Source organism: Paenibacillus sp. FSL M7-0134, from assembly GCF_038007865.1.
Classification (GTDB): Bacteria; Bacillota; Bacilli; order Paenibacillales; family Paenibacillaceae; genus Paenibacillus; species Paenibacillus polymyxa_B.
Genome location: NZ_JBBOXV010000001.1, coordinates 1 through 115,343, shown reverse-complemented (window position 1 = coordinate 115,343; position 115,343 = coordinate 1). Strand labels below are relative to the sequence as shown.

General features: G+C 45.7%; 105 protein-coding genes and 1 riboswitch (1 of these 106 running past the window's edge). Of the genes, 79 read left to right on the top strand and 26 right to left on the bottom strand.

Going from position 1 to position 115,343, the window contains the following annotated elements; translation table 11 throughout:
• The 19 genes from cydD to NSQ58_RS00430 all read left to right on the top strand — a co-directional run.
• On the top strand, positions 1 to 1,439 hold the 3' portion of the coding sequence (cydD, locus tag NSQ58_RS00520) for a thiol reductant ABC exporter subunit CydD (protein WP_340959846.1). Its footprint begins 322 nt before the window's first position; 1,439 of the gene's 1,761 nt are visible here — the last part of the coding sequence; its start codon lies off the left edge, out of view; its stop codon occupies positions 1,437 to 1,439.
• On the top strand, positions 1,420 to 3,186 hold the full coding sequence (cydC, locus tag NSQ58_RS00515; protein WP_341056713.1) for a thiol reductant ABC exporter subunit CydC: 1,767 nt from the start codon (positions 1,420 to 1,422) through the stop codon (positions 3,184 to 3,186). The genes cydD and cydC overlap by 20 nt, the downstream gene beginning before the upstream one ends.
• 118 nt (positions 3,187 to 3,304) lie before the next feature.
• Positions 3,305 to 3,721, top strand: a complete 417-nt coding sequence (locus tag NSQ58_RS00510) for a cupredoxin domain-containing protein (RefSeq protein ID WP_341056712.1) — start codon at positions 3,305 to 3,307, stop codon at positions 3,719 to 3,721.
• 453 nt (positions 3,722 to 4,174) lie between these two features.
• A complete protein-coding gene (locus tag NSQ58_RS00505) occupies positions 4,175 to 5,188 on the top strand; it encodes an ABC transporter permease (protein WP_023990334.1) in 1,014 nt (337 codons plus the stop codon).
• A gap of 15 nt (positions 5,189 to 5,203) precedes the next feature.
• The gene (locus tag NSQ58_RS00500) at positions 5,204 to 6,106 is read left to right on the top strand and encodes a carbohydrate ABC transporter permease (protein WP_023990333.1); all 903 of its coding nucleotides are present in this window, start codon (positions 5,204 to 5,206) and stop codon (positions 6,104 to 6,106) included.
• A gap of 74 nt (positions 6,107 to 6,180) precedes the next feature.
• A complete protein-coding gene (locus NSQ58_RS00495) occupies positions 6,181 to 7,875 on the top strand; it encodes an ABC transporter substrate-binding protein (protein ID WP_023990332.1) in 1,695 nt (564 codons plus the stop codon).
• 106 nt (positions 7,876 to 7,981) lie between these two features.
• Positions 7,982 to 10,462, top strand: coding sequence for a glycoside hydrolase family 95 protein (locus NSQ58_RS00490; RefSeq protein ID WP_341056711.1), 2,481 nt, complete (start codon positions 7,982 to 7,984; stop codon positions 10,460 to 10,462).
• A complete protein-coding gene (locus NSQ58_RS00485; protein ID WP_341056709.1) occupies positions 10,459 to 11,805 on the top strand; it encodes a GH1 family beta-glucosidase in 1,347 nt (448 codons plus the stop codon). The genes NSQ58_RS00490 and NSQ58_RS00485 overlap by 4 nt, the downstream gene beginning before the upstream one ends.
• A 215-nt stretch (positions 11,806 to 12,020) precedes the next feature.
• Complete coding sequence (locus NSQ58_RS00480) at positions 12,021 to 12,269, top strand: hypothetical protein (RefSeq protein WP_013311984.1); 249 nt, start codon at positions 12,021 to 12,023, stop codon at positions 12,267 to 12,269.
• 343 nt (positions 12,270 to 12,612) lie between these two features.
• Entirely contained in the window at positions 12,613 to 13,596 is a 984-nt protein-coding gene (gene cyoA / locus NSQ58_RS00475) for a ubiquinol oxidase subunit II (RefSeq protein ID WP_023990329.1), read from the top strand.
• A 25-nt stretch (positions 13,597 to 13,621) separates the two neighbouring features.
• Positions 13,622 to 15,598, top strand: coding sequence for a cbb3-type cytochrome c oxidase subunit I (locus tag NSQ58_RS00470; RefSeq protein ID WP_023990328.1), 1,977 nt, complete (start codon positions 13,622 to 13,624; stop codon positions 15,596 to 15,598).
• Positions 15,598 to 16,206: a cytochrome o ubiquinol oxidase subunit III gene (cyoC, locus tag NSQ58_RS00465; protein ID WP_023990327.1), complete on the top strand. Its 609-nt coding sequence runs from the start codon at positions 15,598 to 15,600 to the stop codon at positions 16,204 to 16,206. The genes NSQ58_RS00470 and cyoC overlap by 1 nt, the downstream gene beginning before the upstream one ends.
• The gene (cyoD, locus tag NSQ58_RS00460) at positions 16,207 to 16,542 is read left to right on the top strand and encodes a cytochrome o ubiquinol oxidase subunit IV (protein ID WP_023990326.1); all 336 of its coding nucleotides are present in this window, start codon (positions 16,207 to 16,209) and stop codon (positions 16,540 to 16,542) included.
• A gap of 203 nt (positions 16,543 to 16,745) precedes the next feature.
• The gene (locus tag NSQ58_RS00455) at positions 16,746 to 17,870 is read left to right on the top strand and encodes an NADH:flavin oxidoreductase (RefSeq protein ID WP_023990325.1); all 1,125 of its coding nucleotides are present in this window, start codon (positions 16,746 to 16,748) and stop codon (positions 17,868 to 17,870) included.
• A gap of 148 nt (positions 17,871 to 18,018) precedes the next feature.
• The gene (locus NSQ58_RS00450; protein WP_007432172.1) at positions 18,019 to 18,387 is read left to right on the top strand and encodes an ArsR/SmtB family transcription factor; all 369 of its coding nucleotides are present in this window, start codon (positions 18,019 to 18,021) and stop codon (positions 18,385 to 18,387) included.
• Positions 18,388 to 18,577: 190 nt separating this feature from the next.
• A complete protein-coding gene (locus NSQ58_RS00445; protein ID WP_023990324.1) occupies positions 18,578 to 21,019 on the top strand; it encodes a heavy metal translocating P-type ATPase in 2,442 nt (813 codons plus the stop codon).
• 306 nt (positions 21,020 to 21,325) lie between these two features.
• Positions 21,326 to 22,777 (top strand): PEP-utilizing protein, encoded by a 1,452-nt coding sequence (locus tag NSQ58_RS00440; protein WP_341056708.1) that lies wholly within the window; start codon positions 21,326 to 21,328, stop codon positions 22,775 to 22,777.
• 158 nt (positions 22,778 to 22,935) lie between these two features.
• Positions 22,936 to 23,133: a hypothetical protein gene (locus NSQ58_RS00435; RefSeq protein ID WP_071558240.1), complete on the top strand. Its 198-nt coding sequence runs from the start codon at positions 22,936 to 22,938 to the stop codon at positions 23,131 to 23,133.
• Between the two features lie 73 nt (positions 23,134 to 23,206).
• Positions 23,207 to 25,189 (top strand): heavy metal translocating P-type ATPase, encoded by a 1,983-nt coding sequence (locus NSQ58_RS00430; RefSeq protein WP_305728700.1) that lies wholly within the window; start codon positions 23,207 to 23,209, stop codon positions 25,187 to 25,189.
• A 146-nt stretch (positions 25,190 to 25,335) separates the two neighbouring features.
• Here NSQ58_RS00430 and NSQ58_RS00425 read toward each other — a convergent pair whose 3' ends face one another.
• Complete coding sequence (locus NSQ58_RS00425; protein WP_023990320.1) at positions 25,336 to 26,859, bottom strand: DHA2 family efflux MFS transporter permease subunit; 1,524 nt, start codon at positions 26,857 to 26,859, stop codon at positions 25,336 to 25,338.
• Between the two features lie 9 nt (positions 26,860 to 26,868).
• A complete protein-coding gene (locus NSQ58_RS00420) occupies positions 26,869 to 27,504 on the bottom strand; it encodes an HlyD family efflux transporter periplasmic adaptor subunit (protein ID WP_028541823.1) in 636 nt (211 codons plus the stop codon).
• Between the two features lie 133 nt (positions 27,505 to 27,637).
• Here NSQ58_RS00420 and NSQ58_RS00415 point away from each other — a divergent pair, with 133 nt between their 5' ends.
• Together NSQ58_RS00415 and NSQ58_RS00410 are read left to right on the top strand one after the other, a co-directional pair.
• Positions 27,638 to 28,192 (top strand): NAD(P)H-dependent oxidoreductase, encoded by a 555-nt coding sequence (locus tag NSQ58_RS00415; RefSeq protein ID WP_023990319.1) that lies wholly within the window; start codon positions 27,638 to 27,640, stop codon positions 28,190 to 28,192.
• Positions 28,193 to 28,202: 10 nt separating this feature from the next.
• Entirely contained in the window at positions 28,203 to 28,664 is a 462-nt protein-coding gene (locus tag NSQ58_RS00410; protein ID WP_023990318.1) for a hypothetical protein, read from the top strand.
• Positions 28,665 to 28,745: 81 nt separating this feature from the next.
• Here NSQ58_RS00410 and NSQ58_RS00405 read toward each other — a convergent pair whose 3' ends face one another.
• On the bottom strand, positions 28,746 to 29,477 hold the full coding sequence (locus NSQ58_RS00405) for a ZIP family metal transporter (protein WP_076264986.1): 732 nt from the start codon (positions 29,475 to 29,477) through the stop codon (positions 28,746 to 28,748).
• A 281-nt stretch (positions 29,478 to 29,758) separates the two neighbouring features.
• On the opposite strand from NSQ58_RS00405, the gene trxB reads away from it, so the two are divergent.
• From trxB to NSQ58_RS00380, 5 genes are all read left to right on the top strand, one after another.
• The gene (trxB, locus tag NSQ58_RS00400; RefSeq protein ID WP_023990316.1) at positions 29,759 to 30,700 is read left to right on the top strand and encodes a thioredoxin-disulfide reductase; all 942 of its coding nucleotides are present in this window, start codon (positions 29,759 to 29,761) and stop codon (positions 30,698 to 30,700) included.
• Positions 30,701 to 30,758: 58 nt separating this feature from the next.
• On the top strand, positions 30,759 to 30,989 hold the full coding sequence (locus NSQ58_RS00395) for a glutaredoxin family protein (protein WP_007432162.1): 231 nt from the start codon (positions 30,759 to 30,761) through the stop codon (positions 30,987 to 30,989).
• 364 nt (positions 30,990 to 31,353) lie between these two features.
• Positions 31,354 to 33,243: a beta-glucoside-specific PTS transporter subunit IIABC gene (locus tag NSQ58_RS00390; protein ID WP_075154754.1), complete on the top strand. Its 1,890-nt coding sequence runs from the start codon at positions 31,354 to 31,356 to the stop codon at positions 33,241 to 33,243.
• A 50-nt stretch (positions 33,244 to 33,293) separates the two neighbouring features.
• Complete coding sequence (licT, locus tag NSQ58_RS00385; protein ID WP_023990314.1) at positions 33,294 to 34,130, top strand: BglG family transcription antiterminator LicT; 837 nt, start codon at positions 33,294 to 33,296, stop codon at positions 34,128 to 34,130.
• A gap of 16 nt (positions 34,131 to 34,146) precedes the next feature.
• On the top strand, positions 34,147 to 35,604 hold the full coding sequence (locus tag NSQ58_RS00380; RefSeq protein WP_023990313.1) for a glycoside hydrolase family 1 protein: 1,458 nt from the start codon (positions 34,147 to 34,149) through the stop codon (positions 35,602 to 35,604).
• Between the two features lie 72 nt (positions 35,605 to 35,676).
• Here the strand turns inward: NSQ58_RS00380 and NSQ58_RS00375 are convergent, their stop codons facing one another.
• Complete coding sequence (locus NSQ58_RS00375) at positions 35,677 to 36,849, bottom strand: ROK family transcriptional regulator (RefSeq protein WP_339200907.1); 1,173 nt, start codon at positions 36,847 to 36,849, stop codon at positions 35,677 to 35,679.
• Positions 36,850 to 36,982: 133 nt separating this feature from the next.
• Here NSQ58_RS00375 and xylA point away from each other — a divergent pair, with 133 nt between their 5' ends.
• Positions 36,983 to 38,299, top strand: a complete 1,317-nt coding sequence (xylA, locus tag NSQ58_RS00370) for a xylose isomerase (protein ID WP_013311966.1) — start codon at positions 36,983 to 36,985, stop codon at positions 38,297 to 38,299.
• Positions 38,300 to 38,347: 48 nt separating this feature from the next.
• Positions 38,348 to 39,871: a xylulokinase gene (gene xylB / locus NSQ58_RS00365; protein WP_341056703.1), complete on the top strand. Its 1,524-nt coding sequence runs from the start codon at positions 38,348 to 38,350 to the stop codon at positions 39,869 to 39,871.
• Between the two features lie 117 nt (positions 39,872 to 39,988).
• Here the strand turns inward: xylB and NSQ58_RS00360 are convergent, their stop codons facing one another.
• Positions 39,989 to 43,210, bottom strand: coding sequence for a type 2 lanthipeptide synthetase LanM family protein (locus NSQ58_RS00360; RefSeq protein WP_341056702.1), 3,222 nt, complete (start codon positions 43,208 to 43,210; stop codon positions 39,989 to 39,991).
• Between the two features lie 107 nt (positions 43,211 to 43,317).
• A complete protein-coding gene (locus NSQ58_RS00355) occupies positions 43,318 to 43,539 on the bottom strand; it encodes a mersacidin family lantibiotic (protein ID WP_103050334.1) in 222 nt (73 codons plus the stop codon).
• Between the two features lie 234 nt (positions 43,540 to 43,773).
• Between NSQ58_RS00355 and NSQ58_RS00350 the strand changes: the two genes are divergently transcribed.
• The 4 genes from NSQ58_RS00350 to NSQ58_RS00335 are packed head-to-tail and all read left to right on the top strand — an operon-like array spanning position 43,774 to position 48,162.
• Positions 43,774 to 44,016, top strand: a complete 243-nt coding sequence (locus tag NSQ58_RS00350) for a response regulator transcription factor (RefSeq protein ID WP_338532838.1) — start codon at positions 43,774 to 43,776, stop codon at positions 44,014 to 44,016.
• A complete protein-coding gene (locus tag NSQ58_RS00345; RefSeq protein WP_341057723.1) occupies positions 44,000 to 46,162 on the top strand; it encodes a peptidase domain-containing ABC transporter in 2,163 nt (720 codons plus the stop codon). The genes NSQ58_RS00350 and NSQ58_RS00345 overlap by 17 nt, the downstream gene beginning before the upstream one ends.
• Before the next feature lie 16 nt (positions 46,163 to 46,178).
• Entirely contained in the window at positions 46,179 to 47,432 is a 1,254-nt protein-coding gene (locus NSQ58_RS00340) for a hypothetical protein (protein ID WP_341056700.1), read from the top strand.
• Positions 47,433 to 47,445: 13 nt separating this feature from the next.
• On the top strand, positions 47,446 to 48,162 hold the full coding sequence (locus tag NSQ58_RS00335) for an ABC transporter ATP-binding protein (RefSeq protein WP_338532836.1): 717 nt from the start codon (positions 47,446 to 47,448) through the stop codon (positions 48,160 to 48,162).
• Positions 48,163 to 48,302: 140 nt separating this feature from the next.
• On the opposite strand, the gene NSQ58_RS00330 is transcribed toward NSQ58_RS00335, so the two are convergent.
• Genes NSQ58_RS00330 through NSQ58_RS00320 form a run of 3 tightly spaced genes read right to left on the bottom strand, consistent with a single transcriptional unit; the run spans position 48,303 to position 50,767 of the window.
• Positions 48,303 to 48,485, bottom strand: coding sequence for a FeoB-associated Cys-rich membrane protein (locus tag NSQ58_RS00330; RefSeq protein WP_338532835.1), 183 nt, complete (start codon positions 48,483 to 48,485; stop codon positions 48,303 to 48,305).
• Positions 48,486 to 48,521: 36 nt separating this feature from the next.
• Positions 48,522 to 50,531: a ferrous iron transport protein B gene (feoB, locus tag NSQ58_RS00325; RefSeq protein WP_341056696.1), complete on the bottom strand. Its 2,010-nt coding sequence runs from the start codon at positions 50,529 to 50,531 to the stop codon at positions 48,522 to 48,524.
• A complete protein-coding gene (locus NSQ58_RS00320) occupies positions 50,522 to 50,767 on the bottom strand; it encodes a FeoA family protein (RefSeq protein WP_016820309.1) in 246 nt (81 codons plus the stop codon). Before NSQ58_RS00320 ends, feoB begins: the two co-directional genes overlap by 10 nt.
• A 280-nt stretch (positions 50,768 to 51,047) precedes the next feature.
• Between NSQ58_RS00320 and NSQ58_RS00315 the strand changes: the two genes are divergently transcribed.
• Entirely contained in the window at positions 51,048 to 52,175 is a 1,128-nt protein-coding gene (locus tag NSQ58_RS00315; protein WP_023990307.1) for a transglutaminase domain-containing protein, read from the top strand.
• 47 nt (positions 52,176 to 52,222) lie between these two features.
• A complete protein-coding gene (locus tag NSQ58_RS00310) occupies positions 52,223 to 53,590 on the top strand; it encodes an MFS transporter (protein ID WP_076264989.1) in 1,368 nt (455 codons plus the stop codon).
• Between the two features lie 118 nt (positions 53,591 to 53,708).
• Here NSQ58_RS00310 and NSQ58_RS00305 read toward each other — a convergent pair whose 3' ends face one another.
• From NSQ58_RS00305 to NSQ58_RS00290, 4 genes are all read right to left on the bottom strand, one after another.
• A complete protein-coding gene (locus NSQ58_RS00305) occupies positions 53,709 to 55,175 on the bottom strand; it encodes an amino acid permease (protein WP_023990305.1) in 1,467 nt (488 codons plus the stop codon).
• A 134-nt stretch (positions 55,176 to 55,309) separates the two neighbouring features.
• A riboswitch (Lysine riboswitch) is annotated at positions 55,310 to 55,512 on the bottom strand.
• Between the two features lie 121 nt (positions 55,513 to 55,633).
• The gene (locus NSQ58_RS00300; protein ID WP_071558247.1) at positions 55,634 to 56,767 is read right to left on the bottom strand and encodes a virulence factor; all 1,134 of its coding nucleotides are present in this window, start codon (positions 56,765 to 56,767) and stop codon (positions 55,634 to 55,636) included.
• A gap of 329 nt (positions 56,768 to 57,096) precedes the next feature.
• Positions 57,097 to 58,329 carry an MFS transporter gene (locus NSQ58_RS00295; protein WP_071558248.1) on the bottom strand — a complete coding sequence of 411 codons (1,233 nt, stop codon included), beginning with the start codon at positions 58,327 to 58,329 and terminating at the stop codon, positions 57,097 to 57,099.
• Between the two features lie 90 nt (positions 58,330 to 58,419).
• Complete coding sequence (locus NSQ58_RS00290) at positions 58,420 to 58,974, bottom strand: MarR family winged helix-turn-helix transcriptional regulator (protein WP_341056694.1); 555 nt, start codon at positions 58,972 to 58,974, stop codon at positions 58,420 to 58,422.
• 351 nt (positions 58,975 to 59,325) lie between these two features.
• Here NSQ58_RS00290 and NSQ58_RS00285 point away from each other — a divergent pair, with 351 nt between their 5' ends.
• The 4 genes from NSQ58_RS00285 to NSQ58_RS00275 all read left to right on the top strand — a co-directional run bounded on the left by NSQ58_RS00285 (position 59,326) and on the right by NSQ58_RS00275 (position 63,038).
• Entirely contained in the window at positions 59,326 to 60,672 is a 1,347-nt protein-coding gene (locus NSQ58_RS00285; protein ID WP_023990301.1) for a cytochrome ubiquinol oxidase subunit I, read from the top strand.
• On the top strand, positions 60,669 to 61,700 hold the full coding sequence (locus tag NSQ58_RS00280) for a cytochrome d ubiquinol oxidase subunit II (protein ID WP_023990300.1): 1,032 nt from the start codon (positions 60,669 to 60,671) through the stop codon (positions 61,698 to 61,700). The genes NSQ58_RS00285 and NSQ58_RS00280 overlap by 4 nt, the downstream gene beginning before the upstream one ends.
• Before the next feature lie 6 nt (positions 61,701 to 61,706).
• Positions 61,707 to 61,817 carry a cytochrome bd oxidase small subunit CydS gene (cydS, locus tag NSQ58_RS26705; protein WP_007432143.1) on the top strand — a complete coding sequence of 37 codons (111 nt, stop codon included), beginning with the start codon at positions 61,707 to 61,709 and terminating at the stop codon, positions 61,815 to 61,817.
• A 210-nt stretch (positions 61,818 to 62,027) separates the two neighbouring features.
• On the top strand, positions 62,028 to 63,038 hold the full coding sequence (locus NSQ58_RS00275) for an MBL fold metallo-hydrolase (protein WP_160788951.1): 1,011 nt from the start codon (positions 62,028 to 62,030) through the stop codon (positions 63,036 to 63,038).
• Between the two features lie 95 nt (positions 63,039 to 63,133).
• On the opposite strand, the gene isdG is transcribed toward NSQ58_RS00275, so the two are convergent.
• From isdG to NSQ58_RS00255, 4 genes are read right to left on the bottom strand one after another with little or no spacing between them, the layout of a single operon-like run.
• Positions 63,134 to 63,484, bottom strand: coding sequence for a heme oxygenase (isdG, locus tag NSQ58_RS00270; RefSeq protein WP_023990297.1), 351 nt, complete (start codon positions 63,482 to 63,484; stop codon positions 63,134 to 63,136).
• A gap of 1 nt (position 63,485) precedes the next feature.
• Entirely contained in the window at positions 63,486 to 64,277 is a 792-nt protein-coding gene (locus NSQ58_RS00265; RefSeq protein ID WP_341056693.1) for an ABC transporter ATP-binding protein, read from the bottom strand.
• The gene (locus NSQ58_RS00260; protein WP_176716867.1) at positions 64,274 to 65,272 is read right to left on the bottom strand and encodes a FecCD family ABC transporter permease; all 999 of its coding nucleotides are present in this window, start codon (positions 65,270 to 65,272) and stop codon (positions 64,274 to 64,276) included. Before NSQ58_RS00260 ends, NSQ58_RS00265 begins: the two co-directional genes overlap by 4 nt.
• Before the next feature lie 9 nt (positions 65,273 to 65,281).
• A complete protein-coding gene (locus tag NSQ58_RS00255; RefSeq protein ID WP_341056691.1) occupies positions 65,282 to 66,262 on the bottom strand; it encodes an ABC transporter substrate-binding protein in 981 nt (326 codons plus the stop codon).
• Between the two features lie 399 nt (positions 66,263 to 66,661).
• Between NSQ58_RS00255 and isdC the strand changes: the two genes are divergently transcribed.
• The 8 genes from isdC to NSQ58_RS00215 all read left to right on the top strand — a co-directional run bounded on the left by isdC (position 66,662) and on the right by NSQ58_RS00215 (position 77,248).
• Positions 66,662 to 67,177 (top strand): heme uptake protein IsdC, encoded by a 516-nt coding sequence (gene isdC, locus NSQ58_RS00250; RefSeq protein ID WP_069080531.1) that lies wholly within the window; start codon positions 66,662 to 66,664, stop codon positions 67,175 to 67,177.
• A gap of 72 nt (positions 67,178 to 67,249) precedes the next feature.
• Entirely contained in the window at positions 67,250 to 67,717 is a 468-nt protein-coding gene (locus NSQ58_RS00245; RefSeq protein WP_029519187.1) for an NEAT domain-containing protein, read from the top strand.
• A 32-nt stretch (positions 67,718 to 67,749) separates the two neighbouring features.
• On the top strand, positions 67,750 to 68,247 hold the full coding sequence (locus NSQ58_RS00240) for an NEAT domain-containing protein (RefSeq protein ID WP_023990291.1): 498 nt from the start codon (positions 67,750 to 67,752) through the stop codon (positions 68,245 to 68,247).
• A gap of 89 nt (positions 68,248 to 68,336) precedes the next feature.
• Positions 68,337 to 72,329: an NEAT domain-containing protein gene (locus NSQ58_RS00235; protein ID WP_341056686.1), complete on the top strand. Its 3,993-nt coding sequence runs from the start codon at positions 68,337 to 68,339 to the stop codon at positions 72,327 to 72,329.
• A gap of 281 nt (positions 72,330 to 72,610) precedes the next feature.
• Positions 72,611 to 73,570: a heme ABC transporter substrate-binding protein IsdE gene (isdE, locus tag NSQ58_RS00230; RefSeq protein ID WP_076264993.1), complete on the top strand. Its 960-nt coding sequence runs from the start codon at positions 72,611 to 72,613 to the stop codon at positions 73,568 to 73,570.
• Positions 73,571 to 73,584: 14 nt separating this feature from the next.
• Positions 73,585 to 74,568: a FecCD family ABC transporter permease gene (locus tag NSQ58_RS00225; protein ID WP_028541843.1), complete on the top strand. Its 984-nt coding sequence runs from the start codon at positions 73,585 to 73,587 to the stop codon at positions 74,566 to 74,568.
• Positions 74,558 to 75,337, top strand: coding sequence for an ABC transporter ATP-binding protein (locus NSQ58_RS00220; RefSeq protein ID WP_341056685.1), 780 nt, complete (start codon positions 74,558 to 74,560; stop codon positions 75,335 to 75,337). Before NSQ58_RS00225 ends, NSQ58_RS00220 begins: the two co-directional genes overlap by 11 nt.
• Positions 75,338 to 75,619: 282 nt before the next feature.
• A complete protein-coding gene (locus NSQ58_RS00215) occupies positions 75,620 to 77,248 on the top strand; it encodes an ABC-F family ATP-binding cassette domain-containing protein (protein ID WP_023990284.1) in 1,629 nt (542 codons plus the stop codon).
• A gap of 180 nt (positions 77,249 to 77,428) precedes the next feature.
• Here the strand turns inward: NSQ58_RS00215 and NSQ58_RS00210 are convergent, their stop codons facing one another.
• On the bottom strand, positions 77,429 to 77,614 hold the full coding sequence (locus NSQ58_RS00210) for a hypothetical protein (protein ID WP_013311941.1): 186 nt from the start codon (positions 77,612 to 77,614) through the stop codon (positions 77,429 to 77,431).
• A 410-nt stretch (positions 77,615 to 78,024) separates the two neighbouring features.
• Here NSQ58_RS00210 and NSQ58_RS00205 point away from each other — a divergent pair, with 410 nt between their 5' ends.
• Entirely contained in the window at positions 78,025 to 78,894 is an 870-nt protein-coding gene (locus tag NSQ58_RS00205) for a cation diffusion facilitator family transporter (protein ID WP_341056682.1), read from the top strand.
• Between the two features lie 191 nt (positions 78,895 to 79,085).
• Positions 79,086 to 80,252 (top strand): C40 family peptidase, encoded by a 1,167-nt coding sequence (locus NSQ58_RS00200; RefSeq protein ID WP_076295634.1) that lies wholly within the window; start codon positions 79,086 to 79,088, stop codon positions 80,250 to 80,252.
• 125 nt (positions 80,253 to 80,377) lie between these two features.
• Here NSQ58_RS00200 and NSQ58_RS00195 read toward each other — a convergent pair whose 3' ends face one another.
• Positions 80,378 to 80,545, bottom strand: a complete 168-nt coding sequence (locus NSQ58_RS00195; protein ID WP_023990280.1) for a DUF1328 domain-containing protein — start codon at positions 80,543 to 80,545, stop codon at positions 80,378 to 80,380.
• Between the two features lie 260 nt (positions 80,546 to 80,805).
• Between NSQ58_RS00195 and NSQ58_RS00190 the strand changes: the two genes are divergently transcribed.
• The 11 genes from NSQ58_RS00190 to NSQ58_RS00140 all read left to right on the top strand — a co-directional run bounded on the left by NSQ58_RS00190 (position 80,806) and on the right by NSQ58_RS00140 (position 92,853).
• Positions 80,806 to 81,327, top strand: a complete 522-nt coding sequence (locus tag NSQ58_RS00190) for a DUF948 domain-containing protein (RefSeq protein ID WP_013311938.1) — start codon at positions 80,806 to 80,808, stop codon at positions 81,325 to 81,327.
• Between the two features lie 51 nt (positions 81,328 to 81,378).
• Positions 81,379 to 81,897 carry a hypothetical protein gene (locus NSQ58_RS00185; protein ID WP_053326087.1) on the top strand — a complete coding sequence of 173 codons (519 nt, stop codon included), beginning with the start codon at positions 81,379 to 81,381 and terminating at the stop codon, positions 81,895 to 81,897.
• 96 nt (positions 81,898 to 81,993) lie between these two features.
• Positions 81,994 to 82,335, top strand: a complete 342-nt coding sequence (locus NSQ58_RS00180) for a general stress protein (protein WP_023990277.1) — start codon at positions 81,994 to 81,996, stop codon at positions 82,333 to 82,335.
• Positions 82,336 to 82,570: 235 nt separating this feature from the next.
• Positions 82,571 to 83,752 (top strand): PP2C family protein-serine/threonine phosphatase, encoded by a 1,182-nt coding sequence (locus NSQ58_RS00175; RefSeq protein WP_023990276.1) that lies wholly within the window; start codon positions 82,571 to 82,573, stop codon positions 83,750 to 83,752.
• A complete protein-coding gene (locus NSQ58_RS00170; protein ID WP_023990275.1) occupies positions 83,736 to 87,455 on the top strand; it encodes a response regulator in 3,720 nt (1,239 codons plus the stop codon). Before NSQ58_RS00175 ends, NSQ58_RS00170 begins: the two co-directional genes overlap by 17 nt.
• Positions 87,456 to 87,534: 79 nt before the next feature.
• Positions 87,535 to 88,404: a CheR family methyltransferase gene (locus NSQ58_RS00165; RefSeq protein ID WP_023990274.1), complete on the top strand. Its 870-nt coding sequence runs from the start codon at positions 87,535 to 87,537 to the stop codon at positions 88,402 to 88,404.
• A gap of 19 nt (positions 88,405 to 88,423) precedes the next feature.
• A complete protein-coding gene (locus NSQ58_RS00160; protein ID WP_023990273.1) occupies positions 88,424 to 90,094 on the top strand; it encodes a response regulator in 1,671 nt (556 codons plus the stop codon).
• A 99-nt stretch (positions 90,095 to 90,193) separates the two neighbouring features.
• The gene (locus tag NSQ58_RS00155) at positions 90,194 to 90,532 is read left to right on the top strand and encodes an STAS domain-containing protein (RefSeq protein WP_023990272.1); all 339 of its coding nucleotides are present in this window, start codon (positions 90,194 to 90,196) and stop codon (positions 90,530 to 90,532) included.
• An 18-nt stretch (positions 90,533 to 90,550) separates the two neighbouring features.
• Positions 90,551 to 91,003 (top strand): anti-sigma B factor RsbW, encoded by a 453-nt coding sequence (gene rsbW, locus NSQ58_RS00150; RefSeq protein WP_023990271.1) that lies wholly within the window; start codon positions 90,551 to 90,553, stop codon positions 91,001 to 91,003.
• Positions 91,000 to 91,773, top strand: a complete 774-nt coding sequence (locus NSQ58_RS00145) for a sigma-70 family RNA polymerase sigma factor (protein ID WP_013311929.1) — start codon at positions 91,000 to 91,002, stop codon at positions 91,771 to 91,773. The genes rsbW and NSQ58_RS00145 overlap by 4 nt, the downstream gene beginning before the upstream one ends.
• A gap of 120 nt (positions 91,774 to 91,893) precedes the next feature.
• Positions 91,894 to 92,853 carry a magnesium transporter CorA family protein gene (locus NSQ58_RS00140; protein WP_053326084.1) on the top strand — a complete coding sequence of 320 codons (960 nt, stop codon included), beginning with the start codon at positions 91,894 to 91,896 and terminating at the stop codon, positions 92,851 to 92,853.
• Between the two features lie 115 nt (positions 92,854 to 92,968).
• Here NSQ58_RS00140 and NSQ58_RS00135 read toward each other — a convergent pair whose 3' ends face one another.
• The 4 genes from NSQ58_RS00135 to NSQ58_RS00120 form a co-directional block, all read right to left on the bottom strand.
• A complete protein-coding gene (locus NSQ58_RS00135) occupies positions 92,969 to 93,445 on the bottom strand; it encodes a DUF5665 domain-containing protein (RefSeq protein ID WP_053326083.1) in 477 nt (158 codons plus the stop codon).
• 92 nt (positions 93,446 to 93,537) lie between these two features.
• Positions 93,538 to 93,939 carry a YtxH domain-containing protein gene (locus tag NSQ58_RS00130; RefSeq protein ID WP_023990268.1) on the bottom strand — a complete coding sequence of 134 codons (402 nt, stop codon included), beginning with the start codon at positions 93,937 to 93,939 and terminating at the stop codon, positions 93,538 to 93,540.
• A gap of 50 nt (positions 93,940 to 93,989) precedes the next feature.
• Positions 93,990 to 94,247: a GlsB/YeaQ/YmgE family stress response membrane protein gene (locus NSQ58_RS00125; protein ID WP_013311925.1), complete on the bottom strand. Its 258-nt coding sequence runs from the start codon at positions 94,245 to 94,247 to the stop codon at positions 93,990 to 93,992.
• 137 nt (positions 94,248 to 94,384) lie between these two features.
• Complete coding sequence (locus NSQ58_RS00120) at positions 94,385 to 95,089, bottom strand: phosphatase PAP2 family protein (RefSeq protein WP_160789559.1); 705 nt, start codon at positions 95,087 to 95,089, stop codon at positions 94,385 to 94,387.
• Positions 95,090 to 95,320: 231 nt separating this feature from the next.
• On the opposite strand from NSQ58_RS00120, the gene NSQ58_RS00115 reads away from it, so the two are divergent.
• Positions 95,321 to 96,040: a pirin family protein gene (locus tag NSQ58_RS00115; RefSeq protein ID WP_341056680.1), complete on the top strand. Its 720-nt coding sequence runs from the start codon at positions 95,321 to 95,323 to the stop codon at positions 96,038 to 96,040.
• 192 nt (positions 96,041 to 96,232) lie between these two features.
• Here NSQ58_RS00115 and NSQ58_RS00110 read toward each other — a convergent pair whose 3' ends face one another.
• Positions 96,233 to 96,460 (bottom strand): DUF1128 domain-containing protein, encoded by a 228-nt coding sequence (locus NSQ58_RS00110; protein ID WP_013373034.1) that lies wholly within the window; start codon positions 96,458 to 96,460, stop codon positions 96,233 to 96,235.
• A gap of 120 nt (positions 96,461 to 96,580) precedes the next feature.
• Between NSQ58_RS00110 and yyaC the strand changes: the two genes are divergently transcribed.
• Complete coding sequence (yyaC, locus tag NSQ58_RS00105) at positions 96,581 to 97,171, top strand: spore protease YyaC (RefSeq protein WP_053326611.1); 591 nt, start codon at positions 96,581 to 96,583, stop codon at positions 97,169 to 97,171.
• 89 nt (positions 97,172 to 97,260) lie between these two features.
• Positions 97,261 to 98,055, top strand: coding sequence for an alpha/beta fold hydrolase (locus tag NSQ58_RS00100; protein WP_023990264.1), 795 nt, complete (start codon positions 97,261 to 97,263; stop codon positions 98,053 to 98,055).
• Positions 98,056 to 98,150: 95 nt separating this feature from the next.
• Here the strand turns inward: NSQ58_RS00100 and NSQ58_RS00095 are convergent, their stop codons facing one another.
• On the bottom strand, positions 98,151 to 98,717 hold the full coding sequence (locus NSQ58_RS00095; RefSeq protein WP_053326079.1) for a pyridoxamine 5'-phosphate oxidase family protein: 567 nt from the start codon (positions 98,715 to 98,717) through the stop codon (positions 98,151 to 98,153).
• Between the two features lie 397 nt (positions 98,718 to 99,114).
• Here NSQ58_RS00095 and NSQ58_RS00090 point away from each other — a divergent pair, with 397 nt between their 5' ends.
• Together NSQ58_RS00090 and NSQ58_RS00085 are read left to right on the top strand one after the other, a co-directional pair.
• Positions 99,115 to 99,771 carry a DUF6483 family protein gene (locus NSQ58_RS00090; RefSeq protein WP_069080833.1) on the top strand — a complete coding sequence of 219 codons (657 nt, stop codon included), beginning with the start codon at positions 99,115 to 99,117 and terminating at the stop codon, positions 99,769 to 99,771.
• A complete protein-coding gene (locus tag NSQ58_RS00085) occupies positions 99,758 to 100,972 on the top strand; it encodes a class I SAM-dependent methyltransferase (protein WP_341056679.1) in 1,215 nt (404 codons plus the stop codon). The genes NSQ58_RS00090 and NSQ58_RS00085 overlap by 14 nt, the downstream gene beginning before the upstream one ends.
• Positions 100,973 to 101,053: 81 nt before the next feature.
• Here NSQ58_RS00085 and NSQ58_RS00080 read toward each other — a convergent pair whose 3' ends face one another.
• Positions 101,054 to 101,377, bottom strand: coding sequence for a hypothetical protein (locus NSQ58_RS00080; protein ID WP_023990260.1), 324 nt, complete (start codon positions 101,375 to 101,377; stop codon positions 101,054 to 101,056).
• 144 nt (positions 101,378 to 101,521) lie between these two features.
• Between NSQ58_RS00080 and NSQ58_RS00075 the strand changes: the two genes are divergently transcribed.
• The 15 genes from NSQ58_RS00075 (at position 101,522) to NSQ58_RS00005 (ending at position 114,862) form a co-directional block, all read left to right on the top strand.
• A complete protein-coding gene (locus NSQ58_RS00075) occupies positions 101,522 to 102,136 on the top strand; it encodes a DedA family protein (RefSeq protein ID WP_013311915.1) in 615 nt (204 codons plus the stop codon).
• Between the two features lies 1 nt (position 102,137).
• Positions 102,138 to 102,707, top strand: coding sequence for a thioredoxin family protein (locus NSQ58_RS00070; RefSeq protein ID WP_013311914.1), 570 nt, complete (start codon positions 102,138 to 102,140; stop codon positions 102,705 to 102,707).
• Positions 102,708 to 102,710: 3 nt separating this feature from the next.
• Complete coding sequence (locus tag NSQ58_RS00065) at positions 102,711 to 103,340, top strand: MBL fold metallo-hydrolase (RefSeq protein ID WP_023990259.1); 630 nt, start codon at positions 102,711 to 102,713, stop codon at positions 103,338 to 103,340.
• Positions 103,341 to 103,583: 243 nt separating this feature from the next.
• The gene (locus tag NSQ58_RS00060; protein ID WP_023990258.1) at positions 103,584 to 103,793 is read left to right on the top strand and encodes a hypothetical protein; all 210 of its coding nucleotides are present in this window, start codon (positions 103,584 to 103,586) and stop codon (positions 103,791 to 103,793) included.
• An 80-nt stretch (positions 103,794 to 103,873) separates the two neighbouring features.
• Positions 103,874 to 104,263, top strand: a complete 390-nt coding sequence (locus tag NSQ58_RS00055; protein WP_013311911.1) for a hypothetical protein — start codon at positions 103,874 to 103,876, stop codon at positions 104,261 to 104,263.
• A 368-nt stretch (positions 104,264 to 104,631) separates the two neighbouring features.
• Positions 104,632 to 104,919: an Asp-tRNA(Asn)/Glu-tRNA(Gln) amidotransferase subunit GatC gene (gene gatC, locus NSQ58_RS00050; protein WP_013311910.1), complete on the top strand. Its 288-nt coding sequence runs from the start codon at positions 104,632 to 104,634 to the stop codon at positions 104,917 to 104,919.
• A 27-nt stretch (positions 104,920 to 104,946) separates the two neighbouring features.
• On the top strand, positions 104,947 to 106,404 hold the full coding sequence (gene gatA / locus NSQ58_RS00045; protein WP_023990257.1) for an Asp-tRNA(Asn)/Glu-tRNA(Gln) amidotransferase subunit GatA: 1,458 nt from the start codon (positions 104,947 to 104,949) through the stop codon (positions 106,402 to 106,404).
• Between the two features lie 26 nt (positions 106,405 to 106,430).
• Positions 106,431 to 107,876 (top strand): Asp-tRNA(Asn)/Glu-tRNA(Gln) amidotransferase subunit GatB, encoded by a 1,446-nt coding sequence (gene gatB / locus NSQ58_RS00040; protein WP_013311908.1) that lies wholly within the window; start codon positions 106,431 to 106,433, stop codon positions 107,874 to 107,876.
• Between the two features lie 130 nt (positions 107,877 to 108,006).
• Positions 108,007 to 108,468: a GNAT family N-acetyltransferase gene (locus tag NSQ58_RS00035; RefSeq protein WP_028541861.1), complete on the top strand. Its 462-nt coding sequence runs from the start codon at positions 108,007 to 108,009 to the stop codon at positions 108,466 to 108,468.
• 98 nt (positions 108,469 to 108,566) lie between these two features.
• Positions 108,567 to 109,280 carry an MgtC/SapB family protein gene (locus tag NSQ58_RS00030; protein ID WP_028541862.1) on the top strand — a complete coding sequence of 238 codons (714 nt, stop codon included), beginning with the start codon at positions 108,567 to 108,569 and terminating at the stop codon, positions 109,278 to 109,280.
• An 82-nt stretch (positions 109,281 to 109,362) separates the two neighbouring features.
• Positions 109,363 to 110,016 (top strand): hypothetical protein, encoded by a 654-nt coding sequence (locus tag NSQ58_RS00025; RefSeq protein WP_023990254.1) that lies wholly within the window; start codon positions 109,363 to 109,365, stop codon positions 110,014 to 110,016.
• Between the two features lie 7 nt (positions 110,017 to 110,023).
• Positions 110,024 to 111,427, top strand: coding sequence for a DUF4097 family beta strand repeat-containing protein (locus NSQ58_RS00020; protein ID WP_341056678.1), 1,404 nt, complete (start codon positions 110,024 to 110,026; stop codon positions 111,425 to 111,427).
• A 108-nt stretch (positions 111,428 to 111,535) separates the two neighbouring features.
• On the top strand, positions 111,536 to 111,967 hold the full coding sequence (locus NSQ58_RS00015; RefSeq protein WP_013311903.1) for a Fur family transcriptional regulator: 432 nt from the start codon (positions 111,536 to 111,538) through the stop codon (positions 111,965 to 111,967).
• A 185-nt stretch (positions 111,968 to 112,152) separates the two neighbouring features.
• Entirely contained in the window at positions 112,153 to 113,871 is a 1,719-nt protein-coding gene (locus tag NSQ58_RS00010) for a glycosyl hydrolase family 18 protein (RefSeq protein WP_341056677.1), read from the top strand.
• A 112-nt stretch (positions 113,872 to 113,983) separates the two neighbouring features.
• Positions 113,984 to 114,862, top strand: a complete 879-nt coding sequence (locus tag NSQ58_RS00005) for a nucleotidyltransferase-like protein (protein WP_160789369.1) — start codon at positions 113,984 to 113,986, stop codon at positions 114,860 to 114,862.
• Positions 114,863 to 115,343: the final 481 nt, after the last annotated feature.

Sequence of the window (115,343 nt, the reverse complement as noted above, 5' to 3'; positions counted from 1 at the left end):
GCAGTGGCAAGTTGGTGACGCTAGCACTGGACGGCATGGATCGTTTTCGCACGTATTTGGAACTGTCCATTCCTCGAATGATTGACATGATGGCTGTAACTATACTTGTGCTTGTGTATGTTTTCACATTGGATGTCATTTCAGGTGTAATTTTGACGACTACGATGCCGATTCTGGTGGGCTTCTTTATTTTGCTCGGCTTGGCAGCGCGGAAGCAGGCAGACAAGCAATGGCGTTCCTATCGTTTGTTATCTCACCATTTCACGGATTCGCTACGTGGACTTCAGACACTAAGGTTTTTGGGTCGTAGCCAAGAGCATGGGGAAACGGTTGGGAAGGTCAGCGACCAATACCGCACAGCAACGATGCGCACGCTGCGGGTAGCGTTTCTTTCCTCATTTGCCCTCGATTTTTTTAGTATGCTATCGGTCGCTTTTGTCGCGGTAGGCTTGGGGCTGCGCCTGATTAGTGGCTCGGTAGGTTTGGAGGCAGCGCTTGCGGTGCTTATTCTGGCACCAGAATATTTTATGCCCATACGCCAGTTGGGATCAGACTATCATGCTTCACTGGATGGTAAGGAGGCTTGGGGAGCAATACGCTCCATTCTCAGTACAGAAGATAATGCGACCGAGCCGAATAAACAGGCAGCTAGCGATAAAAGATTGGACATCACGGGACAGGATAGTCTCGAGCTATCTGATGTGTGCCTCCTTAATGAAGACGGTTCGGCTCGGCTCGAACATGTGTCTGCAAATGTTGAACCGCTCATGAACATGATCGGCATCGTTGGCGCTAGCGGTGCAGGTAAAACGACGCTGCTCAGTCTGCTTGGCGGCTTTGCTGATCCCACTTCGGGTGAGCTGCTCCTGAATGGATGCGGATTGGCTGGGGTTGCCAAAGCTGAATGGCAACGGCATATTGCCTATATTCCACAGCATCCATACCTGTTTAGCGCTTCTCTGGCAGATAATATCCGCTTTTATGAACCGGAGGCATCCAACCAGCAGGTAGAGTGGGCGATTGACGCGGTTGGACTGCGTGAACTGGTAGACGGTCTTCCGGGTGGATTGAATGAGCCTATTGGTGAAGCAGGTCGGACACTGAGCGGAGGGCAGGCGCAACGGATTGCGTTGGCGCGGGCATTGCTCAGTAATCGTCCGGTCGTTTTATTGGATGAGCCTACGGCCCATCTGGATATTGAGACAGAATGGGAGCTAAAACAGACGATTTTATCGGTTTTGAAACATAAGAGAATGTTTCTTGCCACCCATCGGCTTCATTGGATGTCAGATATGGACTGTGTCTGGATGATGGATCAAGGGCGTCTGGAAGAAGTAGGCTCTCATCAGCAATTGATTGCCCGTAAGGGGGCATATTACCGATTGCTGACGGGGATGTGGGAAGGAGGGAACGGACGATATGAGAGTAACGGACAATAGCAGTCAAGGCTGGTTTGTGACGTATCTGAGAAAATATTTTTGGGCCTTTCTGATAGCTGCTCTTTTGGGCGCGCTGGCCATTGGATGTGCGGGCGCGTTGCTCTTTACGTCCGGTCATCTGATTACCCGTTCGGCCTTAAAACCGGAAAATATATTAATGGTGTACGTTCCAATTGTGCTTGTGCGAACATTTGGCTTTAGTAAAGCGGTTATTCAGTACCTGGAGCGCTTGGTAGGGCATGATGCCGCACTGCGTCTGGTGTCCCGTATGCGGGTACGCTTATATCGGGCAGTAGAACCGCAGGCGCTGATGATTCGCAGCAAATTCCGTACAGGGGATCTATTAGGATTGCTGGCAGAGGATATTGAGCAGCTTCAAAACATCTATCTGAAGCTAGTTCTGCCTGCGCTATCGGCTTTGCTGATTTATGCAGCAGGCATCTCGGCGCTCGGACGGATGGACGGAACCTTTGCCTTGCTCATGGCGCTATATGGCGGATTTTTGCTTTTTATTGCCCCAGCTATCTCACTATGGACCTCACTCGCCAAACGGCGAATGTTCAAGCAGGAACGGAGTAAAGCCTATCAGGAGCTGACGGATGCTCTGTTCGGCATGAGTGACCTGGTGCTGAGCGGACGGACTGGGCATTTCCTGAGTACCTTTACACAACGGCACAATAGGGCTGCCGTGATGGAGAATTCACTTCGCCGGAGCGAGTGGCGTTCTCATTGGATCGCACAATGCGTTGTAGGCGGCGGGATTGTGATTATGACTGTGTGGGCCGGGGGACTGGTAGCACAGAATCGTATAGAAGCCACATGGCTGGCATCCTTTGCCCTTGTGGCTTTTCCATTGCTGGATGCCTTCGTTCGCGCTGGAGAAGCGGTGGTTCATGCACCGGAGTATCAGGATTCACTTCGACGGTTAAAGGATTCGGAGAAAGACACACCTACACCGGGAGCAGGCGGAACAGCAGACATTCTAGAGGAACAGGCTACCGCTATGCGATTGGGCCTCGGAGGAGACCTGCTGCTGAACAACGTAAGCTACCGCTATGCGGCAACGCAGGAATGGAGCGTGCGTAATATCTCCCTACACGTACCGCAGGGGGGCAAGGTTGCATTGCTTGGCCGCAGTGGTGCGGGCAAGTCCACGCTGCTGAACCTGATTCAGGGAGCATTGCAGCCTGATGAAGGTAGCGTCACTGTCGCAGGGATTCCCGTATATACAGGTGGAGCATACTCCAGTTTATTTGCGGTGCTAAACCAGCAGCCGTATTTATTCGATACAACAGTAGCGAACAATATTCGGCTGGGACGACCTGATGCTACGCTGGATGAGGTTCGTGCAGTAACAGAGCAGGTAGGGCTTGGAACTCTAATTGATTCTTTGCCGGAGGGCTACGATACCCGAATGCAGGAGACGGGGCTTCGTTTTTCTGGTGGAGAAAAACAGCGAATTGCACTGGCGCGGATTTTGCTGCAAAATCACCCGATTGTTTTGCTGGATGAGCCAACAGTGGGACTTGACCCACTGACAGAGCATGAACTCATGCAGACGATGTTTCGTGTGCTGAAAGGTAAAACGCTCATCTGGATCACGCATCATCTCACAGGAATGGAGCATATGGACGAGGTGATCTTTATGGAAAAAGGGGTCATTTCCATGCGAGGAAGCCATGAACAGCTGTGGCAGGAGCAGTCCCGATACCGCAGCCTGTATGAGCTGGATCATCCGAGCCTGTGAAATGAGGTATATAAAATTTTGATTAACTTTTATATACTGGTTAGAGTTGATGCGTCACATGTAGACACTCAACTGTAGACACTCAACTGTAGACACTCAACTGGAGGGGCTGATATGAATGAAAGCACTTATCTCTAAGCATTGGCATTTGATGCTGATTGGTTTTGTAGCCCTGAGCATGGGCGGGTTTGTCTTGTTTTATTTTCAGGGGAGCGTGTCGTCGTTTCCGGCCAGTCAACCTAAACAAGCTCAGGAAGAGCCAGACAAGACCAAATATGAGATTGTTACAGTGGGTGTAAAAGGGGAGGGTTTCTATCCTAAAAATATTGAAGTGAAATCCGGCGTTCCAACCAAAATCAATTTCAAGAAAATGACATCCTTTACTTGCATTGATGAAGTGCAGTCGTTGAAGATCGGAATGGACGTTTACCTGGATCACGAAAATAATTATTTTACCGTCAAGGATTTGAAGCCAGGGGTATATGAGTATAATTGTGGCATGTACATGTACTTCGGGACGATAACGGTAAAATAAATCAAAATAGCTTTCTAGCACTTTGATGCTAGAAAGCTATTTTTTTCCTTTAATCAATTAGGTTAATTGCGACAGTCTGTATATATACCATCATCCACCTGTGGTGCAATATGCATTATCCTTTATCCTTTACCTCTGATCAGCTTACATTGCTGATCTTTTGTTTTTTACAAGACTTCTCTCAGAAAATTTACATGAGAACGGAGCAGGCGGAATGGTGCTGGACAAGCGAAGCGGTCGCCTTTGTCCCCGGATTTCTACCTTTGGTTGCTTATTCAAGAAATCCGGGGACAACAGCGAGGGAAGCACCATCCGCATGCGTAGTGGCACGAATGTAATTTTTTTCATCCCATATATCTAATTTTGAACTGATTTTTCTCCTAATTCGTCGGGTACCCGCTTCCAAGCCAGCAAAGTATGATAATAGTATCTAGAGATGAGGAGGAGCTTGTTATGGAATCTTCAACTGAAACCGCTTCCAACAATGGTGCTGTGATTCCTGAATCCAACCGGGGAAGACCGCGCAAGGCTCGCGGACCGAAGCCTGAACGTGGTAGAAAAGGCTTGTGGGACAGTGTGAAGCAGCAAAAGTATCTTTATTTTATGTCCATTCCTTTCGTCATATGGGTGTTTGTTTTCAGCTATCTTCCGCTTTGGGGCTGGACGATGGCGTTTCAAAATTATAAGCCAGCCAAATCCTTTACGGACCAGAAATGGGTAGGGCTGAATAACTTTATTGAGTTATTTCAGGACGAACGATTTTATCTAGTATTACGTAATACACTGGCGATGAGCCTGATGGGGATTATATTTGGTTTTGTCGTACCAATCTTTTTTGCAATTCTGTTAAACGAGTTGCGGGGAATGCTGTTCAAACGGTTTGTGCAGACGATATCCTACCTCCCGCATTTTGTATCCTGGGTAGTTGTGGCTGGATTGGTCACGAAAATGCTGTCCATTGACGGAGGCATTGTCAACGATATATTGGTAGCGCTTCATATTGTGGATGAGCCGATTCAGTTCATGGCAAAGGGGAGCTGGTTCTGGTACATTGTAACCGCTTCCGACATATGGAAAGAGACAGGTTGGAATACGATTATTTATTTAGCTGCAATCACCGGAATTGATCAAGAACAGTATGAAGCATCGCGCGTGGATGGAGCGAGCCGCTGGAGACAGATGTGGCATATTACACTGCCGGGTATCCGCTCGACGATTGCCGTTCTGTTCATTATGGCGATTGGGCATCTGGTGAGCAATGGTTTTGAAAAGCAGTTCTTGCTTGGCAATAGTCTCGTGACGGATTATTCCGAGGTGTTGGATCTGTACGCGCTCAATTACGGGATTAATTTGGGTCGCTTCTCTTATGGGACGGCAATTGGTATTTTCAACTCACTGGTTAGCATTTTGCTGTTGTTTACGGCGAACGGTATATTCAAAAAACTGACCAAAGAAAGCATCATGTAGGGAGGGAGAAGCGAAATGACGAATAAGGCATTTAATGCTACCCGGTCTGAGAAGCTGTTTGACCTGTTCAATTATATCCTCATGGCTCTGATCGTGGTGTTGACGCTGTACCCGTTTCTGAACGTACTTGCGATTTCCCTGAACAATTCAACGGACACGGTTCGCGGTGGAATTTATATATGGCCCCGCCAATTTACGCTCGAAAATTACAAAACGATTTTCCAGTACGATGGCCTTCTTCAGGGACTGCAAATATCTATTCTTCGTACTTTGGTCGGAACAGTACTCGGATTGATTTGCGCGTCTATGCTTGCTTTTACATTGAGTCGGGTCGAGTTTCGCGCTCGTAAGTTTATTTCTACGTTTTTGGCGTTGACGATGTATTTTTCTGGCGGGATGGTGCCCGTGTTTATTTTGATGCGTGATCTGCATCTGCTGGGTTCGTTTTGGGTGTACATTTTTCCAGGCTTAATTAGCGCTTTTAACGTGTTTGTTATTCGTTCCTTTATGGACGGTTTGCCATATGCGTTGCAGGAGTCTGCCAAACTCGATGGGGCGAATGATTTTACGATTTACTGGAGAATTATTTTGCCGCTATGCAAACCAGTATTGGCAACAATTGCTCTTTTTCTGGCAGTAGGCCAGTGGAATGCTTGGTTTGATACGTATTTGTATAATGGTGGGGCGCCGCAATGGACGACGCTGCAGTATGAGCTGATGAAGATACTGCAAAGTACGCAGCAAGGTGGCTCCAGTATGACGAATAGTAACGATATGGCTAAGCAAATGGCTCAAATTTCACCAGAGTCGATAAAAATGGCAATTACAATTACGGTTACACTTCCCATTCTGATGGTATATCCGTTCCTGCAAAAGTATTTTGTAGGTGGTATGACACTGGGGGCAGTGAAATCATAAAAACCGGGATTCCGGTAGTGAAATAGCAGTTATTTGCAGGAGAAGTCATCATAGGAATATAGGAGGATTTATACATGAAAAAACACTGGTCCAGATTTGCACTGATTCCCTTGCTCGCGGTGTCCCTTACCGCACTCGCAGGTTGTGGGGGAAGCGATAAAGCAGCGAAGGAAGGCACATCCAGCGGCACAGACCCGATTACGTTTAGCTTCTTCGGAGCAGATACAAGCCCACAATGGAACGGAATGAAGGATGAAATAGGCAAGGAAATCACCAAAAAAACAGGTGTAACCTTGAATGCGGAATTTGATGTCAGCGGTGGAGGTGGAGATGACCGAATTGCTTTGATGGCAGCAAGTGGAGAATACCCGGACTTGGTTTCTCCTAAAGCGAATATTAACAAGCTTGTGGATGCGGGGGCTATGATTGATCTGACAGATCTGATCAACGATCATGCACCCAATCTCAAAAAGCTATATGGACCCTATATGGATCGTTTGAAATACAGTAATAAAGATCAATCCATCTATGTCCTTCCTACGTATGCAGGTGTGGGACAGGAGAGTTTTGACGCGACGGGGGGATTTGAAATTCAGCATAAGGTGCTCAAGGAGCTAGGATATCCAAAGGTAAGAACGCTACAGGATTATGAAAACGTACTCAAAACCTATGCAGCCAAACATCCGACGATCAATGGCAAAAAAACGATCCCACTTACGTTGGATGCAGACGACTGGAGAATTATGATTACCGTAACGAATCCTGCCTTCCAGACGACTGGAGCGCCGGATGATGGTGAATATTTTATTGATCCCAAAACATTTGAAGCGAAGCTTCATTACAAACGTCCGGAAGAAAAGGAATATTTCCGTTGGTTGAACCACATGTACAATGAAGGACTGCTCGATAAAGATTCATTTGTGCAAAAAAGTGATCAATACAAATCCAAAATTGCCAGCGGCCGTGTCCTCGGTCTGATCGACCAGGAGTGGGGTTATCAGGATGCCGAAAATGCGTTAAAAGCGTCAGGTAAATCCGAATCCAGCTACGCGCATTTTCCAGTTACACTTTCGGAGGAATACAAGGATCGTTCCTTTCAGGATACGGGCTTCACGTCCGGTTATGGAGTAGGTATTACAGAGAATTGCAAGGACCCGGTGCGGGCTATTAAATTCCTTGATTATTTAGCTTCCGATGAAGGACAGGTGCTAGTGAACTGGGGGATCGAAGGCAAGCATTATGAAATTAAAGACGGCAAACGTGTCATTCCTGCTGATGTACTGGAGCAAAAAACGAACAATACAACCAACTTCAATAAATCTACGGGTATAGATTTGTACACGCTCATCAGCGGACACTATGGTGACGGCGTGAAGGACCCTACAGGTAACTACTATACTGCCAAATTCCCGGAACAAATTATCGCGGCTTATTCGAAGCCGGAGAAAGAATCACTTAAAGCGTATGGCGTAAAAACGTGGAAAGATCTGTTCCCGGACAAGAAAGAATTTGATGTAAAGCCTTGGGGCGCAGCCTATAATCTGACAACAGACAATGAATCCAGCTATAACGTTACATTCAAAAAAACGACAGACATTATCCGCAAACGTATACCGGAAGCTATTTTAGCACCGGCTTCCAATTTTGATACGGTATACGACAACATGATTAAAGAACTGGATGCCGCCGGAGCTGTCCAAATGGAACAGCAATACACGCAACTGGTGAAGGACAGAGTGGAGTTATGGAGTGGCAAGGCTTCTAAATAGCTGACTGCCTTTAACGAAATTTTGAATGCCGGAATGACAGAGCGCTTGTCCTTGTGGTCCATACGGGATTAGCGCTCTGTTTGATCTTGATAGGGGAGGGTTTGATGTGACGAAAAGCGAAAGACCACAGTCCCTGCGTTTATGGTATCGCCAGCCTGCTGAGGTATGGGAAGAAGCATTGCCAGTCGGTAACGGAAGGCTGGGAGCTATGGTATTTGGCGGAATAAGAGAGGAGCATTTGCAATTAAACGAGGATACGCTCTGGTCCGGATTTCCCAGAGACGGCGTTCAGTATGATGCATTGCGATATTTGCAGCCTGTCAGAAAGCTGATTGCAGATGGAAAATACAAGGAAGCGGAACAACTGATTAATGCGAATATGCTAGGTCGCGATACGGAAGCCTATCAGCCTTTGGGAGATTTGTGGATTACGCAGGAGGGCCTAGGGGAAATTGCACATTATGAACGGGAACTGGATTTGCTGACCGGAACGGCAGCGGTCACTTTTCAGAGTGCTGGAGTCTGCTATACCCGTGAAGTTATCGCCAGTGCGCCAGATGGAGTCATGATGGTGTCACTGACTGCGAATAAGCTTGGGAAGATCCATGCATCCGTGCGCATCACTTCCCTCCATCCTTGTGAAGACGAGGTTGGAGAGGATATACATTTTGGTGATTCATCCAAATGGGATAGCGATAAGGAGGACGCTCTATCCGAGGAGCCGTCCGGGGACTTTATTACGTTGACTGGACGAGCGCCCAGTCATGTGGAATCTAATTATCACAGCGATCATCCACAGTCTGTTGTTTATGAAAATGATTTGGGGATGGCTTTTGCAGTTCAGGCGAGGGTTATTCCCGAGGGAGGAACCTTGACGAAGGGTGCTGATGGAGCACTGATCATCTCAGGCGCGGATAAAATCACGGTGTATTTGGCAGCAGCTACCGGATTTCAGGGATTTCACACTATGCCGAATAGTGATGCAACGGAGTCAGCAGAAGCATGTCAAGTCATTTTAGATGAAGCAATTTCGCTGGGAAGGGAGCAGGTGCGGCAACGCCATGAACAGGATCACCGAAAGCTGTTTGACCGCGTTGTATTAGAACTGAGAGGTGATACTTTAACCGACGACTCCGTTCTACCGACCGATCTGCGATTAGAACGTTATCAGAAAGGTCAGGACGACCCGGGGCTGGAGGTGCTGTTATTTCAGTATGGCCGCTATTTGCTCATGGGCAGCTCGCGTCCGGGGAGTCAGCCTGCCAATCTTCAGGGCATCTGGAATGACCGGGTGCAGCCGCCATGGAACAGTAATTATACAACCAATATCAATGCTCAGATGAACTATTGGCCCGCTGAGGTATGCAATCTTGCCGAGTGCCATGAACCATTGCTGCACATGATTGGAGAAGTTGCCCGCACGGGACGGAGGGTAGCCTCCATCCATTATGGTGCTCAAGGGTGGGCAGCTCATCACAATGTAGATGTGTGGAGATACGCTGGACCTTCAGGGGGCCATGCCAGTTGGGCGTTTTGGCCGCTTGGGGGTGTATGGCTGACCGCCCATCTATGGGAGCGCTATCTGTTTACCCTGGATACAGCCTATTTGGCAGAACAAGCTTATCCACTCATGAAGGGGGCGGCAGCCTTTTGCATGGACTGGCTCGTGGAAGGCCCGGAGGGTTGGCTTGTGACATCCCCATCCACATCACCTGAAAATAAATTCAAAACGCCGGACGGCGAGGAATGCAGTATATCTATTGGCTCCACCATGGATATGACGCTGATTCGGGAGCTGTTGGGTAACTGCATTCAAGCTGCGGACCTGCTGGAATTAGACGATGAGTTTCGCAACCGCTGCGAGGAGACAAGGGACAGGTTAATGCCCTATCAAATTGACCGTCACGGTCAGTTACAGGAATGGTTTGTCGATTTTGAGGAAGCGGAGCCTGGGCATCGGCATGTCTCGCATCTATATGGGTTGTACCCCGGTCGACAAATTCACATCCGTGATACCCCGGAGCTGGCTGAGGCGGCCCGCATATCGCTGCGTCGACGGCTTGATCACGGTGGTGGGCACACCGGATGGAGCTGTGCCTGGTTGATTAACCTGTACGCTCGGCTGGAAGATGGCGATGCCGCACATCGGTATGTTCGCACGTTGCTGTCGCGATCGACCTATCCTAATTTATTCGACGCTCACCCGCCTTTTCAGATCGACGGTAATTTTGGTGCGACGGCGGGGATCGCAGAAATGCTGCTACAAAGCCGTCCGGGAGAACTGACGTTACTGCCTGCCCTACCAACGGCCTGGTCGAAGGGACGGGTCAGTGGATTGAAGGGACATGGCGGGATGACGGTTGGCATGGAATGGTCCTGTTCCCGGCTTGTCCGTGCTGAACTGGCCACATCCATCTCAGCAGGAAGCTGCACGATTCGCAGTGCACATCCGTTTAGCGCAGATGCTCGTCAGGCTCTGCCTGATCCTGAGTACGGAGGATTCATTTTGTCATGGATTTTTACCAAAGAGCAGGAAATAACGAACGGACATACGATTATAATTAAAGGAGAGGAAGAGACATTATGACCATTTTTCAATTTCCGCAGGACTTTATGTGGGGGACCGCGACGGCAGCCTATCAAATCGAGGGAGCTTATGAGGAGGATGGGAGAGGTTTGTCGATCTGGGATACCTTTGCCCATACGCCTGGCAAAGTATTCAACGGTGATAACGGCAATGTAGCTTGTGACAGCTATCATCGCTACGAGGAAGATATCCGCCTAATGAAGGAGCTGGGCATTCGTACATACCGTTTTTCAGTGTCCTGGCCGCGTATATTTCCCAATGGTGACGGTGAAGTCAATCAAGAAGGATTGGACTATTATCATCGCGTAGTCGATTTGTTGAACGAAAATGGGATTGAACCGTTTTGTACACTGTACCATTGGGATCTGCCTCAAGCGCTTCAGGATGCTGGAGGCTGGGAGAATCGTCGCACGATTCAAGCATTTGTCCAGTTTGCAGAAACGATGTTCCGCGAGTTTCACGGTAAAATACACCAATGGCTAACATTCAATGAACCGTGGTGCATCGCCTTTTTATCCAATATGCTGGGTGTTCATGCCCCGGGTCTGACCAATCTTCAGGCAGCCATTGATGTAGGACATCATTTGCTAGTTGCGCATGGTCTTTCTGTGCGCCGCTTCCGTGAGCTGGGCACCAGTGGCCAGATCGGTATCGCTCCCAATGTCTCCTGGGCTGTTCCTTACAGCACATCTGAGGAAGATAAAGCCGCTTGTGCGCGCACCATTTCCCTGCACAGTGACTGGTTTCTTCAACCTATTTATCAAGGCTCGTATCCTCAGTTTTTGGTAGACTGGTTTGCGGAGCAGGGAGCCACCGTGCCTATTCAGGATGGGGATATGGATATTATCGGCGAGCCTATTGATATGATCGGTATCAATTACTATGCTATGTCAGTTAATCGTTTTAATCCTGAAGCCGGGTTCCTTCAATCTGAAGAAATCAATATGGGGCTACCTGTAACGGATATCGGTTGGCCAGTGGAGTCGCGTGGGCTGTACGAGGTACTGCATTATTTGCAAAAATACGGTAACCTCGATATTTATATCACAGAGAATGGGGCTTGCATCAACGATGATGTCGTGAATGGCAAGGTTCAGGATGACCGTCGGATTTCGTATATGCAGCAGCATTTGGTGCAGGTACACCGGGCTATTCATGACGGCCTTCATGTCAAAGGATATATGGCATGGTCACTTATGGACAATTTTGAGTGGGCAGAGGGATATAATATGAGATTTGGCATGATTCATGTCGATTTCCGCACACAGGTCCGCACCCCGAAGGAAAGTTACTATTGGTATCGAAATGTAGTAAGTAATAACTGGTTGGAGACCAGACGTTAAACGAAGAGATGTTTTGAAAATAAAGCAGATTTACGCCTGTCTCTGCTCCCTTTTGTTTGAATAGGAGGCCCTCTGGGGTAATAATAACCAAGATGAATGCAGGTTGTTTCAAGTATGTAGAGACAGCAGGAATAAAAAAATAAGAAGTGTGCATACTGAAAAAAATACCTGACGAGGGCGTTTTAAACCATTTTAAACCAGAGGGAGTGGAGGGTATGGCTTCGAATGTTAGGAAATCAGGATCAAATGATAACCAAATGAGCCGCACGGTATCTGTTATCGCTTGGATCGCCTGTATTGCAGGAATTATCCTTATTTTGCTTGATATAGGTAATTTAACTGATCGAAATATATATTTAATGACAGGTATTGGCTGCGTTGTTGCCGGGATTTTTATTTTTCTAGTTGGGAAATCATTTGTCATTGCACGCAAGAAGGAAGACCAGGAAAACGGCCGCAGTTAATACAATTTAAAAATGATTTAAAGCAATATATACCGAAAACAACAATGTGGGGCTTCGAGCAGTGTAGGATGATAACTGTAAGGAGTCCCCTTTTTTCTTTAATATAACTTCTTTAAGATACACAAATAACGTTTTTATTATGTCATCTTTGTATTAATAAGAAATTTTGAATTTGCAAGAGAAATTTTATTTTTAGAGATGTTTTTCACAAAAAACGGACAAATAATCGACAATTCTGTTAACAATAAAAAAAGTGGCCGCTTTTCTGCTATCTTATATAAGGGCAACATTACAGGAGTTCGTAAGTTTTGAGTAATTTATTATTTAAGGAGAGGGGAACAACATGAACAAAAAACCAAAAGCGATTATTGCGTTGGTTTTGACCGTGCTCACGGTAGCATTGCTCATTTGGACGTGTTTTTATGCTGGCGGAAAATACGTTGTTTTCGATCCAAAAGGACCTATTGGGCAAGCACAAAAAGAGCTGATCATTCTTTCAACGTCTATGGCTGCACTGCTGATTGTACCGGTCATGATTTTGACTTTTTTCATCATTTGGCGATATCGCGACGCACCGGATAACAAAGCCAAGTACCAACCTCATTGGGATGACAGCAAAAAGCTGGAGACCGTATGGTGGGCTATTCCAATCATCGTTATCTGCATTCTTGCGGTTATAACTGCGAGATATACCTACTTGCTGGAGCCTTCCAAGCCGTTGGCAAGTACACAAAAGCCAGTAACCATTCAAGTGACTTCACTGGACTGGAAATGGCTCTTTATGTACCCTGAAGAAGGTATTGCTACAGTCAATGAAATTCACATTCCTAAAGGTGTTCCAGTCCGTTTTGAACTGACTGCCGACGCCCCGATGAACTCGTTCTGGATTCCGCAATTGGGCGGTCAGATCTACACCATGTCAGGCATGGCAATGAAACTGCATTTGCAGGCCGACCACGAAGGAACATACTTTGGTTCGGGTGCAAACTTTAGCGGTGAGCATTTTGGACAAATGCGTTTTGATGTAGAGGTTCAGTCGGATGAAGAGTACAAAAACTGGGTCGCTAACATCAAGAAGCAGTCTAAGCCGCTGACGAAAGACGGCTATTTGGCGCTTGCAAAACCAGGTTTGTCCCAACCTGATGAGTATTCTTCAATTCCAGATGGCTTGTTCCAAGACATTGTAAGCAAGTATGTAGTGGATGGTGCTTCTAACCCGCATGCTGGACATGGCGGACACACATCCACAGAAGGTTCTTCCAAGTCCGATACAGAAGATGAAGCTGCAATGGACATGAGTCATATGAATATGAGCGGACACCATTAAATGATTACAGGGAAGGAGGCCCCCAATGCTTGACAAAATAAAAGAGTTTGCATCCACTTTCTTCGTTACTGGAGACCCGATGATCTATGGAGCGGACGTTTCCATCGCACTAGCAACGATCGGGATCGTGTTTGTGCTCACTTATTTCAAAAAATGGGGCTGGCTTTGGAAAAACTGGTTGACTACCGTTGACCATAAAAAAGTCGGTATTATGTATATTCTTGCGGCCATCTTGATGTTATTCCGCGGAGGCGTGGATGCATTATTGATGCGTGTTCAACTTGCTACACCGGATGTTACACTACTGCATCCTGAGCATTACAACCAGATTTTCACAACACATGGCACGATCATGATCTTGTTTATGGCGATGCCGTTGATGTTTGGTTTGTTTAACATTGCCGTACCACTTCAAATTGGTGCGCGCGACGTTGCGTTCCCTTTCCTGAACGCATTGAGCTTCTGGCTTTTCTTTATGGGAGCGATGTTGTTCAACCTGTCCTTCGTTATCGGCGGTTCGCCAGATGCAGGTTGGTTGAGTTATCCACCGCTTTCAGAAATGCAATTTAGTCCCGGCGTTGGTCAGAACTTCTATATCTGGGGTATTCAGATTTCGGGTATAGGTTCATTGGCTACAGGGATCAACTTTATTGTTACTATCATTAAAATGCGTGCACCTGGTATGACTTGGATGAAGATTCCTGTCTTTACGTGGTCCGTATTTTCATCATGTGTTATTATCATTTTCGCGTTTCCAATTCTGACGGTTACTTTAGCCTTGCTATTCCTTGACCGCTTTGGAGGAGGACACTTCTTTACGCTTGATTTCGGCGGTAATCCGATGATGTATATCAACTTGATCTGGATGTGGGGTCACCCTGAGGTATACATTGTAGTTTTGCCGGCTTTCGGTATTTATTCCGAGGTCATCAGTGTATTCTCCAAAAAGAAATTGTTTGGATACAAGTCCATGGTTTACGCCATGTTCATTATTGCGATCTTGTCCTTCTTCACCTGGGCGCATCACTTCTTCACGATGGGATCAGGCGCAGATGTTAATGCATTCTTTGCGATTTCGACGATGGTTATCGCAATACCAACAGGGGTTAAAGTATTTAACTGGTTGTTCACGATGTATCGGGGTAAGATTACATTCAAGACCCCTATGATGTGGTCAATTGCTTTTATTCCTAACTTCTTGATTGCTGGTTTGACGGGCGTCATGTTGTCTGTAGCGCCTGCTGACTTCCAGTTCCATAACAGTTACTTCCTGATCGCTCACTTTCACTCCGCTCTGATTGGTGGTGTAGTGTTCGGTTACTTGGCAGGTCTGTACTATTGGTGGCCTAAAATGTTCGGTTTCACATTACCTGAAACGCCTGGTAAATGGGCTTTCTGGTTCTGGAACATCGGTTTCTATGTATGTTTTATTCCACAATATTCTCTGGGTCTGATGGGTATGACGCGTCGTCTGAGCACTTATGGCTGGGATACCGGCTGGCAGCCGCTTAACCTCGTTTCGACCGTTGGGGCATTCCTGATGGGTATTGGTTTCTTGTTCCAGGTTCTTCAAATTCTTCTGGGCATCAAGAATTACCGCAAGCTGAAGGATACAACAGGCGACCCTTGGGGTGGCCATACGTTGGAATGGTCGATTCCTTCACCTGCACCGGAGTACAATTTTGCTACCATTCCACAAGTAGAAGAACGTGATGACTGGTGGGCAGAAAAAGATAAACGTGCAAAAGGTATTTTCAGAAAGCAACCGCCAATTGAAGCGATTCATATGCCGAAGAACTCGGCGATTCCATTCATTATGTCGGTATTCTTTTTCATTGCAGGTTTCGGGTTCGTATTCGGATGGTCGTTCTTCTATATTCCAGGGTTGATCGGTGTGGCAATTTGTATGATTTGCCGTTCGTTCTTCTCCTATGATGGCGACTACTATATCCCTGCGGATGAAGTAAAACGCACGGAAGCGGCAATAAGGGGGTCTGTATAATGGCACAAGCAGCAGCACACCAAAGCCATGATCATGACCACGGGCATCACGATCCGCAAGAATTGAAGATGCTTGGTTTTTGGATCTTCCTCGTAACGGACGTAATCCTGTTCAGTACCTTGTTCGCAACCTTCGTCGTCCTTCGGAACAACACAGCCGGAGGACCGGGTGGCGCAGAGCTGTTTAACATGACGGGCGTTATTATTGAAACGTTCCTCTTGCTCACGAGCAGCTTCACAAGTGGTCTGGCTGTGTTGGCCATGAACAAAGGAAGCATGAAGGGATTAATTAACTGGTTAATCGTGACGGCGATCCTAGGTCTTGGTTTTATCGGTTTTGAGGTTTACGAGTTTGTTGAGTTGGTACACGAAGGAGCCAATTTTGGAACCAGCGCGTTCCTGTCGGCATTCTTCACTTTAGTCGGAACGCATGGACTTCACGTTTCGTTAGGTCTGGTTTGGATGATTGGACTCATGTTCCAGTTGAAGAAACGCGGGCTTACACCAGAGACGAAGGGCAAAGTTTCGGCATTGAGCTTGTACTGGCACTTTTTGGACGCTGTCTGGATCTTCTTGCTGACAGTCGTCTATTTGATGGGGGTGATGTAGATGGCACAGCATCAAACAGGAGCGGGTTCGCATGGTCATGATGATTCTCACGGTTCAGTGAAATCCTATGTTATCGGGTTTATTCTGTCCATCGTACTGACCATCATTCCTCTCGGTGTGGTTATGAATCATATGTTGAGCCGCACTTCGACCATGGTTGTTATTTTAGCCGCGGCAGTGCTGCAATTTCTGGTTCAGCTTTTCTTCTTCATGCACATTCGTGAAAGCAATGGACCACGCTGGAATGTCATGACTTTGATTTTCGGGGTAGTTATCCTGTTGACCATTGTTGGTGGTTCTGTATGGATTATGGAATACAACATGGTAGCACACTAATAAGTCAGGATTTTTGCAAAATCACTCAAGTACAAACGAATTAGGAAAGAAGAAGCGGACTTAGAGCCGCTTCTTCTTTTTTTGTGTAGCTTATTAAAAATAAAACTGTGGCTTCTTGAACTCAAGTTTACATATGTGTAAAATGGAATTGTATAACAGTAGAGTGAAAACGATAATACTAGTGGAGAGCGGAGGAAAAATTAATGAACACAGAATTACTGTTTAAACCTTTTAAGGCAGGTAATTTATCTCTTCCCAATCGGATTGTTATGGCGCCTATGACACGGAATTTTTCTCCTCAAGGTATTCCAGGGCCTGAAGTGGCCGCGTATTATCGTCGCCGTGCGGAAAATGCAGTTGGATTGATTATTACGGAGGGCACTGCTATTAATCATCCTGCAGCTGTGGAGCACACAAGCATTCCTAATTTTTATGGAGAGGGATTAGAGGGATGGGCCAAGGTAGTTGAGGAGGTTCATGCGGTAGGTGGCAAGATTATACCGCAGCTCTGGCATGTGGGTACGGCCCGTAAAATAGGTGCAGATAATCAACCGAATCCCGAGGCATTGCCTGTCGGTCCGTCCGGTATTTCTCCCGCTGGTGAAAAGGTAGTCGAGCCATTGACGGAGGCTGAGATTGCGGATATTATCTCCGCTTATGCTCAGGCCGCTGCCGATGCCCAGCGAGTGGGGTTTGACGGTATTGAGCTTCATGGAGCACACGGCTATTTAATCGATCAATTTTTCTGGGACAAAACGAATAAGCGTACCGATCAATACGGAGGCAATTTGGTCCAGCGTACTCGGTTTGCGGTGGAGGTCATTGAGGCTTGCCGTCGTGCAGTGGGGCCGAACTTCCCAATTGTACTGCGATTCTCCCAGTGGAAGATGTATCACTATGAAGAAAAGTTGGCACAGACACCACAGGAACTTGAACAGTTTCTCACTCCATTAGTGAAGGCCGGGGTGGATATATTCCATTGCTCAAGCCGCCGTTTTTGGGAACCGGAATTTGAAGGGTCTGATCTAAACCTGGCAGCTTGGACCAAAAAGATAACAGGCAAGCCAGTGATTACTGTGGGCTCGATTGGTTTGGAGAAGGCCTTTTTGAGTGATTTGGAAAAAAATAATAATCGTCAAACCGATCAATCCAGTAGTGTAGAGGCAAGATTAGAACAACTCGTGGGGCAAGTAGAACGAGAGGAAGCTGATCTGGTTGCGGTTGGGCGTGCTTTGTTGGTTGATCCAGCGTTTGCGGTGAAGTTACGTGATCAACAAATAGAAGAAATTATTCCTTACAGTGATGAAGTATTAAAGACGTTGAATTAAGCTTTATGTCGTGTAAAGCTATAGTGTTAGGCAAGCATTGAAACTTGGAAGTTTTCTGTTACAGGGCAAGCTGTAATATAAGCTATTCGTAAACTCTACGAATTTGCTATAATAGAAGCATCAAGTCGAAATACACGGGGTGAAAAGGATGAATTCTGAAACGGAAGCTTTGGATTGCGAGCCGGCTTGTCACGGTTCAGATCAGGAAATCGAGCGCATAAAATCTTCCCTTGTCGAGGATTCCATCGCATACAAAATGTCGGAGCTGTTTAAAGCACTGGGTGACCCGACACGGATTAAGCTGATTTATGCCCTGGCACAAAAAGAATTGTGTGTTCATGATCTGACCCAGGTGTTGAACATGGGACAATCTGCGGTATCCCACCAGCTTCGCTATTTGCGCAACCTGCGTATTGTCAAACGACGCAAGGAAGGCAAGACGGTGTTTTATTCACTGGATGATAATCATGTGGAGCAGATCTTTTTGCAAACCCATCAGCACATATCACATCAATGATTTTTTGGAATAAAACAACAGTAGGGCGCCAAGTGATTGGCGCTCTTTTGGCGTTTGTCCGTTGAAGTCGATTTTTTTGTTAAAAAGGGGCTAGAGTCATTGACTTTTGACCCTGATCCTGAATATAATGGCCTTAACAAATAATATATGAACAGTTGCTCATATATAGTTAATTGGAGGCCGATGGATTATGGATGCTCTAAAAAGAACGGAACGGCATGAATGGATTTTGGAAGGTTTGGATTGCGCCAACTGTGCTCTAAAGATTGAAAATGGAGTCAGTAAAATAGAAGGGGTCCTGGATTGCTCGGTCAATTTTGTTACGAAAACGTTGACGATGACCACAAGTTCGGATCAAAAAGAAGAGGTTTTTCGCCAGACTGAACGGAAGGTTCACAGACTCGAGCCGCATGTTCGAATGGTTGTAAAAAATGCTCGTGGACGCCTGCGTGAAGACAGCCGAAGCAATGCTGGTGCAGTACAGTCAGACAGCACAGAGGATTGTGCATGCGGTCATGAGCATGATGGTGAAGGTGAAGGGCATACACACGAGGTCGGGCAACATGCGGCTCACAGCCACGCTGGTCATCATCATGGAGCACATGGCAAGCAAGCCCATACGCACGATGGACACAACCACGGCGATCATGGACACGAGCATCACAACCACCATGCAGAGCACGAACATGGTGAAGCCACCCACGCTCATTCACATTCGCATGGAGATGATGGCCACGCTGGACATACGCATGATCACGGTACGGACGGTATGCGCCGCATGATTGCGCGTTTGGCTATTGGTGCGGTCGTTGCGGCTGTTGCCTGGTGGTTACCTGTCGAAGGTGTAGGCAAGCTGGCCCTATTTTTACTGGCATATATCATCGTTGGCGGTGATGTTGTCTTGCAGGCTGCGCGCAGCCTGGTGCGTGGAATGGCCTTTGACGAATACTTCCTGATGACGCTGGCTACTGTGGGTGCATTTGCGATTGGGGAATACCCGGAAGGCGTAGCTGTCATGTTCTTTTATCAAATCGGAGAGCTGTTTCAAGGCATTGCAGTTAACCGTTCACGTAAGTCCATCAGTGATCTGATGGATATTAGACCGGACTATGCCAACCTGAAGACGGCTGAGTCCGTACGGAGAGTGTCCCCAGAAGACGTTCGCATTGGGGATTTGATTGTAATTAAGCCGGGCGAGAAGATCCCGCTGGATGGTAAGGTTATAGATGGTAAATCGCATGTGGATACCTCTGCGTTGACTGGTGAATCGGTGCCTCGTACTGTAGAGCCGGGAAGCAGTGTGTTGAGTGGGTTTATCAATACGAACGGACTTCTAACGGTAGAGGTTAGCAAAGAATTTAGTGAATCCGCGGTCTCTAAAATTTTGGAATTAGTGCAAAATGCGAGTGCCAAAAAAGCGCCGACTGAAAAGTTTATCACGAAATTTTCCAGATACTATACTCCAGTAGTGGTTATTGTAGCGCTGTTGTTGGCGGTTGTTCCACCGCTTGTTGTGCCAGGTGCACAATTTGCAGATTGGGTATACCGTGCGCTTGTTTTCCTCGTTATTTCTTGTCCTTGTGCGCTGGTAGTATCCATTCCACTGGGCTTCTTTGGGGGAATCGGGGCAGCCTCCCGTTCAGGTATTCTGATCAAGGGCGGGAACTATCTTGAAGCTCTGAATCATGTGAAATACGCTGTTTTCGATAAAACGGGCACACTCACCAAAGGTGTTTTCCGTGTAACAGGGATTTATCCTGCCGGAGATTTTACAAACGAAAGCTTGCTCGAAACCGCCGCTTTGGCGGAGCTGCATTCCACACACCCTATTGCTGCGTCTTTGCGTGAATCCTACGGTAAAGAGCTCAGAGCAGAACGGGTTCAGCAATATAGTGAAATATCGGGTCACGGGATTCAGGCACAAATAGATGGTCGTCTGGTATCGGCCGGGAACGCCAAGCTGATGGAGCGGGAGCATGTGGCTTTTAACGCGGCGCAGCAAGCAGGGACGCTGGATGAAGGAACGGTCGTACATGTGGCTGTAGACGGAACGTATGCTGGGTGCATTCTGATTTCAGATGAGGTTAAGGAAGACGCAGCCCAAACGGTTGCTTCACTGAAAAAGTTGGGTGTGGTGAAAACCATCATGCTGACGGGTGACAATCGGACAGTTGCCGAGGCTGTAGGACGACAGCTGGGTTTGGATGAAGTACGGGCAGAGCTGTTACCTCAGCACAAAGCTGAAGCCATCGAGCAGTTGTCTGCAAGTAAAAAAACGAGCGACAAAATTTTGTTCGTAGGCGATGGGATTAATGATACACCCGTACTGGCACTGGCAGATGTCGGTGTAGCGATGGGCGGTTTGGGATCGGATGCTGCGATTGAGGCGGCAGATATCGTAATCATGAACGACGAGCCTTCAAGGCTAGTTACGGCGATCCATATCGCTAAGCGCACACGTCGTATCGTATGGCAAAACATTATATTTGCGCTAGGCGTCAAAGCTGTGTTTCTTACGCTGGGAGCATTCGGTATTGCTACTATGTGGGAGGCTGTATTTTCCGATGTAGGTGTAACATTGCTAGCCGTATTGAATGTGATGCGTGTATTGAAGGTTCGTTCTTACGAATAAAAATAAACACCCCTGGGTTAGCATTGGATGTATAGGCATCCTGTGAAGACCGGGGGTGTTTATTTTATAGGTTCCTTTTTCGAGTGGTCTTGTGCCAGCAGTATAGAGATTTATTTTGGGATGTAGGGTGGTTGTGCCCAGATGTATAAATGTGTGGCGTGCCTAATACGTTAAGGTAGGGGCTTTACAGGTAAGGCCCATGTAAGATTCGGTTGCTCCATAATGAGTAAGCGTTTTCTTTGTTTGGAGGGGTACTCGAATTCGTGTGTGCCAACTTGCTGACGGAAGAAAGGATGGATTAATAGCATGGAGGCTAAACTGATGCATGTATTCGCAGAGCTGTTGGGTGGCAAAAACAGCCGGGATCTCAAAGTTCCAGAGTCGGGTACGGAGGCTGCTGCACAGAGGTTGGCTATGGAGACGCTAAGGGCAGGCAGCCATGAAGTATCTGCTACGCAGGAGGAAGATCCGTTGGGCTGGCTGGTTGGTTTAGCTGAGCAGGGCGTAATCAGTCGAGCGGAGGCTTTGATGGCTGCGAATCCGGAATTACTTGGGAAAACGATGCTGAATCACGACAACGATATTGGGCAAGCAATGGGCACACTCCTAAAATGGAGCGATGAATACAGGCGCACCTCCATACGGATTTATGCCGATGCTCCTGCAAGTTTGAGTCGCATCAGTACAGAGACAGCATCAGAAATAGGCAGTTTTGACGGTTATAGTCTTCTGCATGGTCCCTTGTCACAGGCATCTGGCCGCGTGGGGGAATTATGCTATGCCTATCTGGACGTAGCTGAGTCTGGACAGATGATTCATGCCCCTGATGGGGAGCCCGATCCCATCCTTATTCCCGGTTCTCGTGCATCTGACACGTACAAAACCTTTAACCAGGCATCTGGCCTGCCTGGATTGTGTGAGCATTTGTCCCGCCGAATTATCAGTTTGCTGGAAACAGAATATGAAGGCTTATTCGAGTCTTTGAACGGATCACCACTCACTATAGCCCTAATTGAGCAGAACAATGCAGTGGGTCTTGGAAGCCTGCAAGATATGCAGTTGGAGGCATTACTGCGTGCGGCGTTACGGAGCGTGCGGCAGGGGGGAGAACCCAAGCTGGAGATTATGGTGCGCAATCCGGCTGACGTGGACGAATTCCGGGCAACCCGAGACTGGATTGACGGCGTTGCGGAGCAGACCTTATGCGAACGTCTTCGGTGCATTCCATATCGGGTAGGCGTACTTTTGACAGTTGATCCGTCTTTGGTGCCTAACGTAAGCCAAACAGGGAACAGGCCAGCCGCACGGTCGGGGGAGTCAGCCAACCCCAATAACATGTCCGAAGTGGGCGCGCGACAGATCAAGCAGGTGGCTCAAGCTGCAGATCTGGCACGCTTTGCCGATACGGTCATTTTAGAAGTCATACCAACTTCATCCGATGGCATTAGGGCTGAGGATCAGTTGATTCCATCCGATGTCAATGGTCATGAGAATACTAGTGATACGATAAAATGCATAATGGAAGCTGTTCGGCGTGTAAAGCCCGAGCTTCCTTTATGGGTAGCAATAGATGAAATTCACCAGTCTCTGGATGGGATTTCGATCTGGGAGAATGAGCTGACGGGGGTCATTTGCCCGGACACAGCAGTTCCCGCTGCACGCCTTGCGGCTGCACGTTTGGAACTGCAACAGCCCGCAGATCGTCAGCACACTTTAGGAACTGCACACAACCATGCGTGGAAGTTTCCTTTAGCCTGAAGATAACCCGAATTCATGTAATAGAGGATTTTGCAAAAAATCCAATAAGCGACTTTCAATGAACAATATATAGATCGAAATGGTCTAGTTCGTCTATATATTGCACTTTGGAGCGACTGGAATCGAATTTTGCAAATCCTGAATAGGATGCTTTAAATATGGAGGATACCTGCGGTGTTTGCGCGGGTATCTTTTTTTATTTAGGCCATTACTGGTTTACAAGTGGAAAAGAAAAGGTATATAATAAAACAAAAGTTTCTCTAAACCAAAATAATTGTATAGATGCAAAAATGATTATCATTCTCATTGCCAAACATGCTGCTTCGGGCTTCCCGAAGCAGCATGTGCTATTTTAAGGCACTTAACAATGGATATCATTCTCAATGAGATGCTAGTACAAGGAACAAAATATGAAAGGAACGTGACATGATGCAAGCTGCTCAACGATTACAAGATACATTGTCTTCCTCTAACCGAACCCTTTCAAAAAACAGTGGCAGCGGACGACCCGGTCCGAATCGCAAGCCGCAATTTCAGCTTAAAAGCATGCTGAAAAACAAGGAGATGCAAGCTGCTCTAGGTAGTGGATTGCTGATGCTAATGGCATGGGGGATTTCACATTGGTGGCAATGGCTATCGGTCATTCTGTATGTGGTGTCTTACGCCCTTGGGGGCTGGTCCAAAGCCAGAGAAGGGATCGAAACACTGATCCGAGAACATGATCTGGATGTTAATCTGCTCATGATCGCTGCCTCCCTAGGAGCTGCGGCCATTGGCTATTGGAATGAAGGAGCCATGCTGATCTTTATTTTTGCACTCAGCGGTGCGCTGGAGAGCTATACCACCGAGCGTAGTAGTAAGGATATTTCTGAGCTCATGGCGTTGAAGCCGGAAACGGCTTTGCGCTTGTCTCGCGAGGGGACGGAAACGGTCGGCATTGAGCAGCTGTTGCCAGGCGACCTGCTGCTGGTGAAGCCGGGCGAACTGATTCCGGCGGACGGGCGAATCTCCAAGGGCGTTTCGGCAGTGAATCAGGCATCTATTACCGGGGAATCTGTTCCGGTAAATAAGGTGGAAGGTGACGAAGTATATGCCGGCACCATTAATGGAGAAGGCGTGCTATATGTAGAGGTTAGTCAGTCCTCGGAGGACACTTTATTTTCAAAAATCATTCGTATGGTGGAAGAGGCTCAGACTGAAGTTCCTGATTCCCAGCGGTTTATTAAAACGTTTGAATCGGTGTACGCTCGAATTGTTGTTGCTGTCACGCTGATCGTCATTGCCGGTGCACCCATAGCATTAGGCTGGACGTGGGCAGCAGCGTTCTACAAGGCTATGGTGTTCCTCGTCGTGGCCTCACCCTGTGCGCTCGTGTCATCCATTATGCCAGTGATGCTATCGGCCATTTCCAACCGTGCCCGGCGGGGCATCCTGTTCAAAGGTGGCGCACATGTGGAGAATATGGCATTGACTTCTGTTGTTGCTTTTGACAAAACAGGCACGTTAACGATGGGGTCACCTGTCGTCACGGATTGGATTACCGCCGCAGAATACGATGCCGATGAGCTATTGCACATTGTCGCTACAATCGAAAGTTATTCTTTGCATCCGCTGGCGCGAGCGATTGTAGCCAAAGCCGAAGCTGAATGGGGACAGAGAGAGCTGCTCCCAACCGAGCAAGTGCAGGCACTCACCGGATGGGGGATGGAAGGCATCATAGGCGGGGTGAAGTGGAAAATCGGTCGTACAAATGTACTGGATGGACCTAGTCCTCTGGCAGAGCCACAGTGGATGGAGAGTCGGGCCCGGCTGGAAGCTGAGGGCAAAACCGTATCCATTATCCTCGCGGATGATCGGATTGCCGGGATGCTGGCACTACGCGACGAGCTGCGTCCGCAGGCCCAAGAGTCCGTGAAACGCCTGCAAGCGCAGGGGATCTGGGTCGTCATGCTGACCGGAGACCGCCCGGAAACGGCTGCTGTGATCGCGGAGCAGGCCGGAGTCGACGCCGTATATGCTGGCTTAATGCCGGAGGACAAAGTCAGCCATATTCGCATGCTGCGGGAGCAGTACGGGCATGTCGTCATGGTCGGCGACGGTGTGAATGACGCTCCAGCGTTGACTGCGGCAACCGTAGGACTAGGCATGGGGATGCATGGCAGCGGAGCAGCGCTAGAGGTCGCTGACGTGGTACTGATGAACGATGGAATCGAGGAGATTGCTCCGACGATAGCACTGGCGCGCAAGGCGCAGCGGGTGGTCAAACAAAATATGATCTTCGCGGTAAGTGTCATTTTGCTGCTTGTGATCAGCAACTTTGTGCAAGATATAGCCCTGCCATTTGGGGTTATTGGGCATGAAGGCAGCACATTACTTGTCATTTTGAATGGCCTGCGCTTATTGCGGTCATAGGACTAATAATTACAAGATGACAAACAGGAAGGAGCATTCATACCTCTTAAAATCCAGGGGGATGAATGCTCCTTCTTTTGCAGTGCCGGCCTATCTGTCTGAAAGGCAAGTTCATCTCATACCTCTAGTTCGCTAACGCTGTACGTCTATCTTCGTCGCGGTGTAGACCGTCGCAAGAACAAGGAAAACAATAGCCCTGCAAGTGCAATCCCTGTAGCAATGATGAAGGCATCATTAATGCCATGGATCGTCGATTCCGTAACGGCACTGCGGTACACCTGTTGTAGCGCCAACGCTGAACCACTTTCTGTTGAAACGCCCGCTGTTTGCGCGAGGGTTTGTCCCAACTGTGCTACTCCTTCGGTTAAAGGAACATTGGCGGTGGTAGCGACATTCGCATAATCCGCTACATGAATCGTGGTCCGGCTGCTCATTACAGTAATGAGCCAAGCGGTACCGATAGACCCAGCGATTTGCCGTACTGTGTTGGACATGGCTGTACCGTGGCTACCGAGATGGGCAGGTAGCTGGTTTAGCCCTTCCGTCTGGACGGACATCATCAGCAATGACATTCCGAAGCTGCGAATCGTATAGATGATCATAATATGTCCGTAGGTGGTGGCATCGGTCAGCAGACTGAATTCCCATGTCGTGACTGCCGTAATGATCAGTCCAATGATCGCCAACGGCCTCGCGCCGATACGGTCAAATACTGCCCCTGATATCGGTGACATCACACCCATCAGCAGTGCACCCGGCAACAGCAGCAGACCGGATTGCAGCGGTGTAAAGCCGCGTATATTTTGCAAATAGATCGGCAGCAGCAGCATCCCGCCGAACATTGTCATGTTGACGGTAGCCCCGACTAAGGTCGATACAGTGAAAATATCATATTTAAACACACGGAACTCCAGCATCGGTTGTATCATGTTCAGCTCACGTACGATAAACATTACAATAAACACAATCCCGGCAGCGAGTGTAAGTATTACCGTATTGCTACTCCAGCCTTTGTCTCCAGCTGAACTAAAGCCATACAGCAGAAAGCCAAAACCAAGGGTGGAAAAGATGGTTCCCAACAGGTCAAAGTTCGGTTTTGTTAGCTTGGATACATTTTTGAGCCAGCGTATGGCGAACAGAATATCAATGATCGCTAGCGGAATAACGAGTAAAAATAGCAGCCGCCAGCTGTAATGCTCCACAATCCAGCCAGATAAAGTCGGTCCAATCGCCGGGGCAAACATCATGGCGATCCCCATGGTACCCATGGCAGCGCCCCGTTTTTCCGGAGGAAACACAGTCAGGAACACGTTCATGACCACAGGCATGATGATGCCCGCTCCGCTGGCCTGGATAACGCGTCCAACCAGCATAGGCGCAAAGCCGGTACTGGCAGCACAGACGACAGACCCGGCAGTAAATAACCCCATCGCGGATATGAACAGCGCACGTGTTCCGAATGACTCAATCAGAAAAGCGGTGATTGGAATCAAAATCCCGTTGGTTAGCATATATCCGGTGGATAGCCATTGAACGGTCGTTGCAGATACATTGAAATCATTCATCAAGTGTGGAATGGCCACGTTAAGCAGCGTTTGATTCAAAATAGAAATGAAGGCGCCTAGCAGCAGCACGGACAGAATACGTCCGACGGACATTTTTTGATCCATGACAGCCTCCTACTTGTGAACTCTGATGGTCGCACTCATTCCCGGGATAATACCCAGCCCCTTGTAACCTTGAATGGAAATGTTGACAGGCACGACCTGTGTTACCTTGGTATAGTTGGCAGTGGTATTGGAAGTGGGCAGTAGTGAAAAAGTCGATGCGGTCGCCAGGCCGATCTTTTCGAGTTTACCGCTCAGGGACGTATCCGGGTAAGCATCAATATATACATCTACGGTCTGTCCTACTTGAAGATCCTGTACAGCCGTTTCGTCTATATTGGCGGTAATCCATAAATTGTTTAGATCAAAAGCCTTCGCTAAAGGCGTGCCTGCCCCAACAATCGAGTTATTGACCGCAGATTGCTGCACGATGGTACCATCGGTTGGAATCGTAACGCTAATTCGACTTCCGCCTCCTTCTACATTCCCAAGCGTGCTTCCAGCGGTGTAGGTTTTACCAACTTCAGCATTCCAGCCTGTGAGCTTGCCCGCGCTTGGAGAGGCAACGGTAACCGCTTGTCCGCTCACTTGGGCATTATCGGTTTTTATGTAGTTGGCGGATTGATTATAGTAATAGGCGGCGGCTCCACCTCCTGCCAGAATAATGATAATAACTAGCAGGTTGACTAATATGGCGCGTGAATTCATGTGTAACATGCCTCCCTAGTTCTTGGATTTTCAAAGTATGCGTCAAACGATTCATAATATTCAGATGGATTTTGGGCAAGGTTAAGAGCGCATGCGAAAAGGATGATTTTGCTGACAAAGGATGATGCGCATAATGACGACCAGAATCATGATTGTATATGACAGTGAAAATGAGCATACCGAACGTCTCGCTCGCTCCATCGCAGAAGGCGCGCGCCTTGAGCACACGGAAGTGTTGCTAAAGCATGTGAACGAGGCCGATGTGAACGAGCTAGTGAATGTGGACGCGATCATATGGGGTTGCCCGGGCCATTTTGGTACCATTAGTAGCGGTCTGAAAAGCTGGATTGATAAGCTGGGGTATCTGTGGGCACAGGGCAAGCTGGTGGATAAAATCGGCGCTGTGTTTTGCACAACCGCTACCGTTCATGGTGGATTAGAATCCACACTTCTGAATTTGATTACTCCGATGCTTCATCAAGGCATGATTGTTGTAGGACTGCCAGCTAATATTACGGAAAATGCGTTATACGGCTCCTATTACGGCGTAGGGATAACATGTCCGGTGGAGACAGACCCCAATGGACCGCCTAATCTTCCAACGGGTGATGATCTTGCACTAGGTCGCTCTTTGGGCAAACGGGTCGCTGAGATAGCCGGACGGTACCGTAGCGCTGAAAGAGAATAGGAGGCCGCCGATGACCATTGCTTTTATCGTAGTAGCTGCGGTTGCCTTTATTTTTTTGCTGGTATTTAATACGAAGATGACGCGCAAGTCCTCTCCCAAGACTCACCCCACCGAAGAGGATACACGGCAAAGAAGCAAACGTCCTTATCCTGTGCAGGTGGAACCTGAGGTGCGTGAATTGACAGATCATACGCGAGAGATGCAGCATAAAAATCTCGACGTCGAAGAACATCATGCGCAGGAACAACATAAGGTGCCTGATATCCAGACGGATAAGAAGGTAGAAAAGGATCGCGAGAACCTCAAAGATGCTTACGGAGATCAGGATTATCGTGCGGCTTTACGTGGTTTTGCTGGAAAAGACGAAGAAAAGGATGGACGTTCCCAAATATCCAATGGAGAGAAGGAGACTCACAAAAGTGAGGACGAGCAGTACCGTGAAGCACTGCGCTCCATGAACCAAAAAAAATGAGGTATCTCTATTTGAACATGCCAAAAAGGCTGCTTATCTGTCTGGATTACAGGCAGAAGGCAGCCTTTTTGTGTTGCTCGGCTATAGCCATTCGGTTAGCCCAATCATCGTAATTAAGCCGAGAATAAAAGAGAATGTGGCGATCCGCTGATTGCCATCCCCGTGACTCTCGGGAATCAGTTCCTTGTAGACGATAAACATCATGGCTCCAGCGGCAAAAGCAAGCCCATAAGGTACCAGTCCGTTCACCCAGCTGCTCAAATAAAAGCCGATCAGACTCGTTATGATTTCCACGGCTCCAGTGAGGGTAGCAATGCCCAATGCCTTGAAACGGCCGATGTTTTGATTCACAAGGAATAGTGCTACGATAAAGCCTTCCGGGGCATTTTGCAGGCCGATAGAGAAGGCGATCAGATTGCCGAGATTGTGAGTCTCACTTGCATAGCTGACTCCCACGGAAAGCCCTTCTGGCAAATTGTGCAATGTAATAGCTGCGATAATGAGAAAAGATTTGGACTCCAGATGAAAGGTCTTGGAGTCGGGGTCCTCCAAATCCGCATGGGGAATGTACATTTCCATCACCAGTAATACGAGACAGCCGAGCAGGATTCCCGCAGTCAGCACGAACCAATTGGAATGCTGGATCGCTTCGGGAATGAGGTTATACACGGATGCAGAGGTCATAATTCCTGCGGCATAAGCCAACAAAACATCGCGAAGCCGATGCGTGATTTTACGCATAAATAGTATGGGCACGGCGCCGAGTCCAGTGGACAGGGCAGAAATAAAGCTACCTACAAAAACGTCATTCATAATCGGGATAATCCCTCCATACCTAATTTATCTTTAAGCTTCGCTTCATGAAAACTTCATTTGACTGTTTACAGCTATTTCCGCATAATGAAATTAGGATTTAGAATCAGTCTAAGTCATAAGAACCTACAAAACAAGTGATTCGTTTTTGCAATATCCGGGTGTCCACATTTTGGGATAAGCTTCTGGTGGAATTACTTTTAGAGTATATGCAGCTGCCCAGCGCCCGGTACCGAAAACTCGTTATATAATACTTATGATATTTTAGGAGGAACCAAGATATGTACAAGTCCATTATTATAGGTACCGGCCCTGCCGGTTTGACCGCTGCAATTTATCTGGCACGCGCTAACATGAGCCCACTGGTGATCGAAGGACCACAGCCAGGCGGACAATTAACCACGACTACGGAAGTCGAAAATTTCCCAGGTTTTCCTGAAGGAATCATGGGGCCCGATTTGATGGATAATATGCGTAAGCAAGCAGAGCGTTTTGGCGCTGAATTCCGCACAGGTTGGGTAAACAAGGTAGACACAACTGCTCGTCCATTTACACTGGATGTAGAAGGGTTGGGTGAACTGGTTACCGACACACTGATTATTTCCACAGGGGCGACTGCCAAATATCTGGGTATTCCCGGTGAACAGGATAATATCGGACGTGGCGTAAGCACTTGCGCAACATGCGACGGCTTCTTTTTCCGTGGCAAAGAAATTGTTGTCATCGGCGGTGGAGACTCTGCATTGGAAGAAGCCAATTTCCTGACTCGTTTTGCTTCCAAAGTAACGTTGGTGCATCGTCGTGAAGAAATGCGCGCCTCCAAAATTATGCAGGATCGTGCTCGTGCGAACAACAAAATTGAATGGGCGCTTAATCGTACTCCTGTAGAAGTGATCGCTGACGAGAACGGAGTCACTGGCTTGAAAGTGCTGAATAATGCAACAGGCGAAGAGGAGATCATTACAGTTAGCGGCGTATTCGTGGCGATTGGTCACCATCCGAATACAGGCTTCCTCGAGGGGCAAATTACAACGGATGCGAACGGTTATATCGTCGTAAATCCGGGGACTTCCGAAACAAACGTGCCAGGCGTGTTCGCTTGTGGCGACGTACAGGATACACGCTACAGACAAGCAATTACCGCAGCAGGTAGTGGCTGCATGGCTGCTATGGACAGCGAGAAATACATCGAAAGCTTGGAGCACAGCGCACTGGCCCTGTAATGATCTTCGCAAGGTTGAATAAATATGATGTAACAAAATAAATGATGAGGTGATATTCATGGAAAAAGCAATTGTATACACATCTACAAACTGCCCGCATTGCCGTCAAGTAAAAAGCTATTTGAGTGAAAAAGGCGTGGAGTACGAAGAACGCAACATTGAAACCAATGAAGCTTTTGCTCAAGAGGTTTGGGATATGGGCATTCGTGCCGTTCCATTGACTTTGATCGGGGAAGAACGTATTTCCGGTATGAACAAAACCAAGTTTGAAAAAGTGCTGAACGCTTAATCCAACCAACAGCAGATGACGGTCCTATGATCGTTATATGGTTTAAATAAGGCCCCCATTGCAGTTACATGCTGCGATGGAGGTCTTTTTACTTCTTTTTACAAAGAGAGAATTTTGTCGAAAAGTATTGCATCTGTAGATAATCGGTGCTATATTTTAATTGTAAGCGCTTAAAACCCGGGTTGCTTCTATGTAACAATTCATCAATGCACCATCAATTATGACTTCTAATTAACTAAATAGCACAATATCCAATAAAGGCGTGTTACTGTTCGGCAGGCAAGACCTAGATTGGGTAGGATATTTTTCCCTACCCTTTTTAGGTCTTTTTTTGTTCCTTATTTTAAGAAGGTAGGTGTAACTCATGAATTACAAAGATATCGCACAAGCCATTTTTAACAAAGTGGGCGGGAACGATAATATTAACAGTGTTATTCATTGCTCTACTCGATTACGGATGACGCTTCGTAAGCCGGAATTGGCACAAACAGATGAAATTAAAGCTTTGGACGGAGTTATGGGAGCCGTGAATAGCGGTGGACAATATCAGGTCATTATAGGAAATGATGTAGGCTATGTCTACAATGAGCTAGTCAAATTGCTGGACCCGAATCAATCGTCTTCCGATGAAGCCGAAAAAGTGAAGATGGATCGAAGCTTTAAGGGATTGTTCAATAGTTTTGCGAGCATGATTGCAGGTATTTTCCAGCCCATTATTCCGGCCATTGCTGCATCAGGGATGTTAAAAGCACTGCTCTTGCTATGCACAGTAACCGGAATCATGAGCAAGGAAAGCCAAACGTATATGATCCTAAGTGTAATCTCGGATGCGGCATTTTATTTTCTGCCTATGCTGCTGGCTTTCTCCAGCGCGCAGAAATTCAAGACTAATCCATTCGTATCCGTACTCCTAGGGGGTGTGCTACTTCATCCGAACTTAATCAGTTTGCTAGGAGGTGAGAAAGCTGTCACATTTGCAGGCTTGCCCGTAGCATCGGTACAATACGCTACCTCCGTTATTCCTATTATTTTGACCATATGGCTTATGTCATATATTGAGAAATTTGCTGATAAAATCTCTCCCGGACCTGTGAAAATATTTCTAAAACCATTAATCGTCATTCTGATTGTCGCACCTGTTTCTCTCATTGCCTTAGGACCTCTAGGTACGTATTTGGGCTTAGGTATGTCCAACGGTGTATTCTGGATTCAGGAACGAATCGGCTGGCTTACAGTCGTATTGATGTCTATCGTGATGCCGCTAATCGTCATGTTCGGCATGCACAAAGTATTCTATCCTATTATTTTTGCTGCGCTGGCTTCACCAGGATATGAAACATTGGTACTGGTTGCCATGTTGGCTTCCAATATGGCCCAAGGCGCGGGTGCATTTGCCGTCTCGCTGAAAACGAAAGATCCCAAGTTCAAACAAATTGCTTTGTCCGCAGGTATTTCAGGGGTATTCGGCATTACGGAACCCGCTTTGTATGGCGTACATTTACGCCTGAAAAAAACACTGTTCGCCTGTATGATTGGAGCCGGGGTTGCCGGATTGTTTGCAGGTCTTATGAATTTAAAAGCTTATGCAGCTGTGGGTCCAGGTTTTGCATCACTGCCGATGTTTATCAGTGAAGATCACTCTAACCTGGTATATGCGCTTATTACGATGGCTATTTCGATCATTGTGACGTTTATTGCAGTTTATATGATCGGCTTTCAAGATACGGTTACCGAACCGGCTAAAAAAGAAGCTCGTCCCGAGCCTGTTAAAGCACAAAGTATAAGTAAAAGCTTCAAATCTAAAACCGTTATTTTCGCACCTATGGAGGGCACCGTAATTCCCTTACAGCAGGTCAAAGATGAAGCATTCTCTCAGGAAGCAATGGGTAAAGGGATGGCTATTCAACCAAGTAGCGGAAAAGTGGTCGCACCTTTTGACGGCATCGTAGCAAATGTATTCCGCACCAAGCATTCCATAGCCTTAAAATCAGTTGAAGGCGTAGAGCTGCTCATTCACATCGGTTTGGATACCGTTAAGCTGAAAGGCCAGCATTTTACTGTGCATGTACAGGAAGGGGACGAAATTAAGCATGGACAACTTCTAATTGAATTTGAACTTGAAGCTATACAAAGGGCGGGGTATGATACGATAACTCCGATTATTGTGACCAACACGGCGGACTATCTGGAAATCATGGGTCATGAAAGTTCAGAAAAGACAGGGCCGGAGAAGCCTCTAATTACTGTACTTTAACAGTGTGTTTGTTGGGGGAATCAAGCCTGGAAAGTGAGATGTCGCTGGATATGAAAGTAATTAAAGTTCTCAATACGAGTATTGTTCTTGCCAAACGTGAGGATCACAAAGAAATTATCGTGATGGGTAAAGGGATCGGCTTTAAAAGCAAACCTGGTGACTTCGTCGATGAGAACGAGATTGAAAAGATATATGTTCTTGAAAATGAAAGCATGTCTTCCGATCTGACAGCGCTAATGAAGGAAACACCCAAAGAGTATTTGATTCTGGCAGACGAAATCATATCTTATGCCAAAAATAAACTATCCAGTCACTTGAACGAGCATTTATATGTATCCCTGACAGACCATCTGTATATGGCAACCAAACGATTTAAAGAAAATATGAAGATTCAGAATCGGATGCTGTGGGAGGTCAAAAAGTTTTATCCGGAAGAGTTCGGTATTGGCTTGTATGCGCTCTCCTTGATTGAAAAGCGTATCGGTCTAGAACTGCCTGAAGAGGAAGCGGCGAATATCGCCTTTCATTTGGTTAATGCTCAACAAACCGATAACAATATGAACCAGGTTTTATTGATGACCAATACGGTCAAAGACATTTTGAACATCATTAAACTGCATTACCAAATCGAACTGGATACCCACAGCATCAACTATTCGCGTTTTCTAACGCACCTTCAATTTTTTGTTCAGAGATTACTTGAGCATAAAATGTTAGATTCTCAAGATCCAGAATTAATGAGCCAAATTGTGAACAAGTATCCTGAAGAAGAGAAGTGTGCATTATCGATTCAACAATATATTGAAGCCAAATTCGAACTTTTGATCCCGGATGAAGAACTCATGTATCTGATCATTCACTTAAAACGAGTCATAAGTAGAAATTAAAGAGGAGGAGCTAGAGATGACAGAAATAAAAAGAACATTTCCGAAAGGTTTTTTATGGGGAGGTGCGGTAGCCGCAAATCAGGTGGAGGGCGCCTGGAATGTCGATGGTAAAGGGATATCTACAGCAGATATGGCTATTTACAAAAAGAATGTGAGCAAAGCTGATTATAAAAAACACAATTCAATGACTGAGGAACATATCCAAAAGGCGATGCAGGACACGTCAGATCATGATTATCCCAAACGTCAGGGAATTGATTTTTATCACCGCTATCCCGAAGATTTAGCATTGTTTGGTGAAATGGGATTTAAAACGTTACGAGTTTCTATTGCTTGGACGCGTATTTTTCCCAACGGAGATGAGGACAAGCCCAACGAGGCTGGACTGCAATTTTATGATCGGCTGTTTGATGAAATGCATAAAAACGGGATAGAGCCACTTGTCACCCTGTCCCATTACGAAATGCCAATGTATCTTGTAAACCATTACGGAGGCTGGACCCAACGGAAAGTTGTAGATTTCTTTATCCATTTTTGTAAGACTGTATTTAAAAGATACCAAAATAAAGTAAAGCACTGGATCACTTTTAATGAAATAGATAGTATCGTGCGCCATCCGTTTACGAGCGGTGGTATTTTACCGGAGCGCTTTGAAAATGTAGAGCTAGCGGTTTATCAGGGTCTGCATCATCAATTTATAGCTAGTGCTCTGGCCGTAAAATACTGTCACGAAATCATTCCAGATTCTAAAATCGGCTGTATGTTAACCCGGCTAACGACGTATCCGCACACCTGTAATCCGCAAGATATTCTGGCAGCGTTTAAAGATAATCAGTTCAACTATTTTTTCACGGATGTACAGGTTCGTGGAGCGTATCCCCATTATATGAAACGCTTCTTCCGTGAAAAGGAAATCGTGATTGAAAAGCTCGAGGGTGACGATGAAATTTTGAAGACGCATCCGGTGGATTTCATTTCCTTTAGTTACTATATGTCGTTGGTTGCTAGTGCGGATAGTGAAGGCATGGAAAAAGTCAGTGGGAATACGATTGGCGGCGTTAAAAATCCTTATCTGGAAACGAGTGATTGGGGCTGGCAGGTTGACCCAGTCGGCTTGAGACTCTCTCTGAATGAGCTGTACAGCCGCTATGAAGTACCATTGTTCATTGTAGAAAATGGTTTGGGGGCATACGACAAGGTGGAGGAAGATGGTAGTATTCAGGATGATTACCGTATTGATTACTTCCGTGCACATTTTGAACAAATGCATGAAGCGATTCTAGACGGGGTTGAACTCATGGGCTACACCAGCTGGGGAGCGATCGACTTGGTCAGTTATTCCTCATCTGAAATGGAAAAAAGATACGGATTTATATATGTGGACAAAGACAATGACGGTAATGGGACACTTGAAAGAAAACGAAAAAAGAGTTTCTACTGGTATAAGGATGTTATCTCCAATAACGGGTTGTAAGAAGAGGATTTTGCAAAATTCCAAGAAAAATGGGGCGTACAGGAACCTGAGTGTTCCCGTACGCTTTTTTTCTTATAAAGATACGCGTACACGCCCGAGAAAAGGAGCGGTTGCTGCATAGGCGGCACCTAGCATCGTCGAACGGCTGCCAAGCGTGGAGAAACGAATCTGTAGTTGCCGACGGTGATAGGGCAGGGCACGTTCGTCAATCACTTCACGCATACTTTGCTCCAACCAAGGTCTGGCTTCCGCCAGTGGACCGCCGATGATAAGCATTCCGGGGTTGAGGCTGTTCACAATGTTGGTAATACCCACACCCAAATATCGCCCAATATCACTAAGGACGCTTAATGTACTCGCTTCACCTTGCTGAGCAAACGGCAGTAATTCCGCTGTATTATGTGCAGGCAGTTTCAATGTGGATGCTACATACGCCTTCTCCGAAGCATACAGCTCCCAGCAGCCGCGACTACCGCAGGAGCAGAGCCGTCCGTTCCAATCAATGGTCATATGACCCGTCTCTCCGGCGTACCCCCAAGCTCCTTGATACGGTTTGCCGTCAATGATAATCCCGGCCCCGATCCCGGACCCTGCACTGATGTAGACCAGATCCCGCACCAGCTGTCGGTGATCACCGTCCATACCATAGTACAATTCGCCCTGCGCGCCGACGTTGGCTTCGTTATCCACTACGACGGGCAAACCTAGCTCAGCCTCAAGCTGCTGCCGCAGCGGAACCTCTTCCCAGCCCAGATTGGGTGCGAACAAAACGGTTCCGGTTTCATCCACCATACCCGGTACCCCCAGCCCAATGCCGACGATACCATGAGGGGAGGGAGGAGTGACCTGCATGAGCTCCTGAACGAGCTTTCGAATCTGTTCCATGATAAAGGCAGGATCATGCTGGGTTAGGGAAAAGGTAAGCTCTGTTTCAATGGTACCTGCCAGATCGGTTAGAGCGCCCTTGATGTACTGTACACTCACCTCAATACCGAGTACAAAGCCTGCACGGCTGTTGAACAGTAGCATCAAAGGCTTACGCCCGCCGCTGGATTCCCCTAATCCCGTCTCATACACAAGTCCATCGGTGATGAGCTCTGCCACCAGATTGGAAACGGTGGCCTTGTTTAATCCAGTTTGACTGGATAACTGTGCGCGGGATAGCGGAGCATGAAGGCGAATACGCTCCAGCACAATGGATTTATTCAGCTTTTTGACAAGCGCCTGATCGCCAGTGACATTCATGTTAATTCACTTCCTGTTGGTGTAATTCCTGATATTATATCATAAAAACAAACTTAGTTTAAGCAATAGACAAAGTCTTTTAGCTGTGCTAGAATCGTTTTTGTAAACGTTTACTATAAAGGAGGAACTTATAATGGCTTATTTCGAACAGGTATCTAAAATTAACTTTGAGGGCAAGCAATCCGACAATCCTTTTGCGTTCAAATTTTATAATCCACAGGAAATTGTAGCGGGAAAAACGATGGAGGAGCATTTGCGTTTTAGCATGGCCTATTGGCATACACTGGTTGCAGGCGGCTCTGATCCTTTTGGTGTAGAAACAGCGGAACGTCCATGGTCCAAGTTTACCGGGCTGGATTTGGCGAAGGCACGTGTAGAAGCTGCCTTTGAGCTACTGGATAAGCTGAATTTACCTTATTTTGCTTTCCACGATGTGGATATTGCACCAGAAGGCGCGTCATTGAAGGAATTTTACAGCAATTTGGATACCATCGTGGATCTGATTGAGGAACATATGAAAGCTACGGGGAAAAAACTGCTGTGGAATACGGCGAACATGTTTAGCCATCCACGTTATTTGCATGGAGCTGCGTCGACTTGCAATGCAGATGTATACGCACACGCAGCTGCTCAGATTAAAAAAGGGTTGGAAGTGGGCAAACGTCTGGGCGCAGATAACTATGTTTTCTGGGGAGGCCGTGAAGGCTACGAAACACTGCTGAACACGGATTTGAAGCTGGAGCAGGATAATTTGGGACGTATGTTCCATATGGCCGTAGACTATGCGCGTGAAATCGGCTTTGACGCTCAGTTCCTGATTGAGCCAAAACCGAAGGAGCCAACGAAGCATCAGTATGATTTTGATGCGGCGACGACGATTGCCTTCCTGCAAAAATATGATCTGGATCAGCATTTCAAGCTTAATCTGGAAGCTAATCATGCAACTTTGGCGGGGCATACTTTTGATCATGAAGTACGTGTAGCACGGATTAACGGCATGCTGGGATCACTGGATGCAAATCAGGGAGATTTGCTGCTGGGCTGGGATACGGACGAATTCCCAGTTGATCTGTATGATGCCACACTGACCATGTATGAAGTGCTGCAAAATGAAGGCTTGGGCCGTGGCGGTATCAACTTTGATGCCAAGGTGCGCAGAGCATCATTTGAGCCAGAAGACTTGTTCCTTGCGCACATCGCAGGTATGGATACGTATGCGAAGGGACTGAAGGTAGCCGCCAAACTGATCGAAGATCGTGTGTTTGAAGACTTTATTGAGAAGCGCTACAGCAGCTTTAAAGAAGGTATTGGAGCAGACATCGTATCCGGAAAAGCAACGCTTGCTTCTCTTGCTGAATATGCTTTGGCGAACGAAACACCACGCAAAAACGTATCCGGTCGTCAGGAATATCTGAAAGCAACATTAAATCAATACATTTTAGCTGACTAATGCCAGAACTTATAAGGGTAGTACGATAACAGGGAAGGAGGAACTCCAATGCAGGAGAAGCTAAATCAGGAGCAGGAACGCTATGTCATCGGCGTAGATTTGGGTACCAGCGCGGTCAAAACGGTGCTGGTTAACCGCAAGGGGCAGGTGTCTTATGAAACCTCTCAGTCTTATCCGCTCCATCAGCCGAAGGCAGGGTATAGCGAACAGCACCCTGAGGACTGGGTCAGTGGCACGTTAGCATCACTGAAACAGCTTGTGGAGAAGGCCGGAATCGGCGGCACACATGCCGTAGACGGTATTAGCTTTTCGGGACAGATGCATGGGCTTGTGCTGACTGACAAGGAAGGCCAAGTGCTTCGTCCGGCTATTCTGTGGAATGACACGCGTACAACAGCACAATGCCGTCGTATTGAAGAAAAGCTCGGATCGGAGCTGCTGAACATCGCACGTAATCGCGCGCTGGAAGGCTTCACGCTGCCCAAGCTGCTGTGGGTGCAGGAGCATGAGCCAGACGTGCTGGCCCGTGCGGCACATTTTATGCTGCCCAAGGATTATGTGCGCTACTGTCTGACAGGAGAGCTGGCGACGGAGTATTCGGATGCGGCGGGCACGCTGCTGCTGGATATTGCGAACAAGCAGTGGAGCGAAGAGATCGCTGCCGCGTTTGACCTACCGTTGTCGCTGTTCCCGCCGCTAGTGGAATCCTTTGATCAGACGGGTACGCTACTGCCGGAGATTGCGGAGCAGAGCGGGCTTTCGCCTGAAACGAAGGTCTTTGCAGGTGGTGCGGACAACGCATGTGGCGCGATTGGCGCCGGCATTTTGAGCGAAGGCCGCACCCTGTGCAGCATCGGCACCTCAGGGGTTGTACTTTCTTATGAGGAACGCAAGGATATTGATGTGCAGGGGCGGGCGCATTTTTTTAATCATAGTGAGCAGGATGCTTATTATATTATGGGGGTTACGCTCGCGGCCGGATACAGCTTGACTTGGTTTAAGGATACCTTTGCACCAGAGCATTCTTTTGATGCACTGTTGGCAGATGTGAACTCTATTGAGCCGGGCAGCCGAGGGCTGCTGTTCACGCCTTATATCGTCGGCGAGCGTACACCTCATCCGGATGCAACCATTCGAGGTAGCTTTATCGGGATGGATGCGGGGCATAAGCTTGCGCATTTTACACGAGCGGTGCTGGAGGGAATTACGTTTTCGCTCAAGGAATCCATTGATATTCTCAGAGGAACGGGCAAAACGGTGAATGAAGTGATTTCCATCGGCGGCGGTGCGCGTAATGAGGCATGGCTGCAAATGCAGGCAGATATTTTTAACGCGGATATCATTAAGCTGGAGAGCGAGCAGGGACCTGCCTTGGGGGCGGCCATGCTGGCTGCTTATGGTAGTGGCTGGTTTGAATCTCTGCAAGCGTGTGCTGAAGCTTTTCTGCGTGAAGCAGCGAGATATTCACCAAACCCGGAACGTGTGGCACGGTATGAAGGCCTATACGAACTGTACCGTGAAGTTTACCTGCATACGCGAGAGCTAAGTGAGCATTTGGCAGTATATCGCTGAATACGGGACTGCTTGGGGCAGGAATGAATCAAAATCACCTTTTACGTAATCAAAAGCCACAATTAAGGTGTCCTCATTAAGGATAACCTTTATTGTGGCTTTTGGATTCTAAGGATGTTAAATGCAAGAGGACTCCTTTTGAAGTGGCTCTTGTAGTGAGAGGATACTTGGTAGGGAAGTTAAGGAGTAAAGGCGCATGAGTTGATACCCTATTCCAGACAAACCTAGCCACAGCCCCTGGGAATCTAACGCAGTGGGCAGACCAGTCTTAAATTTACCATGCTCCAAATAATAATTTAACGCATTGTTACCCTGTTTCCTTGCTTCCGTAACCCAATCCGGACGGTTAAGAGCTTGTCCGGCTAAAATTAATAATTCAATATTTCCGAGGCTTCCATGACAAATACAATGGCTCTTATTGAATCCATATTTTAAAGTTGTATTAACTGCTCTTTCGATATTATGAACGATATCAGGTACTAGACTGGACTTTAAATAAGGTATACATAAGGTTAGTCCTATGCCAATTCCACTAGCCCCATGACACCAATTAGCAAGATCATGATTCTCCTTATTACCATGATCAATCCAGTTAAAATAGTCTGGAGAATAAGATTCTGTTAAGTGAGCCAATGCTTTCTCTGCAGTAGCATAGTAGCAATTTTTTTTAGTAACTGCTGCAAGACGAAACAAGGCTGAAGCAATACCAATGCTACCGTGGCCAAAGCCTACATAGGGGGTTGGAGATACATTAGATACCCATGAAATCACTCCGTTATTCTTTTTTCCATGCTTTAACAAATGCTCTCCGTATTGAATTGCTACTTCTAGAGTCTTTGCCGATTTTGTATGGTTATATTCATTTAAAAGAACGTGAATAACACCTGCCGATCCTCCTAAGAGATCAAAGAAAGCATCCTCTTCTACGCTATCTTCCAAATTACTTATAATGTCCGATTTTCGCTTGCTCCAAGCATCGTTAAAACCTAATAGGTTCTCAAAATGAGAGAGAATATATAAGAGAGAAGCTTGACCATAGAAGGCGGATGGGAACTTCAATTGTACAGGTATTTTACTTAGTGCTGTTTCTAATGCAGCGAGAGCTACACTAGTATATTTTTCATCTTCTGAGATTTTTCCGAGATAAGCCAGAAATAATGCAATGCCTGCTGTACCATCATATAATCCAGGGCTTAAGGCGGACAAATAAAGCTGTCCACGATAATTTAAGTTCATTCCAATCCAAGTTACATACTTTTTACTTGGACTAAAAACAGATTTTTTAATTAACTCATCGCCAAGGATTCTTGCTGTCTCAAGAAATTTTTTAGAGTGTAATGGTTTTGGACTGTAACCGTTTATCATTACTTTTTCATTTGGAGAGGGACCATGCACTTTATGTACATGTTTTCCTAATGATGAGCCTGCTATGGAAGAAGAGATCCAATCGCTATATAAAGAAATACTGTCAGTAGTTAAAGATTTCAGTCGATCTTCTACTATTGACATGCTTGTTCGGGTGAACACATCTTTTATACATTTTCCATAGCTATCCCAAAGGTCAAGAGAATTAGGCTTACTAGTGAAATATGGAATATCTCCTGCTCGTAAATCTTGTAGTTCTGAAGAAATAATTCGATCATCCAGCCATGAAAACCAAATCCGATCAAGTAAATTCTCTTGATTTAGAGCATCGCGACCATAATCAGGGTGACGAGATTCTAGAAGAAAATTTGTATAAAATTGTGTTGAACGTAATACGATACGCACTGGCGCATCCTTAAAAGTAAAGAGAGGACTTGTTGGGGCTAACAAATCCATTCTGTATTGGAGAAGCATGGAACATAATGATTGGAAACCGTTTACAATTTCAGCAGTATAGTCACCTGCATTTTTTAATTCTCCCTCCAATGAAGGGCGATTGTTACCCGTTGAAGTGGCTTGAGACTTCCTAATGTAGCGCATATTATCAGTATTTAAATCTATCAAACTCAAAACCGGGTAAGGTGTCATTTGCCTTTCTCCATTTACACCACTTAATTCAATTCCAAATCCCTTATCATCTTGATGAAACAAGATGGGGAGGAGAGAAGTACCTAATGGAGAATTACGAATCCTAAACTGAGCTTCTATATCTGCCGAGTCGGGTACATCATTGTATACCTGGTTGTGAAAGAGGGTTTCCAAATCAATCAGCATGGGATGCTCCCCAAAAGCAATTAAATTTTCATAATGAAAATCGGTCCCATCCAGTAAATATATAATGGCTAAAAGCGCTCCTAAACGTGTATAAAAAAGTTGGATTTCTTCTTCAGTTTTGCAAGGCTTTGCTTCGATAAAATTTTCATAACCATAGCCTTCTAGTACGATAACAGAATTTTTTTGGAGAATAGGAGCAAAACCTTTATCATTAAACCATTGAATTAAATCTTGAAAATGGAGTGAGATATCTAATGGCTTTGGTTTATACATAAACGATTGCCCGTTTGCAAGATATAGCCGCATTACTGTGCGACCTTGCTGATGAGAATCACCGAAACTAGCATCAATACGCGTAAGTTCTGATGAATGTAAAGAAAATGAATCGATAATCATAGATCTATTTAAGAGATAACGGTCTAACGTTTCTTTTATTACATTTACAAACAGCATAGTTCTTTCAGCTAAAGTGCGGGCAATAACTGCATACTCAGAAAAAAATGATACAAGTTGTTTATGTTCTACAAATTTTTTCTCAATGAAAGAGATAAATCGTTCCTCCGGAGTTTGCCCTTCTAATTCTTCCAAAGCTTTAGCTATATTTAGTTCTAAAACAAATGACCGACCTGCGATTTGGATTAATTGAAAAGACAATGTATGCAAGACCGAATTTATCGTACTCTCATGTAAAATAAAATCCTGGGCGTTATCTATGTTTGATAAGTGCTGTTTTAATTGATTTCTTGCCCAAATTATAAATGGACGAATAAGAACATTCATCGTTCGAGACTCATTTTGTAAAACTGGGTGATTTTCATTCATTTTTAGAGCCTCTTCCAAAACTCGAAACCAATCTGCTTGATACTCTTTGATTATCGCTAAATAGTTCTCATCCCATTTAAGATTTTCAGTAGATTGAATCAAGGCTCCAAATATCTCTTCATTCATACTTGAAGCTTTAAACCGAGCTTCCTTTTTGGATTCCGTACTAATTAGAGCAAACTTAAACCATTCGTCTATTAGTTCTGTTGTCTTTTCTTTATCTTGTCTCCAATTTTTATTATTAAAACCTTGAAAGGCTTGATCAACAAGGTTCTTACGTTCATGTAAAAAGAGAGCACGCATGATCTGCTCTTTCATAATTACCCCGTCCTCGTTTATGTGAAGTTAAAAAACTCAATTTTAAGAAATAAAATAACTTAGGTATACGCCAATTAAGGCGTATACCTAAGTGGCATCCACTTATTTTATCCAGCATGCCCTGGAAAGCAAACTAGCACTGTGACACCAATAACAGTAACAGTAATAGTTGGAGTAGAATCTGGTTGCACTCCTAAACCGCCATGTACACGAGCGAGCTCATCAGCGCTCAACTCGACCAAAGCGTCACCTGCAGGATGATCAATACCTTCTCCAGCTACACGAAGCTTTGGATTTTTCCATGCTTGGATCATTTCTTGTTTTGTCATTATTCTTTACTCCTCTCAGGAATGTAGTGATATAAGACAAACTTAATGATAAACATATTTTTTAAAAATTTGCACTTCATAAAAATGCATTTTAATGTAAATATCTAAAAGAATTCAAAAAAATACTTTATTTTAATCTATTCTTTTAAATTTTACAAATATTTATTAAGTATGTATTGAATTTTTTCCTTAATTATGAAAAAATATTTACAAAAGACTAAGGGGGAGTGAAAATTGAGAGAAAATCAAAATTTATCTCCAAAAGAACAAAAAGTTGCAATTTGTATAGCTCAAGGATACAAAGACAGCGAAATCTCCCAGGATTTATCTATTAGTATGAGACGTACTGCCGAAATTGTGGCTTCAATTAAAGAGAAATGGAATATAAAAACAAGAGTTGAGATTGGCATATTTGCTTATCATTATGGTTTAGTTTTTTTGACAGAAGGTATGGAGGTGCATTCCTCTGAAGCTTAATAAGAAAGTACCTTTTATTGAACAGATGGAACATAGTGAATGTGGATTAGCAAGCTTGGCTATGATTTTGGGTTTTTATGGACATAATATTTCTTTAACAGAATTAAGAAATCAGGTTGGTGCAGTGCGCGCAGGTATGTCTATGCAACAACTTCAAGAAATAGGGAGTACATATCATTTAACATCACGAGGATATCGGGCAAAGGCATCTCAATTAAATGAGCTAACCGCTCCTTTAATTTTGTTATGGGATAATCAGCATTTTGTGGTTCTTGAGAAAATAAAAAAGAAAAAAGCAATAATCCTTGATCCAGCTTTTGGAAGACTAATTCTTTCCCTTCAAGAATTCACAGAGAAATATTCGGGTTTTGCACTTTCATTAATCCCAGTAAAGGATTTTCGTAATAAAAGAAAAAGACCAAAATGGACGTTCTATATCAAATTAGCTTTTAAGAGCAGAAAACTTCTTATTTCTGTATTTTTGGTCTCAATACTTCTTCAAGGATTAGGTATTTTAATACCTAAGATCACCCAATTTACTGTTGACAACTTATTAGAATCCAAAAATTATTCTTTCCTGATCACGTTGGGGGGAGCGATTTTTACTATATTTGTGTTCTCACAGTTATTCCAATTTTTAAGAGGTTACTTGATTGCCAAGTTGCAATCCCAAATGGATACATCTATGATGACACAATTCATCGACAAGCTTTTTAAACTTCCTTTTGATTTCTTCGAAAATCGAAAAGGAGGAGAATTGGTATTTAGAGCTAACTCCAATGTAACAATTAGAAGGGTATTATCTAATCGAGTTATAACTATTTTTATTGATGGGCTTTTACTTGTAACTTATGCAACACTAATGATTAATCAACTATGGCAAATTGGATTAGTAGTTACAATTGTAGGCTTTCTAATGTTACTTATTATAGTTTTAAGTTCTTTTATTACTCACCGTTTATCTAGAAAGGAGATTTCGAGCCAGGCTGAGATGCATGGTTTTTTATCAGAACATATACATGGAATTACAGATGTAAAAGTTTTAGGGTTCGAGAATAGAGTGTTTAATAAGTGGGAGGAGCTTTTTAAAAAACAGCTTACCACTACGGAAAAACGTGTCATTTGGAATGTATCACTTGATTCTATGACAGTTAGCATCCAGTTTGTTTTTCCCCTCCTGATTCTATGGATTGGATTTCATTATGTGCTTGAGGGATGGATAACTTTAGGGGGCCTCCTTGGCTTACAAACGTTGTCAACTGCTTTTATGGTACCGATTGCTTCCTTAGGATCGACTCTTAGTGAACTCGTCACTGTGGGCTCATATATTCAACGAATTCAAGATGTTATTGAGAATGTAGAGGAGCCTTCAGGTACCCAAAAACCGAATCATACTTTTAGAGGATATATTAAGTTTAAGGATGTTTCCTTTAATTATTATCGATTTGGAAAATACGTTTTAAAAGATATTAATCTTGAAATACTGCCAGGTGAAAAGGTTGCAATTGTTGGTGCTTCAGGTTCAGGTAAGAGCACTTTGGCGAAGTTAATATTAGGACTCTATAAGGCTTCATTGGGAGAAGTCAGCATCGATAATATACCGCTGAATCAATGGCATTTGAGCGAGCTTCGTCAAAAAATAGGTGTTATTTTACAAGAAACAAAATTATTCAATGTTTCTATATTGGATAACATCGCCATGGACAATGGAGATTGTACCATAGATATGGTAGTTCAGGCAGCAAAGCAAGCCGATATTCATCGTTTTATTATGAGTCTCCCTTTAGGCTATCAAACTGTTGTTTCCGAGAACGGATTAAACTTTTCAGGGGGACAACGGCAACGTATTTTATTGGCGCGTGCTTTTTTGGCAGAACCTCAAATTCTTCTTTTAGATGAGGCAACAAGTTCACTTGATAGTGTTTCAGAGCAATTGATAACAGATTTCTTACAAGAAAGACATTGTACACAAATCATTATTGCTCATCGTCTTAGTACAATCCAACGAGCTGATAGAATAATTGTGCTTGATCAAGGGGAAATAATAGAACAAGGTAATCATCAGGAATTAATTGATTTAAAAGGTCAATATTTCAATTTATATAATTCTCAGAAAACTGATTTTCAGTTTGAACCAGTTTTGTGACTTGGAGACGAGGAAAATGACAAGTATAAAGTTATGTGAAATATTGTATTTGAAACAACTCGAAAAACTAACTAAAATGGATGCCGCTTTATTCATTTTTTTATTAATTCTAATACCCAATGGATTAGCTAATGTTACCTTGAGATTAAACAGCATGGGTTTTAAACCAATGACGTGGGCTATCATATATGGAATCATTGGTTTTTTGATTCATATTGGTATAAGTATATCCACTACAAAAATAGAGGAAATACGTTTTTTGTGGTCTATAGGAAAGGGGAATTTGTTTCTAACCCAATATACTATGGTAAAAAAATTCCCTTTTCTAATATTACTTTTATGGATCGTAGTTGGTCAGATCTTGTGGGGTGTTCATAACATTCATATTTATAATATGGTTTCAGGATTGATCTTAGGTGTATTTTTTGCCGAGATATTTGGATATATAACGTTATTTAGAAAATTCTATGGCTATGCAATAAGCTTTTTTTTTCTATCACTGAATGTAATCTATTTTATATTGCCAATGTCTCTGTCGGTACGTATTTTGACTTGGCTTTTGTTATGCATAAGCATGGGATATATAGTTCTCTATTTTGCACAACGCTCTTGGTCTGTTTTTTTACAGTATCACGGTCCAAAAAAAATTTTGAGCCGACGCGGATGGCTATCTCAAAGTCCACTCCTAAAAAAAGAATTGTTATTCATCATTAGACGAGGCAACCTGTTTTCTTTTTTTATTTTAGCTATGGGAATTGAAGTTTTGAACTATTATATCATTAGAGAAAGTTCGCTTATTCTTCCAATCAGTAGCGCGGTATTAGCATGGATAACTGTTGATATTTGGGCTGTCAAGAGTCTTATTATAGAGGAAAAAGGATTGCTAATATATAAAACAACGTTATTCGCTTGGAAGAAGATGCTGCGCACCAAATGGTTGATTTTATGTGTTGTAACCATAGGAATTATTTTTATGCATCAGTGGTTTTGGGGAATTTATTTACATATTAGTCCGATGAGTTTATTAATCCAAATTATATGGAATATATTCCTTTCAATTACTTTAATTAGTTTTGGTATGCCTTTGGGTTACAAATTTATATCCATTGATTATTTAGGAAATTACCGAATCAAGTTTTTCGGGAACTGGGTCATTGCAATGAGCATGCTATTACTATTGTACCTTCATCAATTTCATAAAGTATTATTCGCAGCTATATCTATTATGATCTATATAAGATTCATCTTTTTTTATAGAAAAGTATCTTAGGAGTGAGTCAACGATGACCCAAGAAAATAAATCACCATTTTTACAACTGGATCAAGTTTCTTTCGGTTATGGCTCTAAAGAAATTCTACATGAAATAAATTGGAATGTTTCAGACCACCAAATTACTGTGTTACTGGGTCCCAATGGAGCGGGGAAATCAACCTTATTAAGTTTAATTGCTGGTCTTCATCAGGTACAAAAAGGTACAATTCGATTCAATCAAACCATTATCGATTTTGAAAATCAAAACTATAAATCAATGATAGGCTACCTACAAGAATTCCCCTTTTATTATCCTGCACTTTCTGTATTAGAAATGATGCGGCTTATTGGGGGATTACAACAGGTACCGAAGAACCAGCTCGAAATACGTATCGCTAAATGGCTGGAGAGATTCAAATTAGAAGATTATCAAAATATAAAAATGGAAGAGTTATCTCAAGGAACTAAAAAGAGGGTTGCATTAGCCTCAACGCTCTTGCATGAACCTACAATTCTTATATTAGATGAACCGACGAACGGATTAGACCCTGATCAAGTGATGATTGTTAGAAGTACATTACAGGAGTATCTCACAGAAGGCAGAGTCATTTTGTTATCTACTCATATAATTGGGTTGGCTGAGAAATTAGCAGATCAGGTTGCCATTCTTCGAAACGGAAGGATAACATATGCAGGAAGGGCTACAATTGACCTCGAAACCTTATATATAGCACATCAACATGATTAGTTTATTAATGATCCTGACTAAAAGGTTGTTAAGGAATAAAGTGACGCAGAAAAAACTTGGCGACTGTTCCCCTGTAATGTATTTGGAGAGCAGCCGCCAAGTTTTTTTCTTACTATATCCATCCATTGTGGATGCTACGGTTAACCTTTGTGAACAGCCTTTGTTTTTCTGGTATTTTCATTCACGACGCTTGTGGCACAGCCAGGACATGACTTGCTCGACGAACACCCCGCACAGGCGCCTTGACGGCTTTTTCGCAAAAATCGTACCAGCACCCACGCACTATAACCGAGGATCGCCAATAAAATGATGATATTGATCATGGAATCCACTTCCTTTTATTTACTGTAGGGCCTGACTTAACCCCAACCTAATAATCTGCCACATTGATAGATCAAGACGGCGATGATATATGCGACGGTCAAAGGATAGATCACAGAAAATGCGGTCCAACGCCACGAAAGGGTTTCTTTACGAATGACCGCTACCGTAGCCAGACACGGAACATACAACAGAATGAACACCATAAAGCTAAAAGAGGCAAGCGGTGTAAAGGCCTGTCTGACTTGTAGTTCAAGTCCCTGCATATCAGGGACGTGGTAAATAATATTCATCGTTGATACGACAACTTCCTTGGCCATAAAGCCTGTGAGCAGGGAAGCACCTGCTTGCCAGGTGCCAAAACCGAGAGGGGCCAGTAATGGAGCGAACCAACCTCCAACGGTGGCAAGCAGGCTGTCATCCATGTCTGCCCCGAAGCCCTGCGGACCGAAATTGGACAAGAGCCAGATGCCAACGGAACCTGCAAGAATAATGGTTCCAGCTTTACGGACGAAGCCTTTGACCTTCTCCCATGTGCTGCGGAATAGTGTAAGAGCCTGCGGCACTCGATAGGGAGGAAGTTCCACGATGAAGAGGGAGGGCTCACCCGACAAAATGGATACTTTGGAAAAAATTTTGGCAAGTATAAGTGAAACGATGATTCCTAACACATACATCAGCATGATGATGCTTGCCGCATGTGTTGGGAAAAACACACCCGCAAACAACGCATATACCGGCAGGCGGGCCGAACATGACATAAAGGGCACCAACAATGTTGTAATGAGACGTTCTCTGGGCTGTTCAATGGTGCGTGCTGCCATAATCGCAGGGACATTGCAGCCAAATCCGATGATAAAGGGAATGAAGCTTTTCCCGTTCAAGCCAACGGCTTGCATCAGGCGATCCATTAGTATCGTGACCCGTGCCATATACCCGGAGTCTTCGATCACTGAAATTATCAGAAATAAAATAGCAATTTGAGGCAGAAAAACAAGCACACCCCCGACTCCAGCCACGATGCCGTCCACGACTAGACTTTGCGTAAAAGCGGACGCGTTCAAGTGAACGAGTAACTCAGAAATCCAAGTGCTGAGTGTCCCTGAAAAAAATCCATCCAGCATATCTGAAAGGATCGTACCCGCCCAATCGAAGGTGAACTTGAAGGTAGCGTACATCAGCAGCAAAAAGATCGGAATCCCCAGATACCGGTGAGTTAATAGTGCATCCAGCCTATCCGTCAGGCTGTGCGGTCTGAGTTTGGAGGTGTCGAGTGCCTTGGTGCACAGATCAGCAATCCATGCTGTTCGTACAGAACGAATATGCTGAGCAGGGGTGATGGCATGGCCTTCACCGAGAAGTTCTTCCTCGCAACGGTGGATGCGCACAGTTACTTGTTCACGCTGTACCTCATTCGTCATCCATTCCATGACGACAGGATTGCCTTCCAGACATTGCAGTGCGGCCCACCGCAGTTGCGGCACAGGTGCATTTGGCAGCAAGTCGCAAATATCGGTAATAGCAGCTTCAACGGCAGGGCCGTAGTCCAATTGAAAAGCATTGGATGTACGTCTTACCTCCCGAAGAGAAGCGAGCATTTGCTTACTTCCACTGCCTGTACGCGCCACCATAGGAATGATGGGAACATTCAACTGATCGGCTAACAATTCCTTGTTTACCCGAAGACCCGTGGCATCGGCTACGTCAGTCATGTTTAAGCCAAGTACAAGCGGACGGCCATACTCCAGTAGTTGTACGGTTAGATAGAGATTACGCTGGAGCTGGGAGGCATCCACAATGTTGATCAGGGCCGTAGGAGGTTCTTCCAGCAAATATCGAGTTGCGACACCTTCATCCAGCGAAAGAGGGAGTAAAGAGTAGGCGCCCGGCAAATCCACCAATACGGCAGACTTGTCACGCAGGATTCCTGTTTTCTTTTCCACTGTGACGCCGGACCAGTTTCCTACTTCTGCATACGTACGAGTCAGCTTGTTGAATAATGAGGTTTTTCCTGTGTTGGGATTACCGAATAGAGCGATCATGTCCATGTTGGAACAACCTCCAGTTGCTTCACTTGATTTTGACGGAGGCCAACCAGCTGGCCGTTGCATTCAATGACGATAGGACCGCCCAATAAACTGATTTTCTTTAATCGTATGATGGAACCTTCGTTGATACCCATATCTGTTAAGCGACGGCGCAATGAGGGATGAAGAGGGGCAAGAGATTGCAAACGCACAGTTTGACCTAATGGTGTACGAAGGAGTGAGATACATTCTGGCATGGTGCTCAGCCTTTCTGATCTAGAATGAGAATCAATATCATTTACTTCCGATGCCAGTACCATATCATGAGGAAACCTAGATTGCTGTGATAAAACTCTCTGTGAACGACAAGTCTGCTCGTTGTCCCATCTGTTATATAGGCGTGTATAATGTCACAACCTGTCTTGAACTACTCCCTTACTCGTCTGCAACCGACAAAACTAGAGCGTTTGGGGCAACTGTTTTTATGGTAAGATATAGCTGTTTACAACTATGCTAAGAAGGGCAGGAACGCTCTGTATGAACAGAAAAATCGGGGTTAGGCTTGTAAAATGTCTGGTTGCGGGTGCAGCGCTGGCTGTGTTGCTGCCGCAGGCTGTGGAGTGGGGTAGCAATGTGTATGCGGCATCGACCAAGCCGGCTCCATCCGTATCATCGCAGCAGCTTCAGAACAAGCTTTTACAGGCAATGGCTACGCGGAGTGAAACGCTGACCTTTACATATCAAGGGCGAGTGAACGGTCTCAAGCAACAATTACAGACGGCCATCCAACAGGCCATGGAGAGCGATCCGTATGTGAATTATACGATCAAAAGCTACGCATTCAGCTATACAGGCACAACGACCTCCGCTCAGGTTACGATTCGTCTAAGCTACCGGGAGACGAAGGAACAGACAGCATATGTGGATAGCACAGTTAAAGCAGTGCTGGGGGATATTATTACGAAGGGAATGACGGATCATGAGAAGGTAAAGGCCATTCATGATTGGATCGTCGTTCGCCTGAAGTATGATGAATCACAACAAAAGTACACAGCCTATGATGGCCTGAAAACGGGAAGCACAGTCTGTCAGGGTTATTCACTGCTGGCCTATAAAATGCTGGAACGTGCAGGCATTACGAACCGGATTGTGGAAGGAAGAGCAGGGGGCCAGCTGCATGCCTGGAATCTTGTTTTATTAGATGGTCGATGGTATCACATGGATACGACATGGGATGATCCAACCCCGGATCGCGCGAACGAGGTAAGCACTTCATATTATCTGTTGACGGATACCGAAATGCGACGGGATCACTCATGGGTTAAGCCGTATCCTCAGGCGAATACATCGTATCGGGAAACCTTATCAGCACTGGTAGCTACCGGAGGATCAAAGGCTGCTGTGTATCAAAAACTGTACAATAACCTCGAATATCCGCTGCAAGACGGCAAGGGTCTGGTTAAAACATCCGCCGACATTAAGGAACAGGTGCGTAAGATTGTAAATAAGGGAGGGACGACACTTACCTTTGCCTATCAGGGAACGGAGCGAAGTCTCAAGGAGGATTTACAATCCTTATATCAACTCGGTTTGAAATCCATTTCCTATCAGATTACGGATCTAGGAAGTACCGGCAATCTTCGTGTAACCCTGAAGTGGACCTAATCATCTTGCTGTAAAAAGCTACATTAACAAAGGAGTATTCTATTTATATGCACAAGCGTTCCTTTACCTACTTGCTTGGCACGCAGACTATGTCCAATGCGGCCGACATTCTTTACATTATGGCACTTGTGTCTCTGGTTTTTCATGAAACGGACTCGATCTTCTCTTCGGTACTCGTCCCGTTGCTGCGAATGGGGGCACAGATGATCAGCGGCTTTTTAGCACCGCTCATTTTGGTCCGATTCCAGCTTCCTTTTATTTTATTCGTTTCTCAGTTCGGGCAATTGGCTTTCTTTGCTGTTCTGCTGGGCCACTTGTGGTCAGCGGGTACGGAGCCGATATGGGTGATGGTGTTTACGTTGGTGGCAGCCATGTCCTTTCTGGACGGATGGACCACGCCTGCGCGTAATGCGCTGATTCCCCGCCTTGCGTCTGGGGAAGGACTCATGCGGGCAAACAGTCTGGTATCGGTCAGCGATCAGACGGTGCAATTAGCGGGGTGGGGGCTTAGTGGTGTGCTCGTAGCCATGCTAGGCTCAGAAAAAACACTACTGGTGGCCGGCGGGCTGTATATGGTAGCAATGATCTTCACCAGTCTGATTCGAGATCCACTAGAGGGCAAAGCCCATTATTTGCTGCAACCTGGAACACGGGTGCGAGGTGGAGATGTCTCAGTTTCCGAAGCTGTAACTGAGTCCGGGCAAGGGCATCATGACTTGCCTCCTGCACGGTTGGAAGATACACTGTATGGCCCGGAATCAGAGAGCACCGCACTACCTCCCAAACGTAAAAAGGAAATACTCCGTGAAGGCTGGAGCCTCATCGGAGCCAGTCGCAGACTGAAAGCTCTTATTTTTATGGATATGATTGATCTTCTAGGAGGTTCGGTTTGGGTAGGCGCGTTCACGCTTGCTTTCGCTCAGCAGGTTTTGCACAAGAGCGAGGCATGGTGGGGATACATCAATGCAGCGTATTTTGCAGGAGCGATTGGCGGCGGCATCGTTGTTCTCGCCTGCGTCAAGCATTTGCAGCGCAGACTGCTGCCCGCCATGCTGGCGGGGATGGTAGGCTACGGGCTGCTGACAGCGTGGTATGCACTGAACACATTACCGCCGCTGACACTGCTTATCGTGTTGTTGATGGGACTACCTGCGGAAATGTCCGTCGTATCCCGCCGCACGATGATGCAAATGAGTGTGTCCGTACATGATTTGCCCAAGGTGCTGTCTGCCCAGGCCACACTGACAAGTTTGACCTTTTGTATATCGCTGCTGTTAATGGGCTGGATTGCAGATCATCTGGGCATCGTTAATTTGTACTTGTTTTCTGCAGTGCTGACGCTGATTGCTGTTATATACGGTATTTTTAGTCGTCGTGCCTTATCCATGTCTTTGTCAGCTTCTTCTTCCAAATAAACAGAAAAAGCCCGTCTCCGGGCATATACAGGTGAAAATGCGGATAAACGGTCTTGGACCAGGTTTACCAGCGTGTTTTTCCTGATATGTGGAGACGGGCTTTTTTTACTGTTTTCTATTATTTATCCGAAGAAGCATCTGGACTCAAATCACATTCTTTTAACGGAACGATTTTAGTACGTTTGGTCCATTTGTAGCCGAGCCACAGCAGAAGGAACAGCGGCACACTCATGTACGTAGCGATCATCGTTTTCCAGTCAATCTCCTGTCCGGTGAAGGCATCCGCCCCTTGCCCGATAATGACAATGATACACAGAGCGAAGGCGAACAACGGCCCAAACGGGAACCAGCGGGCTTTGTATGGCAGCTCACTTAGACTGTGACCCTGTGCAGTAAAGGCACGGCGGAAACGATAATGGCTGACCGCAATCCCGACCCACGTAATAAATCCACACATTCCGGAGGCATTCAGCAGCCAGTTATAGACTACACCGTCTCCATACAGAGAGGCGAGAAAGGCCAGCATACCGACAGCGGTCGTGATCAGAAGCGCGTTCATAGGAATGCCGCGTCTATTGATATGTCCGAGGAAACGCGGGGCTTTACCTTCCCGTGCCAAAGCGTACAGTACCCGAGTTGCCGCGTACATACCCGAGTTACCTGCCGACAATACGGAAGTCAAAATAACGGCGTTCATAACAGAAGCAGCAATCGCAAGCCCTGCTTTTTCAAATACGAGCGTGAACGGGCTGACCCCGATGTCACTGATGTCTCCCCGCAGCAGATTCGGATTGGTGTACGGAATGATCAATCCAATCACGAGAATCGCCAGAATATAAAAGAACAGGATGCGCCAAAAGATTTGACGGATGGCGCGCGGCACATTTTCACGCGGATTTTCGCTCTCTCCAGCGGCTACCCCAATCAGCTCCGTTCCCTGAAAGGAAAAGCCCGCTGCCATGAATACGCCCAATACAGCAAAGAATCCGCCATGGAACGGGGCGTCTCCTACCGTGAAGTTGGCAAAGCCGATCGCAGGGCCACCCATAATGCCAAAGATCATCAGCACACCTACAGTCAAAAAGATGACGACGGTCACAATTTTAATCATGGCGAACCAGTATTCAGACTCACCGTAGCCTTTGACGGTCAACGCGTTGAGCGCGAAGATTACGGCTAGGAATAACAGGCTCCACCAGGCAGAGTGGCTTTCCGGGAACCAGTATTTGATGAGCACGGTCGCTGCTGCCAATTCGGCAGCAATCGTCACTGCCCAGTTGTACCAGAAGTTCCAGCCCATGGCGAAACCAAAAGCCGGATCGACGAAGCGACCTGCATAGGTGTTAAAAGAGCCAGATTCAGGCATAAATGTAGCCAACTCACCGAGGCTGGTCATAAGGAAGTAGACCATGAGACCAACTGCTGCATAAGCCAGCAGGGCACCACCGGGTCCAGCTTCGGCAACCGCGCCTCCACTGGCGAGGAACAGACCTGTTCCGATAGAGCCGCCGAGGGCGATCATTGTCATATGGCGGGCTTTGAGACTTTTACGCAAGGTTGCGTCAGGTGTTGCTTTGTGTTGCACGTTCAAACACTCCTTCATGAAATTGTATTTCATGTCAGGGCAAGAGCCAGAAGGAGGGGGAGTATATAAATCAAAAAACCGCAGGGAATACGCCTGCGGTCTTGTCTATGCATTCCGCACCATACCTTCTTCTATAACAAGATAGCTCAACACACGTGTCTGTGTTAGGACAGCGTGTGACAGTTCTGCTCCTTTCGGTTAGCAGCCCCAGCATTCGGAGTATTTACAAAGAGTCAGCTCCGCATACTTCGGCGGGTGTACCTTTCCACTGGAATCTCAGACGGCTCTTATCGTCTCCTCCGGTGTACTGATTACATCCGCGACCTCTACCTCATCATAAAACAGGGTTGATGAGGTGTATGACATGATATTTTATTGTATAGCGAACTACAGTATATCGTACCTGTACATCTTCTGACAATCGACAATTTTTTGAAAATCACTCGTAGAATCTTAAATTAAGAGTTCCGCTTGGCCATCTGCTGCCAAACCGTTCCCGCGGCTTGTTCGCCTGATTCGATGCGCTCCAGCGCCATTTTAGCCTGTAGACTAACCTCAAATTCGGGATCATCGACGGCCTTCTCCAGCGCATCACGCGCATCCTCGGTTCCAACCTCGTATAAAAAACGTGCCGCCCGCCAGCGCACCAACTTGCTGCTATCCGACAGGGCTCCGATCATTGCGCTGGTAGCGACCGGGTCGCCGATGTCCGACAACGTGTCGCCTGCGGTGCGGCGTACTGCCGCTGAAGGATCGCGCAGTGCCTCGGCTAGCAGATCCATCGCCTCCGGTGAGCGAATATCGCCCAGATAGACGACGCCCAGCCGCCGCAGCTGCATTTTGTCGTCATGCAGCGCTTGCCGGATTAGCGGCAAATGCTCGGGCGTCGGTTCCAGCCGATCCAGAGCAGCGTAGCGTGTGCGCCAATCCTCGTGCTGCAGGGCCTGCCCCAGCTCAGCATCGCTCCACTCGCGGCGTTCCTCTACGAATTCGCTGTTGTTTGCGCCGTGGGCAATCGCCTGTTGGATAATCTGCTCCAGCCGCTCTTGCGGAAAGGCTGCCTCCAATTCCTGCTCGACCTCGCGTGCAATGTCCGGTAGTTCACCATAGCGGACGCCGTAATCACTCAGCTTGCGTTCCTTAATCAGCGTTGCACTCGCTACACGGGTAACGGCTTGCACAAAGCGGTCGGACAAGGAAATTCGTTCCTCCTGCTGCCCCGCCTTGACTCGAATTTGCATAGGAATGCCGCGAAATAATTGCACAAAAACCTGTGCCTCGCCAAATGCCTCTCCAGAGGTTTCCTCTGGCAAATCCCAATTGGCGTCAGCGCCTTCCTCGCCTAGCCGATCCCGGACTTGACCCAAAATAGTGGACCAGTCTGCATTCCCTTTGCGGTCAAGGGCTACAAAGTCGGTCGTGTGAAACACGCTTTTGACCCCTTCAATGCCCAGCATGCGCCGGATAAATGGAGGAGCGGAACGCTCATTGTCCCGTGTATATGTTCTGCGGATACCCGCTTCCAGTCGCTCATCCAGATGCAGCATCATGGTGTTCGGACTGGGAGTTGGCTCGATAGATGTTATTTTCATAGCTCAGTACAGCCTCCTGTTCAAAAGTTATCCATATATAGCTTATCTGTATTGTAACTCATTCTGCGAATGTCTCCAAAGAGAAGTTCGTGTTTATGAGGAAAACACAATGACATATCTCACACCAACTCACGTAAACATGGCTGATGAATATGGAGGTTTTTTTAATAAAAACAGGATGCTATATAAGCCGAACTCGAAAAATTAACATGAAAACGGAGTAGGTGGAATGGTGCTGTACAAGCGTAGCGGTCGCGATGAAAAGCACCATCCGACTGCGCAGTGGCGCTATAGGTAGCTTTTAAGTTCGGTTTATAGTTCGATGCTGTCTATGCATTCCGCTTCAGCGGATCGTTCTGGTGGCTGGGAATGAGCAGGGAGGCGATAAAGCCTAGAGACAGAACAGCTGCCAGCAGCATAAATGTAGTCGTCTGATTACCGCCATTATCCATCAAGCGAATGGAAAGCACAGGAGCTAGACTTGTACCGGCAAACAGGATGAAGGTATATAGTGAGACAGCTATAGCCCTCGCTGCACCGCCGAGCTGACCGACGATTGCTATGAGTGAAGGAACACTCAGGGCAATGCCGCTGACAAAGCATACACTCAATACCACGATAGTCATAAGAGAGTGTGTCATTCCCATCAGCGCCAAACTCAGAATGGAAAGAATAAGAGCTGTACGTAATATAAGGTGCACACCATATTTCTGGGCTAGCTTTCCGGCGAATGGTGAAAGGAGCATGCCGATGATACCAGCGGATCTGACATAAAGCATCTGTCGGCTATTCAGGCCAAATTCAGGGCCGCCAAGATAGCTACCCAAAACCGTATACATGCTCACAAAGGACATCAGGAGAACAAAAGCAACCGTATAGCTTAACCATAAAGGATACGAGCGCAGAACGGCCCCCAACTGACTGAAAGCTGACCAAATGCGAACACCTCGTTGAGGGGAGGGGGTTTTAGGCAGGAAAAAAAGGACGATTAGGAAGGTAATTGCATATAAAATGCCTAGCATCCGAAATACCGGATTCCACCCCATTTGCTCGCTAATGACAATACTAAATACCTGACCAGCGATACCTGCTACTAGAAAACCGGTGCTGATAAAGCCGATAGCCGTTACCCGTTTTTCGGTCGGGAACATATCGACAGCGTATGCAAGAGCAACGGGAGAAAAGGTGGCCGCAGCTAAACCCTGAAGCAAGCGCAGTGTAACTAATACAGAATATTGACTGGTTAAGCTGATGGATAACGAAATAATCGTTAATGCGAGCAGTCCGGTGACGATAACCTGCTTTCGTCCAAAGCGGTCAGACAATCCACCATAAACAAGACATCCCGCCGCAAAGCCTAAGGAAAAGATACTGCCCGGCAGGGCTGCTTCAGCAAGCGTTTTTCCAAACACTTTAGCAAAAAGAGGGACCAAAGGGATCGTCACATACAGGCTGGAAATAACGGCAACCGCTGACCAGCATAGGATTACAGTCATCCATGCATAAGGGAGAGCCACATTTTCTTTCTGTATAACGGTATGATTGGTTCGTAATTTACTCATCAATTGAACACTCCTTGATCATAAAATAAGCAGCTTGTTGATACGCGCAATTAAATATATTAGACAACCTAATTATATGTTTAAAAAAATTTATCTACCCACCCCCAATCTGCCTTCCATATGATGATGGATTTTTTCTATAATCCGCGAAAAAACGACCTGCTCCTCTGGCCCCAAAATACTCGCTAGAGAAGCACAAGAAGACCAAAATACAGGGAGCACCTGCTGTACAAGATGAGTCCCCGCTTCTGTAATGCGTACATGAATTTTGCGTCGATCTGTAGAATTATGTTCTCTGATAATCCATCCTCGTTGCTCTGTCCAGTCCAAGATTGATGTAACAGATGCACGACGGATTCCCAGACGGTCGGCAATCATAGAGGGGCTCATCTGAGCCTGAGATTGGTGTAGTGTCAACAGCAACAACAGATCTAGCTTACTCTCTGTGAGGCCGTAGGCAGATAGATCTAGATCGATCGCGTCCAGCACGTTATCACCCGTCCACAGCAAGAAGAGACCAATGCGGGCAAGTTGTCGGTCCGTTCCTGCAAGGGCAGTTTGATCCATTAACTCCAGATAAGGTTCTGGACCCAGACGGGGAAGGGGTTGCTGGACGGTGTCCCGCTTACTTTGTTTTGGTGGCATAAGTTCACCCTTTTCATATAATTAGGTTATCTAACTATATATCAATATAACGTATTGAAATGCATAAGACAATATCTGAAAAGAAATACGGCTACATTCAATACAGAAGCAGGGTTAAAACTCGGAAGAATGAACCAAACTGTGAATAGGTTACCAAAATGCGCCAATAGATAAGTGAAGGAGGCGTTCCTATGTTCCGCAAGCAGGAAAGAACGCTCATTATTGTATGTATAGTAATTGCGGCCATTATGCTATATGCCGTAATTAAAAGCATAGCTCGCTTGACTCCTTAGTTGGTAATCCAGAGTGATCCGCGATGTTTAAAATGTGAAATGAAGGAGTGAAACCCATTTGTCTTCATTGGACCCTGTATTGCTAAGCCGGATGCTGACCGGAATTACCCTGTTTGTTCATATCGTATTTGCATCCATCGGCGTTGGCGTACCCTTAATGATTGCACTAGCAGAATGGCGTGGGCTGCGAACCGGTGATCCGCATTATACACTGCTGGCCCGACGGTGGGCGCGAGGGTTTGTCATTACCGTTGCCGTGGGTGTCGTTACAGGCACCTCCATTGGTCTACAGCTCAGCTTGCTTTGGCCCACCTTTATGCGGGTGGCTGGACAAGCGATTGCGCTGCCCCTGTTTTTGGAGACGTTTGCTTTTTTCATCGAAGCTATATTCCTGGGCATCTACTTGTATACCTGGGATCGGTTTAAAAGCAAATATTTTCACCTGATGCTGCTCATCCCGGTAGCGATTGCCTCATCTGCATCAGCGGTTTTTATTACGACTGTGAACTCGTTCATGAACCAACCTCAAGGTTTTACACTCAAAAATGGAGTCATGACTGATATTCATCCCATCCAGGCCATGCTAAATCCGGCTACCCCGACTAAAGTTTCTCATGTACTGGCTTCTTCGTATACATTGAGCGCTGGGGTGCTGATGGGACTGGCGGCTTACAGCATGCTGAGGGGACGTAATCACCCTTATTTCAAAAAGGCGCTGAAGCTGACTGCCACCTGTACCATTGTGTTTGCCATCAGTACCGTGATGATTGGAGATGCATCCGGTAAATTTCTGGCCAAATATCAGCCAGAGAAGCTGGCCGCCGCCGAATGGCATTTTGATACGATGACGCACGCGCCCTTCGTATATGGCGGATATATGGATAAGAACGGTGAAATCAAGTATGCGCTGAAAGTGCCTTATGCACTTAGTGTGTTGGCCGGGAACCTGCCCAGTACGGAGGTCAAGGGCTTAAATGATTATCCCGTAGATGAGCGTCCGCCACTGTCTATCCATTATATGTTTGACCTCAAAATCACTACAGGGGTGCTGATTCTCGTCATTCCACTGTTATATCTGATCCGCAAGCGTTTGCCAGGTCGCAAACCATACCCCAGATGGCTGCTGTTGGCGCTCATTTTGGTGGGGCCGATGGCGATGGTAGCTATTGAGCTCGGATGGATGTTTGCGGAGGTCGGTAGACAGCCGTGGATTTTACGCGGATATATGAAAGTCTCCGAAGCAGCGACCACTTCTACGAGTGTCGGGTGGATGCTGGTGCTGTTTGTTATTTTGTATCTGGTGTTGTGTTTCTCGGCCATTAAGGTACTCAGCAAGCTATTCCGCAATAAGGATGCGGTAGAAGAGATAAGGCAGCTGGGCCTGGAAGGGGCTGAAGGCAAGTGAGCTATGAGATTGTAGGTATCGCCATTTTGTGGACGTTCCTGTTCGGATATTTGCTTGTGGCATCCATTGATTTTGGTGCAGGGTTTTTCAGCTTTTACAGTGTGTTAACAGGCCACCAGAACAAAATCCACAATATCATTCAACGGTATCTGTCCCCGGTGTGGGAGGTAACAAACGTATTTCTCATCTTTTTTGTGGTGGGATTAAACGGGTTCTTCCCGGATGCGGCATATTACTATGGTACGGCGTTACTCGTTCCCGGCAGTATTGCGATTGTGCTTCTTGCCATCCGAGGAGTGTATTATGCATACAATACGTATGGGCATTCCGGTAAAAATAATATCGTCTACATGGCGTTATACGGTGCGACAGGGTTGCTGATTCCGGCGGCACTATCCACGGTTCTTGCCATTTCGGAAGGCGGCATTATTGTAGAAAACAGCACAGGTGTTCATCTGCAATGGGGCCAGCTATTAAGCAACCCCTACACGTGGGCGGTTATTATTCTGGCGCTGGTGAGTGTATTGTATATCTCGGCGATGTTTTTGTCCTTTTATGCCAAAAGGGCAGGGGACAAGGTTGCTTTCGAAATCGTACGAGGGTACGCGTTGCTCTGGAGTGCTCCTACGATTTTGGCGAGTCTGCTCGCATTTTTTCAGATTAACAAACAAAATCCAGATCATTTTACCAATATGCTGAACATAGCCTGGATGTTTGTTGCATCCTTCATATGCTTTGCGGGAGCAGTTTATCTGGTATGGCAGCGGCGGCATCTGGGGGTTTCATTCATATTGGTGATGCTGCAATTTGCATTTGCCTGGTATGGCTACGGCCGCTCGCATCTCCCGTATGTTCTGTATCCCTACATTAATGTCTACGACAGCTTTACAAATTCTACGATGGCGTATGCATTGATTACGGCGTTTGTTGCGGGTCTGCTGGTGCTGATCCCTTCGCTAATCCTGATATTAAGATTGTTTCTGTTCGATGCAAAATATGTGCGCGGACATGAAGGGAAGAAAGGGTGAGTTAGAGTGGCTGCTTTCGAGCATTTTACGATTATGTACGAGTCACCTATCATTATTGTCGTGGCGATTGTGTTTTTGTTTATTTATTCGGCACGCTTTAAAAATCCACAAGACTGACAACAACAGGTGGAACAGGCCTTCCTGATTGATTCGGGAGGTCTGTTTTTGCTGTTTATCGCAGAATTTCCTTTACAGACGTGATTGAATTATACTTTACATATATCAGGATGTTGCATCATTTTATGTTCACACTCGAGTGACAATATATAGTTAAATTGAACCGCTGCGTTTTTTGGAGAACGGGTTCATCAGGGAGGGAGCTGCATCATGCCCAAAGTTCGTTTTAACAATATGGATCATGTAAATACCGATAAAACAATCAAGCAATTCAGACAATGGCGGCAGGAGCGACGCAGCAAAATAAAGGATTATACGTTCGTTGTGCCGAACCATCCCCCGGAGCTGGAATTTCTGCATAGCAATCGGGAGATGGCGACAGCGACCTGGGTGGGACATTCCACCTTTTTCATCCAGTATCATGGGCTGAATATCGTCACCGATCCGGTATGGGCAGAGCGTATGGCTTTTGATAAAAGGTTGGCTCCGCCCGGCATTCGTATTCAGGATGTACCACCACTGGACATCATTCTGCTGTCTCATTCACATTATGATCATTTACATTTAGAATCGTTGCGGAAATTATATCGTGCAGATACGCTGATGCTCGTACCCACGGGGTTAAAGGCGAAAATGATCCGCAAAGGTTTTCGTAACTGTCATGAGCTGCAATGGTGGGAGCATTTTACGGTAGGAGGGGTGCGATTTACGTTTGTTCCAGCCCAGCATTGGACACGACGCACGCCGTTTGATACGAACACTTCGCATTGGGGGGGATACGTTCTGCAAAATGAGCAGCAGGTGATTGGCTCTGCCACGTCCGTCACGGAACCTCATCCTCATTCGAATACAGATTCAGAGCATACACCGACGTTGTATTTTGTGGGAGACACTGGATATTTTCGTGGGTTTAAGGAGATTGGCGAGCGCTTTGCCATTGACCTGACCTTTATGCCGATTGGTGCGTATGAACCGGAATGGTTCATGACCTCGCAGCATGTGACACCGGAGGAGGCATTGCAAGGGTTTGTAGATTGCGGCGCAGATCAGATGATTCCGATGCACTACGGAGCCTTCAAGCTGGCGGATGATACGCCAAGAGAGGCGCTGGATCGTCTCGAAGCGGAGCGTGAGCGTATGGGTATTGCGAAGGAACGCATTCATGTTCTGGGGCACGGAGAGACGCTGAAAATTGGACGTCGCTGCTCAACTACAATCTGAGGAATTCGACATAATCCTTATAGAAAAAGCGACTCTGCGGACAATTGATATTGTCTGCGGAGTCGCTTTTTTTGTTTTTAGGCTGTGATGCAGGATTAAACTGCTTCCGTATCACTCGCCAAAGAGGAATCGCTGTTGGCGATGGGATGACGAACGATTTTAACTTCATAGAACGTGATTTTATTTTCAATAATATAGTCCGGAATTTGACGGTGGCTATGGGATTCGCGGAATGCTTCGCTTTTCGTCCAGCCTTGGAAGTTCTCCTTTTCTTTCCAGCGTGTACTGATCGTTACTTCCTCATAATCCTTCGTGTTTTCAGTCAGCAGCACTTCCAGACCGAGAAAACCTTCCATTTTTTCAACTTTTCCTTCTTTGTTAAATCTTTCGATGAGTAGATGTGCATTGCCCGGTGTGATTTTAGATGTATTTGTAACGATAACCATATTAAATTCCTCCTGAATGATGTGGTATGGTCGGTATAATAACCGGATAGCCATTCTCAAATTTGATGGTAGCGTTCATTTCATAAATGTCGCGAAGAAAAGCAGACGTCAAAATCTCACGGGGTTCGCCGGCAACGGCGATTCGTCCCTTTTTAAGCGCAATCATATGATGACAATAGGCCGCAGCTTGCTGCAAATCATGCAGTACCATAACAATCGTCAAGCTGGACTCGTGATTGATACGCCGCAGCATATCCATAACTCCAAATTGGTGGGCGATATCCAGAAAAGTGGTCGGTTCATCGAGCAAAAGAATATCCGTTTGTTGGGCCAAGGCCATTGCAATTCGTGCTTTTTGTTGTTCACCTCCCGATAGAGTATGGAACATCCGATCTGCATAGGGCTGGATGCCCGTGATCTTCATGACATGGTCCACGATTTGCTGGTCCTGTCCGGTATGGCGTACCCTCAAGCCCTTGGCATGAGGAGATCTTCCGTAAGCGACCAGCTCGCGGACCGTCAATAACGGCAGCATATCCTTCATTTGCGGTAGCATTGTAATCGTCTGGGCAAAATCACGCCGCTTGTATTCCTGCACGGGCTTGCCGAGGATGGAAACCTGACCCTGATCCTGCTTGAGCAGCCGGGTCATAATCCGCAAAAGCGTGGACTTGCCTGAACCGTTCGGTCCGACGATCGCAGTGAGCTGACCAGCGGGCAAGGTGATATTCACATCGTCCAGCTTGAAATACCCATGTTGTAAGGAGATATGCTCACCCTGAATGGCTGTCATCCGAAACTCCCCCGTTTCTTGAGCAGGATTAAGAAGAACGGTGCTCCGATGACGGCTAGCAAAATACCTACAGGCAGTTCAATCGGGTCAAACCAGGATCGCGCCACCGTATCTGCGAGAACAACCAGCGTTCCGCCGCCCACAATGGAAAGGGGAAGGAGGAACCGATAATCTTCCCCGATCAGCAGCCGTATGACATGGGGAACGACCAGTCCTACAAAACCGATTAACCCGGCTACACTGACTGCTGTACCGGCAAGCAGGGCAGAAAGCAGGATAATGAGCATGCGTTGAAGCTCTACTCGCTGGCCCAGCAGCTGTGCTGAATCGTCGCCCAGCAGCAGTAGATTAGCAGGTTTAATCGCAAAGAAAGAGGCGATTAATCCAATGATGGCGTAAGGAGCCATGAACTCTAGATGATGCCAACTTCTTCCGTTTAATCCGCCGGATAGCCAAGGAAGAACGGCCTGTACGCGGTCGCTGTACATGACCATTACGCCGTTGGTGAGTGCGCCCAGCAGCGCGTTGATCGCAACGCCAGCGAGCACAATTTTAACAGGCGATGCCCCTCGGTCCCAAGCCAGCAGATAAATGACGATTGCGCTCAGAAAGGCTCCCAAAAAGGCGGTTATCGGAAGAAGGTAGCTGAGATGTGGAAGCATCACCATCGTAATGACGGCGGCAAGTCCACCTCCAGCCGATACACCAATAATGCCAGGGTCAGCCAATGGATTTTTCATAACACCTTGAAGAAGTGCTCCGGAAGCTGCAAGACAAGCTCCTACGAGTAAACCTACTAATACTCTGGGTAGCCGGAGATCCATCAGGATCGTGCGATATGTAGATTCATCATTATGTAGCAAAACATGATTAATTTCTTGAAGTGGAATCGACACCGAACCGTAGGCCAGACCGTACACAGAGACGGCCAGCAGTAGAATCGGAAGGGTAATCCAGGCGATGGTGCGTCTTCTGGCGCGCTGTAGTTTGTTCATCGCCATCGCCTATTTCGCCGGATACAGCTTTTGATGCATCAAATCCAGCGCTTTAGTGACACGTGTGCCCGGATTCGTACCGAACAGATCTGAAGGTAAAACCTCGACCTGATTATTTTTGACTGCTCGGATTCCGTTCCAAGCTGCATTTTCCTGCATTTCTTTTATAAATGCGGCTTTAACATCTTCCGTATTGCCATGGGTCATGATGAAGATGTAGTCAGGGTCAGCCTGTATGATGCGTTCTGTGTTCAGCTGCGCATATTGCGGGAAATTTTGCAGGCCCGGAAAATCAGCGGCGATGTTGAAGCCACCTGCAGCTTCCAGAATGTTTCCACTCAGTGAATTCGCAAGTGCCGCCATATACGTAGCCGGGGCTCCGTAGACTAGCAACACCTTCGGTTTAGAGGCAGAAGCGGTTTCCTTTTGCAGCTTAGCTACTTGTTGGTCAATTTGCTGGTTCAGCTTCACGGCCTGAGCCTGCTTTTGCAGTAATTGTCCGAACAGCGTAATTTGCGACTGAATATCGTGAACTGAATTGGCTCCCGTCAGCAGCAGCTGTGAACCGACTCCTTCAATGGCTGGAATGTCTTTTTCATTCATAGGATAATTGCCTAGCACGACATCCGGTTTGAGCATCGTAATTTTCTCCAGATCGACTTCATGAGTGGAGCCTACTTGCTGAACGTTCTCAGCAGCAGGTACGATGGCAGGTCCATTGGAGTTGGGCCTGCCCACGGCAGTTCCACCCAATGCGTATATGATATCCAGATCGCCATTGCTGAGCGCAATGATATGTTGAGGGACCTTTTGAAACGCTAACGTCCGTTTTGAAAAATCAGTAACTTGAATCGCCGCACTGCTTGTCGTGCCAGAAGTGGCAGATACGGATGCACTGGTTGGTTTGTGATCTGCGGTCGAGGCACCATTACTACATCCGGTAACTGCCAATAAAAGCGCTGCGGACGACCACAACACATAAGATTTCATGTTATTCCTCCTGCAATTTTCGAGTTAAACAATAATGATAATCATTTTCATTTATGTATAAGAGAATGATAATGAATATCACTGGGGATTGTCAATTGAAAAAAGCAAATTTTTAAATAAATTTTGAACTAAAAATAAAAGGGGTATATTCGAATTATAGAAGAAGGAACTACAAATTTTTCTTAAAAAATAGCATATATCAAGGGGTTATGTACATGCAAATACATATTGACATTTTCGAAAAGTGTAAGATATATTGGTGATGGGTTTACTTTATTTTGCGAAATTCTGGAATAGAAAGGTGGGAAGACACGGCTCAAAAAGAGCTATTTTTTTTAATTATCAATTGAGAATGATAATCAATTACTTAAATTCTCGTGGGGAGGGACTGCTGTCATAATGAAGAAGGGGTATTCTGCAATTATTGCTGTGTTTCTGCTGGTGAGTGTGCTGAGCTTTTGGCTAACTTCGTCATCTGTAGTAGCCGCTGCGGCTTCTCCAAAATTGGCGGATGGTACATACACGCTCAAATACAATATCCTCAAGGCAGAAAATGATTCGGTGTCCATGGCTAATGATTATTTTGAAAAACCAGCTAAGTTGTATGTAAAAAAAGGTCAAATGACCATGCAAATTAAGCTGAATCATAGCGAATGGACAACTGGGTTTAAAGTAGATTACAAAGGCAAAATCATCGATACAAAGGTCATCCATAAGGATGCCAAAACCGATACCCGCATCGTACAATTTCCAATTACGAGTGTGAACAGCCCGCTAATCTCTAAAATTCATGTTACTGTCCCTGCGTATAACTACGATCATGACTATACGATCCGCTTCGCTTTTGATTCCAAAAGCGTCAAAAAAATAGCAGCCGTCCAGTCAGCAAAATCAACTAAATCTTCCAAGAAGTAAATTCAAGCCATCTTTATCGTTCATAAAATCAACACAAATTAACGCATAAAAAATTGAGGAGTGTGTGTAGATATGAATATGGTAATGAATCGCTTTGAGCAATTTTCTTTTAAGAAGGTATTTGTAGCATTGATCATGACAGCGCTTGTTTTTGCACTCGTTGCTCCATTCTCAGCTAAAGCGGCAGCAGCCGACGGCACGTATAACGTAGACTATACCGTTCTGAAGGATCAAACCAATGAAACTTCTCGATTGGATAGCTACCTGACGAAGCCTGCTCAGGTTACGGTAGCTAATGGCAAAAATGTCGTTCGTCTGACTGTGAAAAGCAGCAATCTGATTACAACGTTCAAAGTAGAGCAAAATGGCGTACTGCAAGATGCGACTGTAGTAAGCACAGATACTGCTAGCAACACTCGTGTAGTGGAATTCGAAGTTGCTGATCTGAATGCAAAAGTGAATGCTTACGCTGAGATCACAATTCCAGTAATCGGCTACACAGGCAAGTACGATGTACAACTGCAGTTCGACGAAATCTAATCCAAAATAAAACGTAAAAGGAGATTAAAAACATGAACATGATTATGAATCGTATGGAAAAATTGTCTTTGAAAAAAGTAATGCTTACTGTACTGATGGCAGCGCTTGTTTTTGTGGTACTAGCTCCATTTTCTGCCAATAAAGCGAATGCGGCTTTGCCTAATGGAACGTATAACGTTGATTATACAGTGTACAAAGATGGTACCAATGAAACCTCATACATGGACTCAAACGGTTATGTCGCCAAACCCGCTACATTAATCGCTAATAATGGTCAATACAAAGTTAGAGTAGCTATTACTAAAAGTGCTTGGGTCACTGAATTCAAAACGCAACAAAACGGTCAGTATGTGAATGCGAGTGTGGTAAGTACCTCAGGTGATACAAGAATAGTAGAGTTCCCTGTAAGTAGTTTTTCCCAAAAATTGAATGTTAAGTTGCATGTAAGTGTGCCTAAAGAATACACTGGCGGCATTCCATATGATCACGATTACACTGTTCAATTTTTATTTGACGAAGATTCCATCTAATAGTGGAGTAATTATACATTGATCTTATACTCATTTGGAATTCTATTGAGCTCCAAATGAGTATATTTTAAGTAGGGGGATTAATACACTTGAAAAGGCAATTAAAAAAATACTTAATGACGTTTGCAGCTATTGTTATGCTGCTCTCAGTTGTTTTCCCATTTGCTCCGACCGTATCTGCTTCTGATGAGACAAGCTCATCAACTGAATCTGGTGTATCCGAGCCCTCTGTGACGCAAGATGTATATCCGATAGAGCCAAGTCCAGAAGAAGTGGTTCCAACAGTAGATGTGGCAAGTGCGTACACAGTAGCAGCCGCAGACTCACAGAGTTCCAGCACTGTGAAGGATACTAATGAATATTCTATTAGCTACGTTGTTAAAAGTGAAAGCAAGGTGTCAGGGGTAGTGACTTCCCCTTATAATGATATGTTCCTAAAGCCAGCTACGTTGACGGTTGAACAGAGTTCTACTGTAGGGCAGGCTACGTATCATGTTTCTTTAATTCTCGACAATCCTAATACTCCCTTTACAGATATCGAATTTAGACAAAACGGAGAAACCGTTCCTGCCCATATTTCAGATTTAGTAAAAGGGGAAAAGACGTATGAACCACGAACAGTAACATTTGATGTGTATAATTTGGAACAGAAAATTGATGTGAATTACAATTTAAATAATAGACTCAGACAAAACTGGATTGAATTTGATCCATCAACTATAGCTTTAAAAGAGGGACCCGTAACTCCCCCTACCCCTTCACCTGAGCCGGAAGTTCCCTTGAAACCGGGTGTCCTTAATTTTACAATACTGAAGGACAAATCAGAAGAAGTTTCTGTGATGGACGGTTACGCCTCAAAGCCTGCAAAGCTCGTTCAAAAAGGAGATAAATGGTATATTCAACTGACGTTTAATAACAGTAGCTGGATTCCTTCATTTCAAACAGAGCAAAACGGTAAATTTGTAGAAGCAGCAACTATTTCAGAGGTTAGTGACGCTAATCAGCGTACGGTTGAGTTTGAAGTAAGCAACTTATCCAATAAATTGAATGCTTACACTCATGTGATTGTGCCTGGTTTGGAACTGGGAGGAGTACCATACGATCATTGGTATCATGTTCAAATCAAGTTTGACACAAGTATTACACCTGACCCTAGTGCACCACCGACCTTGGCGGATGGAACGTACTCTATTAACTTTAATGCGCTGGATGCAACAAAAGATCAAGCATCGAGAATGGCGCAATATCTGGTGTCTCCAGGGACTTTGACGGTATTGAAGGGGCAAAAAGAAGTTTCCTTCACCATTAAAGACAGCACTACAGTAACGGAATTCAAAACAGAACAAAATGGAACGTTGACGGATGCGGATATTGTAAGTGAGGACAAAACAGCCAATACGCGTGTGGTGAAATTCAAGGTAGCGAATCTGGATACAGTTTTGAACGCACAAGTCCATATTCTCATGGGTACGTATAGTGCAGACCACAAAATACGCCTTAAATTTGACCAGCCAGGAACGGACAACGGTTCAACTCCAGTAACGTCAAATCTGGACTTTACGCTGTTAAAAGACGGTTCAAGTGAAAAGTCCATGATGGATGGATATACAGAAAAACCGGGTACCCTGGTTGAACGTAAGGGCAGGAAATATGTACAGTTCACTTTGAAAAAGAGCAAACAGATTGACGGCTTTAAAGTAGAACAAAACGGAGTATTGACCAATACGGCCGTAGTAAGCGAAAATCAAACGGCGAATACACGTGTTATCGAATTTGAGGTTAAAGAAGTGCCTGCCAAGCTGAACGCATGGGTAAGCATCAACTGGCCTGAGTTAAATTATGTGGAAACATATAATGTCGATCTCCAATTAGGAACGGCAACATCCCCGGTTGATCCTGGGACGCCAGGTACGCCTGGAAAAGTTTTAGCTGATGGAACGTATTCGATCCAGTTCAATGCATTGCACGCAACAAAAGATCAAAAATCGGCAATGGCGCAATATTTATTATCTCCGGCAACACTGACGGTATCAAAAGGCAAGTATGAAGCTTCCTTAACGATCAAAGACAGCGCCACAGTGACGGAGTTCAAAACAGAACAAAACGGAACGTTAACAGATGCAGATATCGTAAGCGTGGACAAGAAAGCGGACACACGTGTTGTGAAATTCAAAGTGGCCGATTTGGACGCTATTATGAATGCACAGGTACATGTGAGCACGACCTATCCAGGTGGGGTTTATGAGATGGATCATAAGCTTCGTCTTCAATTTGACCGCAGCAGCATTGCGGTAAAAGGAACAGACGGCGGCACAACTCCCGTGACTGAAAACGGCAGATACAGCATTGATTTCTCCGTACTCAAAAATGGAAGCAATGAAATATCTGTGATGGATGGCTATATGCAGAAACCAGCCACGCTGTTAAGACAGTCCGGTAAAAATGTGATTCAGATCAAAATGGACAAGAGCAGTTGGATTAAAACGTTCAAAGTAAATGGTGCAGAGGCTCAGGTTGTCGATCAATCGAGCTCCGCAGATACAAGAACAGTACAATTCGAAGTACCCAATCTGTCGGATAAAGTGACAGTGAATACGCATGTCATCGTACCTGGATTGGATTTGGGTGGTATCCCTTATGACCACGTATATGATGTGCAGTATCAATTCGAGCCTGCTACCATTCGCAGCTTTGTCGAGCCTTCCTCTTCGGGTGCAGCTGATCCCATTGTTAAATTGGATTTCGACAAGCTTGCCAATGGTAAATATGCTTTGAAATTCAGTATCGTTTTGTCTGATGGTTCCACAGGAGTGGATTCTCCGGCTCAACGCTTCATCACTGACGAATCGGCGCAATTGGTCGTGGAAGGCGACAAACGGTTTGTAGGTCTGAAGCTGCAAAACAGTAATGAAGTGAAGGCGCTGCGCATTTGGGACAACGCAAGCGGGGACTACCGAGACGCAGAAGTGACCCAGGAGGATGCAGCAAGCAATACGAAGCACGTTCGTTTTAGCGTGAATGACTTTAAAAACAATGTAAAAGGCCAACTGGTTGTCTATGAAGCCCCTAAAGTGGCAAGTGCCACTCCGATGGTCTTTAAGACTGAGGATCGGGTAGAGAAGGTATACGATTTTGAATTTAAATTTAACACCAGTGATGTTTCTTACTACAACGAAACTAAAGCAGACGAAGTAGAGCAAGGGAAAAACAACTTAGCGGATGGAGAGTACAGTGCGAACTTCCGTGTGCTGGCGAACGGAACGGACAAGGATTCTCTAGCGGCTCCTTTTGTACAGAGTCTAGCGAAGTTGATTGTGAAAAATGGGAAGGTTCAGGCTCATGTAACCGTTACGGACAACCAGGCTTTGAAGCTATTCCAAACGGATTTTGAAGGCCGTTATGCCAATCCGACGATTATGGGTTCGGACACCAAAGGTGACACGCACACTATTGCATTCGAAGTGCCTGATCTAGATAAAAAGTTGAGTGTGTACACACAGGTATATCTGCCTGAGAAATACATTCTAAATGAGAAATTCGGCGGACAGATTCAATTTGACCGTGCATCGCTTAAAGGTGAGGGAGACAATGCAGCTACAACTGCAACCGCTACTGAACCGACAGCAGCATCTACGGACAAGGCAGCAGAAACGACCACACCTGTGGCAGAAAAAAAACCAGTAGTTGAGCAACCGATTCAAACGGCTTCCGAGAAGCAATACACGATTAATTACAACGTATTTAAAGACAAAACGAGTGAAGCTTCCGTTATGGACGGTTATCTCGACAAGCCAGCCACACTGATTGAAAAGGGAGACAAGCGCTATATCCAAGTGACCTTGAAAAATAGCTCTTGGATGCCAACTCTACAAGTGGAGCAAAACGGTACCCTGAAAGATGTAGAAGTGATCTCGACATCCGGCGATACACGTGTCGTTCAATTCGAGGTAGGAGACTTGTCCCAGAAAATCAGTGCTTACACACACGTCATTGTGCCTGGCTTGGTCCTTGGCGGAGTGCCGTATGATCACTGGTATACAGTTCAGTTTCAATTTGATGAAGCAAGCCTGAAAGCGAAGTAGCCTCAGGTTGTGACATCAATGAAGCCCGAATAACAGCAAAGTTTGTATGCGAGCAAGTCTTGGTGCCCCGGCGTCAAGACTTGTCAGCATTTACATACCCGAGGAATTTTGCAAAAATCCAATAAGCGACTTCTAATGAACAATATGTAGATCGAAATGGTCTAGTTCGTCTATATATTGCACTTTGGAGCACTGGAATCGAATTTTGCAAAATCCGGATACCCGAAAAGTTGGGGTTCCTAATGTTGTTCTATATTTTGAATTGAGGTGACTGGATTTTCATGAAACGGTATATAGCATTGGCTCAAGGAAGATCGTTTTGTTTGTATATGTTAATCGGCATCGTGATCTTGTTGCTGGCTGGATGTTCGGGAGGAGCACAGGCTGGACAGAATCAGAGCGATGGTTCGAAATCAGCGGCAACATCTAATGCAACCGAAAAGTCGTCTGATGGTAAAGCTCAAGCTTCTCGTATTGTGGCAACTACGGTAGCTATTGCGGAAATTACGGATGCGCTGGGTCTGGATTTGGCAGGCAAGCCGACAAGCACGAAAGTGCTGCCTGACCGTTACAAGGATGTGCCTGATGTGGGTAATCCGATGAGTCCTGATATGGAAAAAGTGATGTCATTGAAGCCGACGGACGTACTGTCGGTGACGACACTGAAATATGATCTGGAGCCTAAATTTAAAGATTTGAAAATTAATGCCGAATTTTTGAATTTTGAAAGTCTCGCGAATATGCAAAAAGAGATTCAAAAGCTGGGAGACACGTTTGGCAAAGCCGATAAGGCCAAAGAGATTAATGGAGCTTTGGATGCCAAAGTAGCTGAGATTCAACAAAAAATCCAAGGGAAGAAATCCCCTAAAGTATTGATTTTGCTGGGAGTACCAGGAAGCTATCTGGTGGCTACCGAGCATTCCTATATTGGGGATCTGGTTAAAATTGCAGGCGGAACCAATGTGGTTCAGGGCGAGAAGGTGGAGTTCATTGCCCACAATACCGAAGCCTTGCAGCAATCCAACCCCGATATCATTTTGCGCGCTGCACACGGGATGCCGGATGAAGTAGTGAAAATGTTCGATGAAGAGTTCAAAACTAACGATATCTGGAAGCATTTCAACGCTGTGAAAAATGGGCATGTCTATGATCTGCCTGAACCGTTGTTTGGCACAACAGGGAATTTAGCGGCAAACTCGGCACTGGATGAGCTGATGAAAATGCTGTATCCTTCGAATTAAAGGAAGCTGATGACATGTCCAAAAAAGTATGGAGCCTTATTGTTGTAATTGTCTTGCTCGTTGGCGTCATGCTGTATTCAGCGATGACAGGCAGTCTCAAGGTGGATTTGAGTCAGTTGATGACCGGATTGTGGACAGGTACAGATGATCAGGTGAATGTGGTCAAGGACCTGAGACTACCGAGAATTTTCGTGTCCGTAATGGCAGGTGCAGCACTTGCAGTAGCGGGTGTTTTGCTGCAAGCCGTCATGAAAAATCCGCTGGCGGATGCTGGGGTTATCGGCATTTCTTCGGGAGCGGCTTTGATCTCGCTGATTGCGGTGACGGTCTTTCCTGCGCTTTATTTCTGGATGCCGTTCTTTTCATTTATTGGCGGTGCGTTAGCCTGTCTAATGGTTTATGGTTTTTCATGGAAATCTGGCTTGCATCCGATTCGTCTCATTCTGATCGGGGTGGCTGTGAACGCCATTTTTTCCGGCCTAGGTCAGTCGTTTAACTATCGAGGCAGTTATGCAGTCACTAGCATTAATCAGGTTACCACTTCAACCTTGTCTATGAAAAAATGGGTAGATGTCGAGGTTATTGTGACCTATGGCGGGATTGGGCTAATTTTAGCCATGCTCGTGTTCTCTTGGTGCAATTTCTTGTCCCTTCAAGATAAAACAGCTAAAAATCTGGGATTCAATGTAACGCGTGCACGACTTTTGATTTCTGTGATTGCAGTGCTGCTTGCAGCAACGGCTACAGCCATCGCGGGAGTGATTGCCTTTATCGGCCTGCTCGTTCCGCATTGTGCCCGCTACCTAGTTGGCTCGGATCATAAGTGGCTGATTCCATTTTCCGCCTTATGCGGCGGCTTGCTGCTGCTGCTCGCGGATACACTGGGGCGGACGGTGCTTGCACCCAATGAAATCCCGGCTTCTATTATTATGGCCGTCATTGGCGGGCCGTTCCTGATATTCCTGATCAGAAAGGCGGATCGTACCTATGGACATTAAGGATATAACCTTCTCATATGATCGGAAAACAGATCGTCTACATGCTATTAATGCTGTTATTGAGTCGGGACGGATCACTACCATTATCGGTCCCAACGGATGCGGCAAATCAACGCTGCTCAGCGTGATGTCCAACAATGCTGTTCCCCGCTTGGGCCAGGTGATTCTGGACGGCAAGGAGATAGCCCACTACAAGCCCAAGGAGCTGGCCCGTCAACTGGCGGTAGTCCATCAGCAGAACGAGGCACCTTCCGACTTGACTGTAGAAAAGCTCGTAAGCTTCGGCAGGTTGCCGCATAAGAACATGTTCACAGCGAGGCGTGACGAGGATGAGGAGGCGATTGAGTGGGCAATAGCCTGCACTAACCTGAACGAACGTAGAACTCGCACATTGGATCAGCTCTCAGGAGGAGAACGGCAGCGTGTATGGATTGCAATGGCCTTGGCACAGCGGACGCCAATTTTATTTTTGGATGAGCCGACCACCTATTTGGATATGTACTACCAGCTTGAAATTTTAGAGCTCATTCGGCAGTTAAACCAGGAACATGGACTGACAATCGTGATGGTGCTGCATGATATCAATCAGGCTATTCGGTATAGCGATGTGATGATTGCCATGAAGGAAGGGCGTATTATAGCGAACGGCCCACCTACAGAGGTCGTTACATCTGAACTGATCCAGACGATTTATGACGTGGAGGTCGTAATCAAACAGGATGATGAAGTCGGCATGTACCTCATTCCGTTAGGTGTCGGGGTTTCCTGACAATTACAAGCGCATGGAACATCAATGCCGCGACTGAATAACGCGTCTGTCCTAACGGCATCTCAACGAATTTAGAACATGAAAATGGTTCTGGTCCATGTGTTTGTCAGGCGACAATGGTGGAGACAGAAGCATTTTTTATTTTATTTATAAGATATTGGATGAGATTCAGGGGCGGTTATACTTATACTACGGTTCGAATCCGATCTTTTGTGTGTTATACTATTGCCGTCGGTAATTTTGTGTTTAGCACTTTACTAATGATAAGGATGGTATGCTTATATGATCAGTACAAGCGGCGTAACGCTTCGTTATGGTAAACGCCCACTTTTTGAAGACGTAAATATCAAATTTACTCCTGGGAACTGCTACGGCCTGATTGGGGCGAATGGCGCGGGTAAATCCACCTTTTTGAAAATTCTTTCCGGTGAAATTGAAGCCAATTCTGGCGAGGTTCACATGACACCGGGTGAACGGATGGCAGTCCTCAAGCAGAACCATTATGAATACGATGAATTCCCGGTTCTGGAAACCGTTATTATGGGCCACACGCGTCTGTATGAAATCATGAAGGAAAAGGATGCGCTGTATGCCAAAACGGAATTTACCGAAGCGGACGGTCTACGTGCCGGTGAGCTTGAAGGTGAATTTGCGGAGCTGAACGGATGGGATGCCGAGCCAGATGCAGCTTCCTTGCTGATCGGTCTTGGTATTCCCCGCGACCTGCATGACAAGAACATGTCTGAGCTGAGTGGTAATGACAAGGTACGTGTTCTCCTGGCTCAAGCGTTGTTTGGTCGTCCGAACAATTTGCTGCTCGATGAGCCTACCAACCATCTGGACCTCGAATCCATTCAATGGCTGGAAAATTTCTTGATGGACTATGAAGGCACCGTCATCGTTGTATCCCATGATCGTCACTTCCTGAACAAGGTATGTACGCATATTGCGGATATTGATTTTGGCAAAATCCAGATGTACGTCGGAAACTACGACTTCTGGTATGAGTCTAGCCAGCTTGCGCTTGCCTTGACTCGTGATGCCAACAAGAAGAAGGAAGAGAAGATCAAGGAACTGCAAGCCTTTATTCAGCGCTTTTCCGCGAATGCTTCCAAGTCCAAACAGGCTACTTCACGTAAAAAACAACTGGATAAAATTACGTTGGATGATATCCGTCCATCGAACCGTAAATATCCTTTCCTGAACTTCAAGCCTGAACGCGAAGCAGGCAAACAACTCCTGACAGTAGACCGCCTCAGTAAAACTGTTGAAGGCGAGCAAGTGCTGAATGAGTTCAGTCTGGTTGTGAACAAAGGCGATAAAATCGCGTTTGTTGGCCCGAACGGCATGCCTAAATCGACGCTCTTCCAGGTGTTGATGAACGAGATCGAAGCGGATAGCGGAGAATTCTCTTGGGGGATTACAACTAGCCAGGCTTATTTCCCGAAAGATAATTCCACCTATTTTGAAGGTGTGGATATGAATCTTGTGGAATGGCTGCGTCAATATTCCAAGGATCAGGACGAAACGTTCCTACGCGGCTTCTTGGGACGTATGCTTTTCTCTGGAGAAGAAGCGCTTAAGAAAGCAAGTGTGCTGTCCGGGGGCGAAAAGGTTCGCTGTATGCTGGCGAAAATGATGCTGAACGGTGCCAATGTGCTGTTGCTGGAAGAACCGACCAATCACTTGGATCTGGAATCCATTACAGCGCTGAACAATGGTCTGATTGATTTTGACGGTACTATATTGTTCACATCCCATGACCACCAGTTTATTCAAACGATCGCGAATCGAATCGTGGAAATTACACCAAACGGCGTAATCGACCGTACGATGAGCTATGATGAATACTTGGAAAATGAAGAAATCACAAAATTGCGTGAACGTATGTATCCGGTAGAAATCGGCTAAAATCCAAACCGGCTAACTTCAACAACTAGATAAACGAAAGAGGAGCTCCTTAGGCCATTTAGATGGCGGGGAGACTCCTCTTTTTCGTTTTTGTGTCATGCCCATAGCTTACTCGGTTCCGGAGTGAGGTAAGATAGACCTCGTCCGATTTTGCGTACAATATATATACTATGGGGTGGCTTATGATCCGCCTGTACGACGGCGTTGGTTGTTCGGCTTCTTCGTATTTTGGCTTTTCAGTGTTTTGGCGGAACCGCCTTGAAAGCCGCCCTGCTGTGAAGCGCCGGACTGCTGTTTTTTTTGTGCCAGCTTTTCCCGAATGGCATCTGCGAGATTAACTTTACGTGGTTCATTAGCATCGCTCATGAATAAATTCCTCCTGTTGCCGCCAGATTCATGTCAATCATGCTGGATTGAATAAAAACGCGGCTGTGTCCTCATTTTATACGTTTTTAAAAGAAGGGACAAGGGCAACAATGATAACACACATCTGGGGTGGGTTGGAAGAGAAAACCTCTGTTTTTTGCGTGAAGTAAAAAATGTTTTGTATAACCTACAGGAATGGGGCCTGGCAATACTTTTTCGTTGTTACTACAGCGATGCAGAGCGGAAAGACTGTTTCTCTAGACCCACACAAAGTTCGTCTGCTATCCTGAAAATAACAGTTAACCAAAGAAAATTGATATTATTCAGGGCAGCAACGCTGCTATTTTTATTTTTGGGCCCGGTGAGATCGTTCTGCTGGGAACTATATATTTGAAGGAGTGTCCTACGTTGTGGTAAATGTCTATGAAGAGATACGAAAAGGTGAGCGTGGGGCGTGGGTGAGCATTGCTGCTTATCTCTTGCTGTCCGCCTTTAAGCTGATTAGCGGATATATATTTGCTTCTAGCGCGTTGCGGGCGGATGGCTTCAATAATGTCACCGATATTGTAGTGTCGGTTGCTGTACTGGTTGGACTGAGAATTTCCCAAAAGCCACCGGACTCTGACCATGCCTATGGACATTTTCGGGCAGAAACGATCGCGGCGCTGCTGGCGTCCTTTATTATGGCTGTCGTCGGTTTGCAGGTGCTTATTGATGGGATCGGGAGCATTTTCAAGGGCGGAAAGCAAATACCGGATATCACCTCCGCGGGTATAGCTGTGATTTGTGCAATGATTATGCTGGGAGTGTACCTTTACAATAACAGACTGGCACGGCAAATTAACAATAAGGCTTTGCTGGCAGCGGCCAAGGATAATCTATCGGATGCACTTGTCAGTGTTGGAGCAGCAGTGGGCATCATCGGTGCACAGTTCGGGCTACCCTGGCTGGATACTGTAGCTGCGATCGCGGTAGGATTCATCATTTGTAAAACAGCGTGGGATATTTTTAAGGATTCCACGCACAGCTTGACCGATGGATTTGATGAGCAAGAACTGTCTGACTTACGGAGTACGATTGCCTGTATACCTGGAGTAGAGGGAATTCGGGACGTTAAGGCACGTGTACATGGCAATCATGCGCTGGTGGATGTGGTCATTGAGGTCAATCCGCAACTCAGCCTGATTGAAGGGCATCGAATCAGCGACCGGATTGAGGAACGTCTGCAAGAGGTTCATAATACGATGCATGTCCATGTCCATGTAGAACCCAAATTATAGATTAATTATTGAATAGTTAGTGTTAAAAGTGACTTTAGACCTATATGCAAAAGGCGTATACGCTTCCTTTTGTGACGTTTGGATTATATCTCTCTTCCTGCTGCTTTTACTATAATGAAGGCATGTCCGGCTATATTCGTCGGAATTGGATATGCTCTTCAAATTCGTAAAAACAGCCAGGAGGTGCAACATTGAGAAGACGCGTGATGGGAATGCTCATGACGTCAGCCGCGCTGTTGGCAGCAATTCATGTGGCGCCGGGTCAGGTTGACGCAGCGGCATCAACAGCATCCACAGGACAGAAGGCGGTTATTCAGGCGGCTGTAAAGCTTAGATCTGGTCCTTCGACTACAGGGGATGTAGTCAGCTTTATGAAGCAGGGAGAGGCCGTAACGGTATTGGAGAAAACAAACAGCTATTGGTACAAGATCAAGACTTCTGATGGAGTAACCGGATATACTAGCAGCTCCGACAAGTACATAAAAGTTGGCGCTACCAGTGTCGCTGCTGCTGTCACTTCATCTGCTAGCCGTAAACCGGAAGCCGCAGAGTCAGTTAAAAATGTTTCAGCTAAAGAGGCTGTAGCCTCAGTGAATAGTTCTGCCGGTCAAACGAAAGCCACGATTCAAACGTCCGTTCGTTTGCGGGCGGAGGCATCCACTTCTTCCGAGGTTTTGGGCTATTTGAATGCAGGGGATGTCGTTACGATTACCGATCCAAGTAATGCTTATTGGTTCAAGGTTACCAATGCTGATGGTACGGTGGGCTATGTTAGCTCGTCTCCACAGTATATTCGTATTGGTGAGGGCGTTGTTGTGCAGCAGCCTGTGGCTGCTCCGGTGACAACCACTCCTGATACTACCGCAATACCTGTGACAGCATCTCCTGCGTCAACTACGAACATGTTTTCCGGTGATGCAGCGGCTGCAATAGAGCAGGTTATTAATACGGGGATGACTTATCTCGGAACTCCATATGAATATGGTTCGGATCGTAACAGTACGGCTACTTTTGATTGCTCGGCATTTACCCGTCAAATTTTCCGTCAGGCTGTAGGTATCCAGCTTCCGGCAGATTCCCGTTCACAGGGTGAGTGGATCAAGCAAAACAGTCAGCCGAATACGGACATGACTACGCTGAAGCGTGGCGATTTACTCTTCTTTACAAATTATAATGCATCTTCTGGGGCGTACACGTCCTTGGATAATTCCTCCCAAACGATTACACACGTAGCTGTATATTTGGGAGACAACAAGCTTCTCCATACGTTTTCTGTAGCGGGTGGCGGTGTAAAAGTTACGGATTTCAGCAAGCCTTGGCAGGACCGTTTCCTGTTTGGGGGCAGCGTGATTCAATAAAAGCGCCGTTAACCGTAAAAAAGCTGCATCAAAAAAGGATGTTCCACAGCCCTGTTGACCAGGGTGGGAACATCCTTTTTTTATAAACATTAGAATATTGCTTTTGTACAGCTAGCATCCGATAACTATGAAACCCGTCTTCTTCCGGTAAAGAGTGAAATGACGAACAACACCAGAAATATCACAAATAATATTTTAGCGATTGTAGCAGCTATGGACACGACGATACCAAAAAAACCTAAGATTCCGGCGATCACAGCAAAAATTAAGAATAAAGCGGACCATTTTAGCATGTTCTGTATCCTCCTTTAATTGTATATAATGTGGCATACTCACGCCCCGATAGAGCGTGGTTGCAGATGACGGTGACTTCTATAGATTACTCGTGGCTGTGCCATCGTTATATGTTGTTTTAAACGGTGCGAGAGTCCGTGAATCATAACGTTTGGAGCGGAGAAGAAGCCAGCCTGGACGTTGTTTCGTGTCTGAATCTAAAGGGTAACTATGCAGTAATCATAAACATCATCGTGAAAGACGAAAGAGAGGTTACGCCATGTTAACACAGGTCAGCATTTTTATTATTGCTATCGCATTTGCAGTTCTCGTTATTTTCCTCATTAAAACGTTGAAAGCAGCACAAGGCTCACTGGATAAGGTGACTCAAACCTTACAGGATGTGCAAAAAACGGTAGATGAACTGAGTTATGAAGTAAAACAAACGGTTCGACATGCGAATGACATCACCGCAGATGTTGATCATAAATTGAAGCAAGTGGAGCCAGTGATGGAATCGGTTAGAAACTTGGGGGAGGTACTCAGCGAAGTGACGCTGGCTGCCAAGCAGGCTTCAACAGCGTTAATGACACGGTTTCAGAAATCGCATAGCGCTGCGAGTAATACTTCCAGAACGGATAATGCGATTAAGGCAACGACACCGAATAGACCTTTGACCGCAACGGAGCGGACGGTTCAGAGCTACAATGCGACTTATGAGGAGCCTGCGGCCAAGCCGGGTAAAAACTGGTTGGGTTATGTAGACATCGCTGCTGGGGTGTGGCAGAAAATGCGTCAGTAGCATAGTGGCTGAACCGTAAACTACAGGAAATTCATTGAAAGGGTGAGATTTATGATGAAGACGTTATTACTAGCTGCTGGTTTGCTCACTCCCTTTTCCGGACAGGATACGGTTCAGCAAACCGTTTCCCCGCAAACAGCGGGGCATATGGTTAGGACTGTGCAGACGATACCCGCTCCACATGCTGTACCAGCAGATTTTCATACCTTAAATGGCATATCTTTGGATGATACACGTGCCGATGTATTGAAAAAGCTGGGCAAGCCACTACGAGTCAAAAAGGATATGCTGCTGCTTTCTACAGAATACCAATATCCAGATGTTGTAGTTGGTATGCGTGATGACGTCGTTTCTTATGTGCATGTAGACCCTGCTGCCGGTCGAATCAAGGTAAATGATGAGTGGCTGCCGCTGCAACGGAAAACGCTGGATCAGGCGCTGGGTGGCTCGCAATTCACGGCGGAAGACGGAGAGGTCTATGTACGCGGACAACGTGCAATCAAAGTGTTTATGGATGAGACGTCTGATAAACCTAAGTATGTCGAGTTTTTTGATGAAACGGAATGGTAATTGATATTTCCGAGGCGTGACATAACATGGAAGTTTCAAATGGATGTGTGAAGTGTAATAGTCAGAGAAGTCAATCCTTAAAGGAGCGTGAGAAACATGAATCAGACCAATCATAAATCTTATGCCAAAGTGGTAGATAACGGTGTACAAGCCGTTGAAGCAGTAAATGAGTTGCGTAACACGGGCTATCGTTATGAGGATGTGTTCGTGCTCGCTCATGATCAGGATCGGACAGATCGTATTGCCGATACAGTGGATGCCAAGGAAATCGGGATTAAGGAAGAGGGCGTTTTCGACTCATTAGCCAACTTGTTCCGTTCCCGCGGCGATGAGCTTCGCGCTAAAATTACTTCCTTGGGATTTACAGATACCGAAGCTGACTTTTATGAAAAAGAACTGGATCAGGGTAAAGTGCTGGTCATTGCTAAAAAAGCGTGATATTGCTGTTCACCATAAAAGCAGAGTGGCATTAGATTCGAAAAAGAGGATGTTGACCGCAGCACAAGTGTTTCGCGGGTCCTCCAAAAACATAGATAAGGAATGGGGTTCCAGCCTCATTCCTTATCTATGTTTTTGGAATGCCTTCTTACGGAAACACTACTTCTAATGAACAAGGGTGTTGCCGTTTAAGCAGGTATAGTATAATACATGAGTTACAGATAAGGAGAGGCCAATGAGAATTCTAATTGTTGACGATAACCCGACGAATGTCATTATTATTCGTGAAATACTGAAAAAAGAAAATTATCGGGATGTGATCTCTGCTAGCTCGGCCGCAGAAATGTTGGAGCATCTGGGAATCGGCGATCGTACCATTAGTCTTCGACCCCGTCCTTCAGATATTGATTTGGTGCTGCTGGACATGATGATGCCTGAAATGGACGGCATTGAAGCTTGCAGTATTGTGCAGGAATATGAGCATTTAAAAGATATCCCGATTATTATGGTAACGGCAGTAGGCGATTCCAAAAAATTGGCCGAAGCTCTGGATGTGGGAGCCGTTGATTACGTCACGAAGCCGATCAACAAGGTAGAGCTAATGGCGCGAATCCGGTCTGCTTTGCGACTCAAACAGGAGAAGGACTGGCATAAGGATCGGGATCAGCGAATTCAGGATGAGTTGAAGCTGGCCGCGATGGTGCAGCAGGCGGTGCTTAGTCCTGCCATTCAGGACCCGGTGCTGCAAGTGAATGCGCTCTATCAGCCTTCCTTTGAACTGGCAGGGGATTTATATTCATGGTATCCGTTAGGGGAGGGGCGATATGCCATCATTTTGCTTGATATGATGGGGCATGGCATTTCTTCCTCGCTGTTCTGCATGTTCATTGCGTCTGTACTTAAGGATACGGTGACCACATATGTGGAGCCTGAGAAAGTCATACAAGAGCTGAATCGTCGTTTTAATCAACTGGATCTGGGCAAGCAGCTGGTACAGTATTATTTTACGGCGATTTATATGGTGATTGATACCCGTTCACGGCGAATTGACTATGTAAATGCGGGACATCCTCCCGGTTTGCTGTTCAACCAGGATGGCAGCATTACCAAATTTGACCGTGCATGTAGCCCGGTTGGTTTGTTTGATAAGATTGATGCAGAAATGCACACGATTCATTATGAAGGAACTGGACATATCGCTTTGTATACGGATGGCTTGCTGGAAGCGGTGGAAGGTGAATATGAGGAGCAGTTGGAGTATCTGACTGAGTGTCTACGTAAGTATGAGGATTGGAATGAAGAAGCGATGCTGGATGCATTTTTTCGTAATGAGGCGCCACAGGATCGCGATGATGATAAGTGCCTGATCTGGATTTCATTGAAAGAGGGAGAGAGCTTGCATGAAAATCAGAAATAAACTGCTGATCGGCTTTGGATCGCTCATGGCGATCCTCCTTGTGCTGACGCTAATCAGCTATGACCGTATGGGGAGCCTGAATGAGCAGCTGAATCAGGTTTACCAGGACCGATATGTGAAGGTCCGGAAAACAACGGCTATTCGTGGTCAGGTGAATGATATGGCCAAAGTTATGGCCAACCTGATTTTAAATCCGGGCTCCTCCGTCGGCGAGGCCAAACGTGAGCTCGATGATATTTCCGCTACTGGAACGAAAGTGCTGGCAAGTCTGCAAACAAATTCAGGCACCAGTGAAGAGCAGCAGCAGGTTGATCGGGTAGCCGTCGCCTGGAATGAATTTCTGAGTTACGAACAAAGGTTAGTTTCTTTGCTGGGACAAGATCGCATTGATGAGGCTAACGCTTTTCGCAATAGTACTGGTTTGCCTGCTCAAGAGGAGGCAATGGACAGCATTAATGCCCTTGCCGTTTTTCAGGATCGGGAGATTGATAACGACATGAAGCAAGCCAATCAGGCCTATGAGGAATCTGTACAGATTACCACAATTCTGATGGCCGCCGGTCTGATCATGGGCTTACTGGTTATTTTGTGGGTGCTCCCAAGCATTGCCAAAGGTCTAAATATCGTTAGTCTCATGATTAATGGTTTTGGCAAGGGAAAGTACAGGGCCATCAGCCGAATGAGTGTTGCCTCCAAAGATGAAATCGGTGAGGTCGCTCGTGTATTTCAACAAATGGCCGGGGACTTGGAAGAAAAGCGGAAATTCGAGCATTCCGTCCTTCAAACGCAGAAGGATCAAACTTGGCTTAATGCCAATACTGCTCGGGTGACTGAGCTGTTCCGTGGTGTAAATTCACTGGAGCAGGTTGCTCAGATGTTCATTAGTGAGTTTACGCCCATCTTGGGAGGCAGCTATGGAGCCATCTATTTGCAAGGAAAAGATGTAGAAGACAACCGTTTTAAGTTATACGGCTCCTATGCAAAGGTGACTGGCGAAAATTCGATTAGGGACGTTATCCATGTGGGCGAAGGGTTGCTCGGACAATGTGTTCTGGATCGTAAGCCGATCTTGATTACAGAGGCTCCTGACGGATATTTGTCCATAGGCTCTGCCTTAGGAGAAAGTAAGCCAGTGGGAATTATGATTTTCCCTATTTTGTTCGAGGATGAGTGCATCGGTGCTATAGAAATAGCGTCACTGGATCGCTTCAGTGATCTGGAAACGAAGCTGTTTGCTCAATTAGTAGAGAGCTTGGGGATCATTCTGAACAATATCAAGGGACGGATGCGTGTAGAGCAATTGCTGCGCGAATCCCAGGCACTTACTGAGGAATTGCAATGCCAGTCCGAGGAGCTACAAACTCAGCAAGAGGAACTCAAGCGCTCCAACGAAAATTTGGAGGAGCAAACAGAGGAGCTCAAGCGTTCAGAGGAGTTGTTACAGCGTCAACAGGAAGAATTGGAGCATTTTAATACTGAACTGATTGCCAAAACTAGAGCGCTGGAAGAACAAGTTCGAGAAGTGGAAGAAAAGAACGACGAGATCGAACATGCACGAGCTCAGTTGGAGCAACAGGCCATGCAGCTAGGAATTACAAGCAAATACAAATCCGAGTTTTTGGCCAATATGTCTCATGAGCTGCGTACTCCGCTAAATAGCTTGCTTATTCTTTCTCAGCTCTTGTCTGAGAACAAGGAAGGCAATCTCAAGCCAAAGCAAGTGGAATATGCACAAACCATTTATATGTCAGGCGCGGATTTGTTGAAAATGATTGATGAAATTCTGGATTTATCCAAAGTGGACGCTGGAAAAATGGATATTAACCATGAAGCGGTCCATTTGAAGGAACTGGAACTGTTTGTGGAGCAGAATTTTGCTCCGGTCGCAGCCAAACGTGAGCTTCAACTGCATACCGAAATCGAAGAGAACTTGCCAGATGCCATTATCAGTGACGGTTATCGTCTCAAACAAATTTTACGTAATTTGCTGTCTAATGCCTTCAAGTTCACCACGGAAGGTTCTATTAGTTTCATTGTATCTCGGGCAAACGGAGAGCAGCTTCCTGGTCTGCTAAATCCACGAAGATCCTATCTGGCTCTATCTGTGCGTGATACGGGCATTGGGATTGCTTCCGATAAAACGGATCTGATCTTCGAAGCCTTCCAGCAGGTAGACGGTACAACCAGCCGGAAATATGGGGGGACAGGACTAGGTCTGTCGATCAGCCGCGAGCTTTCCAGATTGTTGGGCGGCGTTATTACGGTGGAATCCGAGCAGGGACAGGGCAGTTGTTTTACATTGTATTTGCCGGAACAAACACCAACGGCTGAGGATATGGAGTCTCATTCGAGAGAGGAATTTAACGGTGCGGATGTGAATTCGGATTTTGAGAGTGTCGCAGCTTCGGTAGAAACGGACCTTCCCATGATTATGCCTGCTAAACGGTTGCCATTATATCAGATGCCTTCGAAAAACAAAGCGGAGGACATTATACATCCGGGGGACGACCGAAACGAGATTACCTCGCAGGATAAAGTGCTGCTGATTATTGAGGATGATATTAATTTTGCTAATATTTTGTACGATATGGCCCGTAGCCGGGGCTTTAAAGCACTGATCGCTCTCCAAGGAGACGATGGGCTCAACATGGCTCAATCTTATTTGCCGGACGCTATTATACTAGATATTCAATTACCTGTAATGGATGGATGGTCCATTTTGGGTGAGCTAAAAGGAAATTCATCAACACGTCATATTCCAGTGCATGTTATTTCGGTCATAGATGATGTGAAGCAGGGCTTAATGATGGGCGCGATTGCCTATCTCAAAAAGCCTTCCTCGAAGGAAAGTCTGGATAAGGCATTTTCACATATAAAATCGTATACGGACCAAATGGTCAAACGTCTCCTTGTGGTTGAAGATGATGATAATCAGCGTAAATCCATTATTGAGCTGATCGATCATGATGATGTTGCCATTACGGCGGTATCGACAGGTCAGGAAGCACTGAATGAGCTGGCTATCCAGCGGTATGACTGCATGGTACTGGATCTGATGCTGAGCGACATGACTGGTTTTGAACTGCTGGATCGTATTCGAGAGAACGAGCAGCTAACTGATCTGCCGATCATTATTTATACAGGCAAAGATCTGGATAGCAAAGAAGAAACGCAACTTCGCAAATATGCAGAGTCTATTATTATTAAGGATGTTAAATCGCCGGAACGGCTTTTAGACGAAACAACGTTGTTCTTGCATCGTGTAGAGGCGAATCTTCCTGAGGATAAACGCAAAATTTTGCAGAAGCTATACAACAAGGAAGAACTGTTTGAAGATAAAAAAATATTGTTGGTAGACGATGATATTCGCAATGTATTTGCTCTGTCCAGCGTGCTGGAAAGCTATCGTATGGAGGTTACCTTTGCGGAAAATGGAAGAGAAGCACTGGAACTGCTGGAACAGACACCTGATTTTGATCTGGTTCTGATGGATATGATGATGCCGGAAATGGATGGATATGAAGCGATGCGACGTATCCGGCTAATGCCACAATTCGAGAAGTTGCCTATTATTGCCCTGACAGCCAAGGCCATGAAGGATGATCGTTCCAAGTGTATTGAGGCAGGCGCTTCCGATTATGTAAAAAAACCGATTCAAACCGAACAGCTTTTATCATTAATGCGGGTGTGGTTGTATTCGTAACCCAAAAAATTGGGTAATATAAATCGACACATGATTGGAGCGGCACAGGCAAAACCTATTTAGGAATTGGAGAGAGATTATGACATCTAAGGATATGGCGGATAATGCTGCTAATGAAGTGAAATCGAATGATACTGAGCGGGAATTGATTGAGATTGAGCTGTTGCTGGAAGGTATACATCGGCTGTACGGCTACGATTTTCGTAACTACGCTCTGCCATCGATTAAGCGGCGTGTTTATTATCATGCGCAGTCCGAGAATGTAAGCACGATATCAGGACTTCAGGAGAAGGTGCTGCATGATCGCAGCGCCTTCGATAGACTGGTGCAAAGCCTTTCCATTCCGGTGACCGAGATGTTCCGTGACCCGGAGCTGTTTCTGAATTTTAGGCAGAAAATCATTCCTATTTTGCGAACGTATCCGTACATTCGAATATGGCATGCAGGTTGCTCCACAGGTGAGGAAGTATATTCTATGGCGATCTTGCTGCATGAAGAAGGCTTATATGATAAGGCCCGCATTTATGCGACGGATATGAATAACCTGTCTTTACAGCAGGCGAAGGAAGGCGTATACGGGATCGACAGAATGAAGCTGTATACCAAAAATTATTTGGAGTCCGGGGGCACGCAATCGTTCTCTGAATATTATACAGCCAAGTATGATTCAGTGATGTTTCATCCTTTTTTACGGAAAAATATTATTTTTGCGGAGCACAACTTAGCGACTGACCGGTCCTTTAACGAGTTCAATGTTATTTTTTGCCGGAATGTCATGATCTATTTTAACGACGAACTTCGCAACCACGTGCATGGGTTGTTTTATGATAGCTTGAGTCATTTTGGTGTGTTGGTGCTTGGGGCCAAGGAATCCATACATTTTACCGATTATAGTGATTCCTACGAGCCGCTGGACCGGATAGAAAAAATTTACCGGAAGATCAAATAGAGATGCTTAGGAGGATTCCATGGGGCTTCATGAACCGATTCATATATTGCTGGTAGATGACAGACCTGAGAACCTGCTCGCTCTTGAGGCGGTGCTGGAGAGTGAACAATATAATTTGGTAAAGGCCACATCCGGGGAAGAAGCGCTGCGATGTCTATTAAAAGATGAATTTGCAATCGTAGTCCTGGATGTGCAGATGCCGGGTATGGATGGAATTGAGACCGCAAAGTTAATCAAGGCCAGAGAGAAAACGAAGGATATTCCGATTATCTTTATTTCAGCTAACAGCAAGGAAGCGGAGCATTTATTTGCGGGGTATTCAGCGGGCGGTATTGATTATATGGTAAAGCCGTTCATCCCTCAAATTCTCAAGTCCAAAATTGAAGGCTTCGTGCAAATGTATCTGACAAACAAGCGCTTGAAGACACAGTCCATGCTGCTTCATCAGAAGACCCAGCAGCTGGAGAAGATGAACAGCGAACTGATTGCCGCCAAGGAGGCAGCAGAGATTGCTGCCAATGCCAAAACGGAATTTCTGGCGATGATGAGCCATGAGATCCGCACACCTATGAACGGCGTCATTGGCATGATTGATTTGCTGATGGAGACGGAGCTGCAAAGTGACCAACAGGAATATGCCGATATCATCCGTCGTAGTGCAGACGCGCTGGTAGCAGTCATTAATGATATTCTGGACTTCACTAAGCTGGAGTCAGGCAAAATGGAGGTAGAGGAATATCCTTTTGATCTGGTTTCCTGTATCAAGGAAGTTTTCAGCCTATTTACGGTAGAGGTGAACCGAAAGAACTTGGAACTGGTTTATTTCCTCGATGAACAGATGCCTCCTGTGTTATATGGAGATATGGGAAGATTGCGTCAAGTATTGATTAACCTGGTATCCAATGCCGTCAAATTTACAGACCGGGGCGGGGTGTATGTCTTCGCATCTGTCAAAGAGCAAAGCGACAATGGACTTACCGTTGAGTTTTCTGTGAAGGATACAGGCATTGGTATTGATCCCGCTAAGGTTGGAAGGCTGTTTCAGCCCTTTTCCCAACTGGATTCTTCAATGACGCGTAAATATGGTGGAACCGGGTTAGGACTCGCCATTTGTAAAACCTTAGTGAATATGATGGGCGGAGATATCCGTGTAGATACGAGCGGAGAACAGGGCGTGACGTTTCATTTTACAATGAAGCTTGGCTTTGCTCAGGAAAATGAACTGGAGGGGGAGTCCAGCCACGACTGGGAAATTCCACATCGGGAATCTCCAAGCCGTAAACCTGTACTGGTCGTAGATGATCATCCGATTAACCAGAAGCTGATGGTTAATATACTGGATAAGCTCGGTTTAGCTTCAGATGTGGCAGCAGATGGGCAACAGGCGCTTGATATGGTCATGGCGAATCAGGACTATGACTATATCTTTATGGACTTGCAGATGCCTGTGATGGACGGTCTGGAGTGTACGGGTAGAGTGCGTGAGCAATTGGCGGGAAGATCCCAACCTGCCATTATCGCCATGACGGCTAATGTGATGGAGGGTATTCAGCCTCGATGTATTGAAGCTGGGATGAACGATTATATCAGTAAGCCCGTTAAAATCAGCAGTGTAAAACAGGCGTTGCTACGGCATTCTCCGGACCATTTTCCAATGCAGCCGGGTAAAGAACAAATCAATGAAGCCTAGATGGTGGCATTTGGTAGTGTTTAAAAAGTTATACCGTGATTCAAACGATCGTATAATGGGTTAGTATGTAGGGAAATCTTTTTTCGGGAGAGTAGGCCTATGAATACAAATAAAAATGAGAAGTTTAATGCAATTACAGAAACAACCGATGGCGTAAATACCGTTTATCTGAGTGGAGAGTTGGATCTTTCGGTAGCACCTGATTTTCGTCTGGTGATGGAGCCTTTGGTGGGGGAGTCCAGCCAAGATTTGATTATTAACTTGAGAGACCTTAAATACATTGACAGCACGGGGATTGGTATCTTGTTATCCATTTTAAAAGCAAGGCATGGGATGGAGTCTCGCTTTGCTGTTCAAGAGGTACCGCCTCAAATTCAAAAGCTGTTTGATATGACCGGTATTGCCAAATTCTTTGTCCCCCAGGAGAATTCCCAATAGGAAAGGAAAGAAAAAGAAATGAATGCTCAAATTCAAAAAGTAGTTCTTAATTTGCCGGCAACTGCTGACTTTGTTGATATTGTAAGATTAAATTTATACGGTATTGCCGCGAAAATGGGATTCTCTTATGAGGATATTGAAGACATGAAAGTGGCTGTATCGGAAGCCTGTAATAACTCTGTCCTTTATGCATATGGTCATGAGGGGGGAGTCGTGGAAGTAATATTCGAATTTGATGAAGTTTCGTTGTCCATTCGTGTCAAAGATGAAGGGGAGAGCTTTGAACGTGTGGAGGACCCGTCCCGTATCGCATCCTTGCATGACAAGGAGTTGAATGATGCGCAGATAGGCGGATTAGGCTTTTATCTCATGCAGGCGCTTATGGACGATGTCCATATCTTGAATGAGACAGGAAAAGGCACCGAAGTGGTGCTTGTAAAGCGACTGACCAGAAGTGAGGAAAGAGTATGAATGAAAAGGTAACTCCCCCGGAGTCGATGGATGAAGCCGTTGGTCTAATCTGGGAGTACCAGCAAACAAAAGATAACGAGATTGCTACCGTGCTGATCCGTAAGTATGAGCCGATGGTCAAGATGGCTGCTGGGAAGATCTCCCGTAACCGTCCGGACTTATACGAGGATTTATATCAGACCGGTCAGATGGCTTTGATACGTCTGCTTCAGCAATACGATATCAGCTTGGGTATCCCATTTGAACCATACGCTATGAAAAGTATGCTGGGACATATGAAAAATTATTTGCGCGACAAATCCTGGTACATCCAGGTTCCTCGCCGCATTAAAGAAAAGGGTGCGCTTGTTCAACATGCTATTGATGAACTAACCGTTAAATTGGAACGTTCACCCAATGTGGATGAGATTGCAACCTATTTGGATCTTACCGTGGAAGAAACGATTGAGGTGCTTGCAGGCCGTGAGTGCTATCACTATGTTTCACTGGACTCGCCTTTATCCCAGGAAGAGAGTGCAGCTACATTAGGCGAGCTCATTAGCTCGGATGCTAACGATTATGACACTGTGGAAAAACGAATGGATTTGCAGCAGGCTTTAAGCCAACTGAAGGAGCAGGAACAAAAGGTGCTTCTTCTGGCATTTCAGGACGGTCAATCTCAACGTGCGATTGCACAGACGTTGGGCGTATCGCAGATGAGCGTTTCCCGTATTCAGAAGCGGGCAACGGAAAAGCTGAAGCAGATTATGTCTAATTCCTCTATTTCATGAGTAGATGGCAGATTATATGGCTTAAAATATTTGACGTCACATCGTAAGGACACGTTATTCCGATATGGGAAGCGTGTCCTTTTTATAAAGCGAAAAAGGTTGGGAGGAAGGTTGGAATCCATGACAGCATTTGAACAGATTTCTTCCTTTCGTGGAGGATGGGAATGGTGGGACATCAGTGCTGGGAATTGGCAAGATTCGGTCATACAGCATTTGAAGGAGAAGCTCCCAGAAGCCTCAGAATGGCTGGACAAGGTAGAGGACATTCCATCCAGCTTTATATCTGTGCGCTTTCCAGATGGCAATCAGCCCTTAATGTACGGGTCGCTGATCTACTCTGTTCAGGAGGAGATCGACAGTCAGCGCAATTGCAACAAGTTTTATTTTCTGGTCCTAAATCAGAAGTTAGTGACGTTAAATCTGGATCAAAATACCCGTGAAATCATGCACACCGCGGAACGCCAAAAAATGCTGGAACAGTGTGAGGATGCAGCTGATGGCATGTTTGTATTGGCGAGAGCCGTGCTCCATTACTTTCATACAGGTATGGATAAGTTCGAGATCAACCTGAGAAGACTGGAAGAGGACATGGAGAAAAGGAATGCTCGTACGCTGATGGATTCTATATTGAATGCACGTTTCGAGCTGTTGTATTGGAGCAATATGTTCATTCCCTTTTCAGAGCTGGTGACGGCTTCTCGGGAGGCATATCTGGATAAACTGGAGGAGAATCGTTTTTTCAAGCAGTTACTTTACCGTGTTACTCGGATGGAAGGACTTTTCCTGCATTATGAAAAGGAAATTGACACATTGATCTCCATTGACGACGCCATTTCTGCATTTAGGGGGAATGAGATTACAAAGACGCTCACCATTGTCACCGCCGTATTTACACCAGCAACTGTAGTGGGCGCTATATGGGGCATGAACTTTGAAAATCTGCCTTGGATTAAAACAGGCTGGGGTTTTACCACCGTGATTATTGCCACACTGCTAAGTATGGCGGGAATGTACGGCTGGCTGATGATGAAGGGGTGGACAGGAGACTTATTGAAGGCTAACAAGCGCAACAAATTGTAGCGGCTGACTACAGCTGTTACAATTTACAAATAAAAAACGATCCATCGTAACTGGAGGCTCTTTGAGGAGTCTATTATCGGTTACGATGGATCGTTTTTAAATGAGATAGGAACAATTACTTAGTACCTTGGCTCATTTTGATATATCCTAATAATTCGGCGATGAAATCTCCGATGACCGGAAGATTTAATTGTACCAGGAAACTGAGCAACCAAGCGAGCAAGGCGAGTATGACCACTGTACCCAGCGTAAGGCCGAGACCACGTGCAATCCCTGCGGTCAGATTGCTCATAATTCTTCTTTTAGTGCTGGAGTAGTTCTCCAGAATATCTTTGAACTCTGCTCTTTCGAGCGTATCTGCTATTTGATCTAAGCGTTTGTTAAGCCGCTTGACCTCATGGCGCAGCTCAAAAGGATGCTCATTTACATCAAAGTCTCTCTCGTGATCATGCGTTTTAACATGATCAGGAGTGGAAGAAGCCTGCTTGGATGAAACCTCATCTGGCTGATCTTGAGCCTGTAGGGGATGAAAGGTTCTTTTGTTGTTCGCGGTAAGATCATCTCCATAGGAATTTGGCTTGTTCATTGTCATCCCAGCCTTTCTATCATTTAAAAACAGCCAGCTTCTTGCATGCTGGCTGTTCAGTGTAGGGCTTATTTTTTTGCCATCAGAATGTGTAGCTATTAGGAATTTGCATTCAATTGTTTCTGTGTATCCTTGGCCGCTTGAGCCGTTGCATCCATAACTTCTTTATCCGCTTTGGCCGCTTCATTAGCGACATCGGCAGAAGCTTTGGTTACGCTGGAAACGATATTGTCTTTGCTCTCGGATACCGTTTTGGCTACATCTGCTGTTTTGGTGGAAACGGTTTTGGCCAAATCTGTCGCTTTGCTGCTAACTACAGATGCCACGTCCTTTGTTTTATCGGAGACAACTGTAATTTTATCAGACAGATCACTACGCAAATCACGACCCGGCTTCGGCGCGAACAGCAGGGCTGCGGCAGCACCAATCAAACCTCCAATAAATAAACCTTTTGCAAAACCTGAAGTACTTGCCATATTTTGATTGTCAATGTTACTCATGTTATATCACTCCTCTTATAGAATTAAAGAATAAAAGATATATATAAATGTTAGGTAGCCCTTCTTAATAGCCTGGACACAAGTCCGAGCAAGAACACGAACAATGCGGTTCCGAGTATGGCTGGAATGACTGCAAAATCTCCGATGACCGGGCCCCAGTCTCCCAATAGCATGACACCTAGCCAAGCTCCTACAAATCCAGCAATCATAGAGCCCGCAATGCCGCCAGGCATTTCATGACCAGCCAGTGCATCGCCAATCAATCCGATAATAATAGCCATTACAATACTTAGTACAATTCCCCACACAAGGATCGCCTCCCTTATCCTAAGTTCACAAAACCATAACATTTTTAATGAAGGCTGAGCTTCGATATTGCTGAGCCTTGCTTACTTCGTATATAAACGTCGTGACCCGGAGTGAAACAAAAAGCCGTCTCGGACATTTACTGGTGGGGAGTGGAAGGAAGCTTCATGCGCGCTCGCCAATAGATCACAGGAACGGTAAACACCAGCCAAATAATACCTGCAATATAGCCACCCACAATATCTGTAGGAAAGTGAACGCCTAGATATACGCGGCTTAATCCAATCAAGAGAATCAGTAGTGTACCAAGAACACACGGAAGAAAGAGCGAACGCCCACGAATCTTTCGTTCTATGGCCCAAATGGCAAATATCATTCCGAAAAATCCCATGGAAATCATCGCATGACCGCTGGGAAAACTGTAGCCCCCGGCTTCAACCAAATGTTGAAGTGATGGGCGTTCCCGTTGCAAAATTTCTTTAATCAGCGTATTCAGCACCCACATCGCCGTAAAGCTGCTTAGGATCGCAAAGGAATAAGCTTTTGAGCGAAGACTGACCCAACACAAGGTGGCAGCACCGAGGGCGATGATTAAGGACATGTGGAATGAACCGAAAGATGTAATGAATATAGCGATGGTTAGCAGTTGGTAGCGAGCAGCTGCTGTGTCTGGAAAAATGGCATCCTGTATGCGTTCATCCCAATATAGAAAAGGAGCTGTGCCAATCCATTTCACAGAGTAGGCGACGAGAAGCAACACAGCGATCATGATAATAGATGCATACAGACTACGGCGCAAATAGCTCGGTAGGAAACGGGATGATTGGGGTTCATGAGATAGCATATGTAATAAATCTCCTCCTTATGGCTGTGATAGATTCAATTTTTCGTACTATTAACTTAACTAATAATGAACTTAAGAGCAAAACCCGACGGAGACGACAGGCTGATTGAGGCATATAAGCCCGGGGTAAAGGGATCGTATCACAGCGTTTGTAATGCCAGGGCCGGAAGTGGAATAGTTATCACAAAGCAAGGCTGCTTTACGGAACTGGAATCCATGGAGGTGTTAAGGATGATTAAAATAGTGACATCGGCAGAAAGACATACCTCAAATAAAGGATGGATTCATAGTGAGTTTAGCTTTTCATTTGCCGATTATGAAGATCCGAGCAATGCCCATTTTGGTTGTATGCTAGTCCATAATGATAACGTGCTTGAACCGCAGCAAGGCTTCAAAAGACATCCGCATCACGATTTGGAAATCGTCACCTATGTAATTGAAGGCCAACTGCATCATAGCGACAGCTTGGGACATGAGCAGGATTTGAAAAGCGGCTCGATACAGGTTCTGAGTGCAGGCACGGGAATTGAACATGAAGAGCGAAATACTGGGGATGAAAGACCGGTTCGCTTTTTGCAAATGTGGTTTTTACCTGAGAGTCCTGACATCCAGCCTTCTTATCAGGTGCAAAGATTCAAGCACAGTGAACGCCTAAATCGGCTTCAGCCTGTTGTGTCTGGTTCAGAAGTGGAGGGAGCGTTATCCATCGCGCAGGATATAAATCTGTATCTGAGCAGATTGGAGAAAGGACAGCAGCTTGAATATCCACAGCAAGAGGAGCGCCGTACCCACATTTATGTAGTTAGCGGTCATGTGGAAGTTACGTGCCAGGATGGGGATTTTCAGTTAGGGCCTGGTGATGCCGCGCGAATTCAAAAAAGCTGTACATTAAAGATACGAGCTACAGGTAATGAGGATATATCTGAACTGGTGTTAGCTGATTTGCCTTGAAGCATCCTTGAATGAAGAAGTGTATGAAAATGCGTATATGCAATCGAAAAATAAAGCTCGTATCCCGTTGCACGTCTGTTGAGACGACCGGAGGTACGAGCTTTATTTTACGCTGACAGGGCCACTATCATGAAGGCTGTTGCTCATGATGATAGGTTGTAATACAGCTAAGCTGTCTTCCTATAAGCTAATTCAGGAGGACTTGCGCAATCTGCCCAGTTCAGAAACAATAGCTTCAACCTCTGAAATGCTCAGGTTAGGCTTGCTTATCACCATATCATAGACATCGTGGATGTCCTCGTATTGCTCCAGTGAGAAAGCGGAAGCCTGCATAGCAGCACCACTCGCCATACGGAGCTTGGTTTTAATACCTTCAATCATATACTCAATGTTGGCATGAGACGGTACAGACAAATCCATCGTTAATTTTCCATCCTTTCATAACAGGGGAAGTTGCCTGTATTGTATCATGTTTTTGTTGTAGAATGTACTGAAAGCCAGATTACCGATATACAACCGAATCAAGGAGGATGGACAAAGTTGTCTTTGTATAATCGAGCTTCCGCACCCGGTCGCTCGTCCTTAGAACATAATGTAAAGAAAACAGATCGAGATGGACTCGCGCCGTTTTTCCGAGAAATTCATCATCAGCATGCTATAGATAAGTTGACTTTTGTTTGCATCGGTACAGATCGCTCGTCGGGTGATTCACTCGGGCCACTGGTAGGCACCATGCTCAAGGAGCAAGGCTTTCCACATGTGATTGGCACAATGATGGAGCCCTGTGATGCGGATCATCTGGTTTCATACTTGGAGACTATTCCCCAAGATCATCATGTGATCGCCATAGATGCATGTCTTGGACAGCACGGCTCAACGGGAATGTTTCTTATTGCGCGTGAACCGCTAACTCCTGCGCGATCGGTGGGGCTGTCTCTGCCGTCTGTTGGTCATTATAGTGTTGCAGCGATTGTGAATGAGCGCAGTCCCAAACCCTATTGGACACTCCAAATGACGTCGCTTCACTTGGTCATGACAATGGCTGCGCATATTGCTAATGCGGCGGCTTATGAATTTGGTTTGAAAACAGCTTCGCAAGATTTTCCAGAGGGTTACCGTTTCAGATATTGATGGTCTGCTTAATAATATACATCAGCATTGTTCTACTTAATAATATATTCAGCTCCAATAGATTATATACAGAGAAGGAAGGGTTCCATATGGAAAAGGTATTATGCGAAGGAACGACGATCTGCTATGCCGAACAGGGAAAAGGAGAACCGATCATTTTATTGCACGGTTTTTGCGGAAGCTCCTCCTATTGGGATGAGGTTGTTCCATTGCTGTCCCAAAGCTATCGTTGTATTGTTCCAGACTTGCGTGGACACGGACGCAGCGATGCTCCACTAGGAGCCTATACTATTGATCAAATGGCAGATGATGTGCTTAAACTTCAAGAACAATTGGACATCCCTCAGGCTGCCTGGTTTGGTCACTCACTAGGAGGCTATCTAGCCCTCTCGGCAGTGCAGAGACATGCAGAGCGCCTTACAGCCTTTGGACTGATTCATTCCACAGCTTATGCAGATACGGACGAAGGTAAAGAAAAGCGGAATAAGGCTGTATCCACCATCCAAACGGAGGGGATTACGACCTTTGTAGATGGACTCGTACCGGGACTGTTTGCTCCTGATCATGTGGAGTCGATGTCCAGCCAATTACTGAAAGTCAAAGAAATTGGCTACAAAACACCGCCACAAGGAGCCGTAGGAGCATCACTGGCTATGCGCGAGCGTACTGATCGTCGGGATGTATTGTCGGCTTCTGCATTGCCAGCCCTTTTAGTAGCGGGTGAGCAGGATCAGGCGGTTCCTCCAGCGCGGACGTTTACAACAGATCGGGCCGGAGTAACTCAGGTTACCCTACCGGAAGCAGGTCACATGAGCTTGTTCGAAGCACCGGAGTTATTAGCGAACGCTATCTTGACATTTTTAGAGCAGAACTTGAAAAAATAGACTAAGGGAAGCCCAAAAAACCGGAACCTTCTGAGGTGATAATCAGAAGGTTCTGGTTTTTTGTGTAGTCAATTATTTTTAGGAGTGTAAGGTGTCTAATTTATGTTGCTTTTGTTAAAGGCAAACGCTGTCGGCAAACCGTCAATACTCTCCAAATTTTTCTCATAGGCATATCTTTTAAGTGCTTCTTCTCCCATCTGAATTGAGACTTCCTTCAGCTTTTCCCGTTCGCTCGTGTATGTCATGAAGGGAACCGCAAAACCACATGAATTCTGAACCATGTGAATGTCCACAACAATGATTTGTCTTGCACCGGGAAGCGGGTTGAAGAGTGGGTACAGCTCATTCCATTGCTTAGTATCAGGCAGCGCGACGGTACCAGTGCCATAGAGCTTTAATACACTGGGAGCGCCCTCAAATGCACAAAACATGATTGTTACCCGTCCGTTCTCGATAATGTGGGCGCTTGTCTCGTTGCCGCTTCCCGCCAAGTCGAGATAGGCTACCCTTTGGTCCGATAGAATACGAAAGGAATCATATCCCTTGGGGGAAAGGTTAACGTGCCCTGTCTTGGATAGCGGTGCTGATCCTACAAAGAAAATGTGCTGCCGCTGTATAAACTCTTGATGTTCCGGTAATATCGAGCTAAATTGTTTACCCAAACTCCATCATCCTTTCTCACAAAAATATTCATATAAATTTTGTTTCAAGAGAAAATAATTATTATGAATTATTTTATGAAATGTTTAAATATACTGATTATTTTTTTGTTACTTATGAAACAAAAATATCACGACACTAACAAAGAAGCAATATTGATTTTAAAAAAACTCATCATTCGCTATTCACATGATCAGCTACAAAGTACTGTACCGTAGGAATTTCACTGCCATACGTGAGCATTCTGACTACCTGATCATTGATGTTATTAACTGAGGGTGAAGGTTATGAGTGGTATTTCTGCATGGTGGGGCATTTGGCTTTTAGACAAGGATGTCATACAATCAGAAGACAGAGTTTCTGGTTGTCTAGGCATCGGGATGAAAGGAAGGGAACGGCTTGCTTAGAAAAGATTATTTGCTCAGTATGATGGAAGAATTGACATCCGCAGTAGCATCGGTGCTCGGTCTAAGGCGTGAAAATAAACACGTCGAAGCGCTAAAACAGCTAGATGACCTGCTCAACAAGCAGTTTCGTCTTCGTTCAGATTTGCTCAGACGATTGCCGCCGGAACAAATTATTGAGCTTTTCCGATTGGGCCCTGGAATTGAAGCGGATAAGCTTCAGCAGGTGGCTCGCATTTTGGAAGAAGAAGCCGTGATTTACCTGGAAACCAGCAGAACAGACGAGGGCATACGAATCTTGATGAAATCTCTTCATTTATATTTGTACAGCGATACGAATGGCGCGACTCGTGATCTGCAGGTCTTGCCTGAACGAATAGCGTGTATCGTGAAACTGGTGCGTGAATATGAGCTTCCCCCTGAAACCAGCAAACTGTTGGCTGTTCATTACGAGCGAGAAAACAGGCTGGACGAAGCCGCCGATGTCTGGTTTGGATTGGCATGGGAGCAGCCAGAGCTTCTATCCGAAGCGGAGACGTTTTATAGTCAATTACTGGATAAGACCAATGCAGAGCTGGAGCTGGGTGGAATTTCACGCCAGGAAGTCACCGAGGGTTTGACCGAGATCACCCAATTACATGAAAGAAAGTGAGATGTACCTTTTGGATTCACTGCGCGAACTTATATACCAATTGACCACGGGAGGCTCCCTCATCACAGCGACGCTGAGTCAGCTTCGCAAACGGGAGGATGCTTCTTTTACTAAAGTGCAAATCAAACCTGTAGAATTGAAAAACAAGCTGCATTACCAGTTTGCTTTTCATTATAGCAACAAAGTCATTCATGAAAATCTGACCCCTGACGAAGCTAATGAGCGTATGACTGCCTTGTTTGAGGACACGTTCCGCCAAGGACTTTTATGCGCCAAGGATGCAGACTACCAAGTGCTGATCAGTAAAAAATATAAAGTATCCATTCTGACAAAGTCACCGAGCAAAAGTAAAGCCGACCTGTCTCATAATCGCAAAAAGCAATATGTGCTCGAAGAAGGGGAACGAATTCCTTTCCTGATTGAGCTGGGGATTATGAATGAGGATGGTAAGGTACTGGCCCGCAAGTATGATAAGTTTCGTCAAATTAACCGGTTTCTCGAAATGGTGCAGGATGTATTGCCTAGCCTTCCGGTAGGCCGCCCATTGACGATTGTGGATTTTGGCTGTGGCAAATCGTATTTGACCTTTGCGCTGTATCACTATTTGGCTGTACAGCAAAAGCGACCATTGCAGATCGTTGGTTTGGACTTGAAGGCAGATGTCATTGAAACCTGTAATGTTCTGGCTCAAAAGCTGCAATATCGACAGTTGGAGTTTCTGGTTGGTGATATCGCAGACTATAACGAACTGGAACAGGTGGATATGGTTGTTACCTTGCACGCTTGTGATACTGCAACGGATGCGGCGCTGGAAAAGGCCGTCCGCTGGGGAGCTTCTGTCATTTTGTCGGTTCCGTGTTGCCAGCATGAGCTGTTCAGCCAACTGGAAAATCCGGTATTGGAGCCGTTGCTTTCCCATGGTATTTTAAAGGAGCGTTTTTCAGCACTGGCAACGGATGGAATCCGGGCCAAACTGCTGGATATGATGGGATATCGGACACAGCTGTTGGAATTTATCGACATGGAGCATACACCTAAAAACATTCTGATTCGTGCCGTCAAAGGGCAAGCGGGAGAACAATCCGTTCTGTGGCATGAATACACAGCATTTCGGGATTTTATTCATGCTGATCCTTATTTGGAACGCGCTTGTGCGGATTTGCTTCCCGATGGAGCAGGGAAAAAGCAGACACACAGCTAGGAATATAGTAAAAGTGGAGCCACTGCGGGGTGGCTCCACTTTTTTTGTAGTTCACGGTTCATAGTTGCAGTACGCAAACATCTATCCACCATAGGCACTTCTAAAAGCGGTGCACAAAACATCGCGATCCACCTTCCACAATGCTGCGAGCTCCTCACTGACATCTTCGTCCCACCAGTCGCATAGTAGTTTGCGGTTACTATGGTTTTCCGCAATCCAGATAAGGTGTCCGACGACCTTGCGGCAGTATAGCTCCTCGCCCTGCTTGACCAGATCAGGAGCAATGTGAACAGGCAGACGTTTGCAGGTTCGATACAACTCTTTGATACATGCGCGGCGAATACCACGAGCCGTGGGTAAACGGGATTGTGAATTGTCATGTTTGGGGAATTTGCCGGGAGGCATATTGTACCCCCTCCTCTCTCTCTCAACTTATGCGGGCAGAGGGGTCGGGGTCACTGACCTCCCTATTTGGGCGAAGTGGCGACTTGTTCTGCCGCTGTGATACACTAATGAAAATAGAGAAACAGGCAGGGAGTGGGAAGAGAAGTGGACCAAATATCTAGTATCATTAATTATTTGTTTGAGATCATTCGTAGTCTTGGGTATTTTGGTATTATGCTAGGCTTGATGGTTGAGGTCATTCCAAGCGAAATTGTCCTCGCTTATGGTGGCTTTTTGGTATCCTCGGGTCATATTAATTTTTTTGGCGCAGTCGTTTTTGGAACGATTGGCGGGGTGCTGGCCCAGCTATTCATTTACTGGATTGGGCGCTATGGCGGCAGACCGGTATTAGATAAGTATGGGAAATACATACTTATCAAAAAAAGTCATGTCGACCATGCTGAAGCCTGGTTTAACAAATACGGCACAGGGGTCATTTTCACAGCTCGCTTTATTCCTGTTGTGCGTCATGCCATCTCAATCCCTGCCGGGTTGGCTCGAATGAACGTATGGCGCTTTACTATTTTGACAACGCTAGCGATTATACCTTGGTCTGTTTTGTTTATATATTTAGGTATGCTGCTAGGAGACAAGTGGGAGCAAATTGACGAAGTGGCAGCACCTTACATCAAACCTATTTTGCTGGTTGCCCTTGCACTCTTGATCATTTATTTTGTTATCAAGTGGATTTTGTCCAAAAACAAAAAAGGAAGTGTATAACATGAGCCGTACTAATGTATCGCAATACTTCGGAAAGGGCTTAAGCCCTGAACAGTTTATGGAGGGCATGGAAAAGAACAAAGAAGCCTTCCGCTCTGGGTACGATCAGTTTGTATGGAATCGCGAAGAGGATCGAGAGTATTTTGAAAGCTTGAACCATCGGGATGATCTGCGCGTGCTTATTTTGGCTGCCGACTGGTGTGGGGACGTGGTGCGCAATGTGCCAGTTGTGTTCCGTGCGCTGGAGAATAGCGGGATTCCGACCGAAGTATTAATCTTGGAAAACCATCAGGCGCTGATGGATGACTTCCTGACAATGGGAGGACGTGCTGTTCCGATTGTGATTTTTGCGGATACAGGAGGTCACGTACTTGGCCACTGGGGACCACGCCCTGCACATGTCCAACAAATTATGATTGGATTCAAACGTGAAAATCCAGATCGGGAAGCTGATGATTATCAAGAAAAAATCGCAGTTGCTCGTAAAGAAATGGCTGAAAAATATGGGGAGGGAACCGAGGTCCATCCTGTAATTGTTCAGGAATTACGCGAGCTGATCTCGGGATTTTAACTTATGACGTTATCTATTCGCAGCTTTAATCTCGGTCCTCTCCAAACAAATGCTTATTTGCTTCAAGGGGATGATCCGCAGCGCGCCGTTATTATTGATCCGGGGATGAATCCGGGTCCTTTGCTCAGAGCTATTGAGCCACTGACCATTGAAGCTATCCTGCTGACTCATGCCCATTTTGACCATATCGGTGGAGTAGAGGAGATTCGCAATACCAAAGGCTGCCCGGTTTATCTGCACGCCTTGGAGCAAGACTGGCTCACATCTCCTAAGCTGAATGGTTCCTTGATGTGGCCAGAGGCATCCCCTCCGATCTCGACGGAACCTGCCGAATATGATTTGGCAGAAGGTCAGCAATTGAACCTGATCGGGCACACGTTCCGGGTTTTCCATACACCGGGCCATTCACCCGGAAGTGTCAGCTTTTTGTGCGGCAAAGATCTTTTTTCCGGGGATGTGCTATTTCGTCAGGGCGTCGGACGCACGGATCTGACGGGTGGCCGGGAACGGGATCTATACGATTCTATTCAGAACAAATTGTTTCCGCTCGGAGATGACGTTACAGTCTATTCCGGTCACGGTCCCAAAACGTCCATCGGTTATGAGAAAGCTAATAATCCGTATATCCGGTAAATGTGATGAACGTTTTCAGTAGGGGCAAAATCAAAGGTGTGACAGGTTTTGCCCCATTTCGACAACAAATTATAAATTATGTATAGACAAAGGTTTTTATTTTTGTTAACATAAATTTATTAAAGTTACATACTAAACTCGCGAAGCACGCAAGCTGTGGATGAATCCCGGTTTGCGTTCTTTTTTTTGCCCATTAAGAGGATAAAGAGGCATGAGGCCGTCAGATCACAAGGGGGAGCAAGAATGAAAAGAAAACATATATTTGGGGTACAACGTGAGATTGGAGGTAGTTTCCGTGTTCCCAATATAATAGATATTGAAGATTCTGTGGTAGGTTCCGAGCCGAAGATCATGACTTGGAAAAAGGTGAAACGACGGAGCGGAATCCCTTCACAAAACTGGCATGTGAGGCTGAATGAACACAGGTTGGGACGTGGAGACGGTCGATTATGAAGATACATAGATGATATAGACAAGCTACTTTTTTTTTAGTAGACTTAGCAGATAAGTTCAGACAAACGGGGGGGCTAACGATGCATCATTTAGGAGCTAGAATTATGATCGTCGCGGATGCTTTTGAGCAGAATCTTCCTGTGGGCGAACATGGTTATATCATTGCTTACGACCGTAATGCGGACAATGCTTTTGACTATGTCATTCGCGTACCGAAGGTGAACCGCAACTTTTTTGTACCATCCGGGGACATCGAGCTGGAAGAGAGTATTCTCAAGCTGGAAGCCGAGCGGATTGAGCGTGAAGCGCTGATAGATTACGCCCTTGCTACTCATAATGAGAAACTGTTCAAGCATGTAATGAACGGTGGTCTTGATTCGGTAGAGACTGAAGAGGAAGAAGAAACCGCGGCAGAGTTGTTGTCACAGGCTGATTTTATCAGACAAGTCAATTTGCGTGCTTGGATATAGGAGTCGGCTACTGCCGACTCTTTTTAAAAATATATAATGGGCACAATCTCAGCTCCTATAGTTTTCTCGAAAGAGCACCGAGAGGTGCTTTTTTTATATCCTTTTAGCAACATTTACCTCATTGATGTACAGTTTGCTTCTGTACCGCGTCAAAGATTGAATTGTAAAGGGTTCTATCCTATAATTAAAAACGTTATTTCGAAGTTCGGTGCAGCATTTTTTAATATCAGGATTTTGCAAAATTCAATTCCAGTCGCTCCGAAGTGCAATATATAGATGAACTAAACCATTTTGATCTATATCTTGCTCATTGGAAGCCGCCTATAGGATTTTTTGCAAAATCCTCATATACATGAGGAGGGTTTTGTATGAACATTTCCACGGAAGATGTCCGTCACGTAGCCAAGCTGTCCAGGTTGAATCTGACCGCGGCTGAGGAAGAAACGATGACAGGACAATTAAACGCCATTCTCCATTATGCGGAGAAGCTGAATGAGCTGGATACGGAGCAGGTAAAACCGACCACTCATGTGCTGCACGTCAGCAATGTCATGCGAGACGACGAAGTTCGCGAAAGTTTGACACATGAGCAAGTGATGCGCAATGCACCTGAAGAAGAAGACGGACAGTTTAAGGTTCCTGCTGTTCTGGAATAGATCTCATATTTGAAAGGAGGATGCAAATTGAGCTTGTTCAATAACACATTGCCCGAGATACATAACAAGCTGCATCAAAAGGAAATTTCCGTGAGTGATCTGGTGGGACACGCTCTGGAGACGATTGGTGCGCGGGAAGACAAGATCAGAGCTTATATTACCGTTGACGAGGAACAGGCCCGTGCATCCGCACGTCAGCTGGATGATCAGCTGATTTCCGGAGAGGAAAGAGGGCTGTTGTTTGGCCTGCCGGTTGGTATTAAGGATAATATCGTGACAGAAGGGCTGCGTACAACATGTGGCAGTCAGTTTTTGAAAAATTTTGATCCCGTTTACGATGCCACAGTTGTTAGCAAGTTACGCGCAGCGCAAACCGTGACACTCGGTAAAATGAACATGGACGAATTCGCCATGGGCGGCTCTAACGAGAACTCCAGCTTTTTCCCTGCACGTAACCCTTGGGATTTAGAACGTGTTCCCGGCGGTTCCAGTGGCGGCTCAGCTGCGGCTGTTGCAGCGGGTGAGGCTTATTTCACACTCGGTTCGGATACAGGTGGTTCCATTCGCCAGCCTGCTTCTTACTGCGGTGTAGTTGGCCTGAAACCAACCTATGGTCTAGTATCCCGTTTTGGACTGGTGGCTTTTGCCTCCTCTTTAGACCAAATTGGACCCATTACTAAAAATGTTCAGGATTCAGCCTATGTCCTACAAGCCATTGCAGGTTATGACCAGAAGGACTCCACTTCTGCGAAGGTAGACATTCCTGATTATTTGAACGCTTTAACCGGGGATGTAAAAGGACTTCGTATCGCTGTGCCTAAAGAGTATCTTGGTGAGGGCGTCGATCCTCAGGTCAAGGAAAAGGTGCTGGATGCACTGAAAACGCTGGAAGGACTGGGTGCTGTTTGGGAAGAAGTGTCTCTCCCTCACACAGAATATGCGGTAGCTACATATTACCTGCTGGCTTCATCCGAAGCGTCATCCAATCTGGCCCGTTTTGACGGCGTGCGCTATGGTGTGCGTTCTGACAATCCGGACAACCTGCTTGATCTATACCATCAGTCCCGTACGCAGGGGTTTGGTCCCGAGGTGAAGCGTCGGATTATGCTGGGTACCTATGCACTCAGCTCCGGGTACTACGATGCCTATTATTTGAAAGCTCAAAAAGTGCGCACACTGATTAAACAGGATTTTGATCGTGTATTTGAACAATATGATGTGATTATCGGACCTACTGCACCGACAACTGCTTTCAAAATCGGCTCGCAAGTGGACGATCCATTAACAATGTATTTGAACGATATTTTGACGATTCCGGTAAGCTTGGCTGGTGTGCCAGCCATCAGCATTCCGTGTGGTCTTGCGGATGGAATGCCAGTCGGACTACAAATTATCGGAAAAGCCTTTGACGAGTCTTCCGTGCTACGCGTAGCTCATGCTTTTGAACAAAATACCGAATTTCACAAGCAGCGTCCGCAGCTGTAATTTGCCAAAAAGGAGGGAACCTATTCATGTCTACAACTACATCCAAATATGAGACGGTCATCGGACTTGAAGTGCACGTGGAGTTGCATACGAAGTCTAAAATATTCTGTGGATGCTCGACATCCTTCGGAGCACCACCCAACTCTCATACATGTCCGGTCTGTCTCGGTCATCCAGGGGTGCTGCCGGTATTGAACCGTCAGGCCGTTGATTATGCGATGAAAGCAGCAATGGCGCTGAATTGCACCATTGCTGATGTGAGCAAGTTTGACCGCAAGAACTATTTTTACCCCGACTCACCTAAGGCTTACCAAATCTCACAATACGATCAACCCATTGGCGAAAATGGCTGGATTGATATTGAAGTGAATGGTGAGACAAAGCGTATCGGTATTACCCGACTGCATCTGGAAGAAGACGCAGGGAAATTAACACATGTTGATGGTGGCTACGCATCTTTGGTCGATTTTAACCGGGTCGGCACACCATTGGTCGAGATCGTTTCGGAGCCGGAAATATCTTCGCCGGAAGAAGCCAAGGCCTATCTGGAAAAAATACGTGCCATTATGCAGTATTGTGACGTATCCGATGTGAAGATGGAGGAAGGATCACTTCGCTGCGACGCGAATATCAGCCTTCGTCCGCATGGACAAAAAGAGCTGGGAACTAAAGCGGAACTGAAAAACATGAACTCCTTCCGTGGCGTACAGCGCGGACTGGAATATGAACAGTTCCGCCAGGAGCAGACGCTGGACGAAGGCGGAACGATTGTACAGGAGACACGTCGTTGGGATGAAGCGCAAGGTAAAACTTTATCCATGCGTGGTAAGGAACAGGCCCATGACTATCGTTATTTCCCAGACCCGGATCTCGTTACACTGCATATAGATGAGGAATGGAAAGAACGCATTCGTGCTTCGATTCCTGAATTGCCTGACCAGCGTAAAGCACGCTACACTTCGGAATATGGATTACCTGAGTATGATGCCCAGGTGATTACGTCCTCCAAGCCATTGGCCGATTTGTTCGAGGATAGCCTTCAATTCACCAAGGATGCCAAAGCAGTATCCAACTGGATTATGGGGGATTTACTCGGTTATTTGAACAGTGCCGGTGTGGAGCTGTCGCAGGTTAAATTGACCGGACGGGGCTTGGGTGAAATGATCGGACTGCTGGAGAAGGGAACGATCAATAGCAAAATCGCTAAAACGGTCTTCAAGGAAATGCTGGAAAGTGATAAACTGCCACAGCAAATTGTTGAAGAAAAAGGGCTTGTACAAATCAGTGATGAGGGTGCAATCCTGACGATTGTCGAACAAGTTGTAGCAGCTAACCCGCAATCGGTCGAAGATTACAAAGCTGGCAAGCAAAAGGCCATCGGCTTCCTAGTCGGTCAAGTGATGAAGGAGAGCAAGGGGAAGGCAAACCCTGGTCTTGCTAATAAGTTGCTGACGGAAGTGCTGAACCGCTAATGGCATAGATTTGACAGGGGCTTGTCTTTTAGGGACAGGCCCCTTTTGCATAGACGCTGAGAACGGTTGGCGCGAACAAGCTTTAGAATCCTGATGGCATTTTATGAGTTTCCTTAGGAGGGAAAACAGCATGGTTACCCTATGTTCATTGGAAGATGATGATATCGTCAGTCAGATATGGCGTCTACAGCACGTTGCCTATAGGTTGGAAGCTGAGCTGATTGGGTTTGATGAGATTCCTCCACTGATGGATACATTGGATACGCTGAAAAGCTGTGGAGAGTCTTTTTATGGGTGGCTGGAGGACGGTGAATTGCTAGGAGCACTGGCTGTGCAGTCTGAGTCGCCCGATTCGCTTACCCTTACACGTATGATGGTTCACCCGGATCATTTTCGTAAAGGCATTGCAGACTCTTTAATGAAGCATGTTTTGAGTGAATATCAAAATATCCCGTTGTTTATCGTCTCTACAGGAACTTTAAATACTCCTGCGGTGACATTATATCGAAAACATGGCTTTCGCCCCGTATCTGCGGCCGAGGTCGCCCCAGGCGTGGAATTAACCACCTACCATCTGCATAAGGTGGAATAGCATTGAGATATCATTAAATTGGCATTAAAAATGCACATAAGCCCACAAACCGCGCACCCGGAGTGGGAAGCACGACATAACCGGGAGGAGAGACTCGAATGAATAATCCGTGGATTATAGACGATTCACATATCATTTTACGGCTTTTACTGTCCATGCTTCTCGGTGGATTCATTGGTTTTGAACGCGAACGTTCCAATCACGCAGCTGGTTTGAGGACTCATATTATGGTCAGTCTTGGTTCGACGCTGATTATGCTACTCTCCATTTACGGCTTTGCCGATTTCATTAAAGAAGTTAATGTACGCATAGATCCCGCTCGTTTGGCTACGGCTGTGATCACTGGCGTAGGCTTTTTGGGTGCAGGGACGATTATGTTCACAGGTAAATCCATTACCGGACTAACGACTGCGGCTTCCATTTGGGTCGTGGCTGCTATTGGCCTTGGGGTGGGAGCAGGCTTTTATTTCCCGTCTATAGCGGCGACAGTGCTCGTATTTTTAAATTTATGGGTGTTTAACAAAGTTGAACTTCGGTATATGCGTGGACGCAAGCGTCATCTTATTACATTGTACGGATTGTCCTCTCACGGACTGCTGGAGCAGATTTCGACTTATTTAGAGCAAGAAAAAGTGGAAATACGTAAAATAATGATTAAAGAACATGAAAATGTCCCATTTCACGAATTACACCCAGATCGGCAGAGTATGGAAGTTTCCCTAGAGGTGCTGGCCCGTCATGATTTTAATCCCGTACGTATTGCAGCTGATTTACGACAATGGGAAGATATAGCTGCTGTCTCCGTCGAGTAATAGTCTACCTTTTTTTAACAGTTACTCTTAAATCCGATTGGGGTACTATGTAAGCATCGAAGTATTTTCAGCGGAGCCACGCATGGGATTCAAAGGGGAGGATGGCATGAACTCGGAACAACCGTTACCGTCTGGAGAGGCTGGACAGCTACAAGCATCGGAACAGCGGGAACAGCCCAGACAGGGGAAACGTCTAAAATACGCTAAATTTCGCAAAGTGATTGCTATTATCATGGCGGCATTGTTACCCGGACTGGGACATCTTTTTTTAGGACTGTTTATTAGGGGGCTTAGTTTTATTGTATTGCTCCTGCTAGATATTTTTGCGATGTTGTATGTTTCCTCTGACGGCTTGAGGATCAACATTCCATTACTTATTTTGCTTGGATTGTTCATACCCATTTTATATTTTTATAATGTATATGATGTCTTACAGTCAGCAGATTACATGGTTCGTTATCGGCGTAAGCCAGATCGTTATGCACGAATGGATGCTAGAGGCCAGCAAAGTAGTCCTTTTTATGCATGGGAGAGAGGCTTTGCTTTTGCTGTGCTAATGGTGGCAGGCGGTGGACTTATGATTTTGTTTCGCATGAAACCTCGCTGGTTGAGTAATTTCTTTGAGGATTATGGATTCCTTACGCTGGCCATTTTATTAATGATGATCGGTTTATTCCTTTTTCTAAGGGAAGCCTTTCTGAACTTTAAGCGTAAAAAGTTGAAAGAAAGAGGGTGAAGCTGGCGTGCACCGCAAAATAAGAGTCGGGCGCTACACCTCTTCGCTTCTGTTGATGGCTGTAGGCATTTTGCTTATTGTAGATGTGTTTCAAAATACTGAATATATGCTTCAGCTCCTCGTTTGGTGGCCCGTAATCTTTGTGCTTTGGGGACTGGAGTATCTGATTTTTTTTGCCATGTACTATCGGAAAGAAGGCAAGTCTGACAACGGAAGGCGATTCAGACCTGACCTAAAGGGGATTCTGTCCGCTTTGGTAGTGGCAGCCTCGGTTTTTATCGTGACCCAGCAAAATCATTATATGTATCTGTGGAACCGGGTCAGTCTCAATCTGACGTCAGCCTCTATGGATTTTAGCCAGGCTAAAGAGAATCGGTATGATATGGGTGGTATGCTGGTACCTGTAACTATGCAGACGTCCGATTTAGTAGTTGATTCGGTTAATGGTGATGTAACACTGATCAGACGGCCTGTGTCCAATATAGAGGTACGAGGTACTCTGTGGGTGGATCAAGCGCCTGCTGCCGAAGCGGACAAGATTGCTCAAGCTTCTTCACTGACTTCTACCGACGGCAAGACTATCCAGATTCGTCCGGAGGCAAAGTCGTACGGAGCATCAAGCAAACGTCAGCCTCGTGTGAACATGCTGATCACCGTGCCGGAGGACCGGCGGTTCAATGTGCAGATTAGAACCTCCAACGGGAATATTTCCTTGAATGGAGTTGATGCAATTGACAGCATTCGGCTTGAGAGCGGTAATGGAAATCTCACTGTTAATGACGCTATCGGCAATGTCAAGGGAGGCACGCTGAACGGTCAGGTTAAATTGCATCGGATTTCTGGAGATGTGGATGTGCGCACGAACCGTGGCGACATGCAAGCAGGCGATATTGAAGGAGCTGTGACACTGCACACCATGGTAGGTGATATTCAGCTCGCTCGTTCGGAAGGGGACATCACCGTAGATACTCAGAATGGTGACATGAATGTGCTGAATTCTACAGCCAAGCTGAATGCAAATTCGCTTAATGGCTCTATCAAAGTGCATAGCGAGCAGATAGGCGGAGATTGGAAAATATACAGTGCTGTCGGTGATATCGTATTGGATCTTCCGTCGAATGGAGATTTTCAGTTAGAGGGTTCAAGCAGTTATGGTAATCTTCAATCCGATTTTCCATTTAAAATAGACAGTAAAAGTATTTCAGGCCAAAACGGGACAGGCAAGTATGCGATCAACGTAGAGGGCAACAGTAATTTAACCATTAAAAAGTTACTGATGCCGTCGTTACCCGACTTGGATGATTCCGGGGGTACGACTGCGCCCGATACATCTGAAAGCTCTCCGGCTGAACCCGGAGCTTCTGAGACAGATACCTCTATAGGAATATCCGGCGACAATACGGCGCGTTGACAAGAAACTTGAGTAGACCGTACAATGTGAGTAGGTTTAGAAGTGAATTGTAAATAGATGCGTGGTAATTGATAGGATCGTAAGTAAGGGATAAGGCGGTGGACATATATGGCAGCACGCGTCCAGCATGCTTTGGAACTTCTGAAGAAGACAGGTGTACGCATAACACCCCAGCGTCATGCCATATTAAACTATTTAATGGAAACTATGGGGCACCCGACTGCAGATGAAATATATCGAGCGCTTGAGTCCAAGTTTCCAAGTATGAGTGTGGCTACGGTTTATAATAACTTAAAGATGTTTATAGAAGCGGGTATGGTACATGAGTTGACCTATGGAGATAACGCCAGTCGTTATGATGCCAATATTTCGGAGCACTATCACATCATTTGCGAAAAATGCGGAAAGATTGAAGATTTCAGTTATCCGTATTTGGCCGATGTGGAACGCCATGCCGCGTTGGAAACAGGCTTCGAGGTGCATGGACATCGTATGGAGTTACACGGAGTATGCAAAGCTTGTAGTAACAAACAAACGTAACGAAACAAGGAATAGAAGTTTTTTGTGCGGTATGTATATATTGTAATGGATTGGAAACGTGAGGAATTCCCCATAAGCGGGGATTTACCGCGTTTTTTTGTTTAAATCACTTTATTTTTGTTTTAAGTAATCTGTTGAGGTTACAAAATACGGAAATTCAAAGTTCATACAATGGAGGTTCAATATTGGCCAGAAATCATTCCAGACGCCGCCGTAAACGTTCACGATTCAAAGGAGCGGCAAGCCTGCTATTATTTGCAGCGATTATATGTGCAATTACTGTTGTATGGTTTGGCAATCCCCTTCACGAGAAACCCGATTGGCAGGGCAGTGTCCGTCCTATTTTTATGCAGGGAAAGTTGACTGGGTATGAAGCTCAGAGCTCCGGCAAGAACATGCTGATGCCGCTCAAATTGGTGCAAAGTAAAATTGATCCTACGGTTCGCTATGAGGATGACAGCCAAACCGTTATTATGGCGACGAGACAAAGCCTGCTCTATATGAAGGTTTCGAAGGCACAAGGGGAACTGAATGGTAAAACATATGCGCTGAGCGCAGCCCCTCAGGTAATCAGTGGAGAGGTATATATCCCGATAGAGGCTGTACGTGAAGTATACGGCGTTTCTATACACGAAGATCCTGTGACTGGTGCTGTCATCCTAATGAAGGCTGGGGAGAAGGTCAGGCTGGGGAGTGTAGAAAAGAAGGATGGCCCACAGGATGCTACAATCGCCTTACGTAAAGAAGCCTCTAGCCTATCTTTCATTTTGACAGATATATCTCAGCGGACGAAGGTGCGTATTTGGTCCAAACAGGGCGATTGGTATTTTGTTCAGTTAGACAATGGTTATGCAGGATACATTAAGTCAGACCATGTCGCTGAAGGAGAAGAGCTTGTGATCCCTTCGGTTAAGGACGATTTGTCCATCTCGGAAAAACATTGGGAGGGTAGATCAGTAAACCTCGCTTGGGAAGCTGTCTATAATCGCAAGCCCGATCCTTCCAAGTTTGATCCTATGCCTGGAGTAAATGTGGTGAGCCCTACGTGGTTCAGTGTCGTCGATCATGAAGGTACTGTAGAAAGCAAGGCAGATCCTGCCTATGTCAGCTGGGCACATCGCAAGGGGATGGAGGTTTGGGGCTTGTTGAGCAACAGCTTTAATCCCGAATTAACAACAGAAGCTTTGTCCACCTTTGAACGTCGAAAGTCGATTGTAGATCAGATGATTTCACTTGCCCTAGAAAATGATCTGGACGGTATTAATATTGACTTTGAAAATGTTCATACGAAGGATGGCCCAAATGTCACCCAATTTTTGCGGGAACTTAAACCGATGGCCCGGGAACATGATTTGATACTGTCCATTGATGTAACGCCTAAATCTCAAAGTGAGATGTGGTCAGCTTTTTTAGATCGAAAATCATTAGGCACCATCACAGATTACCTCATGGTAATGGCATATGATGAACATTGGGCGGCTAGTCCAAAGGCTGGTTCTGTCGCCTCGCTACCATGGACGGAAGCGTCAATTAAGCGAATTATTCAGGAAGATGAAGTGCCGCCTCAAAAAGTGGTTTTAGGTATTCCATTATATACTCGCGTGTGGTCCGAGACTTCCAAAGAAGGGAAGATTAAGGTCTCCTCCAAATCACTTGGTATGGAGTCAGCAGCGGATATCATAGCCAAATTTAAGTTGAAGCCTAAGTTTAGAGCTTCCGAAGGTCAAAATTATGTTGAGTATACAGAAGATGGTGTGGTCAAAAAGATTTGGCTGGAGGATCAGGTATCTCTGAAGGCAAGAGTAGAACTTGCCAAATCGCTGAAGCTCGGAGGAATTGGTGTGTGGAATCGAACTTTTGCTGATGAAAACGCTTGGGTAACACTGAAAAAAATAAGTGAATAAGATAAAAATATATACAATTGAAGAAGGAAGTCTCTTATTTATGTAGAAATGATCACATGTATCCAAATATCCAATTTGCGGTCATAGCCGCCTTGCAGGTATGGAGGGAGAAGTGCAGCTAACCAAATTAAACCTGATGTATGATGAATTGTTGCAGGAAGATTCGATAGGTGTTATTTCGTACAGAAAGCCGGGAGAGTATTTTCACGGTTCGATGTTGTATGACTTTGATGAACTCATTCTAATTATTGGAGAAGGCACCAAGCCAGTTCGTTCTATTCAACACTTATTTATGAATGGACTAAGATGCCAAGTGTTGTACGCAACGCTCAGTTGTCTGAAGGAATGGATTATCGCTGGTGAACAAGCCAACATAATAGATTATGTGCTAGAAGGTCGTATTGTCTGGGAACGGGATGACAGGGTCTGTCTTTTAAGACAGGAAATTGTTGATTTTAACGATCCACTGCGGGAGCAGAAGCGATTTCATGAGTTCTCCCGCTTTCTGGTCAATTACGTTCATGGTAAAAGAGCGGTGCGAGAAGGGCGGATCATTGACGCTTATCAAAGTGTTCTGAAAGCATTGGATCATTGGGCATCTATTGAACTCATTGAACGGGGGATTTATCCAAAGATTCACTTATGGGTTCAGGTACGGCCTCTGGATCGAACGATTGACAAATTGTATAACGAACTCACATTAAGTACGGAAACCTTGGAACAACGGGTAGAACTAGTACTGCTTGCTTGTGAATTTTCAGTTATGTCAAAAATGGAGGAGTGCTCATCTCCGCTATTCCGTATATTAGGCAGCAGACGGGAACCTTGGTCTATAAATGAACTTATTAACCATCCTGAGCTAAAGAATCTCCAATTGGATCTTACCGTCGTGCTCCGTAAACTGGTATATCGTTCACTTATTAGAGAAACAGCTGCCGGGGATTTTAGGGAGCGTGGACAAAATCGTGAACTGCGTTACTCCCTTATTTGATGTGCAGGGGTTGATTTGTCAGGAAGAAAGGTTGTTAAACCGACTTTTCTTCCTTTTTTTGTACGTGATTTAGTATTTATAAATAGTTAAAAAATATAAATTATCAATTTAGGTTGACGAGTATATAAAATATGTGATAAGTTATAACTCGCCCCATTAAGCAGCATGAATAATTTTGAACTGTTTAAAGCAGGATAAACGTGTTGCATCAAGCAGAAAAATGAATTTTCAAAAAAAATCTTGACGAAAAATAAGGTTATGTGTTACATTATTTAAGTCGCCGCTGAGACGCGGTGGTGAAACAAAGTAAGACAAAATGCAGGTTTGATCTTTGAAAACTGAACAACGAGTGAGTAAAACGATTTTGTTCGCAAAATCAAACAAGAGATATTTTATCTCGTCAGTTTCAAAATGAGCTTATCGCTCTTTCTATAAACCAACTTCGGTTGGTCTTTAATGGAGAGTTTGATCCTGGCTCAGG

Bases quoted from the DNA above. Each gene is read 5' to 3' on its own strand.
- cydC (WP_341056713.1), top strand. From the start codon at position 1,420: ATGAGAGTAACGGACAATAGCAGTCAAGGCTGGTTTGTGACGTATCTG.
- NSQ58_RS00510 (WP_341056712.1), top strand. From the start codon at position 3,305: ATGAAAGCACTTATCTCTAAGCATTGGCATTTGATGCTGATTGGTTTT.
- NSQ58_RS00505 (WP_023990334.1), top strand. From the start codon at position 4,175: ATGGAATCTTCAACTGAAACCGCTTCCAACAATGGTGCTGTGATTCCT.
- NSQ58_RS00500 (WP_023990333.1), top strand. From the start codon at position 5,204: ATGACGAATAAGGCATTTAATGCTACCCGGTCTGAGAAGCTGTTTGAC.
- NSQ58_RS00495 (WP_023990332.1), top strand. From the start codon at position 6,181: ATGAAAAAACACTGGTCCAGATTTGCACTGATTCCCTTGCTCGCGGTG.
- NSQ58_RS00485 (WP_341056709.1), top strand. From the start codon at position 10,459: ATGACCATTTTTCAATTTCCGCAGGACTTTATGTGGGGGACCGCGACG.
- NSQ58_RS00480 (WP_013311984.1), top strand. From the start codon at position 12,021: ATGGCTTCGAATGTTAGGAAATCAGGATCAAATGATAACCAAATGAGC.
- cyoA (WP_023990329.1), top strand. From the start codon at position 12,613: ATGAACAAAAAACCAAAAGCGATTATTGCGTTGGTTTTGACCGTGCTC.
- NSQ58_RS00470 (WP_023990328.1), top strand. From the start codon at position 13,622: ATGCTTGACAAAATAAAAGAGTTTGCATCCACTTTCTTCGTTACTGGA.
- cyoC (WP_023990327.1), top strand. From the start codon at position 15,598: ATGGCACAAGCAGCAGCACACCAAAGCCATGATCATGACCACGGGCAT.
- cyoD (WP_023990326.1), top strand. From the start codon at position 16,207: ATGGCACAGCATCAAACAGGAGCGGGTTCGCATGGTCATGATGATTCT.
- NSQ58_RS00455 (WP_023990325.1), top strand. From the start codon at position 16,746: ATGAACACAGAATTACTGTTTAAACCTTTTAAGGCAGGTAATTTATCT.
- NSQ58_RS00450 (WP_007432172.1), top strand. From the start codon at position 18,019: ATGAATTCTGAAACGGAAGCTTTGGATTGCGAGCCGGCTTGTCACGGT.
- NSQ58_RS00445 (WP_023990324.1), top strand. From the start codon at position 18,578: ATGGATGCTCTAAAAAGAACGGAACGGCATGAATGGATTTTGGAAGGT.
- NSQ58_RS00440 (WP_341056708.1), top strand. From the start codon at position 21,326: ATGGAGGCTAAACTGATGCATGTATTCGCAGAGCTGTTGGGTGGCAAA.
- NSQ58_RS00435 (WP_071558240.1), top strand. From the start codon at position 22,936: ATGGAGGATACCTGCGGTGTTTGCGCGGGTATCTTTTTTTATTTAGGC.
- NSQ58_RS00430 (WP_305728700.1), top strand. From the start codon at position 23,207: ATGCAAGCTGCTCAACGATTACAAGATACATTGTCTTCCTCTAACCGA.
- NSQ58_RS00425 (WP_023990320.1), bottom strand. From the start codon at position 26,859: ATGGATCAAAAAATGTCCGTCGGACGTATTCTGTCCGTGCTGCTGCTA.
- NSQ58_RS00420 (WP_028541823.1), bottom strand. From the start codon at position 27,504: ATGAATTCACGCGCCATATTAGTCAACCTGCTAGTTATTATCATTATT.
- NSQ58_RS00415 (WP_023990319.1), top strand. From the start codon at position 27,638: ATGACGACCAGAATCATGATTGTATATGACAGTGAAAATGAGCATACC.
- NSQ58_RS00410 (WP_023990318.1), top strand. From the start codon at position 28,203: ATGACCATTGCTTTTATCGTAGTAGCTGCGGTTGCCTTTATTTTTTTG.
- NSQ58_RS00405 (WP_076264986.1), bottom strand. From the start codon at position 29,477: ATGAATGACGTTTTTGTAGGTAGCTTTATTTCTGCCCTGTCCACTGGA.
- trxB (WP_023990316.1), top strand. From the start codon at position 29,759: ATGTACAAGTCCATTATTATAGGTACCGGCCCTGCCGGTTTGACCGCT.
- NSQ58_RS00395 (WP_007432162.1), top strand. From the start codon at position 30,759: ATGGAAAAAGCAATTGTATACACATCTACAAACTGCCCGCATTGCCGT.
- NSQ58_RS00390 (WP_075154754.1), top strand. From the start codon at position 31,354: ATGAATTACAAAGATATCGCACAAGCCATTTTTAACAAAGTGGGCGGG.
- licT (WP_023990314.1), top strand. From the start codon at position 33,294: ATGAAAGTAATTAAAGTTCTCAATACGAGTATTGTTCTTGCCAAACGT.
- NSQ58_RS00380 (WP_023990313.1), top strand. From the start codon at position 34,147: ATGACAGAAATAAAAAGAACATTTCCGAAAGGTTTTTTATGGGGAGGT.
- NSQ58_RS00375 (WP_339200907.1), bottom strand. From the start codon at position 36,849: ATGAATGTCACTGGCGATCAGGCGCTTGTCAAAAAGCTGAATAAATCC.
- xylA (WP_013311966.1), top strand. From the start codon at position 36,983: ATGGCTTATTTCGAACAGGTATCTAAAATTAACTTTGAGGGCAAGCAA.
- xylB (WP_341056703.1), top strand. From the start codon at position 38,348: ATGCAGGAGAAGCTAAATCAGGAGCAGGAACGCTATGTCATCGGCGTA.
- NSQ58_RS00360 (WP_341056702.1), bottom strand. From the start codon at position 43,210: ATGAAAGAGCAGATCATGCGTGCTCTCTTTTTACATGAACGTAAGAAC.
- NSQ58_RS00355 (WP_103050334.1), bottom strand. From the start codon at position 43,539: ATGACAAAACAAGAAATGATCCAAGCATGGAAAAATCCAAAGCTTCGT.
- NSQ58_RS00340 (WP_341056700.1), top strand. From the start codon at position 46,179: ATGACAAGTATAAAGTTATGTGAAATATTGTATTTGAAACAACTCGAA.
- NSQ58_RS00335 (WP_338532836.1), top strand. From the start codon at position 47,446: ATGACCCAAGAAAATAAATCACCATTTTTACAACTGGATCAAGTTTCT.
- NSQ58_RS00330 (WP_338532835.1), bottom strand. From the start codon at position 48,485: ATGATCAATATCATCATTTTATTGGCGATCCTCGGTTATAGTGCGTGG.
- feoB (WP_341056696.1), bottom strand. From the start codon at position 50,531: ATGGACATGATCGCTCTATTCGGTAATCCCAACACAGGAAAAACCTCA.
- NSQ58_RS00320 (WP_016820309.1), bottom strand. From the start codon at position 50,767: ATGCCAGAATGTATCTCACTCCTTCGTACACCATTAGGTCAAACTGTG.
- NSQ58_RS00315 (WP_023990307.1), top strand. From the start codon at position 51,048: ATGAACAGAAAAATCGGGGTTAGGCTTGTAAAATGTCTGGTTGCGGGT.
- NSQ58_RS00310 (WP_076264989.1), top strand. From the start codon at position 52,223: ATGCACAAGCGTTCCTTTACCTACTTGCTTGGCACGCAGACTATGTCC.
- NSQ58_RS00300 (WP_071558247.1), bottom strand. From the start codon at position 56,767: ATGAAAATAACATCTATCGAGCCAACTCCCAGTCCGAACACCATGATG.
- NSQ58_RS00295 (WP_071558248.1), bottom strand. From the start codon at position 58,329: ATGAGTAAATTACGAACCAATCATACCGTTATACAGAAAGAAAATGTG.
- NSQ58_RS00290 (WP_341056694.1), bottom strand. From the start codon at position 58,974: ATGCCACCAAAACAAAGTAAGCGGGACACCGTCCAGCAACCCCTTCCC.
- NSQ58_RS00275 (WP_160788951.1), top strand. From the start codon at position 62,028: ATGCCCAAAGTTCGTTTTAACAATATGGATCATGTAAATACCGATAAA.
- isdG (WP_023990297.1), bottom strand. From the start codon at position 63,484: ATGGTTATCGTTACAAATACATCTAAAATCACACCGGGCAATGCACAT.
- NSQ58_RS00265 (WP_341056693.1), bottom strand. From the start codon at position 64,277: ATGACAGCCATTCAGGGTGAGCATATCTCCTTACAACATGGGTATTTC.
- NSQ58_RS00260 (WP_176716867.1), bottom strand. From the start codon at position 65,272: ATGAACAAACTACAGCGCGCCAGAAGACGCACCATCGCCTGGATTACC.
- NSQ58_RS00255 (WP_341056691.1), bottom strand. From the start codon at position 66,262: ATGAAATCTTATGTGTTGTGGTCGTCCGCAGCGCTTTTATTGGCAGTT.
- isdC (WP_069080531.1), top strand. From the start codon at position 66,662: ATGAAGAAGGGGTATTCTGCAATTATTGCTGTGTTTCTGCTGGTGAGT.
- NSQ58_RS00245 (WP_029519187.1), top strand. From the start codon at position 67,250: ATGAATATGGTAATGAATCGCTTTGAGCAATTTTCTTTTAAGAAGGTA.
- NSQ58_RS00240 (WP_023990291.1), top strand. From the start codon at position 67,750: ATGAACATGATTATGAATCGTATGGAAAAATTGTCTTTGAAAAAAGTA.
- isdE (WP_076264993.1), top strand. From the start codon at position 72,611: ATGAAACGGTATATAGCATTGGCTCAAGGAAGATCGTTTTGTTTGTAT.
- NSQ58_RS00225 (WP_028541843.1), top strand. From the start codon at position 73,585: ATGTCCAAAAAAGTATGGAGCCTTATTGTTGTAATTGTCTTGCTCGTT.
- NSQ58_RS00220 (WP_341056685.1), top strand. From the start codon at position 74,558: ATGGACATTAAGGATATAACCTTCTCATATGATCGGAAAACAGATCGT.
- NSQ58_RS00215 (WP_023990284.1), top strand. From the start codon at position 75,620: ATGATCAGTACAAGCGGCGTAACGCTTCGTTATGGTAAACGCCCACTT.
- NSQ58_RS00210 (WP_013311941.1), bottom strand. From the start codon at position 77,614: ATGAGCGATGCTAATGAACCACGTAAAGTTAATCTCGCAGATGCCATT.
- NSQ58_RS00195 (WP_023990280.1), bottom strand. From the start codon at position 80,545: ATGCTAAAATGGTCCGCTTTATTCTTAATTTTTGCTGTGATCGCCGGA.
- NSQ58_RS00190 (WP_013311938.1), top strand. From the start codon at position 80,806: ATGTTAACACAGGTCAGCATTTTTATTATTGCTATCGCATTTGCAGTT.
- NSQ58_RS00185 (WP_053326087.1), top strand. From the start codon at position 81,379: ATGATGAAGACGTTATTACTAGCTGCTGGTTTGCTCACTCCCTTTTCC.
- NSQ58_RS00180 (WP_023990277.1), top strand. From the start codon at position 81,994: ATGAATCAGACCAATCATAAATCTTATGCCAAAGTGGTAGATAACGGT.
- NSQ58_RS00175 (WP_023990276.1), top strand. From the start codon at position 82,571: ATGAGAATTCTAATTGTTGACGATAACCCGACGAATGTCATTATTATT.
- NSQ58_RS00170 (WP_023990275.1), top strand. From the start codon at position 83,736: ATGAAAATCAGAAATAAACTGCTGATCGGCTTTGGATCGCTCATGGCG.
- NSQ58_RS00165 (WP_023990274.1), top strand. From the start codon at position 87,535: ATGACATCTAAGGATATGGCGGATAATGCTGCTAATGAAGTGAAATCG.
- NSQ58_RS00160 (WP_023990273.1), top strand. From the start codon at position 88,424: ATGGGGCTTCATGAACCGATTCATATATTGCTGGTAGATGACAGACCT.
- NSQ58_RS00155 (WP_023990272.1), top strand. From the start codon at position 90,194: ATGAATACAAATAAAAATGAGAAGTTTAATGCAATTACAGAAACAACC.
- rsbW (WP_023990271.1), top strand. From the start codon at position 90,551: ATGAATGCTCAAATTCAAAAAGTAGTTCTTAATTTGCCGGCAACTGCT.
- NSQ58_RS00145 (WP_013311929.1), top strand. From the start codon at position 91,000: ATGAATGAAAAGGTAACTCCCCCGGAGTCGATGGATGAAGCCGTTGGT.
- NSQ58_RS00140 (WP_053326084.1), top strand. From the start codon at position 91,894: ATGACAGCATTTGAACAGATTTCTTCCTTTCGTGGAGGATGGGAATGG.
- NSQ58_RS00135 (WP_053326083.1), bottom strand. From the start codon at position 93,445: ATGACAATGAACAAGCCAAATTCCTATGGAGATGATCTTACCGCGAAC.
- NSQ58_RS00130 (WP_023990268.1), bottom strand. From the start codon at position 93,939: ATGAGTAACATTGACAATCAAAATATGGCAAGTACTTCAGGTTTTGCA.
- NSQ58_RS00120 (WP_160789559.1), bottom strand. From the start codon at position 95,089: ATGCTATCTCATGAACCCCAATCATCCCGTTTCCTACCGAGCTATTTG.
- NSQ58_RS00115 (WP_341056680.1), top strand. From the start codon at position 95,321: ATGATTAAAATAGTGACATCGGCAGAAAGACATACCTCAAATAAAGGA.
- NSQ58_RS00110 (WP_013373034.1), bottom strand. From the start codon at position 96,460: ATGGATTTGTCTGTACCGTCTCATGCCAACATTGAGTATATGATTGAA.
- NSQ58_RS00100 (WP_023990264.1), top strand. From the start codon at position 97,261: ATGGAAAAGGTATTATGCGAAGGAACGACGATCTGCTATGCCGAACAG.
- NSQ58_RS00085 (WP_341056679.1), top strand. From the start codon at position 99,758: ATGAAAGAAAGTGAGATGTACCTTTTGGATTCACTGCGCGAACTTATA.
- NSQ58_RS00080 (WP_023990260.1), bottom strand. From the start codon at position 101,377: ATGCCTCCCGGCAAATTCCCCAAACATGACAATTCACAATCCCGTTTA.
- NSQ58_RS00070 (WP_013311914.1), top strand. From the start codon at position 102,138: ATGAGCCGTACTAATGTATCGCAATACTTCGGAAAGGGCTTAAGCCCT.
- NSQ58_RS00065 (WP_023990259.1), top strand. From the start codon at position 102,711: ATGACGTTATCTATTCGCAGCTTTAATCTCGGTCCTCTCCAAACAAAT.
- NSQ58_RS00060 (WP_023990258.1), top strand. From the start codon at position 103,584: ATGAAAAGAAAACATATATTTGGGGTACAACGTGAGATTGGAGGTAGT.
- NSQ58_RS00055 (WP_013311911.1), top strand. From the start codon at position 103,874: ATGCATCATTTAGGAGCTAGAATTATGATCGTCGCGGATGCTTTTGAG.
- gatC (WP_013311910.1), top strand. From the start codon at position 104,632: ATGAACATTTCCACGGAAGATGTCCGTCACGTAGCCAAGCTGTCCAGG.
- gatB (WP_013311908.1), top strand. From the start codon at position 106,431: ATGTCTACAACTACATCCAAATATGAGACGGTCATCGGACTTGAAGTG.
- NSQ58_RS00035 (WP_028541861.1), top strand. From the start codon at position 108,007: ATGGTTACCCTATGTTCATTGGAAGATGATGATATCGTCAGTCAGATA.
- NSQ58_RS00030 (WP_028541862.1), top strand. From the start codon at position 108,567: ATGAATAATCCGTGGATTATAGACGATTCACATATCATTTTACGGCTT.
- NSQ58_RS00025 (WP_023990254.1), top strand. From the start codon at position 109,363: ATGGGATTCAAAGGGGAGGATGGCATGAACTCGGAACAACCGTTACCG.
- NSQ58_RS00015 (WP_013311903.1), top strand. From the start codon at position 111,536: ATGGCAGCACGCGTCCAGCATGCTTTGGAACTTCTGAAGAAGACAGGT.